The sequence below is a fragment of the Streptomyces sp. NPDC041968 genome (assembly GCF_055589025.1).
Genome location: NZ_JBVJCB010000011.1, coordinates 1 through 115,343 on the forward strand (window position 1 = coordinate 1; position 115,343 = coordinate 115,343).

At 72.2% G+C, this 115,343-nt stretch carries 96 protein-coding genes and 2 riboswitches (1 of these 98 running past the window's edge); of the genes, 61 read left to right on the top strand and 35 right to left on the bottom strand.

All coding sequences use genetic code 11. The annotated features are described in order from the left end of the window. The coding region (locus tag ACZ6EG_RS25445) for a maltotransferase domain-containing protein (RefSeq protein WP_391971922.1) at window positions 1-644 on the bottom strand (644 nt) is incomplete at its 3' end. A gap of 311 nt (window positions 645-955) precedes the next feature. On the opposite strand from ACZ6EG_RS25445, the gene ACZ6EG_RS25450 reads away from it, so the two are divergent. Beyond that, window positions 956-3,574, top strand: coding sequence for a glycosyltransferase family 1 protein (locus ACZ6EG_RS25450; RefSeq protein WP_391971921.1), 2,619 nt, complete (start codon window positions 956-958; stop codon window positions 3,572-3,574). A gap of 30 nt (window positions 3,575-3,604) precedes the next feature. Here ACZ6EG_RS25450 and ACZ6EG_RS25455 read toward each other — a convergent pair whose 3' ends face one another. From ACZ6EG_RS25455 to glgX, 10 genes are all read right to left on the bottom strand, one after another. After that, entirely contained in the window at window positions 3,605-4,114 is a 510-nt protein-coding gene (locus ACZ6EG_RS25455) for a DUF1990 family protein (protein WP_053142831.1), read from the bottom strand. 83 nt (window positions 4,115-4,197) lie between these two features. Further along, a complete protein-coding gene (locus ACZ6EG_RS25460) occupies window positions 4,198-5,847 on the bottom strand; it encodes a M4 family metallopeptidase (protein ID WP_469607875.1) in 1,650 nt (549 codons plus the stop codon). A gap of 307 nt (window positions 5,848-6,154) precedes the next feature. Further along, window positions 6,155-8,194 (bottom strand): M4 family metallopeptidase, encoded by a 2,040-nt coding sequence (locus ACZ6EG_RS25465; RefSeq protein ID WP_469607878.1) that lies wholly within the window; start codon window positions 8,192-8,194, stop codon window positions 6,155-6,157. Between the two features lie 304 nt (window positions 8,195-8,498). After that, window positions 8,499-10,373, bottom strand: coding sequence for an ABC transporter ATP-binding protein (locus ACZ6EG_RS25470; RefSeq protein WP_469607881.1), 1,875 nt, complete (start codon window positions 10,371-10,373; stop codon window positions 8,499-8,501). Beyond that, on the bottom strand, window positions 10,370-12,169 hold the full coding sequence (locus ACZ6EG_RS25475) for an ABC transporter transmembrane domain-containing protein (protein WP_469607884.1): 1,800 nt from the start codon (window positions 12,167-12,169) through the stop codon (window positions 10,370-10,372). The genes ACZ6EG_RS25470 and ACZ6EG_RS25475 overlap by 4 nt, the downstream gene beginning before the upstream one ends. Before the next feature lie 49 nt (window positions 12,170-12,218). Then, window positions 12,219-14,102: an ABC transporter ATP-binding protein gene (locus tag ACZ6EG_RS25480; protein ID WP_469607887.1), complete on the bottom strand. Its 1,884-nt coding sequence runs from the start codon at window positions 14,100-14,102 to the stop codon at window positions 12,219-12,221. After that, window positions 14,099-15,970, bottom strand: coding sequence for an ABC transporter ATP-binding protein (locus ACZ6EG_RS25485; RefSeq protein WP_469607890.1), 1,872 nt, complete (start codon window positions 15,968-15,970; stop codon window positions 14,099-14,101). The genes ACZ6EG_RS25480 and ACZ6EG_RS25485 overlap by 4 nt, the downstream gene beginning before the upstream one ends. 200 nt (window positions 15,971-16,170) lie before the next feature. Next, on the bottom strand, window positions 16,171-17,577 hold the full coding sequence (locus tag ACZ6EG_RS25490) for a sulfatase family protein (RefSeq protein ID WP_469607893.1): 1,407 nt from the start codon (window positions 17,575-17,577) through the stop codon (window positions 16,171-16,173). Window positions 17,578-17,635: 58 nt separating this feature from the next. After that, window positions 17,636-17,731, bottom strand: coding sequence for a putative leader peptide (locus tag ACZ6EG_RS25495; RefSeq protein ID WP_356610459.1), 96 nt, complete (start codon window positions 17,729-17,731; stop codon window positions 17,636-17,638). Between the two features lie 76 nt (window positions 17,732-17,807). Further along, on the bottom strand, window positions 17,808-20,069 hold the full coding sequence (gene glgX, locus ACZ6EG_RS25500; protein ID WP_391971914.1) for a glycogen debranching protein GlgX: 2,262 nt from the start codon (window positions 20,067-20,069) through the stop codon (window positions 17,808-17,810). A gap of 161 nt (window positions 20,070-20,230) precedes the next feature. Here glgX and ACZ6EG_RS25505 point away from each other — a divergent pair, with 161 nt between their 5' ends. The 5 genes from ACZ6EG_RS25505 (at window position 20,231) to ACZ6EG_RS25525 (ending at window position 25,224) form a co-directional block, all read left to right on the top strand. Next, the gene (locus ACZ6EG_RS25505) at window positions 20,231-21,457 is read left to right on the top strand and encodes a L,D-transpeptidase (protein WP_391971913.1); all 1,227 of its coding nucleotides are present in this window, start codon (window positions 20,231-20,233) and stop codon (window positions 21,455-21,457) included. 144 nt (window positions 21,458-21,601) lie between these two features. Beyond that, window positions 21,602-22,858, top strand: coding sequence for a L,D-transpeptidase (locus ACZ6EG_RS25510; protein WP_469607898.1), 1,257 nt, complete (start codon window positions 21,602-21,604; stop codon window positions 22,856-22,858). A gap of 89 nt (window positions 22,859-22,947) precedes the next feature. Further along, window positions 22,948-23,715, top strand: coding sequence for an enoyl-CoA hydratase/isomerase family protein (locus ACZ6EG_RS25515; RefSeq protein WP_469607901.1), 768 nt, complete (start codon window positions 22,948-22,950; stop codon window positions 23,713-23,715). A 299-nt stretch (window positions 23,716-24,014) separates the two neighbouring features. Continuing rightward, the gene (locus ACZ6EG_RS25520; protein WP_391971911.1) at window positions 24,015-24,518 is read left to right on the top strand and encodes an ATP-binding protein; all 504 of its coding nucleotides are present in this window, start codon (window positions 24,015-24,017) and stop codon (window positions 24,516-24,518) included. A 97-nt stretch (window positions 24,519-24,615) separates the two neighbouring features. After that, window positions 24,616-25,224, top strand: coding sequence for an ADP-ribosyltransferase (locus ACZ6EG_RS25525; RefSeq protein ID WP_391971910.1), 609 nt, complete (start codon window positions 24,616-24,618; stop codon window positions 25,222-25,224). A gap of 16 nt (window positions 25,225-25,240) precedes the next feature. On the opposite strand, the gene ACZ6EG_RS25530 is transcribed toward ACZ6EG_RS25525, so the two are convergent. Next, on the bottom strand, window positions 25,241-25,879 hold the full coding sequence (locus ACZ6EG_RS25530; protein WP_469607905.1) for a GNAT family N-acetyltransferase: 639 nt from the start codon (window positions 25,877-25,879) through the stop codon (window positions 25,241-25,243). A gap of 138 nt (window positions 25,880-26,017) precedes the next feature. Here ACZ6EG_RS25530 and ACZ6EG_RS25535 point away from each other — a divergent pair, with 138 nt between their 5' ends. Further along, window positions 26,018-26,230: an EF-hand domain-containing protein gene (locus ACZ6EG_RS25535; RefSeq protein WP_053137345.1), complete on the top strand. Its 213-nt coding sequence runs from the start codon at window positions 26,018-26,020 to the stop codon at window positions 26,228-26,230. A gap of 52 nt (window positions 26,231-26,282) precedes the next feature. Continuing rightward, window positions 26,283-27,059 carry an NADPH-dependent F420 reductase gene (locus ACZ6EG_RS25540; protein WP_391971908.1) on the top strand — a complete coding sequence of 259 codons (777 nt, stop codon included), beginning with the start codon at window positions 26,283-26,285 and terminating at the stop codon, window positions 27,057-27,059. Between the two features lie 6 nt (window positions 27,060-27,065). Here ACZ6EG_RS25540 and ACZ6EG_RS25545 read toward each other — a convergent pair whose 3' ends face one another. The 6 genes from ACZ6EG_RS25545 to gcvT form a co-directional block, all read right to left on the bottom strand. After that, on the bottom strand, window positions 27,066-27,623 hold the full coding sequence (locus ACZ6EG_RS25545) for a glycoside hydrolase family 25 protein (RefSeq protein ID WP_391971907.1): 558 nt from the start codon (window positions 27,621-27,623) through the stop codon (window positions 27,066-27,068). A gap of 128 nt (window positions 27,624-27,751) precedes the next feature. Further along, the gene (locus ACZ6EG_RS25550; RefSeq protein WP_391971906.1) at window positions 27,752-29,167 is read right to left on the bottom strand and encodes an MFS transporter; all 1,416 of its coding nucleotides are present in this window, start codon (window positions 29,165-29,167) and stop codon (window positions 27,752-27,754) included. A 116-nt stretch (window positions 29,168-29,283) separates the two neighbouring features. Next, window positions 29,284-30,651, bottom strand: a complete 1,368-nt coding sequence (locus ACZ6EG_RS25555) for an L-serine ammonia-lyase (RefSeq protein ID WP_469607914.1) — start codon at window positions 30,649-30,651, stop codon at window positions 29,284-29,286. Between the two features lie 94 nt (window positions 30,652-30,745). Further along, window positions 30,746-32,023 (bottom strand): serine hydroxymethyltransferase, encoded by a 1,278-nt coding sequence (glyA, locus tag ACZ6EG_RS25560; protein ID WP_391971904.1) that lies wholly within the window; start codon window positions 32,021-32,023, stop codon window positions 30,746-30,748. A 15-nt stretch (window positions 32,024-32,038) separates the two neighbouring features. After that, window positions 32,039-32,416 carry a glycine cleavage system protein GcvH gene (gene gcvH, locus ACZ6EG_RS25565; protein WP_104633323.1) on the bottom strand — a complete coding sequence of 126 codons (378 nt, stop codon included), beginning with the start codon at window positions 32,414-32,416 and terminating at the stop codon, window positions 32,039-32,041. A 131-nt stretch (window positions 32,417-32,547) separates the two neighbouring features. After that, window positions 32,548-33,666, bottom strand: a complete 1,119-nt coding sequence (gcvT, locus tag ACZ6EG_RS25570) for a glycine cleavage system aminomethyltransferase GcvT (protein WP_391971903.1) — start codon at window positions 33,664-33,666, stop codon at window positions 32,548-32,550. A gap of 39 nt (window positions 33,667-33,705) precedes the next feature. After that, window positions 33,706-33,822, bottom strand: a riboswitch (glycine riboswitch). After that, a riboswitch (glycine riboswitch) is annotated at window positions 33,823-33,917 on the bottom strand. It lies immediately after the preceding riboswitch. Between the two features lie 179 nt (window positions 33,918-34,096). On the opposite strand from gcvT, the gene ACZ6EG_RS25575 reads away from it, so the two are divergent. From ACZ6EG_RS25575 to ACZ6EG_RS25615, 9 genes are all read left to right on the top strand, one after another. Further along, window positions 34,097-34,765 (top strand): AAA family ATPase, encoded by a 669-nt coding sequence (locus ACZ6EG_RS25575; RefSeq protein WP_391971902.1) that lies wholly within the window; start codon window positions 34,097-34,099, stop codon window positions 34,763-34,765. A gap of 75 nt (window positions 34,766-34,840) precedes the next feature. After that, window positions 34,841-35,644: an enhanced serine sensitivity protein SseB gene (locus tag ACZ6EG_RS25580; protein ID WP_469607919.1), complete on the top strand. Its 804-nt coding sequence runs from the start codon at window positions 34,841-34,843 to the stop codon at window positions 35,642-35,644. 125 nt (window positions 35,645-35,769) lie between these two features. Continuing rightward, the gene (locus ACZ6EG_RS25585; RefSeq protein WP_391971900.1) at window positions 35,770-36,567 is read left to right on the top strand and encodes an enhanced serine sensitivity protein SseB C-terminal domain-containing protein; all 798 of its coding nucleotides are present in this window, start codon (window positions 35,770-35,772) and stop codon (window positions 36,565-36,567) included. 315 nt (window positions 36,568-36,882) lie between these two features. After that, on the top strand, window positions 36,883-37,890 hold the full coding sequence (locus ACZ6EG_RS25590; RefSeq protein WP_469607921.1) for an ABC transporter permease: 1,008 nt from the start codon (window positions 36,883-36,885) through the stop codon (window positions 37,888-37,890). Window positions 37,891-37,960: 70 nt separating this feature from the next. Further along, a complete protein-coding gene (locus ACZ6EG_RS25595) occupies window positions 37,961-39,751 on the top strand; it encodes an ABC transporter substrate-binding protein (protein WP_356610476.1) in 1,791 nt (596 codons plus the stop codon). Window positions 39,752-39,859: 108 nt separating this feature from the next. Continuing rightward, window positions 39,860-40,858, top strand: a complete 999-nt coding sequence (locus ACZ6EG_RS25600) for an ABC transporter permease (RefSeq protein WP_053142842.1) — start codon at window positions 39,860-39,862, stop codon at window positions 40,856-40,858. Continuing rightward, window positions 40,855-41,952 (top strand): ABC transporter ATP-binding protein, encoded by a 1,098-nt coding sequence (locus ACZ6EG_RS25605; protein WP_356610478.1) that lies wholly within the window; start codon window positions 40,855-40,857, stop codon window positions 41,950-41,952. Before ACZ6EG_RS25600 ends, ACZ6EG_RS25605 begins: the two co-directional genes overlap by 4 nt. Before the next feature lie 23 nt (window positions 41,953-41,975). After that, window positions 41,976-43,370, top strand: coding sequence for an ABC transporter ATP-binding protein (locus ACZ6EG_RS25610; RefSeq protein WP_469607925.1), 1,395 nt, complete (start codon window positions 41,976-41,978; stop codon window positions 43,368-43,370). Between the two features lie 70 nt (window positions 43,371-43,440). Beyond that, on the top strand, window positions 43,441-44,100 hold the full coding sequence (locus tag ACZ6EG_RS25615) for a trimeric intracellular cation channel family protein (protein WP_356610480.1): 660 nt from the start codon (window positions 43,441-43,443) through the stop codon (window positions 44,098-44,100). A gap of 54 nt (window positions 44,101-44,154) precedes the next feature. Here the strand turns inward: ACZ6EG_RS25615 and ACZ6EG_RS25620 are convergent, their stop codons facing one another. Next, the gene (locus tag ACZ6EG_RS25620) at window positions 44,155-45,351 is read right to left on the bottom strand and encodes an erythromycin esterase family protein (protein ID WP_469607930.1); all 1,197 of its coding nucleotides are present in this window, start codon (window positions 45,349-45,351) and stop codon (window positions 44,155-44,157) included. An 88-nt stretch (window positions 45,352-45,439) separates the two neighbouring features. Here ACZ6EG_RS25620 and ACZ6EG_RS25625 point away from each other — a divergent pair, with 88 nt between their 5' ends. Beyond that, window positions 45,440-46,204 carry a TioE family transcriptional regulator gene (locus tag ACZ6EG_RS25625; RefSeq protein ID WP_469607933.1) on the top strand — a complete coding sequence of 255 codons (765 nt, stop codon included), beginning with the start codon at window positions 45,440-45,442 and terminating at the stop codon, window positions 46,202-46,204. Between the two features lie 26 nt (window positions 46,205-46,230). Further along, window positions 46,231-47,091: a thioesterase family protein gene (locus ACZ6EG_RS25630; protein ID WP_391971896.1), complete on the top strand. Its 861-nt coding sequence runs from the start codon at window positions 46,231-46,233 to the stop codon at window positions 47,089-47,091. A 70-nt stretch (window positions 47,092-47,161) separates the two neighbouring features. Here ACZ6EG_RS25630 and ACZ6EG_RS25635 read toward each other — a convergent pair whose 3' ends face one another. After that, entirely contained in the window at window positions 47,162-47,797 is a 636-nt protein-coding gene (locus tag ACZ6EG_RS25635) for a TetR family transcriptional regulator (protein WP_391971895.1), read from the bottom strand. 115 nt (window positions 47,798-47,912) lie between these two features. Between ACZ6EG_RS25635 and ACZ6EG_RS25640 the strand changes: the two genes are divergently transcribed. From ACZ6EG_RS25640 to ACZ6EG_RS25650, 3 genes are all read left to right on the top strand, one after another. Next, entirely contained in the window at window positions 47,913-48,080 is a 168-nt protein-coding gene (locus ACZ6EG_RS25640) for a hypothetical protein (protein ID WP_356610485.1), read from the top strand. A 33-nt stretch (window positions 48,081-48,113) separates the two neighbouring features. Beyond that, window positions 48,114-48,380 carry a DUF4190 domain-containing protein gene (locus ACZ6EG_RS25645; protein WP_356610486.1) on the top strand — a complete coding sequence of 89 codons (267 nt, stop codon included), beginning with the start codon at window positions 48,114-48,116 and terminating at the stop codon, window positions 48,378-48,380. Between the two features lie 65 nt (window positions 48,381-48,445). Next, window positions 48,446-49,615, top strand: a complete 1,170-nt coding sequence (locus ACZ6EG_RS25650; protein ID WP_469607938.1) for a cysteine desulfurase family protein — start codon at window positions 48,446-48,448, stop codon at window positions 49,613-49,615. A 21-nt stretch (window positions 49,616-49,636) separates the two neighbouring features. On the opposite strand, the gene ACZ6EG_RS25655 is transcribed toward ACZ6EG_RS25650, so the two are convergent. Continuing rightward, window positions 49,637-50,356, bottom strand: coding sequence for an N-acetylmuramoyl-L-alanine amidase (locus ACZ6EG_RS25655; RefSeq protein ID WP_469607941.1), 720 nt, complete (start codon window positions 50,354-50,356; stop codon window positions 49,637-49,639). A 60-nt stretch (window positions 50,357-50,416) separates the two neighbouring features. Between ACZ6EG_RS25655 and mnmA the strand changes: the two genes are divergently transcribed. Further along, on the top strand, window positions 50,417-51,547 hold the full coding sequence (gene mnmA, locus ACZ6EG_RS25660; protein ID WP_391971893.1) for a tRNA 2-thiouridine(34) synthase MnmA: 1,131 nt from the start codon (window positions 50,417-50,419) through the stop codon (window positions 51,545-51,547). 24 nt (window positions 51,548-51,571) lie between these two features. On the opposite strand, the gene ACZ6EG_RS25665 is transcribed toward mnmA, so the two are convergent. After that, window positions 51,572-52,348: an alpha/beta fold hydrolase gene (locus ACZ6EG_RS25665; RefSeq protein ID WP_391971892.1), complete on the bottom strand. Its 777-nt coding sequence runs from the start codon at window positions 52,346-52,348 to the stop codon at window positions 51,572-51,574. 53 nt (window positions 52,349-52,401) lie between these two features. Beyond that, window positions 52,402-52,725 carry a DUF427 domain-containing protein gene (locus ACZ6EG_RS25670; protein WP_356610491.1) on the bottom strand — a complete coding sequence of 108 codons (324 nt, stop codon included), beginning with the start codon at window positions 52,723-52,725 and terminating at the stop codon, window positions 52,402-52,404. A gap of 94 nt (window positions 52,726-52,819) precedes the next feature. Between ACZ6EG_RS25670 and ACZ6EG_RS25675 the strand changes: the two genes are divergently transcribed. The 15 genes from ACZ6EG_RS25675 to ACZ6EG_RS25745 all read left to right on the top strand — a co-directional run bounded on the left by ACZ6EG_RS25675 (window position 52,820) and on the right by ACZ6EG_RS25745 (window position 71,315). Then, window positions 52,820-53,359 carry an LOG family protein gene (locus ACZ6EG_RS25675; protein WP_391971891.1) on the top strand — a complete coding sequence of 180 codons (540 nt, stop codon included), beginning with the start codon at window positions 52,820-52,822 and terminating at the stop codon, window positions 53,357-53,359. Between the two features lie 18 nt (window positions 53,360-53,377). Continuing rightward, entirely contained in the window at window positions 53,378-54,076 is a 699-nt protein-coding gene (locus ACZ6EG_RS25680; protein WP_391971890.1) for an SDR family oxidoreductase, read from the top strand. A 50-nt stretch (window positions 54,077-54,126) separates the two neighbouring features. Further along, window positions 54,127-55,134, top strand: coding sequence for a methionine synthase (locus ACZ6EG_RS25685; protein WP_391971889.1), 1,008 nt, complete (start codon window positions 54,127-54,129; stop codon window positions 55,132-55,134). 15 nt (window positions 55,135-55,149) lie between these two features. Next, a complete protein-coding gene (gene ligA, locus ACZ6EG_RS25690; RefSeq protein WP_469607947.1) occupies window positions 55,150-57,345 on the top strand; it encodes an NAD-dependent DNA ligase LigA in 2,196 nt (731 codons plus the stop codon). Window positions 57,346-57,604: 259 nt separating this feature from the next. Continuing rightward, window positions 57,605-59,827 carry a putative bifunctional diguanylate cyclase/phosphodiesterase gene (locus ACZ6EG_RS25695; protein WP_391971887.1) on the top strand — a complete coding sequence of 741 codons (2,223 nt, stop codon included), beginning with the start codon at window positions 57,605-57,607 and terminating at the stop codon, window positions 59,825-59,827. Window positions 59,828-60,238: 411 nt separating this feature from the next. Next, entirely contained in the window at window positions 60,239-60,535 is a 297-nt protein-coding gene (gene gatC / locus ACZ6EG_RS25700) for an Asp-tRNA(Asn)/Glu-tRNA(Gln) amidotransferase subunit GatC (protein WP_003973500.1), read from the top strand. 5 nt (window positions 60,536-60,540) lie between these two features. Beyond that, window positions 60,541-62,034 carry an Asp-tRNA(Asn)/Glu-tRNA(Gln) amidotransferase subunit GatA gene (gene gatA, locus ACZ6EG_RS25705; RefSeq protein ID WP_391971886.1) on the top strand — a complete coding sequence of 498 codons (1,494 nt, stop codon included), beginning with the start codon at window positions 60,541-60,543 and terminating at the stop codon, window positions 62,032-62,034. Next, window positions 62,031-62,273 carry a hypothetical protein gene (locus tag ACZ6EG_RS25710; RefSeq protein ID WP_391971885.1) on the top strand — a complete coding sequence of 81 codons (243 nt, stop codon included), beginning with the start codon at window positions 62,031-62,033 and terminating at the stop codon, window positions 62,271-62,273. Before gatA ends, ACZ6EG_RS25710 begins: the two co-directional genes overlap by 4 nt. 15 nt (window positions 62,274-62,288) lie before the next feature. Further along, window positions 62,289-63,800, top strand: coding sequence for an Asp-tRNA(Asn)/Glu-tRNA(Gln) amidotransferase subunit GatB (gene gatB / locus ACZ6EG_RS25715; protein ID WP_391971884.1), 1,512 nt, complete (start codon window positions 62,289-62,291; stop codon window positions 63,798-63,800). Window positions 63,801-64,016: 216 nt separating this feature from the next. Then, window positions 64,017-66,263 carry an MMPL family transporter gene (locus ACZ6EG_RS25720; RefSeq protein ID WP_391971883.1) on the top strand — a complete coding sequence of 749 codons (2,247 nt, stop codon included), beginning with the start codon at window positions 64,017-64,019 and terminating at the stop codon, window positions 66,261-66,263. Next, window positions 66,241-66,825, top strand: coding sequence for a GNAT family N-acetyltransferase (locus ACZ6EG_RS25725; RefSeq protein ID WP_356610501.1), 585 nt, complete (start codon window positions 66,241-66,243; stop codon window positions 66,823-66,825). Before ACZ6EG_RS25720 ends, ACZ6EG_RS25725 begins: the two co-directional genes overlap by 23 nt. A 35-nt stretch (window positions 66,826-66,860) precedes the next feature. After that, window positions 66,861-67,475, top strand: a complete 615-nt coding sequence (locus ACZ6EG_RS25730) for a hypothetical protein (RefSeq protein WP_391971882.1) — start codon at window positions 66,861-66,863, stop codon at window positions 67,473-67,475. 165 nt (window positions 67,476-67,640) lie between these two features. Beyond that, the gene (locus ACZ6EG_RS25735) at window positions 67,641-67,859 is read left to right on the top strand and encodes a hypothetical protein (protein WP_391971881.1); all 219 of its coding nucleotides are present in this window, start codon (window positions 67,641-67,643) and stop codon (window positions 67,857-67,859) included. Between the two features lie 104 nt (window positions 67,860-67,963). Then, window positions 67,964-71,077 (top strand): helix-turn-helix transcriptional regulator, encoded by a 3,114-nt coding sequence (locus ACZ6EG_RS25740; RefSeq protein ID WP_469607956.1) that lies wholly within the window; start codon window positions 67,964-67,966, stop codon window positions 71,075-71,077. Window positions 71,078-71,114: 37 nt separating this feature from the next. Beyond that, window positions 71,115-71,315 carry a DUF6191 domain-containing protein gene (locus ACZ6EG_RS25745; RefSeq protein WP_356610504.1) on the top strand — a complete coding sequence of 67 codons (201 nt, stop codon included), beginning with the start codon at window positions 71,115-71,117 and terminating at the stop codon, window positions 71,313-71,315. 17 nt (window positions 71,316-71,332) lie between these two features. Here the strand turns inward: ACZ6EG_RS25745 and ACZ6EG_RS25750 are convergent, their stop codons facing one another. Both ACZ6EG_RS25750 and ACZ6EG_RS25755 read right to left on the bottom strand, forming a co-directional pair. Beyond that, window positions 71,333-72,535: a PQQ-dependent sugar dehydrogenase gene (locus tag ACZ6EG_RS25750; RefSeq protein ID WP_469607961.1), complete on the bottom strand. Its 1,203-nt coding sequence runs from the start codon at window positions 72,533-72,535 to the stop codon at window positions 71,333-71,335. Between the two features lie 75 nt (window positions 72,536-72,610). Beyond that, window positions 72,611-73,609 carry an aldo/keto reductase gene (locus ACZ6EG_RS25755; RefSeq protein ID WP_391971878.1) on the bottom strand — a complete coding sequence of 333 codons (999 nt, stop codon included), beginning with the start codon at window positions 73,607-73,609 and terminating at the stop codon, window positions 72,611-72,613. A gap of 75 nt (window positions 73,610-73,684) precedes the next feature. Between ACZ6EG_RS25755 and ACZ6EG_RS25760 the strand changes: the two genes are divergently transcribed. The 6 genes from ACZ6EG_RS25760 (at window position 73,685) to serA (ending at window position 83,682) form a co-directional block, all read left to right on the top strand. Then, entirely contained in the window at window positions 73,685-74,626 is a 942-nt protein-coding gene (locus ACZ6EG_RS25760) for a 2-hydroxyacid dehydrogenase (protein WP_361013069.1), read from the top strand. Window positions 74,627-75,014: 388 nt separating this feature from the next. Beyond that, on the top strand, window positions 75,015-78,062 hold the full coding sequence (locus ACZ6EG_RS25765; protein WP_469607964.1) for a putative bifunctional diguanylate cyclase/phosphodiesterase: 3,048 nt from the start codon (window positions 75,015-75,017) through the stop codon (window positions 78,060-78,062). A gap of 249 nt (window positions 78,063-78,311) precedes the next feature. After that, entirely contained in the window at window positions 78,312-80,162 is a 1,851-nt protein-coding gene (locus tag ACZ6EG_RS25770; protein WP_391971876.1) for an acetolactate synthase large subunit, read from the top strand. Between the two features lie 21 nt (window positions 80,163-80,183). Beyond that, window positions 80,184-80,708: an acetolactate synthase small subunit gene (gene ilvN, locus ACZ6EG_RS25775; RefSeq protein WP_053137484.1), complete on the top strand. Its 525-nt coding sequence runs from the start codon at window positions 80,184-80,186 to the stop codon at window positions 80,706-80,708. A 118-nt stretch (window positions 80,709-80,826) separates the two neighbouring features. Continuing rightward, complete coding sequence (gene ilvC, locus ACZ6EG_RS25780; RefSeq protein ID WP_053137487.1) at window positions 80,827-81,825, top strand: ketol-acid reductoisomerase; 999 nt, start codon at window positions 80,827-80,829, stop codon at window positions 81,823-81,825. A gap of 267 nt (window positions 81,826-82,092) precedes the next feature. Continuing rightward, the gene (gene serA / locus ACZ6EG_RS25785; protein ID WP_469607969.1) at window positions 82,093-83,682 is read left to right on the top strand and encodes a phosphoglycerate dehydrogenase; all 1,590 of its coding nucleotides are present in this window, start codon (window positions 82,093-82,095) and stop codon (window positions 83,680-83,682) included. Window positions 83,683-83,741: 59 nt separating this feature from the next. On the opposite strand, the gene ACZ6EG_RS25790 is transcribed toward serA, so the two are convergent. Then, complete coding sequence (locus tag ACZ6EG_RS25790) at window positions 83,742-85,289, bottom strand: MFS transporter (RefSeq protein ID WP_391971874.1); 1,548 nt, start codon at window positions 85,287-85,289, stop codon at window positions 83,742-83,744. 84 nt (window positions 85,290-85,373) lie between these two features. Here ACZ6EG_RS25790 and ACZ6EG_RS25795 point away from each other — a divergent pair, with 84 nt between their 5' ends. Continuing rightward, window positions 85,374-85,964, top strand: coding sequence for a TetR/AcrR family transcriptional regulator (locus tag ACZ6EG_RS25795; RefSeq protein ID WP_383645894.1), 591 nt, complete (start codon window positions 85,374-85,376; stop codon window positions 85,962-85,964). Here ACZ6EG_RS25795 and ACZ6EG_RS25800 read toward each other — a convergent pair. Then, entirely contained in the window at window positions 85,945-87,171 is a 1,227-nt protein-coding gene (locus ACZ6EG_RS25800) for a PucR family transcriptional regulator (RefSeq protein ID WP_469607974.1), read from the bottom strand. The two genes, ACZ6EG_RS25795 and ACZ6EG_RS25800, sit on opposite strands and share 20 nt — an antisense overlap. Before the next feature lie 164 nt (window positions 87,172-87,335). Between ACZ6EG_RS25800 and ACZ6EG_RS25805 the strand changes: the two genes are divergently transcribed. The 6 genes from ACZ6EG_RS25805 to ACZ6EG_RS25830 all read left to right on the top strand — a co-directional run bounded on the left by ACZ6EG_RS25805 (window position 87,336) and on the right by ACZ6EG_RS25830 (window position 93,457). Further along, a complete protein-coding gene (locus tag ACZ6EG_RS25805; protein ID WP_391971872.1) occupies window positions 87,336-88,262 on the top strand; it encodes a proline dehydrogenase family protein in 927 nt (308 codons plus the stop codon). Window positions 88,263-88,311: 49 nt separating this feature from the next. Further along, on the top strand, window positions 88,312-89,943 hold the full coding sequence (gene pruA / locus ACZ6EG_RS25810) for an L-glutamate gamma-semialdehyde dehydrogenase (RefSeq protein WP_391971871.1): 1,632 nt from the start codon (window positions 88,312-88,314) through the stop codon (window positions 89,941-89,943). A 78-nt stretch (window positions 89,944-90,021) separates the two neighbouring features. Next, window positions 90,022-90,570 carry a GNAT family N-acetyltransferase gene (locus tag ACZ6EG_RS25815; protein ID WP_391971870.1) on the top strand — a complete coding sequence of 183 codons (549 nt, stop codon included), beginning with the start codon at window positions 90,022-90,024 and terminating at the stop codon, window positions 90,568-90,570. Between the two features lie 257 nt (window positions 90,571-90,827). Beyond that, window positions 90,828-90,959, top strand: coding sequence for a hypothetical protein (locus ACZ6EG_RS25820; protein ID WP_079030417.1), 132 nt, complete (start codon window positions 90,828-90,830; stop codon window positions 90,957-90,959). A gap of 95 nt (window positions 90,960-91,054) precedes the next feature. Then, window positions 91,055-92,107: a 3-isopropylmalate dehydrogenase gene (locus ACZ6EG_RS25825; RefSeq protein ID WP_391971869.1), complete on the top strand. Its 1,053-nt coding sequence runs from the start codon at window positions 91,055-91,057 to the stop codon at window positions 92,105-92,107. 261 nt (window positions 92,108-92,368) lie between these two features. After that, on the top strand, window positions 92,369-93,457 hold the full coding sequence (locus tag ACZ6EG_RS25830; RefSeq protein ID WP_391971868.1) for a branched-chain amino acid aminotransferase: 1,089 nt from the start codon (window positions 92,369-92,371) through the stop codon (window positions 93,455-93,457). A gap of 82 nt (window positions 93,458-93,539) precedes the next feature. Here ACZ6EG_RS25830 and ACZ6EG_RS25835 read toward each other — a convergent pair whose 3' ends face one another. Next, window positions 93,540-95,000, bottom strand: a complete 1,461-nt coding sequence (locus tag ACZ6EG_RS25835; protein WP_469607982.1) for a cytosine permease — start codon at window positions 94,998-95,000, stop codon at window positions 93,540-93,542. A 145-nt stretch (window positions 95,001-95,145) separates the two neighbouring features. On the opposite strand from ACZ6EG_RS25835, the gene ureA reads away from it, so the two are divergent. The 6 genes from ureA to ACZ6EG_RS25865 all read left to right on the top strand — a co-directional run bounded on the left by ureA (window position 95,146) and on the right by ACZ6EG_RS25865 (window position 102,580). Next, window positions 95,146-95,853: an urease subunit gamma gene (gene ureA / locus ACZ6EG_RS25840; RefSeq protein WP_469607985.1), complete on the top strand. Its 708-nt coding sequence runs from the start codon at window positions 95,146-95,148 to the stop codon at window positions 95,851-95,853. Further along, window positions 95,850-97,565 (top strand): urease subunit alpha, encoded by a 1,716-nt coding sequence (locus ACZ6EG_RS25845; protein ID WP_469607988.1) that lies wholly within the window; start codon window positions 95,850-95,852, stop codon window positions 97,563-97,565. Before ureA ends, ACZ6EG_RS25845 begins: the two co-directional genes overlap by 4 nt. 15 nt (window positions 97,566-97,580) lie before the next feature. After that, window positions 97,581-98,600 (top strand): agmatine deiminase family protein, encoded by a 1,020-nt coding sequence (locus ACZ6EG_RS25850; protein ID WP_391971864.1) that lies wholly within the window; start codon window positions 97,581-97,583, stop codon window positions 98,598-98,600. Between the two features lie 12 nt (window positions 98,601-98,612). After that, on the top strand, window positions 98,613-99,221 hold the full coding sequence (locus ACZ6EG_RS25855) for a TetR/AcrR family transcriptional regulator (protein ID WP_356610522.1): 609 nt from the start codon (window positions 98,613-98,615) through the stop codon (window positions 99,219-99,221). Between the two features lie 328 nt (window positions 99,222-99,549). Beyond that, window positions 99,550-101,154: a citramalate synthase gene (cimA, locus tag ACZ6EG_RS25860; protein WP_391971863.1), complete on the top strand. Its 1,605-nt coding sequence runs from the start codon at window positions 99,550-99,552 to the stop codon at window positions 101,152-101,154. A gap of 61 nt (window positions 101,155-101,215) precedes the next feature. Next, window positions 101,216-102,580: a hypothetical protein gene (locus ACZ6EG_RS25865; RefSeq protein ID WP_391971862.1), complete on the top strand. Its 1,365-nt coding sequence runs from the start codon at window positions 101,216-101,218 to the stop codon at window positions 102,578-102,580. Between the two features lie 34 nt (window positions 102,581-102,614). Here the strand turns inward: ACZ6EG_RS25865 and ACZ6EG_RS25870 are convergent, their stop codons facing one another. Both ACZ6EG_RS25870 and ACZ6EG_RS25875 read right to left on the bottom strand, forming a co-directional pair. Further along, window positions 102,615-103,784 carry a Cmx/CmrA family chloramphenicol efflux MFS transporter gene (locus ACZ6EG_RS25870; protein ID WP_469607995.1) on the bottom strand — a complete coding sequence of 390 codons (1,170 nt, stop codon included), beginning with the start codon at window positions 103,782-103,784 and terminating at the stop codon, window positions 102,615-102,617. A 182-nt stretch (window positions 103,785-103,966) separates the two neighbouring features. Then, the gene (locus ACZ6EG_RS25875) at window positions 103,967-104,899 is read right to left on the bottom strand and encodes a DMT family transporter (protein WP_469608187.1); all 933 of its coding nucleotides are present in this window, start codon (window positions 104,897-104,899) and stop codon (window positions 103,967-103,969) included. Between the two features lie 77 nt (window positions 104,900-104,976). Here ACZ6EG_RS25875 and ACZ6EG_RS25880 point away from each other — a divergent pair, with 77 nt between their 5' ends. Further along, window positions 104,977-105,627: a TetR/AcrR family transcriptional regulator gene (locus tag ACZ6EG_RS25880; protein ID WP_391971860.1), complete on the top strand. Its 651-nt coding sequence runs from the start codon at window positions 104,977-104,979 to the stop codon at window positions 105,625-105,627. A gap of 543 nt (window positions 105,628-106,170) precedes the next feature. Here ACZ6EG_RS25880 and ACZ6EG_RS25885 read toward each other — a convergent pair. After that, window positions 106,171-106,728: a YceI family protein gene (locus ACZ6EG_RS25885; protein ID WP_391971859.1), complete on the bottom strand. Its 558-nt coding sequence runs from the start codon at window positions 106,726-106,728 to the stop codon at window positions 106,171-106,173. A 179-nt stretch (window positions 106,729-106,907) separates the two neighbouring features. On the opposite strand from ACZ6EG_RS25885, the gene ACZ6EG_RS25890 reads away from it, so the two are divergent. The 3 genes from ACZ6EG_RS25890 to ACZ6EG_RS25900 all read left to right on the top strand — a co-directional run bounded on the left by ACZ6EG_RS25890 (window position 106,908) and on the right by ACZ6EG_RS25900 (window position 111,257). Then, window positions 106,908-109,280 carry a polysaccharide lyase 8 family protein gene (locus ACZ6EG_RS25890; RefSeq protein ID WP_469608190.1) on the top strand — a complete coding sequence of 791 codons (2,373 nt, stop codon included), beginning with the start codon at window positions 106,908-106,910 and terminating at the stop codon, window positions 109,278-109,280. Between the two features lie 154 nt (window positions 109,281-109,434). Then, a complete protein-coding gene (locus tag ACZ6EG_RS25895; RefSeq protein WP_391971858.1) occupies window positions 109,435-111,042 on the top strand; it encodes an acyl-CoA carboxylase subunit beta in 1,608 nt (535 codons plus the stop codon). A 17-nt stretch (window positions 111,043-111,059) separates the two neighbouring features. Further along, window positions 111,060-111,257: an acyl-CoA carboxylase epsilon subunit gene (locus tag ACZ6EG_RS25900; RefSeq protein ID WP_351401640.1), complete on the top strand. Its 198-nt coding sequence runs from the start codon at window positions 111,060-111,062 to the stop codon at window positions 111,255-111,257. 191 nt (window positions 111,258-111,448) lie between these two features. Here the strand turns inward: ACZ6EG_RS25900 and ACZ6EG_RS25905 are convergent, their stop codons facing one another. From ACZ6EG_RS25905 to ACZ6EG_RS25920, 4 genes are all read right to left on the bottom strand, one after another. Then, the gene (locus ACZ6EG_RS25905) at window positions 111,449-112,030 is read right to left on the bottom strand and encodes a GTP-binding protein (RefSeq protein ID WP_009314218.1); all 582 of its coding nucleotides are present in this window, start codon (window positions 112,028-112,030) and stop codon (window positions 111,449-111,451) included. Then, entirely contained in the window at window positions 112,011-112,583 is a 573-nt protein-coding gene (locus tag ACZ6EG_RS25910; protein ID WP_121749353.1) for a DUF742 domain-containing protein, read from the bottom strand. The genes ACZ6EG_RS25905 and ACZ6EG_RS25910 overlap by 20 nt, the downstream gene beginning before the upstream one ends. Before the next feature lie 94 nt (window positions 112,584-112,677). After that, entirely contained in the window at window positions 112,678-113,091 is a 414-nt protein-coding gene (locus ACZ6EG_RS25915; RefSeq protein ID WP_004983065.1) for a roadblock/LC7 domain-containing protein, read from the bottom strand. 10 nt (window positions 113,092-113,101) lie between these two features. Further along, window positions 113,102-115,343, bottom strand: the 3' portion of a protein-coding gene (locus tag ACZ6EG_RS25920) for a nitrate- and nitrite sensing domain-containing protein (RefSeq protein WP_391971857.1). The gene runs 1,031 nt beyond the window's last position; the window shows 2,242 of its 3,273 coding nt (coding positions 1,032-3,273); the start codon falls outside the window, past its right edge; its stop codon occupies window positions 113,102-113,104.

Here is a 115,343-nt window from a genome sequence, read left to right on the forward strand (position 1 = left end):
AGCAGCGGCAGCGGGTCGGAGCTGGTGACCAGCTCCCGCAGCGGATGCCGGGCCAGCACCGCGTCCACCTGCGGCGTCAACGCCGCCGCCAGCCGTGACGCGGCCGGCCGGGACTCGTCCCGCAGCGCGTCGACGGCGGCGAGCAGCTCGCGCCGGTCCCCGGCGCCCGGCACGCCGGCGGCCGCCCGCTCGTACAGCCGGGCGCCCTCCTCCAGGACCAGGTCCGTGTCGATGCCCGCCGGGACCTTGATCCGCGCGTGGTGCCGCCAGGTGGTGACCGGGTCGCCCCAGGCCTCCACGGTGTAGGTCCACAGCCCCGGCTCACCGGCGGTGACGGTGGCCCCCCAGCGGTCGGTGCCGGGGGCCAGCTCGCGCATCGGCGTCCACGGGCCCGGGCGGCCCCGCGGATCTCTCAGGACTACGTCGGCCGCGACCGCGTCGTGCCCCTCGCGGAACACGGTGGCCGATATCTCGAAGGACTCGCCGGTGACGGCCTTGGCGGGCCTGCGTCCCTGGCGGACCACCGGGCGGACGTCCAGGACGGGTATCCGTCCGACGACGGTGGTGCCGTCCGCGGGCGGCACCCCGGGAGACTGCTCCGGTGGCCCCGCGGGGGGTGCTGACGAGTGGTGCGTGGCGGGCATGACCGCTCCTGTCCGCGTCAACGTGGGTGGGCGGATGACTCTGGGGAGGTGGGTCCTGCGGAGGTGCGTGTGGGGTGTACCGCAGGAGCCTTCCCCCACTCCTCGGGTGGGCAATCCGGCACTTTGTTAACTACTCACGCGTATGTCGGCACACGCGACGGCCCTGACCGGACACCTTCCCCGCCGGAAGATCGTCACGCCGATGGTTATTAGCCCGTCCGGAGACCGGGACCGACGCCGTTCAGGCCGAATCGGAGGACTGTGGGCGAAGCCCCCGGCGAGGGACACATCACCCCGGTAACGTCGTGGGGGTGAAGGCGATCCGTCGACTGACCGTCCGTCCCGTTCTCCCCGACCCCCTCCGGCCGCTCAGTGACCTGGCCCGCAATCTGCGCTGGTCCTGGCACCCGGAGACCCGCGACCTCTTCCAGTCCGTCGACCCCGAGTGCTGGGCCGCCTCCGGCCGCGACCCGGTACGGCTGCTCGGCACCGTTCCGCCCGGGCGCCTGGCGGAGCTGGCCGAGGACCGGCGCTTCCTGCGCCGGCTGACCGCGGTGGCCGACGACCTCGATCACTACATGTCCGGCGACCGCTGGTACCAGGCCCAGTCGGGCCGACTCCCCGCCGCCGTCGCCTACTTCTCGCCCGAGTTCGGCATCACCGCCGCCCTGCCCCAGTACTCCGGTGGCCTCGGCATCCTGGCCGGCGACCACCTCAAGGCGGCCAGCGACCTGGGCGTGCCGCTCATCGGCGTCGGACTGCTCTACCGCCACGGCTACTTCCGCCAGTCCCTGTCCCGGGACGGCTGGCAGCAGGAGCACTACCCCGTCCTCGACCCGCACGAGCTGCCGCTCGCCCTCCTGAAGGAGGCCGACGGCACCCCCGCGCACGTCGCCCTCGCCCTGCCCGGCGGCCGGGAGCTGCGGGCCCGGATCTGGCTGGCCCAGGTCGGCCGCGTCCCGCTGCTGCTGCTGGACTCGGACGTCGAGGAGAACGACCTCGGCGAACGCGGGGTCACCGACCGGCTCTACGGCGGCGGCAGCGAGCACCGGCTCCTCCAGGAGATGCTGCTGGGCATAGGAGGTGTCCGGGCGGTGCGCACGTACTGCCGGCTCACCGGGCACGACGCGCCCGAGGTGTTCCACACCAACGAGGGCCACGCCGGCTTCCTCGGCCTGGAGCGCATCTCGGAACTGTGCGACGAGGGCCTGGAGTTCGGGTCGGCGCTGGAGGCGGTGCGGGCCGGCACCGTCTTCACCACCCACACCCCCGTGCCGGCCGGCATCGACCGCTTCGACCGCGAGCTGGTCGCCCGCCACTTCGGCCCCGACGCGGAACTCCCGCGCATCGACGTCGAACGCGTCCTGCGGCTCGGCATGGAGACCTATCCCGGCGGCGAACCGAACCTCTTCAACATGGCCGTGATGGGCCTGCGGCTGGCCCAGCGCGCCAACGGCGTCTCCCTGCTGCACGGCGGGGTCAGCCGGGAGATGTTCGCCGGACTGTGGCCCGGCTTCGACGCCGACGAGGTGCCGATCACCTCGGTCACCAACGGGGTGCACGCCCCGACCTGGGTCGCGCCGGAGGTGTTCCGGCTCGGGGCCCGGCAGATCGGCGTCCAGCGGGCCGAGGACGGGCTGACCGTCGGCGGCTCGGACCGCTGGGACTCGGTCGCCGACGTCCCCGACCAGGACATCTGGGAGCTGCGCCGCACCCTGCGCGAGCAGCTCGTCGAGGAGGTACGGGAACGGCTTCGCGCCTCCTGGCGGCAGCGCGGGGCCGGGACCGCCGAGCTGGGCTGGATCGACGACGTCCTCGACCCGGACGTGCTCACCATCGGCTTCGCGCGGCGCGTCCCGTCGTACAAGCGCCTGACGCTGATGCTGCGCGACCGGGACCGGCTGATGGACCTGCTGCTGCACGCCGAGCGGCCGATCCAGATCGTGGTCGCGGGCAAGGCGCACCCGGCGGACGACGGTGGCAAGCGGCTGGTGCAGGAGCTGGTGCGGTTCGCGGACGACCCGCGGGTGCGGCACCGGATCGTGTTCCTGCCGGACTACGGCATGGCGATGGCGCAGAAGCTCTACCCGGGCTGCGACATCTGGCTGAACAACCCGCTGCGGCCCCTGGAGGCGTGCGGCACGTCGGGCATGAAGGCGGCGCTCAACGGCTGCCTCAACCTCTCGGTGCTGGACGGCTGGTGGGACGAGTGGTTCCAGCCGGACTTCGGCTGGGCGATCCCCACCGCCGACGGCGCGGGTACCGACCCGGACCGGCGCGACGCCATAGAGGCCTCCGCCCTCTACGACCTGCTGGAGCAGCGGATCACCCCCCGCTTCTACGAGCGGGGCGCGAGCGGGCTGCCCGACCGGTGGATCGAGATGGTCCGCCGCACCCTGAGCCTGCTCGGCCCGAAGGTGCTGGCCGGACGCATGGTCCGGGAGTACGTGGAGCGGCTGTACACCCCGGCGGCGGAGGCGCACCGCGCGATGGACCCGGACTCCGCCCGGGCCCTGGCCGAGTGGAAGGACCGGGTGCGGGCGGCCTGGCCGGGGGTGAGCGTCGACCACGTGGAGACGTCCGCGGCCGGTGCCACGGCGGAGCTGGGCTCGACGCTCGGGCTGCGGGTGCGGGTGAACCTCGGCGACCTCGCCCCGGATGACGTCGAGGTGCAGGCGGTCTCCGGCCGGGTGGACTCCGAGGACCGGATCACGGACGCGGCCACCGTGCCGCTGAAGCCGGTGGGCGGCCCCGACCTGGAGGGCCGCTGGGCGTACGAGGGCCCGCTGGCCCTGGACCGCACCGGGCCCTTCGGCTACACGGTCCGCATCCTGCCCGCGCACCGGCTGCTGGCCTCCGGGGCGGAGGCGGGGCTGGTCGCGGTGCCGTCGGACGACGTGCTCCAGGCGGCCGGGCTGCTGATGAGGTGAGCGCCGCGGGCGGCGGTGGCGCGGGGGCGGTCAGTCCTCCTCGTCGCCGCCGCTCAGCCGTCGCAGCACCGTGCCGCAGCGGCGGGCGTAGGCGTGCTGGAAGGCGCGGGCGGCCGGTCCGCCGGCCTTGGCGTACCACTTGGCGGGGCGGCTGAAGGCGGTCACGGTCAGCCAGACCGTGCCGTCGCCCGTGCGGTCGACCACGAAGGCCTCCTCGCCGGACTCGGGGTGACCGGGCAGCGTGCCGTAGGCCCACCCGGCCCGGCGGTGCTCCTCCAGGGTCCACACCACCCGGCAGGGCGCCTTGATCATTCCGGCGAGGGTGACGGTGACGTCGACGCCGGGCGCGGCGCGCTCCGCGCTCGCGTCGATGCCGACGCCCATCTCCCGGTGCATCTCCCAGGTGAGGACCGCCTCGGCCGCCCGCCGGAACACCGGTTCGCCCTCCCCGAGGCGCGTGCGGACGTGCATGGAGCGGAAGCCGGGCGGGCAGTGGCCCTGCTCGCGGGTGGCGCCGACGTCGTCGTACGTGAAGGACATGGGCACCAAGACTAGGGCGGCACCCGGGTACCGTCGGTCCCGGGTGCCGCCCGCCGTGTCGTACCCGCCGTGCCGGCCGGCGGTCAGCTCACGTTGATCGCGGTCCAGGCCGCGGCCACCGTCTTGTACTCGGTGCTGGTGGCGCCGTACAGGCTGGACGCCGCGCTCAGGGTCGCGGTGCGGGCACCCTTGTAGTTCGTCGTGGACGTCATGTACGTGGTCAGTGCCTTGTACCAGATCTGCAGCGCCTTGGCGCGGCCGATGCCGGTGACGGTGGAGCCGTCGGCGGTGGGGGAGTTGTAGCTCACCCCGTTGACGGTCCGCGCCCCGCTGCCCTCGGCCAGCAGGAAGAAGAAGTGGTTGGCCGGGCCCGAGGAGTAGTGGACGTCCACGCCGCCGAGACCCGAGGACCAGTAGTCCTTGGAGGCACCGTCCTTGCTGGGCTTGTCCATGTAGCGCAGCGGGGTGCCGTCGCCGTTGATGTCGATCTCCTCGCCGACGAGGTAGTCGCCCTTGTCGGCGGCGTTGTTGGCGTAGAACTCCACGCCGGTGCCGAAGATGTCGCTGGTCGCCTCGTTGAGGCCGCCGGACTCGCCGCTGTAGTTGAGGCCCGCGGTGTTGGAGGTGACGCCGTGGCTCATCTCGTGCCCGGCCACGTCCAGCGAGGTCAGCGGGTGGGTGTTGCCCGAGCCGTCGCCGTACGTCATGCAGAAGCACGAGTCGGACCAGAAGGCGTTGACGTAGTTGCTGCCGTAGTGGACGCGGGAGTAGGCCGCCTTGCCGTCGTTCTTGATGCCGCTGCGGCCGAAGGTGCTCTTGTAGAAGTCCCAGGTGGTCTGCGCGCCGTAGGCGGCGTCGACGGCGGCGGTCTGGTCGGTGGAGGAGCTGGAGGCCGCGCCGGTGCCCCAGACGTCGTCCGCGTCGGTGAACAGGGTGCCGGTGCCGGAGGTCTTGCGGGCCAGGTTGTACGTCTTGTGGCCGCCCCGGGCCGTGTCGTACAGCTGGTACGTCGACCCCGACTTCGTCGTGCCGAGGGTGACCGTGCCCGAGTAGAGGCTCTTGCCCGAGCCGGTCTCGATGCCCTGGTACTCGTGGAGCTTCGTTCCGGTGACGGCGTCGGTGACGACGTGCAGCTCGTTGGGGGTGCCGTCCTCCTGGAGGCCGCCGACGACGGTCTCGTAGGCCAGCACCGGCTTGCCGTCGGCCGCCCAGATCACCTTGCGGGGCACGGCGTCGGCGGCGGCCCTCGACGACCCGGCGTCCTCGGCGGCGCTCAGCGCCTGCCGTTCGGCCTGGGCGGTGCCGACCTTCGGCGTCACGCTCGCGACCTTGATCGCGGCCTTCGTCGCTCTGGTCACGCCTTCGGTCGCGCCGGACGGCGCCCGGTGCACCACGAGGTCGCCGCCGAGGACGGGCAGCCCGTCGTAGGTGCGCTCGTAGCGGGTGTGGACGCTGCCGTCGTGGTCCTTGACGACGTCCTTGACGACCAGTTTCTCCTTGGCGCCGAGGCCTATCCGCTCGGCCGTGCCGGCCGCGGTCCGCTGCTGCTCCTGGATCAGCGCGGTGCGGGCGGTGTCCGACAGCAGGACGGGGGCGCCCGGGAGGGGAGGCCGCGCGGTGACGTCGGCGGTCGCGTTGCCGGCGGTCAGGCCGGTGGTGAGCAGCGCTCCGGCCGCGACCGCGGTGGCGAGGGCCAGGGTGCTGCGCTTGTGGCGCGCGAAGAGGGGGGACACACAAGCTCCTTCGGTGGGGGACTCCGGTCGGCGTGGGTGTCCGGCCGGAGGTGACTGCGAAGTTGTGCGGCGGGTGACGGAAGACTGGCACCGAAGACGCGTACATGTCAGGAGGGTCGAATGATGTTGGCCGAAAGTCGCCGTCCAGGCGAATGTTGCGCGCACGTGAACCCGTGTGACCTCGGCAAAGAGGCAACCACTGGTGCGTATGGGCTTGGCAAAAAAGGGCGGGCGACGCGGAGGGCGCCGCCCCGGCGTGGTGACCACCGGGACGGCGCCCTGACCGTGGAGCCCTGCCGCCGGGGGCCTACGGGAAGGTGAGCTTGAAGGAGTTGATGTAACCGGTGTCCCGGGCCGCCACGTCCTGGACCCGCAGCTTCCAGGTGCCGTTGGCGGTCTCCGAGGAGGCGTTCACCGTGTACGTCTGGTTCACGTTGTCCGCCGAGTCCGACGAACTGCTGTTCTTCAGGCGGTACGCGGTCCCGTCCGGGGCCAGCAGGTCGACCACCAGGTCACCGCGCCAGGTGTGCACGATGTCCACCGCGGCCTGGAGGTTGGCGGGCGCGTTGCCGGCCCGTCCGGTCACCGTGACCGAGGAGGTGACCGCCGCTCCGTTGTCCGGGATCGCCACGTCGACGGCGTTCTCGAAGGAGGTGCCGCCACCGCCGCCGCCGGAGCGGGCGCCCACGTTGATGCCCGCCCACGCGTCCTGCACCCGCTTGTACTCGTCGCTGTCGGTGCCGTACAGCTCACCGGCCGCCGCGAGGGTGCCGGTGCGGGCCGCCGCGTAGTTGGTGGTGGACGTGAACTTGGTGGTGAGCGCGCGGAACCAGATCTTCGCGGCCTTGTCGCGGCCGATGCCGGCGACCGGGAGGCCGTCCGAGGTGGGCGAGTCGTAGGTGACACCGTTGATGGTCTTGGTGCCGCTGCCCTCGCTCAGCAGGTAGAAGAAGTGGTTGGCCGGGCCGGACGAGTAGTGCACGTCGATCCCGCCGATGCCCGAGTACCAGGCGTCCTTGGACGCGCCGTCCTTGCTGGGCTTGTCCATGTAGCGCAGCGGGGTGCCGTCGCCGTTGATGTCGATCTCCTCGCCGATGAGGTAGTCACCGACGTCGGAGGAGTTGTTGGCGTGGAACTCGACGGCCGCGCCGAAGATGTCGGAGGTCGCCTCGTTGAGCCCGCCGGACTCGCCGCTGTAGACCAGGCCCGCGGTGTTGGACGTGACGCCGTGGGTCATCTCGTGCGCGGCCACGTCGATCGAGGTCAGCGGGTTGGCGTTGCCCGAGCCGTCGCCGTACGTCATGCAGAAGCAGCTGTCCGACCAGAAGGCGTTGACGTAGTTGTTGCCGTAGTGGACGCGGGAGTACGCGCCCACGCCGTCACCGCGGATGCCGGAGCGGCCCTGGACGTTCTTGTAGTAGTCCCAGGTCAGCGCGGCCCCGTAGTGGGCGTCGGCGCCGGCGGTCTCGGCGTTGGAGGCCTGGCCGTTGCCCCAGACGTCGTCGGGGCCGGAGAAGAGCGTGCCGGTGCCGGAGGTGCCCCGGTTGAGGTTGTACGTCCTGTGGTTGCCGCGCGTGGTGTCGGTCAGCGTGTACGACGACCCGGACTGCGCGGTGCCCAGCGGCACCGTGCCGCTGTACATCGTGTTGCCGGTGCCGTTGTGGATGGCCTGGTACTCGAAGAGCTTGGCGCCGGTGGCCGCGTCGGTGACCACGTGCAGCTCGTTCGGGGTGCCGTCCTCCTGGAGCCCCCCCACGACCGTCTCGTACGCGAGGACCGGGGTGCCGTTCGCCGCCCAGACCACCTTGCGCGGGGCGCGGTCCGCCTCCACCTGCTCGGTGCCGGCGGCCTTCGCGACGGACACGGCCTGCGCCTCCGCCTTGCCGGCGGAGATCTTCGGCGTCACGGTGGCCGGCCTGATCGCCTTCGACGTGGCCTTGACGACCCGCTCGGTCTTCCCGCCGTCGACGGTGACGACCAGGTCGCCGCCGAGGACGGGCAGCCCGTCGTAGGTGCGCTCGTAGCGGGTGTGCACGGTGCCGTCGCGGTCCTTGAGGACGTCGCGGACGACCAGCTTCTCCTTCGCGCCCAGGCCGAGTTCACCCGCGGTCCGCGCCTTGGCGGCGTCGGCGTCGCGGATCAGTTCGGCGCGCTGGGCCGGGGTGAGCTTGACGGACTCGGCGCCCGGGACGGGGGCCTGCCGGGGTGCCGCGGTGGCGGCGCCGGACTGGACCGCCGTGGCGATCAGCGCGGCGACACCGGCCAGGGCGACGGCGGCGGCGCGGCGGTGGGTGGTGCGGCGGGACGTGGCGTGGGAGGTGCGTCTGTGGGGAGAACTGCTGCTCAACACTGACTCCTTCTGCGTGGCCGCGGGTCGCGCGGCCAGGGGAGACCGGCCGGCGGGTGGGCCGGCCGGGCGGTACTGGGCGGTACGCAGAAACCACGTGCTAGGAGCGGGCCACGGCACAGCGCACGGTGAGGAAGCTGTGGGGGCGCTGTGGAGCGGCCGTGGGAAGAGTGGCAGGGGAACGCGCATTCTGTCAGGAGCGCGTCAGGAAGTTGGCCGGAAATGGTTCGTTGTCCGGGCGTTCATGTTCGATATACGGAGCGGTTGCCGAGGGGTGGCGCCGACTGGGGTACTGACTGTTCGCTCAGTCAGCCGCGGGTGCGGACGACCGGTCCTGCGCGGGCTCGGGAGGCAGGCCCGCTCCGGGTCCCGGCGGCTCCCCGTGCCAGGACCCCCAGAGCGCCGCGTACGCCCCGCCGGACGCCACCAGTTCGTCGTGCGTGCCCAGCTCGGTCAGCAGGCCGTCCTCCATCACGGCCACCCGGTCGGCGTCGTGCGCGGTGTGCAGGCGGTGCGCGACGGCGATGACCGTACGGCCCTCCAGTACGGCGGCCAGCGCGCGCTCGGTGTGCCGGGCCGTCGTCGGGTCCAGCAGGGCGGTGGCCTCGTCGAGGATCAGCGTGTGCGGGTCGGCCAGCACCACGCGGGCCAGCGCGAGCTGCTGGGCCTGCGCACCGTCCGGCCGGCGGCCGCCGGTGCCCAGTTCGGTGTCGAGGCCGTCCGGCAGCTCCCGCACCCACTCCTCGGCGCCCACCGAGGCGAGCGCGGCCCACAACCGCTCGTCCGGGGCCGCCGGTTCGGCGATGAGCAGGTTGTCGCGGACCGTGCCGAGGAACACGTGGTGCTCCTGGGTGACCAGCACGACCTGACGGCGCAGCCGCTCCGGCCCGAGACCGACCACGGGCACTCCGCCCACTGTCACCGATCCCTCGGTCGGCGCGTCGACGCCCGCCAGCAGCCGGCTCAGCGTGGTCTTGCCGGCCCCGGACGGACCGACGACCGCCAGCCGTTCGCCCGGCCGCACGGTCAGGTCCACCCCGCGCAGCACCTCGCCGCCCCGCTCGTAGGCGTACCGCACCCCGGACACCTCGATCCGGTCGTCGGCCGGGACCGGGGAGTCGCCCGCCACCGCCCGCGGGGCCCGCGCCAGCCCCTCCACCCGGGCGAAGGAGGCACCGCCCGCCTGGAGCTGCTCGATCCGCATCAGCACCTCGTCGAGCGGCCCGGCCAGCTGCTGGAGGTACACGGCGCCCGCCACCACCGCGCCGAGGCTCACCGAGCCGCGCGCGTGCAGGATCCCGCCGAGCAGCAGCACGCACGCCACCGGGACGACGTAGGAGACCTCCACCGCCGGGAAGAACACGCTGCGCAGATACAGCGTGTGGAGGCGGGTGCGCCGGGAGACCTCCAGCGTGTCCCGGTTGCTCCGCACGCGCCGGTCGGCCAGCCGGAACGCCTCCACCGTGCGCGCCCCGGCCACCGTGGCGGCGAGGCTCTCGGCGACCTCCGAGGTGGTCGCGCCCTCGGCGAGGTAGGCGGCCCGCGCCCGGCGCAGGTACCAGCGCAGCGCCCCCCACACCGGCGTCAGGCCCAGCACGCCCACCACGCCGAGCAGCGGGTCGAGCACGAACACCGCGCCGGCCAGGAACAGCGCCTGCACGGAGTTGATCAGCAGTTCCGGTCCGGCGTCCCGCAGCGTCGTGCCGACGGTGGTCACGTCGGCGGTGCCGCGGGTCGTCAGGTCCCCGGTCCCCGCGCGCTCCACCACGGAGGCCGGGAGGGCCAGCGTCCGGTCCACGAACCGCTCCCGCACCCGGGCGAGCGTCCGCTCTCCGAACCGGTGCCCCACGTACCGGGCCCAGCGGGCCAGCAGCAACTGGGCCAGCGAGCACAGCAGGATGGCCAGCGCCATCCGGTCCACCGCGCCGACCCCGCCCCCCGCGCGGACCTCGTCGACGATCCGGCCGAGCAGCCACGGACCCGCGAGCCCGGCCAGGGCGGCCAGCGCGTTCAGACCGAGGACGAGCGCGAAGGCCCGCCGGTCGGCGCCGACCAGTCCGGCCGCCGCCCGGCGGACGTCGGCACGCCCGGCGACGGGGAGCTGCCCCGTGGACGTCGACGCGGATCCGGCCGCGGACCGGGATGCGGATGTGGATGCGGACGTGGACGTGGACGTCATCGGTCCTCCTCGTCGTCCCGGGCGACCAGCGCCCGGTACCCCGGCTCGGCGCCGAGCAGTTCGCGGTGCGTGCCGGTGGCGACGACCTTGCCGTCGACCAGGAGGTGCACGACGTCCGCCCGGTCGAGCAGCAGGGGAGAGGTGCAGGCCACCACGGTCGTACGGCCCGCGCGGGCGTCCCGCAGCCGGTCCGCCACCGTGGCCTCGGTGTGGGCGTCCAGCGCGGACGTCGGCTCGACGGCCAGCAGCACCTCGGGGTCGGCGAACAGCGCGCGGGCCAGTCGGACGCGTTGGCGCTGGCCACCGGAGAGACTGCGGCCCTGGGCCGCGACGGGGCCGTCCAGGCCCTCGGGGAGGGACTGGACCACGTCCTCGGCGGCGGCCGCGTGCAGCGACCGGGCCAGGTCACCCTTCCGGAGCGCCCCGGCACGCCGCCGCCCGTCCGCCGAGGCCTCGCGGCCGGCCGCACTCCCGCGGCGCGGTCCCGCACCGGCGCCGTCCGTGTCCCCCGGGTCCGTCACCGCCTCGCCGATCACCTCGCGCAGGGTGCCCGCGAAGAGGTCGGCCTCCGCGTCGGCGACCAGGATGCGGGCCCGGACCTGGGCGAGCGGCACGTCGGCCAACGGGACGTCGCCCCACCTCGCCTCGGAGGGGGCGTACCGGCCGAGGCGGTCGACGACCTCGGCGGCGTCCGCGGGACGAGCCCCGGCCAGCGCGGTCAGGCGGCCGGGGAGGACCCGCACCCCGGAGGCCGGGTCGTACAGCGGCGAGGGCTCGGCCGGGGCGTCCCGGGTGCCGGTGTCCGGGTCGGGCTCCAGCCGCAGGAACGCGACGACCCGGCGGGCGGCCACCACACCCCGGCTGAGCTGGTGGGCCATCTCGATCAGGGACGCCACCGGCCAGCCCAGCGCCACCACGTAGCCGTACACCGCCACCAGTTCGCCCACGCTGATCCGGCCCTGCGCGGCCAGCCGGGCGCCCATCCAGGTCACCAGGGACAGGAACAGCATCGGCAGGCCGACGCCGAGGGCCTGGATCCAGCTGGTCACCGCCCCCACCCGGTAGCCCTGCTCGCGCAGCCGCCCCGAGTCCCGGCGGAACGCGTCCGCGACCAGGCCCTTGCCGCCCAGCCCGTTGAGCACCCGCAGCCCGCCCGCGAGGTCCCCGATCCGCGCGGTCAGCACGGACTGCCGCTCCCGGTACTCGGCCTCCCTGCCCTGCAGCCGGCCCATGAGCGGGCCCAGCAGCACGCCGAGCACCGGCACGCCGAGCAGCACCACCAGGGCGAGCCGGGTCGACACCGACAGCATCAGCGTCCCGACGGCCGCGTAGGCGACGACCGCTCCGACGCCCGGCCCCACGGCCGTCAGGGACGTGCTGATCGTCTGCACGTCACCCACGCCGATGGTGACGACCTCCCCGGTCCCGACCTGCCGGCGCAGCGCCGCACCGAGCCGTGCGGAGTGCCCGACGACCACCTTGACCGTCCGGAAGTTGGCGTCCATCCGCACCCGGGTCATCGTGCGGTGCCGCATGATGCCCAGCCAGGCGTTGAACGCCCCCACGGCGACCAGCGCACCCGTCCACAGCGCCAGCGCGCCCAGGTCACCGGGGACCAGGCCGTGGTCGACCGCCCGCGCCATCAGGTACGGCGTCGCCGCCAGCAGCACCATCCAGACACTGGCGAGCACGGCCCCCGCCAGGCAGCGCGGCCACTGCCGCCGGACCAGCCACCCCAGGTACCGCCAGCCGCCCCGGCGGTCCGGCGTGCCGGGGTCCTCGTACGCGTCGATCACCGGTGGCTCCCCCCACTGTCCGGCGTACCGGGCCGGCGCGATCCCGCCCTCACACCAGGCTGTCCCGCCAGGCCCGGTGGAGGTCCGCGAACCTGCCGGTACCGGCGATCAGTTCCGCCGGCGTGCCGTCCTCCACGATCCGGCCGTGCTCCATCACCAGCACCCGGTCGGCGATCTCCACGGTGGACAGCCGGTGCGCGATCACCACCGCCGTACGGCCCTTCAGCACCGTCGCCATCGCCCGCTGCACCGCGCGCTCACCGGGCACGTCCAGCGAGCTGGTCGCCTCGTCCAGGATCAGCACCGCCGGGTCCGCGAGCAACGCCCGCGCGAACGCCACGAGCTGCCGCTGCCCTGCGGAGATCCGGCCGCCCCGCTTGCGCACGTCGGTGTCGTAGCCGTCGGGCAGGGCGGCGACGAAGTCGTGGGCGCCGATCGCCTTCGCGGCCCGCTCGATCTCCTCCCGGGTCGCCTCCGGGCGGCCGATGGCGATGTTCTCGGCGACCGTGCCGGAGAACAGGAACGCCTCCTGCGTCACCATCACCACCCCGCGCCGCAGTTCCGGCACGGCCAGGTCGCGCAGGTCGGTGCCGTCCAGCAGGACCCGCCCGTCGGAGGCGTCGTAGAACCGGGCGAGCAGTTTGGCCAGCGTCGACTTGCCCGCGCCGGTGGAGCCCACGACGGCGACGGTCTGGCCTGCCGGGATCGTCAGGTCGAAGCGCGGCAGCACCTCGCCGCCGGTGCGGTAGGCGAAGCGGACCCCGTCGAAGACCACCTCGCGGCCGGGGTGCTCCGACTCCCGCGCGGGCAGCTCCTTCGGAGCGGTCGGCTCGGGCACGGACGGCGTCTGCGCCAGCAGGCCGGCGATCTTCTCCAGGGAGGCCGCCGCCGACTGGTAGGAGTTCAGGAACATGCCGAGCCGGTCGATCGGGTCGTACAGCCGCCGCAGGTACAGCACGGCCGCCGCCAGGACACCCAGCGCCAGCGTGCGGTCCGCGACGCGGTGGGCGCCCCACAGCACGATGCCCGCGACGGCCGTGTTGGCGACCAGCCGCGAGCCGACGACGTAACGGGCCATCTCCAGGAGCGCGTCGCCGTTGGTCCGCTCGTGGCGCCGGTTCAGGACCGCGAACTCGGCGTCGTTGGCGGCCTCCCGGCGGAAGGCGCGCACCGGGCGGATGCCGTTCATCGTCTCCACGAACTTCACGATCACCGCCGCGATCGCCGTGGACCGCTGCCGGTACACCCGTCCCGCGCGCCGCTGGTACAGCCGCACCAGCGCGTACAGCGGCACGAACGAGGCCACCGCGACGCCGCCCAGCCCCAGGTCCAGCCAGAGCAGCAGCGCCGCGATGTAGACGAAGGAGAGGATGACCGTCACCAGCTCCTGGAGGCCCTCGTCGAGCAGTTCGCGCAGCGACTCCACGTCCGTGGTGGAGCGGGAGATGAGCCGGCCCGAGGTGTACCGCTCGTGGAAGTCGACGCTCAGCGCCTGCGCGTGCCGGAAGATCCGGCCCCTGAGGTCCAGGAGCACGTCCTGGCTGACCCGGGCCGCGGTGGCCACGAATGCGTACTGCAGTCCGCCCGCGGCCAGCGAGCACAGCAGGTACCCGGCGCCGACGGCGATCAGCGGGCCCTGGTCGTCGTCCCGCAGGGCCGGCACCGCCCGGTCGATGGCGTACGCCACCAGCAGCGGGCCCGCCTGCACGGCCGCCTGTTGGAGGAGCAGGAGGAAGGTGGTGAGGGCGACGCGTGCCTTCAGGGGGGCCAGCAGGGAGCGGAGCAGGGCGGCGGTGGCGCCCGGCGGGCTCGGCAGGACGTCCTGGTCGAAGAGGTCGTCGGCCGCGCGGGTCTCCGCCTCGGCCGCCTCGGCAGCCTCGTCTCCGTCTCGCGGTCGTCCCCGGTCCGGCGCGGTGGCCGTGGGCGCGGTCATCGGCCCTCTCCTTCCCGGTGTTCCCGGCGTTCCCGGAGCGCCGGGCGGTCGTCGTGCCCGTCGAGCCCGGACATCAGGTGGGCGTACTCGGCATTGGCGCGCAGCAGTTCCTGGTGGGTGCCGACGGCGGTGATGCGGCCGTCCGAGAGCAGGGCGACACGGTCGGCGAGCAGGACCGTGGACGGGCGGTGCGCCACGATCAGGGCGGTGGTGTCCGCGAGGACCTGTCGCAGGGCGGCCTCCACGGCGGCCTCGGTGTGCACGTCCAGCGCGGAGAGCGGGTCGTCCAGGACGAGGAACCTCGGCCCGCCGACCACGGCCCGGGCGAGCGCGAGGCGTTGGCGCTGGCCGCCGGAGAGGCTGAGGCCCTGCTCCCCGACCTGGGTGCCGGTGCCCTGGGGGAGGTCGTGCGCGAAGCCGGCCTGCGCCACGTCCAGCGCCCGCCCCAGCTCCTTCTCGCCGGCGCCCTCCGCGGCCCCCATCAGCACGTTCTCCCCGACGGTCGCCGAGAAGAGGGTGGGCTCCTCGAAGGCCACGGCGACCATGGAGCGCAGCTCCTCGCGGGACAGGGCGGTGATGTCCTCGCCGTCCAGCGTGATCCGTCCGGAGGTCGCCTCGTGCAGCCGGGGGACGAGCGCGATCAGCGTCGTCTTGCCGCTGCCGGTGGCCCCGACCAGGGCCATGGACTCACCGGACCGGATGTGCAGGTCGACGCGGTCGAGGACGGGCGGGGAGCCCGGGGGCGCGTCGGGGTAGCGGAAGCGGACGCCCTCGAAGCGCAGGCCGTCCCCCCGCGCGGTGCCGCCCCGCGACGCCGGCGCGGACGGCCCCTGCTCCTCGGCCCGCGCGGACGGTCCCTCCTCCTCGACCGGCGCGTCCATCACCTCGAAGTACCGGTCCGTGGCCGTCGCCGCCTCCTGGCTCATCGCCAGCAGGAAGCCGATCGACTCGACGGGCCACCGCAGGGCCAGCGCCGTGGACAGGAACGCCACCAGCGTCCCCGCCGACAGCGAGCCGTCCGCCACCTGCACCGACCCGACGACCAGCGCCGCCCCGATCGCCACCTCCGGCAGCGTGACGATGACCGCCCAGATCGCCGCCAGCAGCCGTGCCTTGCGCAGCTCCGTCCCCCGCAGCCGGTGCGACAGCTCGTGGAAGGCCCGGGCCTGGCTGCGGTGCCGTCCGAAGCCCTTGATGACGCGGATGCCGAGGACGCTCTCCTCGACCACGGTCGTCAGATCCCCGACCTGGTCCTGCGCCCGCCGCGCGACCTGCGAGTACTTCTTCTCGAAGATCCCGCACATGATCATCACGGGGATGGCAGGACCGAGGATCACCAGGCCCAGCGTCCAGTCCTGGACCAGCATGATGCCCACACCGACGAGGATCGTCACGCCGTTGACCAGCAGGAACGTCAGCGGAAAGGCGAGGAACATGCGCAGCAGCATCAGGTCCGTCGTGCCGCGCGAGAGCAACTGGCCCGAAGCCCACCGGTCGTGGAAGGCCACCGGAAGCCGTTGCAGGTGCCGGTACAGGTCCGCCCGCATCCCCGCCTCGACCGCGGACAGCGGCCGGGCCACCAGCCACCGCCGCAGCCCGAACAGCAGGGCCTCCGCGAGCCCGAGCAGCAGCAGGTACAGCGCCCCGAGCCACACACCGGCCGGGTCGCGGTCGGCGACCGGCCCGTCCACCATCCACTTCAGGACGAGCGGGATCACCAGACCCAGGCAGGAGGCGAGGATCGCCACGCCCGCGGCGGTCGCCAACCGCACCCGCACGGGCCGCACATAGGGCCACAGCCGCAGCAGCGCGCGAACGGTGGACCGGTCCTGGGCGGGGGTCTCGGCGGAGGCGGGTGTCGTGGACATCAGCAGCGAGCCTACGGTTCACCACTGACACTGCCCAGCGAGTTTCCGCGGCACCCGGGGTCGTACGGGCGCATCGGACGACCGGCCGGTGCGCCCGTCGGACACGACGGCCGGCGCACCGCGCCCCCCTCCGCACCCGGGAGGCCGCCGCCACCGGCTCCGGTGGACGGACGGCCTCCCGGGGTGCGACCCCGCGGGGCTCAGGCCGCGGGGTACGGCAGCAGGCCGCCGTCCACCTTCTCCCAGGCCGCCCGCAGTTCGGCGAGCAGCAGGGGCCGTTCGGCGGCCAGGTCCGCCTGCTCGCGGGCGTCGGCACCGAGGTCGTACAGGTGGTCCCTGCCGTCCGCGTCCCGGTAGTACTTCCAGTCGCCCCGGCGCAGCGCCCGGTTGCCGCGCACCCGCCAGAACAGGTCGCGCTCGGGCACCTCCTCGCCGCGCAGGAGGTAGCCGGCCAGGCTCCGGCCGTCCAGCGGGTACTCCGGGTCCGGCCGGGCACCACCCAGCTCCAGCAGGGTCGCCGTCCAGTCCGGCGAGTACACCGGCTCGTGGCTGACCTGCCGGCCGTCGACGCGGGCCGGCCAGCGCAGCACGGTCGGTATGCGGATGCCGCCCTCCAGCAGCTCGGACTTGCCGCCGCTGAGCGGCCACTGGTACGAGAAGCGCTCGCCGCCGTTGTCGCTGGCGAAGACCACGATGGTGTTCTCCTCCTGGCCGGAGCGGCGCAGCGCGGCGAGCACCTTGCCCACCGAGGCGTCCAGGTCCTCGACCATCTCCTGGTACTTCTCCACCGAGCCGCCGTCGCGGTGCAGCAGCGCGCCCAGCACGTACCCGGTGCGGATCTCGGCGGCGATCTCCGCGCCCTTGCGCTCGTCGTCCTCGGTGAGCCACGGCCAGTGCGGGGTGGTGTAGTTGAGGTTGAGCAGCCACGGTCGGTCGTGGTCGCGGCCGACGTACTCGACGGCGCGCTCGGTGAGGACGGTCGTGTAGTAGCGCAGGTCCTGGTAGGTGGTGTCGCCCTCGTACAGGTCGTAGTCGCCCAGCTGGCCCAGCTTGGAGAAGTACTCCAGCGCCCCGCCGAAGTTGCCGAAGAACTCGTCCCAGCCGGACTTGGTGGGGCTGTGGTCCGGCAGCCATCCGCAGTGCCACTTGCCGATCAGGGCGGTGGCGTACCCCGCCCCCTTCAGCAGGGACGCGAGCGTCGGGTGGTCCGGGTCCAGGCCCTGGGACCGGTCGCCGAGTGGCTCGGCCAGTCCGCCCTCCGTACGCCCCGGGAAGCGGCCCGTGTACAGGCTGAACCGGGTCGGGGAGCAGGTCGCCGACCCCGCGTAGGCCTGTGTGAACCGGACCCCCTGCGCCGCCAGCCGGTCCAGGTGGGGCGTGCGGATGTGCGGCGCGCCGTAGGAGGACAGGTCGGCCCAGCCGAGGTCGTCGCCGAGGATGAACAGGACGTTGGGGCGTCTGCGTGGTCCGGAGCCGGGGCGGGCCCGGAAGGGGCGTTCGACGGGAGCGGGCGCGGCGGAGGCGGCGGACGCGGACGGACCGGTCACGGCCGTCACCGCACCGCCGCCGAGCAGGCCGCCGAAGACACGACGGGACATCTCAGACATGCGTGATCCCAGGGGAAGGAGGAGCGAGAAGAGAGGAGAGGGAGGGGAGGCGCGCGGGTCAGCGACAGACGGCGCCGGCGTGCCGGCACAGGTCGACGTGGCGTCGCGCCACGAGCGCGACGCCCACGCACCGGCGGGCAGCGGAAGACCTCATGGGCAGGGACGCTCCCAGCAGGCCGGTGCCCCGGTCAAGAAGATCACCGCGGAGTTCACGGAGCCGAAACGACAGCTCAGGCGACGACCCGCAACAGCAGCACCGACCGTGCCGGGACCGGGACCTCCGCGCCCGCCGGGTGGGTCCCGCCCGGCGCCTCGGCCTGCTCCTCCCCGCTGGTGTCGACGACCACCTCGTACCGCTCCGCCCACGGCGCGGCCGGCAGGACGAAGGCCGCGGGGCGCTCCCCGGCGTGCAGCACCGCGAGGAAGCTGTCGTCCACGATGGGGTCCCCGCGCTCGTCGCGGCCCGGGATGTCCCGCCCGGACAGGTACATGCCGAGGGTGGCGGCGGGCGCGTACCAGTCCCGTTCCGTCATCTCCGTGCCCCGCGGGGTGAACCAGGCCAGGTCGCGCAGGCCGTCCGCGGAGTGCGCGCGGCCGGAGAAGAACGCCCGCCGGCGCAGCACCGGATGCCGGTGGCGCAGCGCGATCAGCCGGGAGGTCAGCTCGAACAGGGGCCGCCACTCCGGGTCGTCCAGCAGGCTCCAGTCGACCCAGCTGATCGCGTTGTCCTGGCAGTAGGCGTTGTTGCTGCCGCGCTGGGTGCGGCCCAGCTCGTCGCCCGCGACCAGCATCGGCACCCCGGTCGACAGCAGCAGCGTCGTCATCAGGTTGCGCAGCTGGCGCCGCCGCAGGGCGCGTACCGCCTCGTCGTCCGTCTCCCCCTCCGTGCCGCAGTTCCAGGACCGGTTGTCGTCCGTGCCGTCCCGGTTGCCCTCGCCGTTGGCCTCGTTGTGCTTGCGCCCGTAGGAGACCAGGTCGCGCAGTGTGAAGCCGTCGTGCGCGGTGACGAAGTTGACCGACGCGTACGGCCGTCGCCCGCCCCACGCGTACAGGTCGCTGGAGCCCGACAGCCGGTAGCCCATCTCCCGCACGTCCGGCAGGGCGTGCCGCCAGAAGTCCCGCACGGCGTCGCGGTAGCGGTCGTTCCACTCCGTCCACAGGGGCGGGAAGGCACCCACCTGGTAGCCGCCCGAGCCGACGTCCCAGGGCTCGGCGATCAGCTTCACCCGCCGCAGCACCGGGTCCTGCGCGATCACCGCGAGGAACGGGGACAGCATGTCGACGTCGTGCATGGAGCGGGCCAGCGCCGCCGCCAGGTCGAAGCGGAAGCCGTCCACCCCCATCTCCGTCACCCAGTACCGCAGGGAGTCGGTGATCAGACGCAGTACGTGCGGCTGGACGACGTGCAGGGTGTTGCCGCAGCCCGTGTAGTCGGCGTAGCGGCGGGCGTCCGGCTGGAGACGGTAGTAGCCGCGGTTGTCGACGCCCTTCAGGGAGAGCGTCGGGCCCAGCTCGCCCGCCTCGGCCGTGTGGTTGTACACCACGTCGAGGATGACCTCGATCCCGGCCGCGTGCAGCGCGCGCACCATCCGCTTGAACTCGCCGACCTGCTCCCCCCGGGTGCCGGCGGCGGCGTAGGCCGCGTGCGGAGCGAAGTAGCCGATCGAGTTGTAACCCCAGTAGTTCTTCAGGCCGCGCTTCAGCAGGTGGTCCTCGTGCGCGAACTGGTGCACCGGCAGCAGCTCCACCGCCGTCACGCCGAGCCGCACCAGGTGCTCGATCGCCGCCGGATGCGCCAGACCGGCGTACGTCCCGCGCAGCTCCTCGGGGATGCCGGGGTGCAGCTTGGTGAAGCCCCGCACGTGCAGCTCGTAGATCACCGAGTCCGCCCACGGCGTCTTCGGCCGACGGTCGTCCGACCAGTCGTCGTCGTCATGGACGACCACGCCCTTCGGCACGTACGGCGCCGAGTCCCGGTCGTCGCGCACGGTGTCCGCCACGTGCTGCTCCGGCCAGTCCCGCACGTGCCCGTACACCTCGGGCGGCAGCGCGAAGTCGCCGTCCACCGCACGGGCGTACGGGTCGAGCAGCAGCTTCGCCGGGTTCCAGCGGGCGCCGGTCCACGGGTCCCAGCGGCCGTGCACCCGGAAGCCGTAGCGCTGCCCGGGACCCACGCCCGGCACGAAGCCGTGCCAGATCTCGTGCGTCAGCTCCGTCAGCCGCACCCGGCGCTCCCCGCCCCCGGGGCCCCGCTCGTCGAACAGGCACAGCTCCACCGCCTCCGCCCCGCCCGCCCACAGCGCGAAGTTGGTGCCCGCCACCTGGTCCGGTCCGGTCCGGAACCGGGCGCCCAACGGCACGGGTGTGCCCGGCCAGGCCGGCACGGCGGTGGGCGGCGCGGCACGCCGCGAGCCGTTCACCACGACGGCGGGGCGCCCGTCCTCGGCGGCCGGCTTCCCGGCCACCGCCTCCTGCTCGGCTGCGCTGGACACCTGTCAGCCTCCTGCGGCTCGTGGAACGACGTGCCGGCTACGGGGAGAAGGGCGCGGCGTCCCCACCGCTGCTCCCCGTCGCGTCGTCCTCCCCACTGTTCTGCCCACCGCATGGCTCGCACTCACGTTTCCCCAGGGCGGACCGGTCGTTACGGGTGGATGTGAGGCACGTACATGGGCGCGCACGGCGCGCGGGGGCCGCTCTGGCCGCCGTACTGACATGGGCAGGACTGCTGGCCGGGGCCGCCGGATGCACCTCGGACGGCGGTGGGATCGGCGAGGTCTTCGGCAAACCCCCCGCCGCCGAGGACGTCATCCGGGTGACCCCGGACGACGGCAGCAAGGGCGTCCGGCCGGACGGGAAGCTGTCGGTCCGGGTGCCCGGCGGGCGCCTGGAGTCGGTGAAGGTGGTCAGGTCGCAGGACGCGCGGGAGACCCCGGTACCGGGCCGGATCTCCGACGACGGCCTGAGCTGGCGGCCCGACGACGACCGGCTGGCACTCGCCGCGAAGTACACCGTCGACGTCGTGGCCCTGGACGGCCACGCGCGCCGCGCGGCCCGGCACACCACCTTCACCACCTACGTCCCCGAGGAACGCTTCATCGCGTACGCCGCTCCCGAGAACCGCTCGGTCGTCGGCACCGGCATGATCGTCTCGCTGTCGTTCAGCCGGGAGATCACCGACCGCGCCGCCGTCGAGCGCGCCGTCTCGGTCACCGCGAAGCCCGCCACCGAGATCCGCCCCCACTGGTTCGGCAAGGACCGCCTCGACTTCCGCCCCGAGGAGTACTGGAAACCCGGCACCAAGGTCACCGTCGACCTGCGGCTGCGGGACGTCGAGGGCGCGCCGGGGGTGTACGGGCTCCAGCGCAAGTCGTTCTCCTTCACCGTCGGCCGCAGCCAGGTCTCGCTCGTCGACGCGGCCGAGCGGACCATGCAGGTGCGCCGCGACGGCACCCTGCTGACCACCGTGCCGATCACCGCCGGAGCGCCGTCCACCCCCACCTACAACGGCAAGATGGTGATCACCGAGATGCTCGACGTCACCCGCATGAACAGCCGCACGGTCGGCTTCGGCGGCGAGTACGACATCCCCGACGTCCCGCACGCCATCCGACTGACCAGCTCCGGCACCTTCCTGCACGGCAACTACTGGGCGCCCACCGACACCTTCGGCCGGGCCAACGTCAGCCACGGCTGCGTCGGCCTGCGCGACGTCAAGGGCGGTGGCGCCGACACCCCGGCCGGGTGGTTCTTCGACCGCAGCCTGATCGGCGACGTCGTCGAGGTGGTCCACAGCAAGGACAGGACCGTCGCCCCCGACAACGGGCTCGGTGGCTGGAACATGAACTGGAAGAAGTGGAAGGCGGGCACCGCGGTGAAGTGACCCTGACACGCGCCCCCGCAACTCGGTACGGAACAGTGACATTTGCACGGTCCCCGGCGCCCCTGGCCTGCGGTTACGATGCGCCGGTGCGCGCGGGCGCACTGGGGTGCGGGCCCCGGAGCGGGCCCGGCGAGGGGAGACGAGTTGAACGTGCGTCCGATATCGGGGGCGTCACCGGCGGGCATCCGGGGACGGGGCGGCAAGGGACGCGGCAGGGCACTGCCGGCGCTGGCACTGGGCGTACTGCTCACGGTCACCGCCTGCGGCGGGGGCGGCTCGGGCGCCGGAACCGGGGACGGCGGCAGAGACGCCAAGGACTCCACCGCGGCCCAGGGCAAGCAGTCCGAGGCCGTGGTCACGATCGCCCCGAAGGACGGGGCGAAGGCCGTGGACACCAGCGGTGACCTGAAGATAGGCGCCGCCAAGGGCAAGCTGACCGAGGTCGTGGTCAAGGACGCCGACGGGGGCAGGGTCGACGGGAAGATAGCCGGCGACGGTGCCACCTGGACGCCGTCCACCCACCTGGCCGCCTCCACCACCTACACCGTGCACGCGGTCGCCAAGGACTCCGAGGGCCGCACGGCCGCCGAGGACTCCCGCTTCACCACCCTGACACCGGAGAACACCTTCACCGGCACCTTCACACCGGAGGACGGCTCGAAGGTCGGCGTCGGCATGCCGTTCTCGATCCGCTTCTCCCGGGGCATCACCAACCCGGAGGACGTCGAGAAGGCCATCCGCATCAGGACCGAACCGGCTGTCGAGGTCGAGGGCCACTGGTTCGGCAACGACCGCCTCGACTTCCGCCCGGAGAAGTACTGGAAGCCCGGCACCGAGGTCACCGTCGACCTCGCCCTCGACGGCGTCGAGGGCCGCGACGGCGTCTACGGCGAACAGGCCAAGACCGTCTCCTTCACCGTCGGCCGCAGCCAGGTCTCCGTCGTCGACGCCAAGAAGCTCACCATGAAGGTCGTGCGCGACGGCAAGACCGTCAAGACCATCCCGGTCACCACCGGCGCGCCCGGCTACGAGACCTGGAACGGCCAGATGGTCATCACCGAGCGGCTCCCGGTGACCCGCATGAACGGCGAGACGGTCGGCTACGGCGGCGAGTACGACATCAAGGACGTCCCGCACGCCATGCGCCTGTCCACCTCCGGCACCTTCATCCACGGCAACTACTGGGGCGGCGACGCCTTCGGCAACCGCAACGCCAGTCACGGCTGCATCGGCCTGCGCGACGTCCGCGGCGGCTGGGACGAGAAGGCGCCGGCCGCCTGGTTCTTCGAGAACTCGCTCATCGGCGACGTGGTCGTGGTGAAGAACTCCGACGACGCCACCATCGCCCCGGACAACGGCCTCAACGGCTGGAACATGTCCTGGGAGAAGTGGAAGACCTGAGTCCGCACCGGCCCGCGGCCCCGGTGCCGACCTCCGTGTGAGGTACGGCACCGGGGCCGATGCCGTTAGTCCCCGTTAACCTGCTGGGCATGACCGTGAATCTCGAAGTCGCCGACGGCGTCGGCACGCTGCGCCTGGACCGCCCGCCCATGAACGCGCTGGACATCGCCACCCAGGACCGGCTCAAGGAGCTGGCCGAGGAGGCCACCCGCCGCGAGGACGTACGCGCCGTCGTGCTGTACGGCGGGGAGAAGGTGTTCGCCGCCGGCGCGGACATCAAGGAGATGCAGGCGATGGACCACGCGGCGATGATCGTGCGCGCCCGTGCCCTCCAGGACTCCTTCACGGCGGTCGCCCGCATCCCCAAGCCGGTGGTCGCGGCCGTCACCGGCTACGCCCTCGGCGGCGGCTGCGAACTCGCGCTCTGCGCCGACTTCCGCATCGCCGGCGAGAACGCCAAGCTCGGCCAGCCCGAGATCCTGCTCGGCCTGATCCCCGGCGCCGGCGGCACCCAGCGGCTGTCCCGGCTGATCGGCCCCTCCAGGGCCAAGGACCTCATCTTCACGGGCCGCCAGGTCAGGGCCGACGAGGCGCTCACCCTCGGCCTGGTGGACCGGGTGGTTCCGGCCGGCGAGGTGTACGAGCAGGCGCGCGCCTGGGCCGCCCGGCTCGCCAAGGGACCCGCGATCGCGCTGCGCGCGGCGAAGGAGTCCGTCGACACGGGTCTGGAGACGGACATCGAGACCGGTCTCGCCGTCGAGCGGAACTGGTTCGCCGGCCTGTTCGCCACCGAGGACCGTGAGCGCGGGATGCGCAGCTTCGTGGAGGAGGGCCCGGGGAAGGCGAAGTTCCTCTGAGAGACCTCCGCCCCCCCCGCCTGCGAAGTCGTCGCTCGTCCCGCGCAGTTGACGCCGTGTCTGATCCGGGTCCCTCGATGGGGCGGTTTATGGCAGCCTTAACGCACCATTAAGCGCGTCGTGTCGAGGGAGCCCGCAGCTTGTTACCGGTCCAGCCGTCCGCGCAGGTCAGTGGGGCTGTTTCGGCCCCTGAACTGCCTTTGGCATATGCCGGACGAACGCCGTCCGTCCCCGCCCCCGCGGGTGCGTATTCGCCGGGAACGCCCCCGGTGGCCCCCGGGGGCGGCCATGATGGGGATATGGCGGGGCTGGAGGACACGGAACAGCCGCGGGGAGCCGGACGTGCGACCGCGGCGCGCTGGTCGCCGGCGGTGGAGGACGAACGCGCACTGAAGGCACTCGAGTTGTTCGGCAGCCCCACAGAGTGCGAGGTTCCGCTGCCGTCCCGCCCGGAGTCCGCGGCCACCGCCCGCCGACTGGCTCAGGTCGTCGCCCTGCGCCAGTGGAACCTCGGCCCCAAGACCACGGAGGACACCGTCCTGCTCGTCTCCGAACTGGTGGGCAACGCCGTACGCCACACCGGCGCCCGGATCTTCGGCCTGCGTATGCGGCGCCGCCCCGGCTGGATCCGCGTCGAGGTCCGCGACCCCTCCCGCGGCCTGCCCTGTCTGATGCCGGTGCAGGAGACGGACATCAGCGGGCGCGGCCTCTTCCTCGTCGACAAGCTGTCCGACCGATGGGGCGTCGACCTGCTGCCGCGCGGCAAGACCACCTGGTTCGAGATGCGGGTCCTGGACCGCTGACGGCCCATCTGCCGCCGCGCGCAACCCCGTTCGCCCAACACGCCGCCCACGGGTGACGATCCGCACTCCGGCACCGGGCAGCCGGGATCGTACCCGCATGATCACGACTCGCCTGCGGCGCCGGGCCGCCGCCGCCGTCCTCTCCCTCTCCGCCGTCCTCGCCACCTCGGCCGCCACCGTGCCCGAGGCGGCCCCCGCGACGGCGCCCGCGAAGGCCGCCCCCGCCTGCCCCCTGCTCGACGACCGCATCGAGGCCGCCACCGACCGCACGGTCGACGTCGACCGCATCACCCCCGAGCCGGTCTGGCGCACCTCCTGCGGCACCCTCTACCGCAGCGACAGCCGCGGCCCGCAGGTCGTCTTCGAAGAGGGCTTCCACGCCAAGGACGTCAAGAACGGCCAGTACGACATCGAGAAGTACGTCCTGGTCAACCAGCCCTCGCCGTACGTCTCCACCACCTACGACCACGACCTGTACAAGACCTGGTACAAGTCCGGCTACAACTACTACGTCGACGCTCCCGGCGGCATCGACGTGAACAAGACCATCGGCGACACGCACAGGTGGGCCGACCAGCTCGAGGTCGCCTTTCCCGGCGGCATCCAGCGGCAGTACATCATCGGCGTCTGCCCGGTCGACCGGCAGACCAAGACCGAGATCATGAGCGAGTGCGAGAGCAACCCGCACTACAAGCCCTGGCACTGACCGCCCCGGCCCCCGCTCAGGGCCGCAGGAACAGCGCCTCCGACCCCACCGGCGTGTAGCCCGCCGCCTGGAACGCCCGCAGGCTGCGGGCGTTCCCCGCCGACACCTGCGCCCACACCGGCTCACCCCCCGCCAACTGCCGCGCCGCCGTCACCAGGCGCCGCCCCAGCCCCCGGTGCCGGGCCCCTTCCGCCACCTCCACGGCGACCTCCAGACGTCCGGCGACCCCCCGGCCCAGCACCAGCATCCCGCCGTCCGCCGCCCACACCCGCACCTCGTCGCGCCGCCTGCGGGCGGACGCCACCCGGGGATGCCCGGGATCGGCGACCTCCGTCAGCGCGGTGCCCGGCCCGCCCGGAAGCGGAGCGCCGGTCAGCAGCACGTCGATCGTGTCCGTCGTCCTGCCCGTGCGCTCCGCGAAGGCGGTCAGGAACCGGGCGTTCATCGTCGCGGCGAGGGGATCGCAGCCGAGCCCGTCCAGCGTCCTGCGCACCCACCCCGGGTCCTCGTCCGTGAAGACCACCGAGTGCGCCGTGAAGGCGATCACGCCCGCGTCCCGGACGCCGTGCTGCGGTACCACGGTGGTACCGCCGTCGGCCGCCGGGAAGAGACCCCGCGCCACCGAGTCCAGAATGTCGTGCAGGCTCCCCGTCACACCGTGCTCCTCGTGTCGCCTCCGCGCGGGGGTGGTCGCCGCGTCGCAGGCGCGCGGGGGCAGCTAATCTGACCTGCGTCAGACGCGTCCGCTGGGGTGACCAGCGTACGGGCGGAGCACGGAATGAGGGGCGGATCGGTGGCGGACATCGAGGAAGCACGCAAGCAGTTCGACCGGATCGACACGGACGGTGACGGCTTCATCACCGCGGCCGAGTTCAAGACCGCGCTGGCCCAGGGCGGCGACTGGAACGTCACCGAGTCGGTGGCCGAGGCGATCATCGCCGGCCGTGACCTCGACGGGGACAAGCTGCTGTCGTTCGACGAGTTCCGGGCCCACCTGAACAAGTGACGACGCCGTGCGCAGGGGCGCCCTCCGGTCACCCGGAGGGCGCCCCTGCGGCATGCCCGGCGGGCCGCGGAACACCCGGCGGCGCGGGCGTGTTGACACCGGGTACCGGCGCGAGTCGCCGGTCTCCGCACGACACGACCTCCGGAAGGCCAGGCGAGTCAGCATCATGAAGATCGGCATCATCGGCGCGGGCAACATCGGCGGCAACCTCACCCGACGGCTCACCGCCCTCGGGCACGACGTCTCGGTGGCGAACTCCCGCGGCCCGCACACGCTCACCGCACTGGCCGAGGAGACCGGCGCGACCCCCGTACCGGTCGGGGAAGCGGCGCGCGGCGCCGAGATCGTCGTCGTCACCGTCCCCCTGAAGGCGGTCCCCGACCTGCCGTCCGGCGTGCTCGACGGGGCGGCCGACGACGTGGCCGTCATCGACACCGGCAACTACTACCCGCGCCAGCGCGACGGCAGGATCGCCGCCATCGAGGACGAGGGCCTCACCGAGAGCCGCTGGACCGGACGCCACCTCGGCCACACCGTGGTCAAGGCCTTCAACGGCACCTACGCACAGGACATCCTGGACCGCCCGCGTCCGTCCGGCGACCCGGACCGCATGGCCCTCCCGGTCGCCGGTGACGACGCGGCCGCCAAGGCGAAGGTCCGTTCGCTGATCGACGAGCTGGGCTTCGACACCGTCGACGCGGGCGGCATCGACGAGTCCTGGCGCCAGCAGCCCGGCACCCCGGTGTACGGCCTGCGCGAGGGCGTCGAGGGCGTCACCAAGGCGCTGGCGGAAGCGTCCCCGGAACGGCAGGCCGACTTCCGCGGCTGACCCGCCTCAGGCGCCGTCGGCCCACGTCTTCAGCGCGGCCTTGCTCGCGAAGTCCGCCACATTCGTGTCGACGGGGTCGTCGGTGTACTGGTGGAAGCGCCACTTGGCCTGGATGCGGGGTTTGCCGGCCGACACGTAGTCGGCGATCCAGAGACCGTCGCCGGCGTACGAGGTGGTGTCGACGTTGAGCCAGAAATTGCGGTTGCAGTAGAGGATGACCCGGTTGTCCGGCCGCAGTGCCTTCACCTTGCGGATGAAGCTGTCCTTCTCCGCGTTGCTCGCGTGGGTGCCGTCGCCCGTCGTCTCCCAGTCGACGGCGAGGATGTCGCCGGGCCGGTCGGGTGCCTTGGAGACGAAGTACTCGGCCTGGGCGGTGAGGTTGCCCGGCCACAGGAAGTGGTAGAAGCCGACGACGAGTCCGGCGTCGCGGGCCCGTTTCGTCTGGGCGGCGAGCTTGGGGTTGACGTACGAACGGCCCTCCGTCGCCTTGACGAAGACGAAGGAGAGGCCGTCCGTGCCGTAGCTGGAGGACTGGTACGCGCTCACGTCGATGCCGCGCAGCATGAGAACTCCCTCGTAGCCTGTGGGGCTGAAGTGCCCTGTGGACGGAGGTTGTTGTTATGCCCGGGATCGGCGGCCGTACGCCGGGCGCGAGGACGCTCGGCGTACGGGAGGGGTGAACGCCGGTCGCATCAGGGGGCGGAGGAGGTGACCGCGGCCCGGGGGGCGTCCGCGTCGGCGGGGGCCGCGTCGCCGTCGTCCAGGGAGACGTCCTTCGTCTCCTTGGAGAGGAGCAGCGCGACCAGCGTCAGCACCGCCATCGCCGAGAGGTAGACACCGACGAGCCACGGCGAGCCGTCACCGGCCTCCCACAGCGCCACCGCGATGAACGGGGCGACGGCCGCCCCGAGGATCGAGCTGACGTTGTACGAGATGCCGGAGCCGGTGTAGCGCACGCTGGTGGGGAACAGCTCGGGCAGCAGCGCGCCCATCGGGCCGAAGGTCATGCCCATCAGCGTGAAGCCGAGCACCAGCCAGAGCACCACACCGAGCGTGCCCAGGCCGATCAGCGGCACCCAGACCAGCCCGAAGACCACGATCGCCGCGGTGATCCAGATCAGGGTGGAACGGCGGCCGTACCGGTCGGCGAGCGGCCCGGAGACCAGGGTGAACGCGGCGAAGAACAGCACACCGAAGATCATCATCAGGACGAAGGTCGTGTAGCCGTACCCGAGACCGGGCACGGCGGCGTCCTCGGCGGCCCGCCCGTAGCTCAGCGAGAACGTGGTCATCAGGTAGAACAGCACGTACGTCGCCAGCATGATGAAGGTGCCCAGGACCAGCTGCTTCCAGTGGCCCTGCACCACGGTGGCCAGCGGCAGCTTGCGCACCCGGCCGGCCTCCTGGGTCTTGGCGAAGACCGCCGACTCGACCAGCCGCGACCGCACCCACAGGCCGATCGCGACCATCACGGCCGAGAACAGGAACGGGATGCGCCAGCCCCACTCGACGAAGGCGTCGGAGGGCTGCGTGGGGTCGGCGCCGGCCGTGGAGGGCAGCAGCGCCCCGATGATCAGGAACAGGCCGTTGCCGATGATGAAGCCGAGCGGGGCGCCCAGCTGTGGGAAGGTCCCGTACAGGGCGCGCTTGCCGCGGGGGGCGTTCTCGGTGGCGACCAGGGCCGCGCCGCTCCACTCACCGCCGAGCGCGAAGCCCTGCGCGATCCGCATCAGCACCAGCAGCGCGGTGGCGACCCAGCCGGCCTGGGCGTAGGTGGGCAGGACGCCGATCAGGAACGTGGCGATGCCCATGGTGAGGAGCGAGACCACCAGCGTCTTCTTGCGGCCGAGCCGGTCGCCGAGGTGGCCGAAGACGACGGCCCCGATCGGGCGGGCCACCATCGCGGCGCCGAAGACCGCGAAGGAGGAGAGCAGGGCGGTGGTCGGGTCGCTGCTCGGGAAGAAGAGCTTCGGGAAGACCAGTACGGCCGCGGTCGCGTAGATGTAGAAGTCGTAGAACTCGATCGTCGTGCCCATGAGGCTGGCGACGAGGACGCGGGAGCGCGGATTGACGGGCGCCGGGGACGGGCCTGAGGCTGGTGCGGGCATGTCTCGGTCTTTCACGTGCGAAAGGTGCTGGCACCGCCACGATCTCAGGCGTCTCATTTTTCAGTTGTTCCATGTCACGATGTGAGACGCGTGGTCCGTGCCCCGCCCGGCGCCGCTCAGCACTCGATGATGTTGACCGCCAGCCCGCCCCGCGCCGTCTCCTTGTACTTCACCGACATGTCGGCGCCGGTGTCCTTCATGGTCTTGATGACCTTGTCGAGGGACACCTTGTGGGAGCCGTCGCCGCGCATCGCCATCCGCGCGGCCGTGACGGCCTTCACCGCGGCCATGCCGTTGCGCTCGATGCACGGGATCTGGACCAGGCCGCCGACCGGGTCGCAGGTGAGGCCGAGGTTGTGCTCCATGCCGATCTCCGCCGCGTTCTCCACCTGCTCGGGGCTGCCGCCCAGCACCTCGGCGAGCGCGCCGGCCGCCATGGAGCAGGCGGAGCCCACCTCGCCCTGGCAGCCGACCTCGGCGCCGGAGATGGAGGCGTTCTCCTTGAAGAGCATGCCGATCGCGCCGGCCGCGAGGAGGAAGCGGACCACGCCGTCCTCGTCGGCGCCGGGGACGAAGTTCATGTAGTAGTGCAGAACCGCCGGAATGATGCCGGCCGCGCCGTTGGTGGGAGCCGTGACGACCCGGCCGCCGGCGGCGTTCTCCTCGTTCACGGCCATGGCGTAGAGCGTGATCCACTCCATCGACAGGGCCAGCGGGTCGCCCTCGGAGCGGAGCTTGCGCGCGGTGTTGGCGGCGCGGCGGCGGACCTTGAGGCCGCCGGGGAGTATGCCCTCGCGGGACATGCCGCGCTCCACGCAGGCCTGCATCACGCGCCAGATCTCCAGCAGGCCCTCGCGGATCTCGTCCTCGTCGCGCCAGGCCCGCTCGTTCTCCAGCATCAGGGCGGAGATGGACAGGCCCGTCTCGCGGGCCAGCCGCAGCAGCTCGTCGGCGGTGCGGAAGGGGTACTTCAGCACGGTGTCGTCGAGCACGATGCGGTCGGCGCCCACCGCGTCCTCGTCGACGACGAAGCCGCCGCCGACCGAGTAGTAGGTCTTGGTCAGCACCTCGGCGCCCTGCGCGTCGTACGCCCACAGCGTCATGCCGTTGGCGTGGTAGGGGAGTGCCTTGCGGCGGTGCAGGACCATGTCGTCGTCGTAGGAGAAGGCGATCTCGTGCTCGCCGAGCAGGCTGAGGCGGCCCGAGGACCTGATCGTCTCCACGCGGTCGTCGGCGGTCTCGACGTCCACCGTGCGCGGGGAGTCGCCCTCCAGGCCGAGCAGCACCGCCTTGGGGGTGCCGTGGCCGTGGCCGGTGGCGCCGAGCGAGCCGTACAGCTCGGCGCGGACCGAGGCGACGGAGCCCAGCAGCTCCTCGCCGCGCAGTCGGCGGGCGAACATGCGGGCCGCGCGCATCGGGCCGACCGTGTGCGAGCTCGACGGGCCGATGCCGATCGAGAACAGGTCGAAGACCGAGATGGCCACGGGGACTCCTCAGAACGGGGGTGGTGCAGAGGGCGGTGCGGGGTGGGGCGCCGGGCTCGCTTGTGGCGGGCCCGGCGCCCCGGACGCGCGGTGTCTACTTGTTCAGACCCGGGTACAGCGGGTGCTTGTCGGCCAGGGTCTTCACCCGGGCCTTGAGGGCTTCGGCGTCGGCGGCCCCGAAGGGAGAGGGCGCCTTCAGTGCCTCGGCGATCACGTCCGCGACCTCGGCGAAGTCCTCGGCGGTGAAGCCGCGGGTCGCCAGGGCCGGCGTACCGATGCGCAGACCGGAGGTCACCATCGGCGGACGCGGGTCGTTCGGGACGGCGTTGCGGTTGACCGTGATGCCGACCTCGTGGAGGCGGTCCTCGGCCTGCTGGCCGTCCAGCTCGGAGTCGCGCAGGTCGACGAGGACCAGGTGGACGTCCGTGCCGCCGGTCAGGACCGACACGCCCGCCGCCTTCGCGTCGTCCTTCACCAGGCGCTCGGCCAGGATGCGGGCGCCTTCCAGCGTACGACGCTGGCGCTCCTTGAAGTCCTCGCTCGCGGCGACCTTGAAGGCGACGGCCTTGGCGGCCACCACGTGCTCCAGCGGGCCACCCTGCTGACCGGGGAAGACGGCGGAGTTGATCTTCTTGGCCAGCTCGGCCGTGGAGAGGATCACACCGCCGCGCGGGCCGCCCAGCGTCTTGTGGGTGGTGGTGGTCACGACGTGGGCGTGCGGGACCGGGTTCGGGTGCAGGCCCGCCGCGACCAGACCGGCGAAGTGCGCCATGTCGACCATCAGGTACGCGCCGACCTCGTCCGCGACCTCGCGGAACGCGGCGAAGTCCAGCTGACGCGGGTAGGCCGACCAGCCGGCCACGATCAGCTTCGGCCGGTGCTCCTTGGCGAGGCGCTCCACCTCGGCCATGTCCACCTGGCCGTCGTCGCCGACGTGGTAGGGCACGACGTTGTAGAGCTTGCCGGAGAAGTTGATCTTCATGCCGTGGGTCAGGTGCCCGCCGTGGGCGAGGTTGAGACCCATGATCGTGTCGCCGGGCTTGAGCAGCGCGAACATCGCGGCCGCGTTGGCCTGGGCACCCGAGTGCGGCTGCACGTTGGCGTGCTCCGCGCCGAAGAGCGCCTTGACCCGGTCGATGGCGATCTGCTCGACGACGTCGACGTGCTCGCAGCCGCCGTAGTAGCGGCGGCCGGGGTAGCCCTCGGCGTACTTGTTGGTGAGGACCGAGCCCTGGGCCTCCATGACCGCGACCGGAGCGAAGTTCTCCGAGGCGATCATCTCCAGGGTGGACTGCTGGCGGTCCAGCTCGGCGTCGACGGCGGCGGCGACGTCGGGGTCGAGCTCGTGCAGGGGTGTGTTCAGAAGCGACATGCGGTCCGTGACTCCTCAGCCGGCGGTGAAGGCGGTGTACTCGTCGGCGGAGAGCAGGTCGGCCGGCTCGTCCGTGATCCGTACCTTGAAGAGCCAGCCGCCCTCGAAGGGGGCCGAGTTCACCAGCGACGGGTCGTTGACGACGTCCTCGTTGACCTCGGTGACCTCGCCGGAGACGGGGGAGTACAGGTCGGAGACCGACTTGGTCGACTCCAGTTCGCCGCAGGTCTCGCCCGCGGTGACGGAGTCGCCGACCTCGGGGAGCTGGACGAAGACCACATCACCGAGCGCGTTGGCCGCGTGCTCCGTGATGCCGACCGTCGAGGCGCCGTCCTCGGCGCCCGACAGCCACTCGTGCTCCTTGCTGTAGCGCAGCTGCTGGGGGTTGCTCATGGCCTGAATTCTCCTGTACGCGGGGGAGTGCTGCTGAAGGGGGTGCTGCGAGGGGGGATGCTGAAACCGCTGGTGGACGACGGGAGCGGGCAGCGGGCGTGTGCGGAGCGGCCGGGCCCGTCGCCCAGTGTCTACTTCTGGCGCTTGTAGAACGGCAGCGCCACGACCTCGTACGGCTCGTGGCTGCCCCGGATGTCCACGCCGACACCCGGCGTCCCCGGAGCCGCGTGCGCCGGGTCGACGTACGCCATGGCGATCGGCTTGCCCAGCGTCGGCGAGGGGGCGCCGGAGGTGACCTCGCCGACCACCTCGCCGCCGGCGACGACCTGGTACCCGGCGCGCGGGACGCGGCGGCCCTCGGCGACCAGGCCGACCAGGACGCGGGGCGGCTTCCGCTCCGCCAGGGAAGCGGCCTCGGTGAGCGCCGCGCGGCCCACGAAGTCGCCCTCCTTCTCGAACTTCACCACCCGGCCGAGCCCGGCGTCGAAGGGCGTCAGCGCCGTCGTCAGCTCGTGCCCGTACAGCGGCATGCCGGCCTCCAGGCGGAGCGTGTCCCGGCAGGACAGGCCGCAGGGGACCAGTCCGGCGCCCTCGCCCGCCTCGGTCAGCGCCTGCCACAGCCCGACCGCGTGCTCCGGCTTCACGAACAGCTCGAAGCCGTCCTCGCCGGTGTAGCCGGTGCGCGCGATCAGGGCCGGCAGGCCGGCCACGGTGCCGGGCAGACCGGCGTAGTACTTCAGGCCGTCCAGGTCGGCGTCGGTGAGGCTCTTCAGGATGGCCGGGGACTCCGGGCCCTGGACGGCGAGCAGCGCGTACGCGTCGCGGTCGTCGCGGACCTCGGCGTCGAAGCCGGCGGCCCGCTCGGTCAGCGCGTCGAGCACGACCTGGGCGTTGGAGGCGTTGGCGACCACCATGTACTCGGCGTCGCCCAGCCGGTAGACGATCAGGTCGTCCAGGATGCCGCCGTCCTCGCGGCAGATCATGGTGTAGCGGGCGCGGCCCGGCTTCACGCTGCCGATGTTGCCGACCAGCGCGAAGTTCAGCAGGTCGGCGGCGGCCGGCCCGGTGACCGTGATCTCGCCCATGTGCGAGAGGTCGAAGAGCCCGGCGCGGGTGCGCACCGCGAGGTGCTCGTCGCGCTCGGAGCCGTAGCGCAGGGGCATGTCCCAGCCGGCGAAGTCGGTCATCGTCGCGCCCAGCGCCCGATGCGTGGCGTCGAGCGCGGTACGGCGGAGTTCGGTACTGCTCATCGGTCGGTCGTCTCCCAGGACAGGACGGGGCGAGGTCGATCCTCCCCATCTGTCATCGGAACCTGAGAGGTTCGCCGTGACCACCGGAGCGCGGCGGTCAGGACTTGCACCTTGGGTGGGGCAGCCGTCGCGCGGCGGCCCGCTTTTCAGATGTGCCTCGCCCGCGCGGTAACGGTGCCTGAGAGATTCAAGGGAGGGACTTGCTCCTTCGGCGCCCCGGCGACGGCCGGGGACTCTCCCGCGCGGATTCAAACGGCCGGTATGCAGTTGGCGCCGCCATCATTGCATGCCGGGCCGATCCGTGGCAGACCGTGATCTGTAACCGGCTTGTGGCAGTAAGCGAACGAAAACGCGAGACCTGCGCATTACCTTCTCTTTACACTCGACGGGGAGGGGACTACGTGAACCGCCCCAGGGGAGGACGATCACGGTGAACAGGACCACGGCGTACGCCACCACCACGGGTCTCGCGCTGCCCGAGCAGCCGGTCGCCCCGGCCCCGGAGAAGTGCGCCGAACTGCCCGCACCCGTCGTCCGCGACCTGCGGGACCGCGGCGGCCACAGCCCGCACGCCCTGCTCTTCGGACCCCGGGACCTGGTGGTGATCACCGGCCTGCCCGGCAGCGGGAAGTCCACGCTGATGGAGCGCACCGTGCGCGGCCCGCGCATCGACTCCCAGGACACCCGTGACCGCTGGGACCGCCGCATGCCGCGCTTCCTGCCGTACGCGCTCTACCGCCCCCTCGTCCGCCTCGCCCACTACGCCGGACTGCGCCGCGCCCTGCGCTCCGGCGAGGGCGTGGTCGTGCACGACTGCGGCACCCAGGTCTGGGTGCGCGGCTGGATGGCCCGCGAGGCGCGGCGCCGCAAGGGCACCCTGCACCTGCTGCTGATCGACGTCGACGCCGACGAGGCGCTGGCCGGCCAGCGCGAGCGCGGCCGGGGCGTCTCGCGGTACGCGTTCCTGCGGCACCGCGCGGCCAACGCCCGGCTGCTGCGCGCGGTCACCGAGGGCTCCCTGCCCGTCGGCTGCACCTCGGCGATCATCCTGGACCGGGAGGCCGCGGGCGCGCTGCGCCGGATCGCCTTCACGGGGTGACACCCCGTAGGCCCCCGGTACCGAACGGGTTAGCCTTTTCAGCCACAGCAGCGGTACCAGGCAGGCGGTAGGCAGATGGACATCCCAGGGGGCCTCCCGGCGGACTTCTCCGCCGGCTTCCCGGCCCAGGCGCACCCCCACCCGCACGGCGGGTGGCCCGGCAACGAGCTGGAGGAGGTGCTGTCCGCCTCCCTCGGCGTGCCGGGCGCCGGCGGCCGGATCGTGGAGGTCCTCGGCCGCAGCTTCCTGTGGATACCCCTGCCGAACGGCGGCGGACCGGACAGCGGCCCCCTCGACCTGCCCTCGCTGGAGATCGAGGGCCAGGCCTACGTGCCGGTCTTCAGCTCCGAGGAGCAGCTCCGCCAGGTCGCCGGCGCGCAGATGGCGTACACCGTCGCCCCCGCCGCGGAGTTCGCCCGCGGCCTGCCCCCGCAGATCGGCATCGCCGTGAACCCGGACGGCGTGGTCGGCATCCCGCTGCCGCCCCCGGCCGTGGCCGAGCTGTGCCGGGCCGGCCGCACCCCGCTCGACGGGCCCGCGTCCGGCGGCCGGGTCCGCCTCTTCGAGCCGGACTGGCAGGACGACCCGGTGGACTTCCTCGCCGCGGCCTCCGCCGAGTTCGCCGCCATCGGCGTCGTGCGCACCGCCCGCCGCTGCCTGGCCGCCGTCGAGACCGCCGACCCGGTCATGTTCGTCGGCGTCGAGCTGACCCACTGGGAGGGCGACGCCCGCGCCCTGCCCCTGGACGCCCTGGGCCGCGCCCTCGCCGCGGCCCCCCTGAAGACGCAGGTCAACCTGGTGCTCCTGGAGGCGGCCCACGACCCGGTCTGCGACTGGATGCGCGCGCACGTCCGCCCGTTCTACGACCGGGACCTGTGAGGAGCGGCCCGCGACGAGGAGCCCGCCCCGGGAACGGACGAAGCACCCCGAGCGCAGGGGACCCCTGCCCGGCGGAGCCTTAAGCTGGTGCCACAACCGGGGAACTTCTCGAAGGGGCGATACGCGTGAGCGCCAGCGGCACCACGACCGGACAGGTCGAGCACATGCTGCGCCAGGTGACGCCCGGGCGCTACGACGCCTACGAGGCCCTGCTGCGCGCGCTCGCCACCCCCACCTCCGGCCAGGTGTGGATGCTGCTCTGGCACGGTCAGGCCGGCTCCCCGGACGCGCAGTACGGGAACATGGAGGTCGAGGGCTTCGGCTACGCGCCCTGTGTCACCTCCGCCCAGGAGCTGTCGGCCAGCGGCTGGAACCGGTCGTACGAGGTGGTCGACGGGCTCGAAGTGGCCCGCGCCCTCTACCCGGACCACTACGGCCTCTGGCTGAACCCGCATGCCCGAGGCGGCGGCGTCGGCATCCCGTGGCTCGACCTGCGCCGCATCGCCTCCGGCCTGGACCGCCAGCCCGCCGGGCCCCTGCGCCTGTCCGAACCGGCCATCGAGGTTCCGCAGTTCTACGCGCTGCTCGCGCAAAACGCCCACCGCACCCCGGCGGTCCGCGCCCTGCGCCGTGCCTGGGTGCAGCCGGCCCTCGGGGCGCCGTACCTCGCCATCGGCCTCGACGTGTACGACACCTCCCCGCCCGCCGTGGACGCGGTGCGCGCCATGATGCAGCAGTCCGTCGGCGCGGTGCCGGACGGGCTGCCGGTGTCGACGGTGGCGATGACCGACATCCACGACCCGGTCGCGATGTGGCTGCGTGCCAACGCCCGCCCCTTCTACGACCGTGAAGCCCACGCGGCGGCCCCCGCCCAGGCTCCGGCGGGGGGCTACGGGTACCCTCCGGCCGGGGGCGGATACTGACCGTCGCGGGGGCCGCCGTCTCGGTGGTGGGCGGACATCTTCGCGCGTAGACGAGGGCGTAAGACACCCCTGTGTCCCTGATGTCCCAACTCGTCCGCGTCCGACCCCCGTTACCCAGTGTCCGGATAACGGAACACCTCAAACAGCATCACGGTTACGCATCCATTCCCCGCCAAGTCTGGCTACAGATCGCCAAAGCGTTGAAGACTCCCGCAACAGGGGGTGATTGTTCGCCCCTGTGTACGACGGACTGATCACGCCGCTACAGCGGCAAGTGCGGGCCGGCTACCGCCGGTTGAGAGGGGTCCCTGCCAGATGACGGCACCATTGCACGAGCCGACCGCGGAAGCGGCCCCGAGTGCGGCCGAGGAAGCGGCGGTTGCCGGCGCCGAAGCCAAGGCGGTACAGGGACGTTCCCTGGGCAGGATCGCCTGGGAGCGCCTGAAACGGGACAAGCTGGCCCTCGGGGGCGGCGTGGTGGTGCTCGTCCTCATCCTGATCGCGGTGCTCGCCCCCGTGATCACCTCCCTCTACGGGCAGGACCCCAACGCGTTCAACGAGGACAAGATCGACCCGCTCTTCGGCACCCCGGTGGGGTCCCTGGGCGGCATCAGCGGCGAGCACTGGCTGGGCGTCGAGCCGGTCAACGGCCGCGACATCTTCGCCCGCATCGTGCACGGCGCCCAGATCTCGCTGCTCGTCGGCTTCCTCTCCGCGCTCGTCGCGGTGGTCCTCGGCACCGTCCTGGGCATCCTGGCCGGCTTCTTCGGCGGCTGGGTCGACGCCCTCATCAGCCGGGTCATGGACGGTCTGCTCGCCTTCCCGCAGCTGCTGTTCATCATCGCGCTGGTCTCCGTCATGCCCGACAACATGCTGGGACTGAGCGGCACGGGCGTCCGTCTGCTCATGATGATCCTGGTCATCGGCTTCTTCGGCTGGCCCTACATCGGCCGCGTGGTCCGCGGTCAGACACTCTCCATGCGTGAGCGGGAGTACGTCGAGGCGGCCCGGTCCCTGGGAGCCGGACGGTTCTACATCCTGTTCAAGGAACTGCTGCCCAATCTGGTGGCGCCGATCATCGTCTACACGACGATGATGATCCCCACCAACATCCTCACCGAGGCGGCGCTCAGCTTCCTGGGCGTGGGCGTCAAGCCGCCCACCTCGTCGTGGGGGCAGATGCTCTCGAGCGCGATCGACTACTACAAGTCGGACCCCATGTACATGGTGGTCCCCGGTGTGGCGATCTTCATCACCGTTCTTGCCTTCAACCTCTTCGGCGACGGCGTACGCGATGCGCTGGACCCGAAGGGCTCCCGCTGACCTGCCGTACCGGCAAGTGACCCGTGGTACCTGCACGGGGTCTCTCATCTAATCCGGAGGATCCGAGATCGTGACTACCCAACGCACCTCAGGGCGGCGCAAGCAGGCTTTGGCCGCTGCCGCAGTGGTCGCCGCGCTGCTGACCACAGCGGCGTGCGGCGGCGGCGGCGACGACAGCAGCGGCGGTTCGAAGAACGGCGCGCCCCAGTTCGACGCGGCCAACAACAAGGTCCTTCAGGCCGCCGAGGCCAAGAAGGGCGGCGAGCTGAAGTTCGCCAGCGCGCAGGACGCCGACTCGTGGGACACCACCCGCGGCTACTACGGCTTCATGTGGAACTTCTCGCGCTACTACAGCCGCCAGCTCGTCACGAACAAGACCGAGCCGGGCAAGGCGGGCGCGGAGGTCACCCCCGACCTCGCCACCGACGTCGCCAAGGTCTCCGACGACGGCAAGACCTACACGTACACCCTGCGTGACGGCGTCACCTGGGAGGACGGCAAGCCGATCACCTCCAAGGACGTCAAGTACGGCATCGAGCGCGTCTGGGCGCAGGACGTGCTGTCCGGCGGTCCGACGTACCTCAAGGAGGTGCTCGACCCGAAGGACGAGTACAAGGGCCCGTACAAGGACAAGTCCGCGGACAAGCTCGGCCTGAAGGCGATCGAGACGCCGGACGACAAGACCATCGTCTTCAAGCTCCCGCAGGCCAACTCGGACTTCGAGGAGATGCTCGCGCTGACCTCGGCGTCCCCGGTCCGCCAGGACAAGGACACCAAGGCGAAGTACGGCCTGCGTCCGTTCTCCTCGGGCCCGTACAAGTTCGAGTCCTACAGCCCGGGCAAGGACCTCAAGCTGGTCCGCAACACCGAGTGGAAGCAGGAGTCGGACCCGGTCCGCAAGGCGTACCCGGACAAGATCTCGATCAAGTTCTTCTCCAACGCCAACGACCTGGACGCCCGCCTGCTGGCCGGTGACTACGACATCGACCTGGCCCAGACCGGCCTGTCCCCGCAGGGCCGCACCACCGCCCTGCAGGAGCACAAGGGCAACCTGGACAACCCGGTCTCGGGTTACATCCGGTACGCGTCCTTCCCGCAGAACGTGAAGCCCTTCGACAACATCCACTGCCGCAAGGCCGTGCTCTACGGGGCCGACCACGTCTCCCTGCAGACCGCGCGCGGCGGCCCGGTCGCCGGTGGCGACATCGGCACCAACATGCTGCCGCCGTCCGTCCCGGGCTCCGAGGGCCAGAAGTACGACCCGTACGGCATGGCCGGTGAGAACAAGAAGGGCAACGTCGCCAAGGCCAAGGAAGAGCTGAAGGCCTGCGGCAAGCCGAACGGCTTCAAGACCACCGTCGCGGTCCGCAACAACAAGCCGGTCGAGGTCGCCACCGCCGAGTCGCTCCAGGCGTCGCTCAAGAAGGTCGGCATCGACGTCGAGATCTACCAGTACGACGGTGCCCAGTACGCCAGCGTCATCGGCAGCCCGACCAACGTGGCCAAGAAGGGCTACGGCATCATCATCATGGGCTGGGGCCCGGACTTCCCGTCCGTGCAGGGCTACGGCCTGCCGCTGTGGCACAGCGACTACATCCTCGACAGCGCGAACAACAACTTCGCGATGATCAAGGACAAGGCGATCGACGGTCTGTTCGCCGACTACCTGACCGAGCTGGACGACTCCGGCAAGGCGAAGATCGCCACCGAGATCAACCACAAGGTCATGGAGGGCGCGTACTACCTGCCCTTCGTCTTCGAGAAGTTCATCAACTGGCGCTCCAGCCGACTGGCGAACGTGTACACCACCGACGGCTACAGCGGTATGTACGACTTCGTCAACATCGGCCTGAAGAAGTAACCGGTACACCCGCCGTACGGCACGAAAGGCAGGTGAAGGCCGGCGCGGCGTGACCGTGGGCCGCCGGATGATCTCCGGCGGCCCGTGGTCCGCAGCGGGCCGCAACCCGTGCTCGCTTATCTCATCAGGCGGCTGTTCGCCGCCGCAGTGATGCTGGTGGTCATCATTCTGGTGGTCTTCGGCATCTTCTTCCTCGTCCCCAAGTGGGCGGGCGTCGACGTCGCCCTGAGCTTCGTGGGCAAGCAGGCGGACCCCGCCGCCGTCGAGGGTGTGCGACAGAAGCTGGGTCTGTCCGACCCGGTCTTCGTCCAGGCCTGGGAGTTCTTCAAGGGCATCTTCGCGGGCCGCACCTACGCGGCCGGCGGTGACGTCACCCAGTGCTCCGCGCCGTGCTTCGGGTACTCCTTCCGTACCGAGCAGTCCGTCTGGCCCGTCCTGACCGAGCGTTTCCCGGTGACCCTGGCTCTCGCGCTCGGTGCGGCCGTGCTGTGGCTGATCTTCGGACTCGCCGCGGGCGTGCTCTCCGCGCTCAAGCGGGGCACCCTGTGGGACCGCGGCGCGATGGTCGTCGCGCTCGCGGGCGTCTCCCTCCCCATCTACTTCACCGGCCTGGTCAGCCTGGCCGTCTTCTCCTACGGACTGGGCTGGATCGACGGTCAGTTCGTGCCCCTGGAGGAGAGCTTCACCGGATGGCTCGGCGGCATGATCCTGCCGTGGGTCACCCTGGCCTTCCTGTACGCCGCGATGTACGCCCGGATCACCCGGGCGACCATGATGGAGATCCTCGGCGAGGACTACATCCGCACCGCGCGCGCCAAGGGCCTCAAGGAGCAGGTCGTCATCCGCAAGCACGCCATGCGGTCGACCCTGACCCCGCTGCTCACCATGCTCGGCATGGACCTCGGCGCCCTCATGGGCGGCGCGATCCTGACCGAGACCACGTTCAGCCTCCCCGGCCTCGGCCAGAAGGTGCTGGACGCGATCCAGACCCAGGACCTGCCCTTCATCCTGGGCGTCGTCCTGATCACTTCCCTCGCGGTGCTGATCGCCAACCTCGTGGTGGACATCCTGTACGCCGTGATCGACCCCCGAGTGAGGCTCACATGACCGACCTGAGCAAGAGCGGAGCAGCCGTGGGCGAGCCCACCGGCACCTCGCCCGCGCCGAAGGCCTTCCTGGAGGTGCGCGACCTCAAGGTGCACTTCCCGACCGACGACGGCCTGGTCAAGTCCGTCGACGGACTCAGCTTCCAGCTGGAGAAGGGCAAGACCCTCGGCATCGTCGGCGAGTCCGGCTCCGGCAAGTCGGTGACCTCGCTCGGCATCATGGGCCTGCACACCGCCGGCCAGTACGGCAAGCGCAAGGCGCAGATCTCGGGCGAGATCTGGCTGGACGGCACCGAACTGCTCGGCGCCGACCCGGACCACGTGCGCAAGCTGCGCGGCCGGCAGATGGCGATGATCTTCCAGGACCCGCTGTCCGCGCTGCACCCGTACTACACGATCGGGCAGCAGATCGTGGAGGCGTACCGCATCCACCACGACGTGGACAAGAAGACCGCCAAGCGCCGTGCCGTGGAGATGCTCGACCGCGTCGGCATCCCGCAGCCGGACAAGCGTGTGGACAGCTACCCGCACGAGTTCTCCGGCGGTATGCGCCAGCGCGCGATGATCGCGATGTCGCTGGTCAACAATCCCGAGCTGCTCATCGCGGACGAGCCGACCACCGCGCTGGACGTAACCGTCCAGGCGCAGATCCTCGACCTCATCCGCGACCTGCAGAAGGAGTTCGGCTCCGCGGTCATCGTCATCACCCACGACCTGGGCGTCGTCGCCGAGCTGGCCGACGACCTCCTGGTGATGTACGGCGGCCGGTGCGTCGAGCGCGGCCCGGCGGAGAAGGTGTTCTACGAGCCCCGGCACCCCTACACCTGGGGCCTGCTCGGCTCGATGCCGCGGCTCGACCGCGACCAGCAGGAACGCCTCATCCCGGTCAAGGGCTCCCCGCCCTCCCTCATCAACCTCCCGTCCGGCTGCGCCTTCAACCCGCGCTGCCCGTACGCCGACGTGCCCAAGGACGACGTCACCCGCACGGTCCGCCCCGAGCTGACCGAGGTCGGCAGCAAGCACTGGGCCGCCTGCCACATGTCGCAGGAGCAGCGGGAGCGTATCTGGACCGAAGAGATTGCGCCGAAGCTGTGAGCGACAAGGCAGAGGACAAAGCGGTGACGATCCCCGCACAGACCGGCAGCGCAGAGGGCGCCGCGACCCTCACCAAGGATCCCGCCCCCGGCGAGACCCTGCTGAAGGTGACCGGGCTGCAGAAGCACTTCCCGATCAAGAAGGGCCTGCTGCAGCGCCAGGTCGGCGCCGTCCGCGCCGTCGACGGCATCGACTTCGAGGTCAGGTCCGGTGAGACCCTCGGCGTCGTGGGCGAGTCGGGCTGCGGCAAGTCGACCATGGGACGGCTGATCACCCGGCTCCTCGAACCGACCGCGGGCAAGGTCGAGTTCGAGGGCAAGGACATCACCCACCTCGGGGTCGGCGGAATGCGTCCGCTGCGCCGCGACGTGCAGATGATCTTCCAGGACCCGTACTCCTCGCTGAACCCGCGCCACACCATCGGCACGATCATCAGCGCCCCCTTCAAGCTCCAGGGCGTCGAGCCCGAGGGCGGGGTCAAGAAGGAGGTGCAGCGGCTGCTGTCGGTGGTCGGTCTCAACCCCGAGCACTACAACCGCTACCCGCACGAGTTCTCCGGCGGCCAGCGCCAGCGCATCGGCATCGCCCGCGCGCTCGCGCTCAACCCGAAGCTGGTCGTCGCCGACGAGCCGGTCTCCGCGCTCGACGTCTCGATCCAGGCCCAGGTCGTCAACCTCCTCGACGACCTCCAGCAGGAGCTGGGCCTCACGTACGTGATCATCGCGCACGACCTGTCCGTCGTCCGGCACGTCTCGGACCGGATCGCGGTGATGTACCTCGGCAAGATCATGGAGCTGGCCGACCGCGACCAGCTCTACAAGTCGCCGATGCACCCGTACACCAAGGCCCTGCTGTCGGCGGTGCCGATCCCGGACCCGTCCCGCAAGTCGGCCAAGAGCGAGCGCATCCTGCTCAAGGGTGACGTGCCCTCGCCGATCTCGCCGCCGAGCGGATGCCGCTTCCACACCCGGTGCTGGAAGGCGACGCAGATCTGCACGACCACCGAGCCGCCGCTGAAGGAGCTGCGGCCGGGCCAGCAGGTGGCCTGCCACCACCCGGAGAACTTCGAGGACCAGGCCCCGCAGGACGTCGTCCTGCTGACCGCGGCCAAGGAGGCGGCGGAGCTGGTGTCGGAGGAGGCCCTGGCCGAGTCCGCGGCGACCTCGGCGGCGGTGGCCGCCGAGGTCGAGGCCATCGCCGAGCACGCCGGGAACGCGCCGGAGGCGGAGGGTGCCGAGCCGGCCGCTGAGACCGCGGAGCCGGTCGCGGACGCTGCGGAGCCGGTCGCGGAGACCGCAGAGCCGGCCGCGGAGGCTGCGGAGCCGGTCGCCGAGAGCGATGAGGCCGCCGAGCCCGTCGCGAAGGGTGCCGAGCCCGCGAGGAGCGACGACGAGGAGTCTCCCGCCAAGGAGAAGTGATCCCGCCTCGTCGCCGAGCCCCCGCCTTCGTTCGCAAGGCGGGGGCTCGGTGTCAGGTGAGAATGGCGGGGTGTACGAGCAACTCTTCACCCCCACCGTCCAGCACACGCTCGACCTGGTCGGCATCTTCGTCTTCGCCATCTCCGGCGCGCTGCTGGCCGTACGCAAGAACTTCGACGTCTTCGGCATCGCCGTCCTCGCCGAAGTCACCGCGCTGGGCGGCGGGCTGTTCCGGGACCTGGTCATCGGGGCCGTACCGCCCGCGGCCTTCACCGACCTCGGGTACTTCGTCACACCGCTGCTCGCCACGGCGCTGGTCTTCTTCCTCCACCCGCACGTGGAGCGCCTCCAGACCGGCGTGAACGTCTTCGACGCGGCCGGCCTCGGCCTGTTCTGCGTCGCCGGTACCACCAAGGCGTACGACTACGGCCTCGGCCTGACCGCCTCCGCCTGCCTGGGCCTGGCCACCGCGGTGGGCGGCGGCGTGCTCCGGGACGTCCTCGCCAACGAGGTGCCCTCGCTGCTGCGCTGGGACCGCGACCTGTACGCCGTCCCGGCCATCGTCGGCGCCACCATGGTCGCCCTGTGCATCCGCTACGAGGCCCTCACCCCGTTCACCAGCGGTCTCGCGGTGGTCACCGCCTTCGTCCTGCGCCTGCTGGCCCTGCGTTTCCACTGGCGGGCGCCGCGGGCCTGGAACCGGCGGTCGACGGTGGTGGAAGGGGACTGAGGACCCGGCAGCGCAGCTCCCCGGCGCTCGCCCCGGGCGCTCTCCGCGGCTGTTCTACGTGACGTCCTTGACGAACACGATCCCGTCGACGGCCGCCAGGTGGTCCGGGTCGAGCGGGGCGTAGCCGAACCAGGGGGAGACGCGGGGCGCCGGCCGCGATTCGCCCAGGGCGTCGGCCAGCCGGCGGGGGTCGACGAGGCGGCGGTCCTCCGGGAGCGCGTACAGCAGCCCTTCGAGGGTGTCCGGCGGCGGCGCGTCCACGCCCCGGTGCCGGAGCGTGCCGAGGGCGGTGGCCAGGAAGGCGTACTCCTCGCCGAGCCGGGCGCTCACCAGCGCACCGGCGCTCCACCACTCCACCGGTCCCTGCCACATCCGCATCGAGCTCTTCTCCCGCTGGAGGTGGGAGTTGTGGGCGTGGACGAGCACCGGGCCGCGGGCGGCGAGCGCGAGGAGATTGCCGGCCATCATGTGGTCCCGCACGCTCAGCAGCCTGTTCATGCGGGCGGGTGAGGTGTCGGCCATCCAGTGGTGGTAGCGCAGCAGGCCGGTCGCGGTGCGCCCGTGCAGGCGGGCCCGCTCCCAGACGTCCCGCGGCCCGTGCGCGAGCAGCCGCGGTGCCTGCTCGTCGAGCAGCGACACCAGGTCATCGGCGAGCAGCCGCAGCTGTGCGGCCTCGGCGGACCGCCCGAAGGACCGGGCCGGGTCCGTCATCGCGGCGGGCTCGGTCCACCGCTCGTCGGGGCCCAGCAGGCGGTCGAGCGCCTCCGCGGTGCAGGGCAGCAGGTGCGCGTCGACCCGGGCCGCGAGGCAGCCGTGGAGCGCGGTGAGGGCCCGCCGCGGGCTCTCGGCGCCGGTGATCTCCAGCGGACCGTCGATCCCGGCGAAGCGGAGCCGGTCGGCGGCCGGCCGGCCGTCGTTGTACGCGCGCATCCACCGCACCAGTTCACGGTTGCCGGCGTACGCGCCCCACTCGTGGCTGAAGCTGCCTTCCATGACCTCCTCCAGGGTGCCCGTGCCCGACGTGACATGGGCGTCCACCACCAGGCCCCTGAGGCAGTCGCTCTCGACGGCGATCGTCCGGTAGCCCTCCTCCTCGACGAGCCGCCGGAAGAGGTCGTTGCGCAGGGCGAGCAGGGCGTCCTCGCCGTGGGTGGGCTCACCCAGCGCCAGGACGCGGGGCCGCGTCGGGAGCATTTCCAGGACGGCGGCGGCCTCGACGGCCTGAGCGCCATCCGTGATGTCGGTAGCCATGCCTTCAAAGGTATCGTTGAAGATTCGGTTGAGACTTTTGCCGAATACCATGGGGCTGCACGCCCAGAGCCTTCAAAGCGAGGTCCCTATGCGGCCGATCGACCTGGCGCGTCGGCACGGTCTGTCCACCCAGGCCGTCAGGAACTACGAGGAGGACGGCATCCTCCCCGCCGCCGGCCGCACGGCCCACGGCTACCGCACCTACACCCCGGTGCACGCGCAGGCGCTGGCGGCGTTCCTCGCCCTGGTACCGGGCCACGGGCACCGGTCCGCGGCGTCGATCATGCGGGCCGTGAACCGGGGCGCCACGGACGAGGCCCTCCGGCTCGTCGACGAGAGCCACGCCCGGCTCCTCGACGACCGGCGGACCCTGCGAGCCGTGGCGGACGCGCTGCGCGACCTGGCGCCCGCGGTGGAGCGCGGTTCGGCACCCGCGCCGGGCGCGGAGGCCGCCGGTGCCGGCGCGGGCCGCACCTTCGTCGGGGCGCTGGCGGCGGAGCTGGGCATCCGGCCCGCGACGCTGCGCACATGGGAACGCGCCGGGCTGGTGCGCCCGCGCCGGGACCCGCTGACCGGATACCGCCTCTACGCCGAGGCCGACGTGCGGGACGCCCGCCTGGTCCACCTGCTCAGACGGGGCGGGTACCTGCTGGACCAGATCGCGCCCGTGATCGAGCGGGTGCGGACGGCCGGCGGCCCGGAACCGCTGGAGGCCACCCTGCGCGACTGGCACGGCCGGGTCTCCGCCCGCGGGCGGGCGATGCTGGCGGGGGCGGCCGAACTGGCGGCGTACCTCCGCGAGCGCGAGGAAGGCGACGTCCCTTCGCCGGACTCGCCAAAAGCTACCGCTTAGTAGCCTCTCTGTTGTACCGTGCAGCCATGCCAGAAGCAGCCTCCGCAGCGGTCACCCGTGCCACCATCGGCGACAGCGAGTTCGACCGGGACACCGCCGTCTCCCGGCGCGCCCCGGGCGTCTACGACATCGACCTGTCCGCCGGCTGGACGATCATCAGCGCCGTCAACGGCGGCTATCTGCTGGCCGTGCTGGGCCGCGCCCTCGCGGACGCGCTCCCGCACCCCGACCCCTTCACCGTCTCGGCGCACTACCTCACCGCCTCGCAGCCGGGCCCGGCGGTCGTGCGCACCGAGACCGTCCGCGCGGGACGCACCCTCTCGACGGGGCAGGCCTCGCTCTTCCAGTACGACGACGAGGGCAACGAGGTCGAGCGCATCCGCGTCCTCGCCTCCTACGGCGACCTCGGCACGCTGCCCGACGACGTCCGCACCTCGGCGAAGCCGCCGGCGATCCCGCCGATGGACCAGTGCTTCGGCCCGCAGGACGGCCCCGCCCCCGTCGACGGCAGCTCCGCCATCGCCGACCGGCTGATGCTCAAGCTCGACCCCGCCACGCTGGGCTGGGCCCTCGGCCAGCCCTCGGGCAAGGGCGAGATGCGGGCCTGGTTCGGGCTCGCCGACGGCCGCGACGCCGACCCGCTGTCGCTGCTCCTCGCGGTGGACGCGCTGCCCCCGACCGCCTTCGAGCTGGGGCTCAAGGGCTGGGTGCCGACGGTCGAGCTGACCGTGCACGTGCGGTGCCGTCCGGCGCCGGGCCCGCTGCGCGTCGCCATCACCACGCGCAACCTCGCCGGCGGCTTCCTGGAGGAGGACGCCGAGGTCTGGGACAGCGCCGACCGCCTGGTGGCCCAGTCCCGCCAGCTGGCCCGGGTCCGGCTCGGCTGATCCGCCGTCCCCGGCGACCGGGGGTGACAGACGCACGCCGCCGCCACGCGAAACGCCCCGGGGCGCCCCGTCAGTCCAGCCAGTGCCGCCGGCCGACGCTGATGAGCCGCATCTGGCGGGTCGCGGTGTCGGTGGCGCGCCGGCGTTCCTCCTCCGGCGCCTCCGTCGCCTCCAGCGCCTCCAGGAACAGCGACGCCGTGATCAGCATCTGGTCGACGTACAGGCCGGCCAGCATCCGCAGGTCGGCGTCGCTCCACCGGGCCGAGGCGGGGTCCTTGGCCAACTCCGCCCGCACCTCCTCGGCGAACCGCGCCAGCTGCTCCCGTATGGCCTCCCGCACCGGCTGCACCCCGCCGTGCCGCTCGCGGGCGATGAAGCGGACGTGGGCCGGGTGCGCGGCCACATGACCGGCGATCAGCCCGATCGCGCGGGCGATGCGCTCGTCGCTGTCCTCGGCCGGTGACACCGTGGTCCGGATCATCGGGTGCAGGCTGCCCAGCGCCTCCTCCACCAGCGCCACGCCGAGGTCGGCCGTGGAACGGAAGTGCCGGTAGAAGGCGGTCGGAGCGACGCCCACGGCGCGGGTGACCTCCCGCAGACCGAGACTGCTCAGGCTCTGCTCCTCCAGCAGTCCGAGAGCCGCGTCCAGGAGCGCCTGCCGGGTCTTCTGCTTCTGGGCCTGCCGGACGCCGGAGATGTGACTCATGCCATGCAGTTAACAACTGTTCTCCGTAAAGGGAAAGTCGTGACGCGCGCTAGGCTGGGTAGTCAGTGAACAACTGTAACTACAACCGTTCACCGAAGGTTGGGGGATCCGCTCCATGCTGTTTCTCGTCGCCGCCCTCCTGCTCCTCGGCGTGGTGCTGGGCACCGTCGCCCACGCGCCGCTCACCTTCTCCGTCGCCGTCGGCGCGGTCATCGCCGTCTGGCTCGGCGTCTTCGCGCTCCGCGAGCGGCACGGCCGCCGGCGGAGCACCTCCGCCCACTGACGCACGGACCCGCAGCACAGTAGGGAGAACACCATGCAGCTCACCGCACCGGCCACCCGCCGGACCGGAATCCGGGACACCGACGGCATGGCCGTCGCCGCCTTCGTCCTCGGCCTGCTCGGCCTGCTCGTCCTCAACGTCTTCCTCGGCCCGATCGCCATCGCCCTGGCGAGCGTCGCCCTGTGGCGCGGCACCGCCCGCCGCGGCCGGGCCCTCCTCGGCCTCGGCCTGGGCGTCGCCGACCTGCTGGTCCTGGTGGCCTTCATGGCCGCGGACGACACGATGTCCTGGAGCCTGTGAGACGAGGGGACAGACCGGATCTGGTCCGAGGCCGGGTGGGGCCGCCCCGTAGAATCGGCGTCACCATGGCTTACCTCGACCACGCCGCGACCACCCCGATGCTTCCCGAGGCAGTCGAGGCTCTCACCGCGCACCTGAGCGTCACCGGCAACGCCTCTTCCCTGCACGCGTCCGGCCGCCGCGCACGGCGCACCGTCGAGGAGGCCCGCGAGACCCTCGCCGAGGCCCTCGGTGCCCGGCCCAGCGAGGTGGTGTTCACCTCCGGCGGCACCGAGGCCGACAACCTCGCCGTCAAGGGCCTGTACTGGGCCCGCCGCGACGCCGACCCGGCCCGCACCCGGGTCCTGGCCGGCCCCGTCGAGCACCACGCGGTCCTCGACGCGGTCCACTGGCTCGGCGAGCACGAGGGTGCGACGGTCGAGTACCTGCCGGTGGACGCCCACGGCCGCGTCCACCCCGAAGCGCTGCGCGAGGCCATCGCCCGCGACCCCGCCGACGTGGCCCTCGCCACCGTCATGTGGGCCAACAATGAGATCGGTACGATCATGCCGATCCGTGAACTCGCCGACGTGGCCGCCGAGTTCGACGTCCCGTTGCACTCCGACGCGGTCCAGGCCGTCGGCCAGCTCCCGGTCGACTTCGCCGCCTCCGGGCTCGCCGCCATGACGCTCTCCGGCCACAAGATCGGCGGCCCCTACGGCATCGGCGCGCTGCTCCTCGGCCGTGAGTACAGCCCCGTACCGGTCCTGCACGGCGGCGGCCAGGAACGCCACGTGCGCTCCGGCACCCTCGACGTCCCCGCCGTGGCCTCCTTCGCGGTCGCCGGCCGCCTCGCCGCCGAGCAGCGCGAGTGGTTCGCCCGCGAGATCGGCGCCCTGCGCGACAACCTGGTCGAAGCGGTCCGCGCGGCGGTCCCCGACGCGATCCTCGGCGGCGATCCCGCACCGGAGGGCCGCCTCCCGGCCAACGCCCACTTCACCTTCCCCGGCTGCGAGGGCGACTCCCTGCTGCTCCTGCTCGACGCCCAGGGCATCGAGTGCTCCACCGGTTCCGCCTGCACCGCGGGCGTCGCCCAGCCCAGCCACGTCCTGCTGGCCACCGGAACCGACCCGGACCTGGCCCGCGGCACCCTGCGCTTCTCCCTCGGCCACACCTCCACGCGGGCCGACGTCGAGGCGCTGGCCAAGGCCATCGGCCCGGCGGTGGAACGGGCCCGCGCGGCCGGGCTCAGCTAGGGCGGACCGGGTCCCGGGGGTTCAGGTGCCGGTGCGGCCGGGCGAGGGGCTCGGCGGCGCGCTCGTCGCCGCCCGCCGGACCAGCTTCATGTACCGGTCCCAGTCCCAGTGCGGCCCCGGGTCGGTGTGGTCGGTGCCCGGCACCTCCACATGACCGAGGATGTGCTCGCGGTCCAGGGGTATGTCGTACCGCGCGCAGATCCCCGCCGTGAGCCGCGCGGAGGCCGCGTACATCGCGTCGGTGAAGTCCTGCGGGCGGTCCACGAAGCCCTCGTGCTCGATGCCGACACTGCGTTCGTTGTAGTCGCGGTTGCCCGCGTGGTAGGCCACGTCCAGCTCGCGGATCATCTGGGTGACGCGTCCGTCCTGCCCCACGATGTAGTGCGTGGCCGCCTGGTGGTCCGGGTCCTGGAACGCCTTCACCGCGCTGGCGAAACTGCCCTGCGTGACGTGGACGATCACCATGTCGACGCCGAAGTCGTCGGGCCGGTCGGCACGCCGCCAGTTCGCGTCCGAGGCCGCCACCCAGCGCGCGCCGCCGTAGTCGACCGCGCCCTCCTCGCGGGGCTTCTCCACCCCCGGCGCGCGCCACCACAGGCGGGCCAGCTCGTCGCGCGCCAGCACGGCGGTGCCGACGGCCGCCGCGGCACCGCCGACGAGCAGCGCCCGCCGGCCGATGCGCCGGTCCGCGTCCCCGGGCCCGCCGGAGGATGCGCCTGTCGATTCGTGCTTCGCCCCCATGTGATCGTGAACGGATACGCGCGCGCTCCGGTTCCCGCCTCCCCGTACCCTGGAGGGGTTATGACTGACTCCCCGCAGCGCACCCGTCCCCTCCGCGTCCTCGCCGCCATGTCGGGCGGAGTCGACTCCGCCGTCGCCGCCGCCCGCGCGGCCGAGGCGGGGCACGACGTGACCGGCGTCCATCTCGCGCTCTCCGCGAACCCGCAGTCCTTCCGCACGGGCGCCCGCGGCTGTTGCACCATCGAGGACTCGCGGGACGCCCGCCGCGCGGCGGACGTCATCGGCATCCCGTTCTACGTGTGGGACCTCGCCGACCGCTTCCGGGAGGACGTGGTCGAGGACTTCGTCGCCGAGTACGAGGCCGGCCGCACCCCGAACCCCTGCCTGCGCTGCAACGAGAAGATCAAGTTCGCCGCGCTGCTCGACAAGGCCCTGGCGCTCGGCTTCGACGCCGTGTGCACCGGCCACTACGCCAAGGTGATCCTGCGCGAGGACGGCACCCGGGAGCTGCACCGCGCCTCCGACATGGCCAAGGACCAGAGCTACGTCCTCGGTGTGCTCGACGACCGCCAGCTCGCCCACGCCCTGTTCCCGCTCGGCGACACCCTCACCACCAAGGACGAGATCCGCGCGGAGGCCGAGCGCAGGGGACTCGCGGTGGCCAAGAAGCCCGACTCGCACGACATCTGCTTCATCGCCGACGGCGACACCCAGGGCTTCCTCGCCGACCGGCTCGGCAAGGCCGAGGGCGACATCGTCGACGAGGCGGGCAACCGGCTCGGCACCCACGAGGGGGCGTACGGCTACACCATCGGCCAGCGCAAGGGGCTCAGGATCGGCACCCCGGCCCCCGACGGCAAGCCCCGCTACGTCCTGGACATCTCCCCGGTGACCAACACGGTGACGGTGGGCCCGGCCGACGCCCTGGACGTCAGCGGGCTGCGGGCGATCAAGCCCCGCTGGTGCGGCGCCGCCCCGACCGGCCCCGGCACCTACACGGCCCAGCTCCGCGCCCACGGCGGTGAGACCGAGGTACGGGCCGAACTGGTCGACGGCGCCCTGGAGGTGTCGTTCGCCGAGCCGGTGCGCGGCGTCGCGCCCGGCCAGGCGATCGTGCTCTACGACGGCACGCGCGTGGTGGGCTCGGCGACGATCGCGTCCACCACGCGCGCGACGGCCGGCGTGGCCTGAGCCGGAGCGGCGCCCCCGCTCCGCTCACCCGGCGAAGAACTCCGCGAGGACCGGCGCCAGCACGCCCGGCTCCACCCTGTGGGACTGGCCCTCCAGCGTGCGGTACGTGCCCCGCTCGGCCGCCTCGGCGACCGTCCTCGCGGCCTCGCGCATCCACTCCGCGCTCGCGCCGCCCGCCAGGGACAGCAGGGGCGCGGTGACCGACGCGAGCACGGACCGGGGCACCCGGTGGTCGCCCATCACCGCGTCGTCGTAGGCCAGACTCGGCGCGACCGACTCCATCCCCGCCCACATGGGGGACTGGCGGGCGCTGCGGATCATCTCCTCGCCGAGGCCCGTGAGCCTCAGGAACAGCTCCACCGCCTCCCCGCGCCGCCCCCGCCCCAGCGCCTCGGTCAGCCGCTCGGTGTACTCGGCGCCGGTCCGCGCGGCCTCGTCGTCCATGGCGTACGGCACCTCGTACACGGCGACCCGGCGCACCGGCAGGCCGCTCGCCGCCGCGCGGAGCACCAGCGCGCCGCCCGACGAGACGCCGTACAGCGAGGCCTCGCCGCCCACCGCCTCGATCAGCGCCGCCAGATCCTCGACCTCGCGCTCCACCGCGTAGGGCTCCGTGTCGCCGCTCTCCCCGCGACCCCGGCGGTCGTACACGGTGACGTCGAAGCGGTCCGCCAGCCCGGCGGCCAGCGGCGCGACCGTGGCCCCCGTGGACATCGCGCCGCTGACCAGGACGACCGCGGGCCCCTGCCCGGTGCGTGCGTAGGCGATGCGCGTGCCGTCGCGCGAAGAAGTGTGCTCCATGCCTGAGCAGACTGCCCTACGGCACGCGGTTCATCGCTCAGGACACGAGGCGGTCAGGACACCTCGACGTCGTAGAAGCAGAGGTGGTCCTTGATCTCCCGCACGTCCGGCTTCGGGTCCGGGTACGCCCAGACCAGATCCGCCGCGTCCGGCAGCGACCAGTAGGTCGCGTCGCCCTTGAACGGGCAGTGGGTGCGGGTGGCGGACGGCGTCAGCAGGTCGAACCGTACGTCCTCGGCCGGGATGTAGTAGCGGTCGGGACAGCCCGTCTCGCGCAGGACAAGCGCCCCGTCGCTCTCCGCCAGAACCTGGTCGCCGTGGACCGCGCGTACATGCCGGTCGCTCGGCTCGACGGTGATGCGGTGTCCCTTGGTCACGACGGTCCTCCTCGGTCGGTGCTGGCCCCGGTCGCTACAGCGCGCCCGGAAGCCGGGTTCTTCCCGGCGGAGGGCCGAACGTACCGTGGCCCCCATGAACATCTGCGTCTTCCTCTCCGCCGCCGACCTCGACGAGCGCTACACGCGCCCCGCCAAGGAGTTCGCCGAACTGCTCGGGAAGGGCCGCCACACCCTCGTCTGGGGCGGTTCCGACGTCGGCCTCATGAAGGTGGTCGCCGACGGAGTGCAGGAGGCCGGGGGGCGGCTGCTCGGGGTCTCGGTGGACTTCCTGGCGGCCACGGCGCGCCAGGGCGCCGACGAGATGGTGATCGCCAAGGACCTCGCCGAGCGCAAGCGGCTGCTGCTGGAGAAGGCGGACGCCGTGGTGATCATGGTGGGCGGCACCGGCACCCTGGACGAGGCGACGGAGATCCTGGAGCTGAAGAAGCACGGGCACACCGACAAGCCGGTCGTCCTGCTCAACACGGCGGGCTTCTACGACGGCCTCAAGGAGCAGTTCCGCCGCATGGAGGACGAGGGCTTCCTGCCGCGTCCCCTCACCGAGCTGGTGCTCTTCGCCGAGGAGCCGGTCGGGGCGCTGGCCTACCTGGAGGAGAGCCAGGGCATCGAGTGAGCCCGCGGTGATGCGAGCATGGCGGGCATGGCTACACATGTGATCACCGGAGCGGGCTCCGGCATCGGCGCCGCCGTCACCCGCCGCCTGCACGAGCGCGGCGACGAGGTCGTGCTCCACGCGCGCGACGCGGGCCGCGCCAAGGAACTGGCCGCCGCGTTCCCCGGCGCGAAGACGCTGGTCGGCGACCTCGCGGACCCCGACAAGCTCTCCTGGGCCTTCTCGCACCAGACGCTGCCCGGGCGGGTCGACTCGCTGCTGCACATCGCCGGGGTGGTCGACCTCGGTCCGGTCGGCGACCTCACCCCCAAGACGTGGCGCAGCCAGCTCAACGTCAACCTCGTCGCCCCCGCCGAGCTGACCCGCCTCTTCCTGCCGCAGCTGCGCGTCGCCCAGGGCCAGGTGCTCTTCGTCAACTCCGGTTCCGGCCTCAACGCGCACGCCGGCTGGTCCGCCTACGCCGCCTCCAAGCACGGCCTGAAGGCGCTGGCCGACGCCCTGCGCCAGGAGGAGCACGCGAACGGCGTGCGCGTCACCTCCGTCTACCCCGGGCGGACCGCCAGCCCCATGCAGGCCAAGGTGCACCAGCAGGAGGGCAAGGAGTACGACCCCTCGAAGTGGATCGATCCCGAGTCCGTGGCCACGACGGTCCTGATGGCCCTGGACCTGCCGCGGGACGCGGAGGTCAACGACCTGACGGTGCGGCCGGGGCGGTGACGGCGCCGGGCCGTTCGGTAGGCTGCCGCGGTGACTCGTAGGCTGCTGCGGTGACTGAAATCAGCCAGCCCGCCTTCGGCCCCGCCACCGGCATCGGCTCCCTGCCGGGTCAGGACGCCCGCGAGGCCGTGAAAACCGCCACCGGCAGCTTCGAGGACTTCCCCTTCCTCCCCGAACTGCCCGCCCGTGGCCCCGGTGCCGACATGATCGGCCGCACCGCCGGAATGCTCGTCGAGCTGTACGCACGCGTGGAACCCAGCGGCTGGCGGCTCGGCGACCGGCCGGGACGGGACACCAAACGGGCCCGTGCCTGGCTCCGCGAGGACCTCGACGCCCTGGAGGAGTTCACCCAGGGCTACGAGGGACCGGTCAAGGTCCAGGTGGTGGGCCCCTGGACACTCGCCGCCGCGCTGGAACTCAGGAACGGCGAGGCCGTCCTCTCCGACCCCGGTGCCTGCCGCGACCTCGCCGCCTCGCTCGCCGAGGGACTGCGCCTGCACCTCGACGAGGTCAGCCGCCGGATCCCGGGCGCCCGGCCCGTACTCCAGCTCGACGAGCCGTCCCTCACCGCCGTCCTGCGCGGCCAGGTGCGCAGCGCCAGCGGCTACCGCACGCACCGGGCCGTCGACCGGCAGGTCGTCGAGGCCGCCCTGCGCGACACCGCCGCGGTGCACGGCGACGGCCCCGTCGTGGTCCACTCCTGCGCACCCGACGTGCCGTTCGCCCTGCTGCGCCGGGCCGGCGTCGCGGGCGTCTCCTTCGACTTCTCGCTCCTCACCGAGCGTGACGACGAGGCGATCGGCGAGGCGGTCGAAGGAGGCACCAGGCTGTTCGCCGGTGTCGTGCCCGGCACGGACGCCGCATTGTCAGACCCTGCCGGTAGCGTCATGGGTGTCAGGACGCTGTGGCGCAGGCTGGGGCTGCATCCGGGGCTGCTCGCGGAGGCGGTGACGGTCACCCCGTCGTGCGGACTCGCGGGCGCGTCCCCCGAGTACGCCCGCCGTGCGCTCGCCCACTGCGTCCGGGCGGCGAGATCCCTCGCGGACAACCCAGAGTAACGGGAGGACCACACGGTGGCCGGCGACAAGCAAGCGGAGACGACGAGCGTGCCCGCCGAGGCGCGCGAGAAGCACGTGCAGCTCGCTGAGCAGATCGAGGAGCACCGCTTCCGGTACTACGTGAAGGACGCCCCCGTCGTCAGCGACGCGGACTTCGACCGGCTGCTGCGCTCCCTGGAGGAGCTGGAGGAGGAGTACCCGGAGCTGCGCACCCCGGACTCCCCGACCCAGAAGGTCGCCGGGTCCTACGCGACCGAGTTCACGGCCGTGGAGCACCGCTCCCGCATGCTCTCCCTCGACAACACCTTCAACGACGAGGAGCTCGCCGCCTGGACCGAGCGCATCGCCAAGGAGCTGGGCGAGCAGGAGTACCACTTCCTGTGCGAGCTGAAGGTCGACGGACTCGCCGTCAACCTCACCTACGAGCGCGGCCGCCTGGTGCGCGCGGCCACCCGCGGCGACGGCCGCACCGGCGAGGACATCACGCCCAACGTCCGGACCATCGCCGACATCCCCGAGCGCCTGCGGGGCGACGAGGTCCCCGACCTGGTGGAGATCCGCGGCGAGGTCTACTTCCCGATGGAGAAGTTCCAGGAACTCAACGCCCGGTTGAACGAGGCGGGGGACAAGCCCTTCGCCAACCCGCGCAACGCGGCGGCCGGTTCGCTGCGCCAGAAGGACCCGCGCGTCACCGCCACCCGCCCGCTGCACATGGTGGTCCACGGCATCGGCGTCCTGGAGGGCTACCAGGGCATGACCCGCCTCTCCCAGGGCTACGACCTGCTCAAGACCTGGGGCCTGCCCACCTCCCCGCACAACCGGGTGGTCGACGGCCTCGACGGCGTACGCGAGTTCATCGCGTACTACGGCGAGAACCGCCACTCCGTGGCGCACGAGATCGACGGCGTCGTCGTGAAGCTCGACGAGATCCGCCTCCAGGGGCGGCTCGGCTCGACCGCGCGCGCACCGCGCTGGGCCATCGCCTACAAGTACGCGCCGGAGGAGGTCAACACCAAGCTCGTCGACATCAAGGTGGGCGTCGGCCGCACCGGCCGCGTCACGCCGTACGCGCAGGTCGAGCCGGTCACCGTGGCCGGCAGCGAGGTGGAGTTCGCCACGCTGCACAACCAGGAGGTCGTCAAGGCCAAGGGCGTGCTCATCGGCGACACCGTCGTGCTGCGCAAGGCCGGTGACGTGATCCCGGAGATCCTCGGACCGGTCGCCGACCTGAGGGACGGCAGCGAGCGGGAGTTCGTGATGCCGGCCGAGTGCCCCGAGTGCGGGACGCCGCTGAAGGCCATGAAGGAGGGCGACATCGACCTCCGCTGCCCCAACGCCCAGAAGTGCCCGGCCCAGTTGCGCGGCCGCCTCTCCTACCTCGCCGGCCGCGAGTGCCTGGACATCGAGCACTTCGGCGACGTCGTGGCCGCCGCGCTGACCGCGCCGCTGGAGCCGGCCGACCCGCCGCTGGTGGACGAGGGCGACGTCTTCGACCTCACCGTCGAGAAGCTGCTGCCCATCAGGGCGTACGTCCTCGACCCGGACAGCGGGCTGCCCAAGCGCGACCCGAAGACGGGCGAGGAGAAGATCGCCACGGTCTTCGCCAACAAGGAGGGCGAGCCCAAGAAGAACACCCTCGCCCTGCTGAAGCACATCGAGGAAGCCAAGACCCGCCCCCTCGCCCGCTTCCTCAACGGCCTGTCCATCCGGTACGTGGGTCCCGTCGCCGCGCAGGCGCTGGCCCGGGAGTTCCGGTCCATGGAGCGCATCGAGCAGGCGACGGAAGAGGAGCTGGCGGCCACGGACGGGGTGGGCGGCACCATCGCCGCCGCCGTCAAGGAGTGGTTCGCCGAGGAGTGGCACCGCGAGATCGTCCGCAAGTGGAAGGCGGCCGGAGTCCCGCTGGAGGACCGGTCCACCGGCGAGGACGAGGGCCCACGCCCGCTCGAAGGGCTCACCGTCGTCGTCACCGGCACCCTGGAGAACTTCACCCGGGACGGAGCCAAGGACGCCCTGCAGAGCAGGGGTGCCAAGGTGACCGGATCGGTCTCCAAGAAGACCTCGTTCGTCGTGGTCGGCGACAGCCCCGGGTCGAAGTACGACAAGGCGATGCAACTGAAGGTGCCGGTCCTGGACGAGGACGGTTTCACCGTCCTGCTCGAACAGGGGCCCGACGCCGCGGCCGGGGCGGCGCTTTCGGCCGAGGAATAGCGGTTGAAGGCCACCCGTTCGGCGCATACCAGATGCATACGGGTGGCCGGGTCGCATTCGGGCAACCGTCGGCGACCGGTGCCCCAGGAGGCCCTCCGCGGCCTACTGTTGAGATGTGCGCCTGCCGTGCTCAGCTGCGGTCGGGGCATTCTCCTGCCCCGCAGGGACAGGGGGAAGGGTTGTCCGACGCGGAGCCGTTGACGGTGGTCGAGGCGGGGACCGCGTGGCGTGGGCACCGCCGGCTGTGAGAGGGACGGGAATGGAACCGACCGAGAGCGCCGCCGCGGGCTCACGGCTGCGCGTGCGCCACAGGGTGGGCGCGTGGCGCGTGAGCCGGTGGCTCGGGCAGCACGGTGGTGGCGCACCGCATCCCGCGGCGGACGCCCGCAACTCCGCGCCGCCGGCCGCCCGTCCCCCCGCAGCCCTGTCCGACACCGGGGGCGAACGGCACCCGCAGTGGCCCGCGTTGCCCTCGGCGGTCGTCGCGGCCGCCGCCTTCGTACTGGGCGCCGGCTTCTACCGGGCCTTCACCGACGGCAACGCCCTCTTCCCGTCCGGCATCGCCGGCTGGTCGCTGGCCGTGCTGACCGGCATCGTCGTGGGCCACCTGGTCATGCTCGGCCGCTCCCGCTGGTGGGGCGGCACCGGCTCGGGCGCCGCCCTCACCCTCTCCGTGCTGCTGCTCTACGGGTGGGTCCCGGCCGGCATGGTCAGCCTCACGGTCGTGGTCCTGGTCGGTGTGGCCCGCCGGGGCCGCTGGCGGCAGGGCGTCCTGCACGGCGCGGTGGACATCCTCGGCATCGCCGCCGGTGCCCTGCTGCTGGGTGTCTGCGGCTCCGTACCGACCGTGGAGCACCCCTGGGACCCGAACACCTGGGGCGTGTACGCGGTGCCCAAGGTGGTGCTCGTGGCGGTCGCCTACCTCGCCGTCACCCGCGCCCTGCTGTGGTACCTGCAGACACCGCGCGCCGGCCTGCCCACCGTCGCCCGCAGCGCCCTGGTCAGACACGGACTGGTCGCCGTCGCGCTGCTCGGCATCGCCCCGCTGATCTGCGTGGTCGCCGTCGCCAAGCCGCTGCTGCTGCCGCTGTTCTCGATCCCGCTGATCGCCCTCGACTCCACGCTGTGGATCGCCCGCGCCCGGGCCGAGGAGCAGCTGCGCGACCCGCTCACCGGGCTCCCCAACCGGCAGTGGCTGCTGGAGCGGACGTGGGCCGCGCTGGACGACGCCGAGCGCATCGGCGCCCGCTCCGCCCTGCTGCTGATCGACCTCGACCGGTTCCGGTCGGTCAACGACACGCTCGGACACCTGGCCGGCGACCGGCTGCTGCTGCAGACCGCCGACCGGCTGCGGCAGGCGCTGCCGCGCGGGGCGGAGGCCGCGCGGCTCGGCGGCGACGAGTTCGCCGTCTTACTTCCCGTCGCTGACTCCACCACGTCGGCGACCCGGATCACCCGGGGCCTCGTGGCGGCGCTCAGCTCCCCGCTGGACCTGGACGGACTCACCCTCGTGCTGGAGGCCAGCGCCGGGGTCGCCGTCTTCCCCGACCACGCGCTGGACGCGGAGGGGCTGCTGCGCCGCGCGGACGTGGCGATGTACCAGGCGAAGCGGGACCGCACGGGCGTCGAGGTCTACGAGTCCAAGCGGGACTCCAACACCCCGGACCGGCTCGGGCTCCTGGGCGACCTGCGCCGCGCGCTGGACGCGCACGAGGTCCAGCTGCACTACCAGCCCAAGGTGCGCTTCGACGGCCAGGTCGCGGGCCTGGAGGCGCTGGTCCGCTGGGTGCACCCCGAGCGCGGCAAGGTGCCGCCGGACGAGTTCATAGCCATCGCCGAGTCCTCCGGGCTCATGCCCCACCTCACCGAGTACGTACTGGAGACGGCGCTGGCCCAGGTCGCCCGCTGGCGCTCCCAGGGCCTGTTCGTGCCGGTCGCGGTGAACGTCTCCCCGCGCGACGTGCACACCCCCGGCTTCGCGGGCTCGGTGGCCGCCCGGCTGGCCCGGCACGGGGTCCCGGCGGGAGCGCTCCAGCTCGAGATCACGGAGCACGTCCTCCTGGAGGACCCGCAGCGTGCCGCCGACACCCTCAACGCGCTGACCGGGCACGGCGTGAAGATGTCCCTGGACGACTTCGGGACCGGCTACTCCTCCCTGGTCCACCTGCGCAGGCTCCCGGTCAGCGAGCTGAAGATCGACCGCTCGTTCGTGGCCCGGCTGGCCATCGACACCGAGGACGCCGAGATCGTGCGCTGCACCGTCGACCTCGCCCACTCCCTCGGCCTGCTCGTCGTCGCCGAGGGCGTGGAGGACGACGAGACCTGGGAACGCCTGCGCGACCTGGGCTGCGACGCCGTACAGGGCTGGCTGGTCGCGGCCGCGATGCCGCCGGAGGAGACGACGGCGTGGCTGCGCGCGCGGGGCTCACGCGGCTGGGTGCGGCCGGCCGCCGCGCTGCCCGTGGCGGCGACCGACGAGTGACCGGCCGCCCGCCGGGAGCGCCCGCCCGATGAGGCGCCGAGGCGCCCACCCGTCGCGCCCACCACCTTGCGGCGAGCCCCGGGCCCCGACAGGGTCCGGACCACGACTTCCGCCCCGCTTGCGGCCTTCGGCCGGCCTGCCGCCTCGGCTCGGCTGGCGGCCTGCCTGCGGCCTCCGCCTGGCCTGCGGCCTCCGTTCGGCCTGCTGGGCCCCCTGGCTCCCGGCCTGCCTCGGTCCGTGGGCCCGCCCGGCTCCGGCCTCAGCCGGTCCATGGGCCTGTCCGGCCCCGGGACGCGTCGCCCCGGAAGGCGCCCGGGGGAAACCGTTTAACGGCCACGGCACCGCGCCCCATAGGATTGGGCACGAGCCGATTGGCCCGAACCGCACACACTCACCCCAGAGGAACGCTGCATGCCTGGCATCACGCGCGAGGAGGTCGCCCACCTCGCCCGGCTGGCGCGTCTGGAGCTGAAGCCCGAAGAGCTCGAGCACTTCGCGGGACAGCTGGACGACATCATCGGCGCGGTCGCCCGCGTCAGCGAGGTCGCCGACCAAGACGTACCGCCGACCTCGCACCCGCTCCCGCTGACGAACGTCATGCGGCCGGACGAGGTCCGTCCGTCGCTCACGCCCGAGCAGGCGCTCTCCGGCGCCCCGGCCCAGGAGCAGCAGCGTTTCAAGGTGCCGCAGATCCTGGGGGAGGAGTAACCGCCATGAGCGACATCATCAAGCTCACCGCGGCCGAGATCGCCGCGAAGATCGCCTCCGGCGAGCTGACCGCCGTCGAGGTCACCGAGGCCCACCTGGCCCGCATCGAGGCCGTCGACGAGAAGGTGCACGCCTTCCTGCACGTCGACCGCGAGGGCGCGCTCGCGCAGGCCCGTGCCGTCGACGAGAAGCGGGCGAAGGGCGAGAAGCTCGGCCCGCTGGCCGGTGTGCCGCTCGCGTTGAAGGACATCTTCACCACCGAGGGCGTCCCCACGACCGTCGGTTCGAAGATCCTCGAGGGCTGGATCCCGCCGTACGACGCGACCGTCACCCGGCGCCTCAAGGCCGCCGACGTCGTCATCCTCGGCAAGACCAACATGGACGAGTTCGCCATGGGGTCGAGCACCGAGAACAGCGCGTACGGCCCGACCGGCAACCCCTGGGACCTCACCAGGATCCCCGGCGGTTCCGGCGGCGGCTCCTCCGCGGCCCTGGCCGCCTTCCAGGCGCCGCTCGCCATCGGCACCGACACCGGCGGCTCCATCCGCCAGCCCGCGGCCGTCACCGGCACGGTCGGCGTCAAGCCGACGTACGGCGGCGTCTCCCGCTACGGCATGGTGGCCTTCTCCTCCTCCCTCGACCAGGGCGGCCCCTGCGCCCGCACGGTCCTGGACGCGGCCCTGCTGCACGAGGTGATCGCCGGGCACGACCCGATGGACTCCACCTCCATCGACGCCCCGGTCCCCGCCGTCGTCGAGGCCGCCCGCAACGGCAGCGTCACCGGGATGCGCGTGGGCGTCGTCAAGCAGTTCCGCGGCGAGGGCTACCAGGCCGGTGTCATCCAGCGCTTCGACGAGTCCGTCGAGCTGCTGAAGGAGCTGGGCGCCGAGATCGTCGAGCTGGACTGCCCGTCCTTCGACCTCGCGCTCTCCGCGTACTACCTGATCGCCCCCTCGGAGTGCTCCTCCAACCTCGCCCGCTTCGACGGCCTGCGCTACGGCGCGCGTGTCGGCGACGACGGCACGCACTCCGCCGAGGAGGTCACCTCCCTGACCCGCGAGGCCGGCTTCGGCCCCGAGGTCAAGCGGCGCATCATGCTCGGCACGTACGCCCTGTCGAGCGGCTACTACGACGCGTACTACGGCAGCGCCCAGAAGGTCCGCACCCTCATCAAGCAGGAGTTCGAGCGGTCCTTCGAGCAGGTCGACGTGATCGTCTCCCCGACGACCCCGACCACCGCCTTCGCGATCGGCGAGCGCGCCGACGACCCGATGGCGATGTACCTGGCCGACCTGTGCACCATCCCCACCAACCTGGCGGGCAACGCGGCCATGTCGCTGCCCTGCGGCCTCGCCCCCGAGGACAACCTGCCGGTGGGTCTGCAGATCATCGCCCCCGCCATGAAGGACGACCGGCTGTACAAGGTCGGCGCCGCCGTCGAGGCCGCCTTCGTGGAAAAGTGGGGTCACCCGCTGATCGAGGAGGCACCGTCGCTGTGAGCAAGGCAATGTCGAAGGCCAAGGGCTTCAAGAAGTCCAAGAACGGCCTGTACCTGTCCATGGCCACCACCGCGTTCGGCGCGTTGAGCGTCGCCAAGCAGGCGAAGCTGGCCCGCACCGAGAGCGACACGCTCCGTCTGGTCGACGCCGCCGTGTCCGCCGCCGCCATCGCCACCGGCCTCGCCATCCTCTACCGCGAGCTGAAGCGGCTGGGCGACGACGACGTCCTGCTGGGCTGAGAGGGAAGTTTCACCGTGACCACCACGACCGACCTGGTGTCGTACGAGGACGCTCTGGCGTCGTACGACCCCGTCATGGGCCTCGAGGTCCATGTCGAACTCGGCACCAAGACCAAGATGTTCTGCGGCTGCTCGACCGCGCTGGGCGCCGACCCGAACACCCAGACCTGCCCGGTCTGCCTCGGCATGCCCGGCGCGCTCCCGGTCGTCAACGCGACCGGCGTCGAGTCCGCGATCCGGATCGGCCTCGCGCTGAACTGCGAGATCGCCGAGTGGTGCCGCTTCGCCCGGAAGAACTACTTCTATCCGGACATGCCGAAGAACTTCCAGACCTCCCAGTACGACGAGCCGATCGCCTTCGACGGCTACCTCGACGTGCAGCTGGAGGACGGGGAGACCTTCCGGGTGCAGATCGAGCGCGCCCACATGGAGGAGGACACCGGCAAGTCGACGCACGTCGGTGGCGCGACGGGCCGTATCCACGGCGCCTCGCACTCCCTCCTCGACTACAACCGCGCCGGCATCCCGCTCATCGAGATCGTCACGAAGCCGATCGAGGGTGCGGGCGAGCGCGCCCCCGAGGTCGCCCGGGCCTACGTCCGCGAGCTGCGCGAACTCATCCGTGCCCTCGGCGTGTCCGAGGCCCGCATGGAGATGGGCCAGATGCGCTGCGACGTGAACCTGTCGCTGCGCCCGCACGGCCGGGAGAAGTTCGGCACCCGTTCCGAGACGAAGAACGTGAACTCGCTGCGGTCCGTCGAGCGCGCGGCCCGCTTCGAGATCCAGCGGCACGCGGCGGTCCTCTCCTCGGGCGGCACGATCATCCAGGAGACCCGCCACTTCCACGAGGACACGGGGTCCACGACCTCGGGCCGCGTGAAGGAGGAGGCCGAGGACTACCGGTACTTCCCGGAGCCCGACCTGGTGCCGGTGGCTCCCTCGCGCGAGTGGGTCGAGGAGATCCGCTCCGCCCTGCCCGAGCTGCCGCTGGTGCGCCGCAACCGGCTCCGCGAGGAGTGGGGCATCTCCGGCACCGACATGCAGTCGATCCTCAACGCCGGCGCGCTGGACCCGATCGTCGCCACGATCGACGCCGGCGCGGACGCGGCGTCCGCCCGCAAGTGGTGGATGGGCGAGCTGGCCCGCAGCGCCAACGAGTCCCAGAAGTCGCTGGACGAGCTGGCGATCACGCCGGAGCAGGTGGCCCGGGTCACCGAGCTGGTGAACAAGGGCGACCTGAACGACAAGCTGGCCCGCCAGGTCATCCTGGGCGTCCTCGCCGGTGAGGGCACGCCGGACGAGGTCGTCGACCAGCGCGGCCTCAAGGTCGTCTCCGACGAGGGCGCGCTGACCACCGCCGTCGACGAGGCCATCGCCGGCAACCCGGGCGTCGCGGACAAGATCCGCGGCGGCAAGGTGGCCGCGGCCGGCGCCCTGGTCGGCGCGGTCATGAAGGCGACCCGGGGTCAGGCCGACGCGGCCCGCGTCAAGGAACTGATCCTGCAGAAGCTGGGCGTCGAGGGCTGACACCAGGACTCTGAGGCGCTCCGAGGGGGATGCATCGGCGACGATGCATCCCCCTTCGGCATGCCCGCCATGTGAATAAGCCCACGAACTCCGCAAACGATCACTTCTGCCTGAAAGAGTGACGTCGCATTGCTCATGCGTTCTTTGCGGGCCGTTCACTCCATGAATGACTGTTCCCGGTCAAAGATCCATAATCAGACACCTGGGAGCACGTTCGTGGCAGCCCTTGCACGCTGGTGTGTCCGACGCCGCCTCGTCGCCGTCCTGCTCTGGCTCGTCGCCTTCCTCGGCGCCGCCACGGCCGCCGTGCTCACGGGTTCCGCGTACTCCAACGACTACGGGGTCCCCGGCACCGACTCCGACCGTGCCTCCCGGCTGCTCGCCTCCGGCTTCCCCGGCCTCGACGGCGAGAGGGACACGATCGTCTGGCACACGACGACCGGCACCGTGCGCGCCGCCGACGTCGAACAGACCATGAACCGCACCCTGGACCGCATCGCGGACCTGCCCTCGGTGGCCTCGGTCACCAACCCGTACGACGATCCCGACTCGCCCCTGATCAGCGAGGACGACGACACCGCGTACGCCTCCGTCACCTTCGCCGACGCCTCCCAGGACGTCGACGCGGCCGAGGCCCGGGCCGTGGTCGACGCCGCGCGGGCGGCGGGGACCGACGGCCTCCAGGTCGAAGTCGGCGGCGGCGCCGTCGCGCTCACCGAGGCGCCACAGGGCCACCTCGCCGAAGCCGTCGGAGTGGCCGTCGCGGCGGTCGTCCTCTTCCTCGCCTTCGGCTCCCTGGCCGCGTCCGTGCTGCCCATCGCGACCGCGCTGATCTCCGTCGGCACCGCCTACGCGGGGATCACCCTGCTCGGGCACGTCATGACCGTCGCCGACTTCGCGCCCATGCTGGGCACCCTCATCGGACTCGGCGTCGGCATCGACTACGCGCTGTTCATCGTCACCAGGCACCGGCGCGGACTGAAGCGGGGCCTGTCGGTGGCCGAGGCCGCCGAGAACGCCGTCGCGACCACGGGACGCGCGGTCGTCTTCGCGGGTGCCACCGTTTGCATCGCCCTGCTGGGCATGCTGATCCTGCGGCTCGGCTTCCTCAACGGCGTGGCCGTCGCCGCCTCGCTGACCGTCCTCCTCACCGTCGCGGCCTCCGTCACCCTGCTCCCGGCACTGCTGTCGTACATCGGCCCGCGCGCCCTCAACCGGCGCGAGCGGCGTCGCCTCGCCGAGCACGGGCCGCGGCCCGAGCCGCCGACCGGTTTCGCCGCGCGCTGGTCGGCGCTGGTCGAACGCCGGCCCAAGCTGCTCGGCGCCGTCGCCCTGGTGGTCATCACCGTCCTCGCACTGCCCACCCTCGACCTGCGCCTGGGCACCTCCGACCAGGGCAACGACCCCAAGGGCACCACCACGCGCCAGGCCTACGACCTCCTCGCCGAGGGCTTCGGGCCCGGTGTGAACGGTCCCCTCACGCTGGTCACCAAGGTCGGCGGGGCCGAGGACCGGCTCGCCCTGGACAACCTCGACGCCTCGCTGCGCGCCACCGAGGGTGTCTCCTCGGTGACACCCGTGGCGTACGACTCGGCCGGTGACACCGCGTTCCTCACCCTCGTACCCGAGTCGGCACCGCAGTCCCAGCGGACCAGCGACCTCGTCGAGCGGCTGCGTTCCGAGGTGCTGCCGCGGGCCGAGACCGGCACCGCGCTCGACGTGCACGTCGGCGGGGTGACGGCCGGCTACGACGACTTCGCCGGCGTCATCGTGGGCAAGCTTCCCCTCTTCGTCGGTGTCGTCGTGGGTCTCGGCTGCCTGCTGCTCCTGCTGGCCTTCCGCTCCGTGGGCATCCCGGTCAAGGCCGCCGTGATGAACGTCGCCGCCGTCGCCGCCTCCTTCGGCGTCGTCGTCGCGATCTTCCAGTGGGGCTGGGGCAGCGAGCTGCTCGGCCTCGGCAGCGCCGGCCCGATCGAACCCTTCCTGCCCGTCATCATGGTGTCGGTGCTCTTCGGGCTCTCCATGGACTACCAGGTCTTCCTGGTCAGCCGGATGTACGAGGAGTGGCTGGAGACCGGCGACAACCGCCGGGCCGTCCGGGTCGGCCTCGCCGAGACCGGCCGGGTGATCAACTCGGCCGCGGTCATCATGATCTCGGTGTTCCTCGCCTTCGTGCTCAGCGGCGACCGGGTGATCGCCATGTTCGGCATCGCGCTCGCCGCCGCCGTCGCCCTGGACGCCTTCGTCCTGCGCACGCTCCTGGTGCCCGCCCTGATGCACCTGCTGGGCAGCGCCAACTGGTGGCTGCCGCGCCGGGTGGACCGGTTCCTGCCGCGGATCAGCATCGAGCCGCCCGAGGCCCGCACCGCCCATGAGAGGCTGGCCGCGGCGACGGACGCCGAAGTGGCGGTCGTCCTTGCGGAGGAGGAACGGCAGCGGGATGTACGCGATACCACTGGGTGACGACGGAGCCGAACTGCGCCCCCTGGAGACCTGGCACGCCGAGGAGTTCCTGGCCCACCTGGAGCGGGGCCGGGAGTTCATCACGGAGCACATCCCCTTCGGGGCGACGGCCACCGACGTCGACTCCGCCCGGCAGATCCTCCAGTCCTACGCCGACCGGCACGCCGCCGACAGCGGCTTCCTGCACGGTCTGTGGCTGGACGGCAAGCTCGTCGGAGGGCTGCTGTACCGCGTCTTCGACGCCGCCACCGGCGTCTGCGAGATCGGCTGCTGGCTGGAGCCCGCCGGAACGGGCCGGGGCCTCGTGACCCGCGGAGCCCGGGTCCTGATCGACTGGGCCTTCGACGAGCGCGGCATGCACCGCGTCGAGTGGCACGCGTCCTCGGCCAACACCCCGAGTGTGAACGCCGCCCGGCGACTCGGCATGATGCGGGAGGGCGTGTTGCGCGAGAGCTTCCCCTACCGGGGTGCCCGCCAGGACACGGAGGTGTGGGCGGTGCTCGCGCCCGAGTGGCGTGCGGCACGTGAGGCACGCGCGCGTGCCGCTCACAAGGATCATTAAGGGACCTCTCAGACAGCGTCCGTACGGTGCGAGGCATGGGAACGAAGACAGTGGACGAGACCGGCGTGAAGACCGACAAGGACAAGACGGGCGAGGCCACGGAGTCTCCCGAGACCACCGGGCCCGAGACCGCGGCCGACGGCGACGCCGCCCGGAACGACACCGCGGACACCGCGGACACCGACGGAACCGGTGAGAGCACCGACGACGCGGACCTCGACGCCGCCGCCCCCGGTGCCGCGGTCGACCAGGGCGCCACCGGCGTCGGCCAGGGCGCGGGCGCCGTGGTCTCCGCGGGGCTCGGCATCGTGTCGCTGACGGGAAGCTGGGTCGGCACCGTCGCCTCCGCCCGCGAGTCGGTCTTCGGCCAGCTGGAGACGACCTCGTCCTCGAACGTCCAGACCATGCTGGAGAAGGGCTACGGCGAGGCCTGGCAGGCCACCGCGCTCTGGGGCGGTGTCTTCGCGCTGATCGCGCTGATCGTCGGCGTCGTGGTGCTGGTCCGGCCCGCGTTCGGCGTGCCCGGCAGGCCGCAGGCCGCGTGGATCAAGTCGGTCTCCTGGGCCGGCGTCGCGCTGGGCGTGATCGGCCTGATCCTGGCCGTGCTCAAGTACACCGACGTCATGCTGAGCGTGCCGTCCGTGGGTTGATCCCCCGTGGTCCCCGAGGGGTCTTAGGGCACCGGCGTGCGCGCACGCCGGTGCCCTAAGACCCCTCACGCACGTCTAAGGCCCCGCCTCCCGTCCGAAGATGCGGAACTTGCCCGATGTGGCGGACGCCCCTGGCAGACGAAGGTTGAGGCATCGCAGCAAGCGATGCGGACACCGACTTCCACCGAGGGGCACACCATGTTCGAGTACGAGATCCAGCAGGCCCGTTCCGCCGAACTGATCCGCCGCGCCGACGAGGCCCGGCTGGCCCGCCAGGCCGTCCGCGCCCGGCGCGCCGCCCGCCGGGCAGCCCGCCGCGACGCCGCCCCGGTGGAGAGCCATACGCCGCGGCTGCGCCGGCCCGGGTTCACCCGCGCCGCGTGAACGGGGGGACCGGGGAGGGCGGCCGCACGGCCGCCCTCCCCGCCGTCGTTCCGCCCCTCGCCCCCCTCCGGGAAAAGGCCGCCGCACTGTCGTACCCGCGTGCGATGCTCGGGTCCGTGGAGACCAGGTCCGTCAGTCCCGTGTTCGTCGGCCGCGCCGGCGAACTGGACACGTTGAACGACGCGCTCGCCCGCGCCCGCGGCGGGGCCGCCGCCGCGTCCGACGCCGGGGGAGAGCCGCAGGCGCTGCTGCTCGGCGGCGAGGCGGGGGTGGGCAAGACCCGACTCGTCGAGGAGTTCGCCACCGCCGCCCGCCGGCAGGGCGCCGTGGTCGCGCTGGGCGGTTGCGTCGAGATAGGAGCGGACGGACTCCCCTTCGCGCCCTTCTCCACCGCGCTGCGCGCCCTGCGCCGCGCACTGCCCGCTGAGCTGGCCGCGGCGGCGGCCGGGCAGGAGGAGGAGCTGGCCCGGCTGCTGCCCGAACTGGGCGAGAGCGCCCCGGGTACCGGTGGCGGCCGGCACGACGAGGAGAGCACGGCCCGCCTCTTCGAGCTCACCGCGCGGCTGCTGGAGCGCGTCGCCGCCCGGCACACCGTCGTCCTCGTCCTGGAGGACCTGCACTGGGCCGACGCCTCCACCCGCCACCTGATCGCCTACCTCGTCCGCACCCTGCGGACCGGCCGCCTCGTCGTCCTGGCCACCTACCGCTCCGACGACATCCACCGCCGGCACCCCCTGCGTCCCCTGCTCGCCGAACTCGACCGGCTGCGCACCGTCCGCCGCGTCGAACTCGGCCGCTTCACGCGGGAGGAGGTGGGGCGCCAGGTCGCCGGCATCCTCGACCGGGAACCCGACCCGCTCCAGGTCGACGAGATCTTCGACCGCTCCGACGGCAACGCCTTCTTCGTCGAGGAACTCGCCGTCGCCGCCCACGAGGGCTGCTGCGCCGGCCTGACCGACTCCCTGCGCGACCTGCTCCTGGTGCGGGTCGAAGCGCTCCCCGAGAGCGCGCAGCGGGTCGCCCGGATCGTCGCCGAGGGCGGCTCCACCGTGGAGTACCGGCTGCTCGCCGCCGTCGCCCGGTTCGCCGAGGACGACCTCATCGAGGCACTGCGCGCCGCCGTCAACGCCAACCTGCTGCTTCCGGCCCCCGACGGCGACGGCTACCGCTTCCGCCACTCCCTGGTCCGCGAGGCGGTCGCCGACGACCTGCTCCCCGGCGAACGCTCCCGCCTCAACCGCCGCTACGCCGAGGCCCTCGACGCCGACCCCACGCTGGTCCCCGCCGCCGAACGCGTGATGCGCCTGGCCAGCTACTGGTACCACGCCCACGACCCCGCCAAGGCCCTGCCCGCCGTACTGGACGCCTCCGTCGAGGCCCGCCGCCGGCACGCCTACGCCGAGCAACTGCGGCTGCTGGAGAGGGCGATGGAGCTGTGGGACTCCGCCCCCGACGCCGTACGCGCCACGCTGCGCCCCGTCGACTACACCGAGGTCTACCCTCCGTGCGGCTGCGACCCGGCCACCAAGCCGCTGCGCTACCTGGACCTGATGGCCGAGGCCGCGGTCGCCGGACGGCTGTGCGGGGAGCGCGAACGCGCCATGAAGATCGCCAAGCGGGCCCTGCGGCTGCTGGAGGACGAGCAGGACACGGGCGCCGGGGCGAGCACGAGCGGCCGCGATCCGCAGCGCGCCGCCTGGTTCTGGACGCAGCGTTCCCTGCTGGTCCAGGCGCAGGGCCGCGGCGACGGATGGCGGGAGCTCGGCATCGCCCAGGAGCTGGTCCGGGGCCTGCCGCCGTCCCAGGTGCACGCCGAGGTGCTGTCCATGGCCGCCAGCTGGTCGATGCTCCACGCCCCCGGCCCCGACGCCGTGACCGCCGCGGAGCGGGCCGTCGAGTACGCGCGCATGGTGGGTGCCGACGACATCGAGCTGAACGCCCGGCTCACCCTCGGCGGCCTGATGGTCGACGCGGGCCACGTCGACGCGGGGCTCGCGGAGATGTACCAGGTGAGAGATCTGGTCGTGGGGCAGGGCCGGGCCGCCGTGGTGGCTCGCAGCCACATCAACCTGCCCTCCGTCCTGGAGAGCATCGGCCGCTCCGGGGAGGCGCTCGGCATCCTGCGCGAGGGCATCGAACTGACCCGGCGGATGGGTCTGCTGGAGTCCGAGGCCTACGTGTGGGGCAATCTCGCCGAGACGCTCATCTCCCTGGGCCGCTGGGACGAGGCGGTCGAGGCCGCCGTGATCTCCGGGGCCCCGGGCCGCAGCGCCGCGCCGCGCGCCGGTGCCGCCCTCCGCCGGGCCGCCGTCGCACTCGCCCGGGGCGAGACGGCCGAGACCGCCCGGCAGCTCGCCGAGGCCCGCGCCGCCTACGGCACCCACGACACCATGCCGCAGTACCGTCTGCCGCTGGCCACCCTCACGCTCGGCCTCGCCGCCGTCGAGGGCCGCCTCCCCGACGCCCGGGCCGAGCTGGACCGGGCCCTGGGCGCCGGCTTCCCGCTCGGCACCCAGCGCTACGGCTGGCCCCTGCTGCTGTCCGCCGCCGAGGCCGAGGCCGACGCCCGTGGACTGCCTGCCGCCGAGGAGGGGCGCGGCGAGGTACTCGACCGCATCGCCCGGGCCGCCAAGTCACTCACCACCGGCGCCCCCACCTGGCTCGCCCACGACAAGTGGGTCCGCGCCGAACTCCGCCGTGCCGAGGGCCGGGACACCCCCGACGCGTGGGCGGAGGCGGTCACCGCCTTCGAACGACTGGAGCGGCCCTACGAGCTCGCCCGCGTCCGGCACCGGCTGGCCGCCGCCCTGCTGGACACCGGTGGCGAGGACGAGCGCTCCCGAGCCGTGGAACTGCTCCGCCTGGCCCGCGCCGTCGCCGAACACCTCGGGGCCCGCCCCCTCACCGACGCGGTCGGCCTGCTCGCCCAGCGCGCCCGCCTCACCCTCGGCCGCAGGACCGCCCCCGCGGCCCCCGCCGACCCGGCCGAGGCCCTCGGACTCACCAGCCGGGAGCGCGACGTCCTGCGCCTGGTCTCCGAGGGGCGCACCAACCGCCAGATAGCGGAGGAACTCTTCATCTCCCCGAAGACGGCCAGCGTCCACGTCTCCAACATCCTGGCCAAGCTCGGCGTCTCCGGGCGCGGCGAGGCGGCGGCGGTGGCCCACCGGCTGACGCTGTTCCCGGCGCAGCGGCTCACGTCCCGTTCCGCGCCGTGAGGTCTACGCTGGAGGGACGCCGACCGACGGAGGCTTGGTGTTCAACGCATTCGAGGAGCTGTTCTCCCCCGGCCGCAAGCACACCCGCGACGAGCAGAACCGGCTCGAACTGACCCGTGAGGACGTCGGCGACGGCGACCCCGGCCACGGGCCGATAGACCTCACCTCGGGCAAGGTCGTCGTCCACCCGCCGCGGCCCGCGGACACCGGAGGCGACGCCCAGGGCGACGAGGACTGAGCGGCGCGGCCCGCGGCCTACTGGACCTCCAGCTCCAGGATCCGGTCGTCGTCGCCCTTGGCGTCGCCCCGGCCGTCCGTGTTGCTGGTCACGAGCCACAACTTGCCGCCGCCCGCGGGCGCCACCGTGCGCAGCCGGCCGTACTCGCCGTCGAGGAAGGCCTGCGGGTCGGCCGCGGCCTCCGTGCCCTTGAGCGGCACGCGCCACAGCCGCTCACCGCGCAGCCCGGCCATCCAGGCGGACCCCTCGGCGTACGCGACACCGCTGGGCGAGGCCTCGTCGGTGCTCCACTGGGCGAGCGGGTCACGGAAGCCGGAGCCGCCGCCCTCACCCTCGGCCTCGGGCCAGCCGTAGTTGGCGCCCGGACTGATCGCGTTCAGCTCGTCCCAGGTGTCCTGGCCGAACTCGGCGGCGAAGAGCCGCTGCTTGTCGTCCCAGGCCAGCCCCTGCACGTTCCGGTGCCCGTACGAGTACACCGTGGAGTCGGGGAAGGGGTTGCCGGGCGCCGGTTCGCCGTCCGGCGTCATCCGCAGGATCTTGCCGCCCAGCGACTCCTTGTCCTGGGACAGGCCGGTGTCGCCGCTCTCGCCCGTGCCCGCGTAGAGCATCTTGTCGGGGCCGAAGGCGATCCGGCCGCCGTTGTGGATGACGCCCTTGGGGATGCCCCGGAAGACCGTGTCCGGCGCGCTCAGCTGGTCACCGGCCGGCTTCTCCTCGTCGTACCGCATGCGCACGATGCGGTTGTCCGAGGCCGAGGTGAAGTACGCGTAGACCATCCGGTCCGAGGCGTAGTCCGGGGAGAGGGCGATGCCGAGGAGGCCGCCCTCGCCGGACCCGGAGACCCCGGGCACCTCGCCCAGCTCGGTCTTCTCGCCCGTCTTCTCGTCCACCCGCGTGAGCGTGGCCTCGTCGCGGGAGGAGACCAGCAGTCCACCGCCCGGCAGCGGAGCCAGACCCCAGGGACTGCGCAGCCCCGTGGCGACCGTACGGGTCACCTTCACGGAGCCCTTCGCGGGCGGGGCCTCCTCGGTGGCCGAGCCCGAGGGCGAGGACCGCGCCGTCGTCCTGCTGGGCGAGGAAGCGCCCTCGGCGCCCGACGCCTCCCCGTCGTCGGAGGAGCAACCGGCCGCCAACAGCAGGGCGGCGGTGGCCAACGCGGTCGGCAAGGCTCGACGTGGCACGATCTTGTTCCCTTCGACGCGGCGGGTTCTCCCTGTCATACCCCCGACGCGCCCGCCGAGTTCCCGATCGGCGAAGTCCGAACCCGCCGGCCCGGCACCGCACGACCGTGCGCCTCACTCCCACGACCCCTGAGCCGCGGGCAGCCGGCCCACCTCCGCGAGATCCTGCTCGCTCAGCAGCAGCTCCGCGGCCCCCGCGTTCTCGGTCACCCAGTGATCACGCTTGGTCCCCGGCACCGGCACCACGTGCCGCCCCTGCGCCAGCACCCAGGCCAGCGCCACCTGCGCCGGCGTCACCCCGTCGCCGTGCCGGGCGGCGATCCGGCGCAGTCCGGCCACGATCGGCTGGTTGGCGGCCATCATCTCGGCGGTGAAACGGGGGTGCCGGGCCCGCAGGTCCTCCGGTTCGAAGCCCTGGCCGGGGGTGAGCGTGCCGGTCAGGAAGCCGTTGCCCAGCGGCATCGCGGCGAGGAAACCGACACCGCGCGAGACGCACCACGGCAGCAGCGTCCGCAGCGCCTCCGGCGACCACACCGACAGTTCGGCCTCGACCGCGCTCACCGGGAAGACCTGCTGCACCCGCTCCAGCTGCCGGACCGTCGCGTCGTGCAGCCGCGCCCCCGGGCGCCGGGCCGACCGCGCGCCGACCGCGCAGAGCCCGAGCGCCCGCACCTTGCCGGCCCGCACCAGCTCCGCCATGGCGCCCCAGGTCTCCTCGACGGGTATCTCGGGGTCGGCGCGGTGCAGTTGGTAGAGGTCGATGACGTCCGTCTGCAACCGGCGCAGCGAGGCGTCGCAGGCGCGCCGCACATATCCCGGGCGGCCGTTGGCCACGATGTGCTGGTCACCCACGAGCAGACCGACCTTGGTCGACACGAAGGCGTCGGACCGCCGCTCCTTCAGCACCCGCCCCAGCAGCAGCTCGTTGGTGAACGGGCCGTACATGTCCGCGGTGTCCAGCAGGGAGACGCCCAGGTCCAGGGCCCGGTGCACCGCCCTGATCGATTGGTCCCCCCGCTGCCGCGACGCGCTGTAGGCCCAGCTCATCGGCATGCACCCCAGTCCGACGGCCCCCACCGCGAGCGCCGTCGCGCCGATCGTCCTGCGCTCCACCTGGTCGTGACCCTCCCTCGTCAGGCCACCCAACCTAACCTCGGCCTTTCGCGCCCCTGACATAGCCTCCTGACCATGACTGCTGACGTGTGGCTGCCCATCCCGCCGGACGAGATCGAGGGCCTCCCCGAGGGCCCCGCCTACCGCTTCTGGAACGGCGAGGAGGCCTTCCCCGCCGACCCGGCCGACTGCGCCTACTACGTCGTCCCCTACATGAAGCCCAGCGGGATCGGCGTGCGTCCGCTGCCCGGGATGCGCTCCGTCCAGGTCGTCCAGACCCTCTCCGCCGGGATCGACCACGTGGAGCCCGGCCTGAAGCACCTGCCCGCGGGCGTGCGGCTGTGCAACGCGCGCGGAGTGCACGAGGCCAGCACCGCGGAACTCACCCTGACCCTGATACTGGCGTCGCTGCGGGGCGTGCCCGACTTCGTCCGGGCCCAGGACCGGGGCGAGTGGCTCGGCGGGTTCCGGCCCGCACTCGCCGACCGGAAGGTGCTCATCGTCGGCTACGGATCGATCGGCGCCGCGATCGAGGACCGGCTCGTGCCGTTCGAGGTCGCGCCGGTGGTGCGCGTCGCGCGCTCCGCCCGCACCACGGCGCGCGGCCCGGTGCACCCGCTCACCGAACTCCCGGCCCTCCTCCCGGACGCGGATGTCGTGATCCTCTCCACGCCGCTCACCGAGGCCACCCGGGGTCTGGCCGACGCGGACTTCCTGGCCCGGATGAAGGACGGAGCCCTGCTCGTCAACGTCGCCCGGGGCCCCGTCGTCGACACGAAGGCGTTGCTCACCGAACTGGAGAGCGGGCGGCTGACCGCCGCCCTCGACGTGACCGACCCCGAACCGCTGCCGCCGGGCCACCCCCTGTGGCAGGCTCCCGGCGTACTCGTCAGCCCGCACGCCGGAGGGCCGACCTCGGCGTTCCTGCCGCGCGCGAAGCGGCTGCTGGTGGACCAGTTGACCCGGTTCGTGAACCAGGAGCCGCTGCGCAACGTGATCCTGACGACAGGCGCCTGATCCGGTTCGGGTACCCTCCGCAACCTTTCGGGCGCGGTGGGTACCCGCATATTCCCTGGTCGTCACGGAGCGTAGAGAACCTATGTCCCTGAGTGACGATCCTGGTGTATCGTCCGACAGGGGATGCGCCGCGACCGTTCGGCGCCGGGGATGAACATCAACTGTGAGGGGGGCGACGGGCGATGCACGGCCTATGGACGAACGACCCGACGCGGCGGAGCCGCCGCCGGCGACCCTGGCGCACGACCACGACGGCGCCCAGACGCGGCCGCCCCGGCGGCCACGACGGTCAACGCGACCCTCACCCGCATCGGATGAGCCGCGGGAGCCAGGCCCGGCCGGTCCACCGCCCGCGCACCACGGAAGCGGCGCGGACCGGGGGGCCGAGGTGAGCCCGCCGCCGTCCCCCATGCCCACGCTGGACGGACGGCTGCGGACGCAGCCCCCGCCCGGCCTGCTGCCGCCCCGGCCGTCCGCCACCGTCGGCCGGCCGGCCCTCGTCCGCCAGCTCGTGCTGGCCCTGATCTGCGCGGCCTACGCCGTCGGGTCCGCGCTCGGCTGGGGTTCGGACTACGTCGCCAAGATCATGGGTGACTTCGGGCTGAGCGCCGCGGCGGGCGCCGCCGCCGTCTCCTGCTTCCTCTACGCGCGCGGGCGCCGCGTCCGCTTCCGGCCCGCGTGGCTGCTGTTCGCCCTCTCCTCGGCGATGGCGTCGCTGGGCAACCTGGTGTGGGGGTGGTACGAGGTCGTCCTGCGGCAGCCCGTCCCCAGCCCCAGCTACGCCGACCTGTTCTTCCTGTGCTTCGCGCCGCCCGCCATCGTGGGGCTGCTGGTGCTGGCCAAGCGGCCGGTGACCAAGGCCGGCTGGATCTGCCTGGGGCTGGACGCCTGGCTGATCGGCGGCTCCCTGCTGACGCTGGCGTGGAGCCTGGCGCTCGCCCAGGCGGCGAAGGCCGGGGGCGGTTCCAGCGTGGCGCACGGCGCGCTCTCGGTGGCGTACCCCCTGCTCGACATCGCCCTCGTCAGCATGGTGCTCGCCCTGCACTTCAGGCGGTCGCCGGTCGGCAGGTCGGCCATCAACACCGCCATCGGCGCGCTCGCGCTCACCGTGATGTGCGACGCCCTGTTCACCTCGCCGCTGATGCAGAGCAGCTACCGGTCCGGCCAGTTGCTCGACGCGGGCTGGTTCGCCGGGTCCCTGCTGCTCGCGTACGCCCCCTGGACCGCGTCCCGGCGCGGACGGACCGGGGGCGACGAGGGGTCCGGCGGCCACACCCGCGTGGTGCGCGAGCACGTGCCCGGCCAGCGCGACACCGGGCACCACTCCCGCTCCGCCGCGCACCAGCCGCCCGCGTCCCTACCCGGGCCGACGTCCCTGCCCTCGCCGTCCGCGGGGGAGCGCGGCCGCTATCCGACCGCCCGGCCCATCGCGGGCTCCCTGGCCGCGCTCACGCCGTACCTCGCCGCCGCGGTCTGCACCCTGGGCATCCTCTACAACGTGCTCAACGGGCGCAGCGTCGACCGCGTGGTGCTGCTGACCGGCGGCACCGTGGTGCTCGCGCTCGTCGTGCGCCAGGGCATCATGCTGCTCGACAACATCACCCTCACCCAGGAACTGGCCCAGAAGGAGAACCACTTCCGCTCCCTGGTGCAGGGCTCCAGCGACGTCATCATGATCGCCGCGCCCAACGGCATCCTCCGCTACGTCTCGCCGGCCGCCGCCGGGGTCTACGGGCGCCCCGCGGAAGAGCTGGTGGGTGGCGAACTGGCCGGGCTCATCCACCCGGAGGACCTCGGCTGCGTGGTGCACGAGGTGCGCCGCTTCCTGGCCGCCAACCCGGTCGAGGAACCCACCACGCGCATCGAGTGCCGCTTCCGCTCCGGCGACGGTGGCTGGCTCAACGTCGAGTCCACCGTCAACCGCCACCACGGCGGCCTCATCTTCAACAGCCGGGACGTCACGGAGAGAGTGCGCCTGCAGGCGCAGCTCCAGCACAACGCCGAACACGACCCGCTGACCGACCTGCCCAACCGCGCCCTGTTCACCCGGCGCGTCCAGCAGGCCCTGTCCGGCCGCCGCGCCTCGGACCGGGGCGCCGCCCTGCGCGGTACGGCGGTGCTCTTCATCGACCTCGACGGCTTCAAGGCCGTCAACGACACGATCGGGCACCAGGCCGGGGACGAGCTGCTCGTCCAGGCGGCCCGCAGACTCCACGAGGCCGTCCGCAAGGGGGACACCGCCTCCCGGCTCGGCGGCGACGAGTTCGCGGCCCTGATCGTCGGTGACGGCGCCCGGGACCGCACCGCACGCGAGGGCCACATCATGGAACTCGCCGACCGGCTGCGGCTCACCCTCTCGCAGCCCTATCTCATCGACGGCAACGATGTCCGTGTCAACGCCTCCATCGGGGTCGCCTTCGCCGAGCCGGGCCTCGGCGCGGGGGAGCTGCTGCGCAACGCCGACCTCGCGATGTACCGCGCCAAGGCGGGCGGCAAGGGGCGCGTCGAGCTGTACCGGCCGCAGATGCAGCAGGACGTCGTGCGCAAGGCCGAGCTGGCCACCCGCCTGCGGGCCGCGCTGCACGACGGCGAGTTCGCGCTGCTGCACCAGCCGGTGGTCTCCCTGACGGACGGCCGGATCTCCTCGGTCTGCGCCCAGGCACGCTGGCGCTCCTCGCAGGGGGTGCTGTTCACCCCCGCCGAGTTCCTGCGGGTGGCCGACGAGGGCGACAAGACGGCCGAACTGGACCGCTGGGTACTCCAGGAGGCCGTGGAGCAGGCCGCCGACCGCGCGGCAGCCGGCCTCCCGGTGGCGGTGGCCATACGTCTCGGCGCCCGCCGGTTGCTGGACCGCTCCCTGCCGTTCGGCTCCGTGGAGGCCCTGCTGACCCGGCACGGACTGCCTCCGGGCTCTCTTGTGATCGAGCTGTCGGACATTGATCCACGGGTCGGCATGGACGAGCTGGACCGCAGGCTGAACGCCCTGCGAAGGGTGGGGGTGCGCATCGCCCTGGACGGCTTCGGCAGCGGATACGCGGCGATCACCGCGCTCCGGCGCCTCCCCGTGGACATCCTCAAGCTCGACCGGAGCCTGGTCGAGGGCGTGGTCGAGTCGGCCCGGCTGCACAAGATCACCAGTGGTCTGCTGCGCATCGCCACCGACCTCGGACTGAAGTCCGTGGCCGACGGGGTGGACCTGCCCGAGCAGATCGTCGCGCTGCGCGCGATGGGTTGCACCCACGGGCAGGGCATGGCGTTCTCCGGGCCACTGGACGAGTACCGGCTGCGCAGGGCGCTCGGCACCGGCCACTACCCGGTACCGCACGGGCCGGCCGAGCCGGCCTTCGCGGGCGGGGTCACGGCGGGCCTGCCGGCCGTTCTGGGTGGTGGCACGACCCTCCGTTCACATGATGAGACTCCCGTCCCACCCACTTGACAGTGGGTGCGTGCCGGGGGGAGGGTCAGTGCCATGCGCACCCGAATTCTCGTACTTGGAAAGCGCGTCGGCTGAGCTGGTGATGTCCGGACCGACCCGGACTCCCAGCGACCCACACCCGGCGCGCTCCCCTCGCTTGCCTTATGGCACGAGGGGTTTTTTGTTGCACCAGTGCCGCCGGGCGGCAGTCACGCACCGCCCGAAACACCGCAGAACCCCAGCATCACCACCCTCAGCATCGAGAAGAGAATGCCGATGACCGAGCAGGCCACCGGGGCCCCTCACCCGCAGCCGCGGCCCCGTTCCGGAGGACAGTCCGCCCCCGAGCACGTCACGGGTGCGCAGTCCCTCATCCGCTCGCTCGAGGAGGTGGGCGCCGACACGGTATTCGGCATTCCCGGCGGTTGCATCCTCCCGGCGTACGACCCGCTGATGGACTCCACCAAGGTCCGCCACGTCCTGGTCCGGCACGAGCAGGGCGCCGGCCACGCGGCCGAGGGGTACGCCCAGGCCACCGGAAAGGTCGGCGTCTGCATGGCGACCTCAGGACCCGGCGCCACCAACCTGGTCACCCCGCTCGCCGACGCCCACATGGACTCGGTGCCGATGGTCGCCATCACCGGGCAGGTGGCCTCCTCGGCCATCGGCACGGACGCCTTCCAGGAGGCGGACATCGTCGGCATCAGCATGCCGATCACCAAGCACAACTTCCTGGTCACCAAGGCCGACGACATCCCCCGGGTGATCGCGCAGGCCTTCCACATCGCCTCCACCGGCCGCCCCGGCCCGGTCCTCGTCGACATCGCCAAGGACGCCCTCCAGGCGAAGACGACGTTTGCCTGGCCGCCGGTCATGGACCTGCCCGGCTACCGCCCGGTGACCAAGCCGCACGCCAAGCAGATCCGCGAGGCCGCCAAGCTGATCACCGCCGCGAAGCGGCCGGTCCTCTACGTCGGCGGCGGCGTCCTCAAGGCCCAAGCCACCGCCGAGCTGAAGGTCCTCGCCGAACTCACCGGCGCGCCCGTCACCACCACCCTGATGGCGCTCGGCGCGTTCCCCGACAGCCACCCGCTGCACGTGGGGATGCCGGGCATGCACGGTGCGGTCACCGCCGTCACCGCGCTGCAGAAGGCCGACCTGATCGTCGCCCTCGGCGCCCGCTTCGACGACCGCGTCACCGGCAAGCTGGACAGCTTCGCCCCGCACGCCAAGATCGTCCACGCCGACATCGACCCGGCCGAGATCGGCAAGAACCGCGCCGCCGACGTGCCGATCGTGGGCGACGCCCGCGAGGTCATCGCCGACCTGGTCCAGGCCGTGCAGAAGGAGCACGCCGAGGGCGTCCGGGGCGACTACAGCGCCTGGTGGAAGGACCTCAGCCGCTGGCGCGACACCTACCCCCTCGGCTACGACCAGCCCGAGGACGGTTCGCTCTCCCCGCAGCAGGTCATCGAGCGGATCGGGCAGCTGGCCCCCGAGAACACCGTCTTCACCGCGGGCGTCGGCCAGCACCAGATGTGGGCCGCGCACTTCATCCAGTACGACAAGCCCGCCACCTGGCTCAACTCCGGCGGCGCCGGGACCATGGGCTATGCCGTCCCCGCCGCCATGGGCGCCAAGGCCGGCGCACCCGGGCAGACCGTCTGGGCGATCGACGGCGACGGCTGCTTCCAGATGACCAATCAGGAGCTGGCCACCTGCGCCCTGAACAACATCCCGATCAAGGTCGCCATCATCAACAACGGCGCCCTCGGGATGGTCCGCCAGTGGCAGACCCTGTTCTACAACCAGCGCTACTCCAACACGGTCCTGCACTCCGGCCCCGAGGACGTCGACCCGGCGGCGCGCGGCACCCGCGTCCCCGACTTCGTGAAGCTGTCGGAGGCCATGGGGTGCTATGCCATCCGCTGCGAGGACCCCGCCGACCTCGACAAGGTCATCGAGGAGGCGAACTCCGTCAACGACCGTCCCGTCGTCGTCGACTTCATCGTCCACGAGGACGCGATGGTCTGGCCGATGGTCGCCGCCGGCACCTCCAACGACGAGATCCTGGCCGCCCGGGACGTCCGCCCCGACTTCGGCGACAACGAAGACGACTGAGAGCCGTAAAGGAAGCAGCCCATGTCCAAGCACACGCTCTCCGTCCTGGTGGAGAACAAGCCGGGCATCCTCGCCCGGATCGCCGCCCTCTTCTCCCGCCGCGGCTTCAACATCGACTCGCTCGCGGTGGGCGTCACCGAGCACCCCGACATCTCCCGCATCACCATCGTCGTGGGCGTGGAGGAGCTGCCGCTGGAGCAGGTCACCAAGCAGCTCAACAAGCTGGTCGAGGTGTTGAAGATCGTCGAGCTGGAGCCGGCCCACGCCGTCCAGCGTGAACTCGTCCTGGTGAAGGTGCGCTCCGACAACGAGACGCGCTCCCAGATCGTCGAGATCGTCCAGCTCTTCCGCGCCAAGACCGTCGACGTCTCCCCGGAGGCCGTCACCATCGAGGCCACCGGCAGCAGCGACAAGCTGTCCGCGATGCTCAGGATGCTGGAACCGTACGGCATCAAGGAGCTCGTCCAGTCCGGCACGATCGCCATCGGCCGCGGTGCCCGTTCGATCACGGACCGCTCGCTGCGCGCACTCGACCGGTCCGCATAACGACAAAAACGGGCGGCCGTGGACACCACCGGCCGCCCGCATGCCGAGACCCCGAAACTTCCCTTCCCCCCACCGGCATACGGTGGGACGCAACACCCGCACACAAGGAGAGAACCCAGTGGCCGAGCTGTTCTACGACGCCGACGCCGACCTGTCCATCATCCAGGGCCGCAAGGTCGCGGTCATCGGCTACGGCAGCCAGGGCCACGCCCACGCCCTGTCGCTGCGCGACTCCGGCGTCGACGTGCGCGTCGGTCTGCACGAGGGCTCCAAGTCCAAGGCCAAGGCCGAGGAGCAGGGCCTGCGCGTGGTGAGCCCGTCCGAGGCCGCCGCCGAGGCCGACGTCATCATGATCCTCGTCCCGGACCCGATTCAGGCCCAGGTCTACGAGGAGCACATCAAGGACAACCTGAAGGACGGCGACGCGCTGTTCTTCGGTCACGGCCTGAACATCCGCTTCGGCTTCATCAAGCCCCCGGCCGGCGTGGACGTCTGCATGGTCGCCCCCAAGGGCCCGGGCCACCTGGTGCGCCGGCAGTACGAGGAGGGCCGCGGCGTTCCCTGTATCGCGGCCGTCGAGCAGGACGCCTCCGGCAACGCCTTCGCGCTGGCCCTGTCGTACGCGAAGGGCATCGGCGGCACCCGCGCCGGCGTCATCAAGACGACCTTCACCGAGGAGACCGAGACCGACCTCTTCGGCGAGCAGGCCGTGCTGTGCGGCGGCACCGCCGCGCTGGTCAAGGCGGGCTTCGAGACGCTGACCGAGGCCGGTTACCAGCCGGAGATCGCCTACTTCGAGTGCCTGCACGAGCTGAAGCTGATCGTGGACCTCATGTACGAGGGCGGCCTGGAGAAGATGCGCTGGTCGATCTCCGAGACCGCCGAGTGGGGCGACTACGTCACCGGCCCGCGGATCATCACCGACGCCACCAAGGCCGAGATGAAGAAGGTCCTCGCCGAGATCCAGGACGGCACCTTCGCCAAGAACTGGATGGACGAGTACCACGGCGGTCTGAAGAAGTACAACGAGTACAAGCAGCAGGACTCCGAGCACCTGCTGGAGACCACCGGCAAGCAGCTGCGCAAGCTGATGAGCTGGGTCGACGAGGAGGCGTAAGCCGCCCGCCCGAAGGGGCCGGAGCATCCCGCTCCGGCCCCTTCGGCGAACCCGGGGTAACGTCGTGCACGACGGCGTTGTCCAACCCGTCCAGCCACGGACGGGTGATCCTTCCGAAGAGGCGCAGGACGACCCCCGTCACGCCACTAGACTGCTGCCCAACATACGCGTCAGGCCCACAGCGTCGTGCGTCTTCCACGCGGTAGCCAACCTCCACCGCCTGCGGCCGTCGGGACGGCCGTCCGCATTGGACTTGTGAGGACTCACGTGAGCTCGAAACCCGTCGTACTCATCGCTGAAGAGCTGTCGCCCGCGACCGTGGACGCGCTTGGCCCCGACTTCGAGATCCGCCAGTGCAACGGCGCGGACCGGGCCGAACTGCTTGCCGCCATCGCCGACGTGGACGCGATCCTGGTCCGCTCCGCGACCAAGGTCGACGCCGAGGCCATCGGCGCCGCGAAGAAGCTCAAGGTCGTCGCCCGCGCCGGTGTCGGTCTGGACAACGTGGACGTCTCCGCCGCCACCAAGGCCGGCGTGATGGTGGTCAACGCCCCGACCTCCAACATCGTGACCGCCGCCGAGCTGGCCTGCGGCCTCCTCGTCGCCACCGCCCGCAACATCCCGCAGGCCAACGCCGCGCTGAAGAACGGCGAGTGGAAGCGCAGCAAGTACACGGGTGTCGAGCTGGCCGAGAAGACCCTCGGTGTCGTGGGCCTGGGCCGCATCGGCGCCCTGGTCGCGCAGCGCATGTCGGCCTTCGGCATGAAGATCGTCGCCTACGACCCCTACGTGCAGCCCGCGCGGGCCGCGCAGATGGGCGTGAAGGTCCTGACGCTGGACGAGCTGCTCGAGGTCTCCGACTTCATCACCGTCCACCTCCCGAAGACCCCCGAGACCCTCGGCCTGATCGGCGACGAGGCGCTGCGCAAGGTCAAGCCGAGCGTCCGCATCGTCAACGCCGCGCGCGGCGGCATCGTCGACGAGGAGGCGCTGTACTCGGCGCTCAAGGAGGGCCGCGTCGCCGGCGCCGGCCTCGACGTGTACGCCAAGGAGCCCTGCACCGACTCGCCGCTCTTCGAGTTCGACCAGGTCGTCGCCACCCCGCACCTCGGCGCCTCCACCGACGAGGCCCAGGAGAAGGCCGGCATCGCCGTCGCCAAGTCGGTCCGCCTCGCCCTCGCCGGCGAGCTGGTCCCCGACGCGGTGAACGTCCAGGGCGGCGTCATCGCCGAGGACGTCAAGCCCGGCCTGCCGCTCGCCGAGCGCCTCGGCCGCATCTTCACCGCGCTCGCCGGCGAGGTCGCCGTCCGCCTCGACGTCGAGGTCTACGGCGAGATCACCCAGCACGACGTCAAGGTGCTGGAGCTCTCCGCCCTCAAGGGTGTCTTCGAGGACGTCGTCGACGAGACCGTCTCCTACGTCAACGCCCCGCTCTTCGCGCAGGAGCGCGGTGTCGAGGTCCGGTTGACCACCAGCTCGGAGTCCCCGGAGCACCGCAACGTCGTCACGGTCCGCGGCACCCTCTCGGACGGCGAGGAGGTGTCGGTCTCCGGCACGCTGGCCGGCCCGAAACACCTCCAGAAGATCGTCGCCGTCGGCGAGTACGACGTGGACCTCGCCCTCGCCGACCACATGCTGGTCCTGCGCTACGAGGACCGTCCCGGCGTCGTCGGCACCGTGGGCCGCGTGATCGGCGAGGCCGGTATCAACATCGCCGGCATGCAGGTCGCCCGCGCCACGGTGGGCGGCGAGGCGCTGGCCGTCCTGACCGTCGACGACACGGTGCCCACCGGGGTGCTCGCCGAGGTAGCGGCGGAGATCGGGGCGACGTCGGCCCGGTCGGTGAACCTGGTCTGAGGGACCGTGCCCGGGGGCTGACGCCCCCGGACCCCCGTTCGCCCCGAACGGGCTCGTCCTCACACGCCGGACGGGCTGAGTGACTCAGCCTGTCCGGCGTTCTCCGTTGCCGCTTCCGGGCGCACCCGGATGTGCCGCAGGCCCATCGCGGCCAGTCCCGCCGCCACCAGGAGCAGCAGCCCCGCCGCGAGCGCGGCGCCGCGCATCCCGTCGGTGAACGCCTCGCGCGCCGCCGCCGCCAGGGCGTCTCCCGCGCGCCCCGGCGTCTCGGCCGCGACGGCCAGGGCGCCGCCCAGGGTCTCCCGCGCCGGAGCGGGGGCGTCGGCCGGCATGCCGTGGCGGTACAGGGCCGTACCGATGGAGCCGAGGGCCGCCATGCCCAGGGCGCCGCCGAACTCGGTGCCGGTCTCCAGCAGCGAGGACGCGGACCCGGCCTTCTCGACCGGGGCCGAACTCAGGGCCAGATCGGTGAGCTGGGACATCACGATGACGATGCCGGCCGCCAGGACCCCGCACGCCGCCAGCACCAGCCACAGCGAGTCCGTGCCGGCCAGGGCCAGCAGGCCGTAACCGGCCGCCGCGACGAGGAAGCCGGACGTCACCACGTACGCGCGCTCGACGCCCCGCTGGACCAGGTGTGCGGCGACGGGCGCGGCGGCGCCGATGAGGACCGACGGCAGCAGGCTCCACAGCGCGGCCTCCAGCGAACTCTTGCCGAGGACCGACTGGAGGTACTGGGTGGTGAAGAACGCCGAGCCCATCATGCCGAGGGCCGACACGGTGTTGAGGACGAGCGCCGGGGTGAAGCCGTGCCCGCGGAAGAGGGCCGGGGAGATCATCGGCGAGGCCGAGGTGCGCTGTCGCTGCACGAACAGCGCCGCGAACAGCAGGCCGACGGTGATGGAGACGACGTAGCGGACGTTCCAGCCCTCGGCGGCCAGTTCCTTCAGGCCGTAGATCACGGGCAGGACCGCGGCCAGCGACAGGGGGACGCTCAGCAGGTCGAAGCGGCCGGGGGAGGGGTTCTTCGACTCGGGGAGCAGCACCGGTCCGAGGATCAGGAGCAGGGCCATCGCGGGCAGGTTGACCAGGAAGACCGAGCCCCACCAGAAGTGCTCGACGAGCACGCCGCTCATCACCGAGCCGAGGGCGATCCCGGCCGTCATCACCCCGGACCACAGGCCGATCGCCCTGGCCCGCTGGGTGGGGTCGGTGAACATCGTGCGGACCAGCGCCATCGTGGTCGGCATCAGCGTGGCGCCGCCGATGCCGAGGACCGCGCGGGCCGCGATCAGGGTCTCGGCGGTGTGCGCGTAGGCCGCGAGGAGTGAGGCGGCGCCGAAGGCCGCCGCACCGATGAGCAGCAGCCTGCGGCGGCCGACGCGGTCGCCCAGTGAGCCCATGGTCATCAGCAGGCCGGCCAGGACGAAGCCGTAGATGTCGAAGATCCACAGCTGTTGGGTGCCGCTCGGCTCCAGGTCGGCGCTGATCTGCGGGATCGCGAAGTAGAGGACGGAGACGTCCATCGAGACCAGGAGGAGCGGAAGCATCAGGACGGTCAGCGCGGTCCATTCGCGGCGGCCGGCGCGGGGCGGGGTCGGTGTCATGACGGCGACTGTACGAGCGTCTTATACGGCTGTCTAGTACGACTGTGTAGGACGCTCGTATGGATCGGCGGGTAAGGTGACGCCATGGGACACCGCGAGGATCTGCTGGAAGGCGCCAAGCGCTGCCTGCTGGAGAAGGGCTTCGCCCGCACGACCGCGCGGGACGTCGTCAAGGAGTCGGGGACCAACCTGGCGTCCATCGGCTACCACTACGGCTCGAAGGACGCGCTGCTCGCCCAGGCCTACGTCTCGCTGGTCGAGGGGATGGGCGACGCCTTCGAGGGGGACCGGGCCGCGCTGGACCGGACCGCGCCCGGCTCGACGGAGCGGTTCCAGATGGTGTGGACCAACATCATCCGGACCATGCGGGGCCCGGGGTCGATCTGGCACCTCAGCATGGAGATCCTGGTCATGGGCGACCGGATGCCCGAGGTGCGCGACCATCTGGCGCGGGCCCAGCGGGAGGCCGGACGCGGCCTCGTCCCTTCACTCATGGGAGGACGGGAGGAGGACGTCTCCGACGAGGTGGCCGACACCCTCGGGGCGTTCTACGTGACCCTGATGACGGGGCTCATCGCGCAGTGGACCTTCGATCCGCGGTCCGCCCCCGAGGCGGAGCAGCTCACCGAGGGTCTGCGCCGGGTGATCGAGGCCGCTACAGGCGGTACGCCTTGAGCGCCATGTGCAGCAGCAGCCGGTCCTCCCCGTCGTCCAGGTCCAGGCCTGTGAGCTGCTCCACGCGGGACAGGCGGTAGTACAGGGTCTGGCGGTGGATGCCCAGCTCGGCGGCGGTGCGGCCGGCCTGCCCCGCGCAGTCGAGGTAGACCTCGGCGGTGCGGGCCAGTTCGCCGTGGGCGGGGGCCAGCAGCACCCGTACGGCGGGGTCCTGCGCGGCGTGCTCGGGCAGTGCGGTCAGCAGGCGGAACGCGCCGATGGAGGTCCACTCGGCGACCGGCGCGAACCGGCCCTCGGCGCGTGCCGCCCGGGCCGCGGCCGACGCCTCGCGCCAGGCGGCGCCCAGTTCGGCCAGCCCGGTGCGCGGCGCGGAGACCCCCGCGGCAGCCGCCGCGGCGCCGGTCGCGCCCGCGCCCCGCGCCCGCTCCAGCAGGCGGCCCGCCGCCGAGGTCGCCGGGGTCGGCACGTCCACCGAGCGCAGCCGGACCAGCAGTGCCAGCGACTGGCCCGACGCCCCCCACGGCATCGTGCACAGTGCCGTCGCCCCCGGCACCGTGCGGACGGAGGGCGCGTCGTCGGGATCGGCCGAGGGCCAGGGGGCCACGCACACCACCGCGTGCGGAGGGTGTGCGCGCTCGCCCAGAGCGGTGCGCAGCTCGGCCACGGCCATGTCCCGCTGCCAGTCGCGCTCGGCGGTCAGCACCGCCCGCAGCTCGCGGCTCAGGTCCGCGCCGTGCTGCGCCTCGTCCGCGAGCAGCGCGCCGATCCGGGTGGTGACCGCCATGGCGGCCGCCAGCTGTGTCGAGGTCGGGCCCGGTTCGGTGTCCAGGAGCCAGACATAGCCGAGGACGACGCCCCGATGGCGCACCGGGAGGCAGGTGCGCCCCCGGTTGACTCCCGCCTCCGGCGTCGGCGGGATGTGGACCGGCCCGGTCGCGCGGGTGATGCCGAAGCCCTCGAACCAGGCCCGGACGGCCGCGGTGGAGCGCCGGGTCAGGATCGAGCGGGTGCGCACCGGGTCCAGGGCGGACGGATCGAGGTCGCCCTCGCTGTCGTACGCGCCGAAGGCGATCAGTTCGAAGTCGCGGTTCTCCAGGGTCGCCGGCGCGCCCAGCAGCTCGGAGATCTCGTCGACCAGCTCCTGGTAGTCACCACTGGTACCTCCCGAACCTCTGGAATCCGACGTCACCCGGGCATTCTGCCGCATTTGCGCGCGCCCTTCATACATCTGTCTGAGATCGGTGGCACGGATGCGTGACAGCTGTCGATGGCCGACGATCGGGGGGATCCTTAGATTTCACGGTGGTTCTCCGTGCCGTTCCCCGTTCGTCGGGCAGCGGCCTCGTGTTGGTTGGTAAGTGGAGGTGCCCCGTGCTGGGTCCCGTGATTCTCGCCGCGTCGCGCAGCGACCGGATGCGTCGTCTGGTCTCGGCCGCTCCGGTGACCAAGCCGGTCGTCGACCGGTTCATCCCCGGCGAGACGGTCGACGAGATCGTGCCGATCGTCCGGGACCTCACTGACCAGGGCCTGGAACTGACGATGGACGTCGTCGGCGAGGACATCACCACCCCCGCACAGGCCGAGGCCGCCCGCGACGCCTACCTGGAGCTGATCGACCGGCTGAAGCCGCTGGAGCTGGGCACCCGCGCCGAGATGTCGGTGAAGCTGTCGATGTTCGGCCAGGCGCTGGACGGCGGGCACGAGCTGGCCCTGGAGAACGTCCGCCCCGTGGTCGAGGCCGCCGCCGAGATCGGCACCACGGTCACCCTCGACGCCGAGGACCACACCACCCTCGACTCGATGTTCGCGATCCACGACGAGCTGCGGAAGGACTTCCCGCAGACCGGCTGCGTCATCCAGGCCTACCTCTTCCGCACCGAGGCCGACGCGCGTCGGCTCGCCGACAGCGGCTCTCGCGTACGGTTGGTGAAGGGCGCCTACAAGGAGCCCGCCGAAGTCGCCTACCAACAGCGCCACGAGATCGACAAGGCGTACGTGCGCATCCTGCGAACCCTGATGGAGGGCGCGGGCTACCCGATGATCGGGTCCCACGACCCGCGCCTGATCTCCATCGCCCAGGAGCTGGCCCGTACCGCCGGGCGCAAGCTCGACGAGTACGAGTTCCAGATGCTCTACGGCATCCGCGGTGACGAGCACCTGCGACTCGCCGCCGAGGGGCACCGCATGCGCGTGTACACCGCCTACGGCACCGACTGGTACGGCTACTTCATGCGCCGTCTGGCGGAGAAGCCGGCCAACCTCCGGTTCTTCGCCCGCTCGATGGTCACCAAGGGCTGAGCCCGCACCCGCTCGCACAACCCGCTGAAGTCAAGGAGTTACGGAACCCATGGACGCTGTGACCCAGGTCCCCACGCCCGTCAACGAGCCGGTGCACGGCTACGCCCCCGGTTCGCCCGAGCGCGCCCGTCTGGAGGCCAAGCTCCGCGAGCTGGCCGACAACCCGATCGACCTGCCCTGCACCATCGGCGGCGAGAAGCGGATGGGCGGCGGCGACCGCTTCGACGTCGTGCAGCCGCACAACCACAAGGCCCGCCTGGGCACCTACGCGAACGCCACCCAGCAGGACGCCCAGGACGCGATCGACGCCGCCCTGGCCGCCGCCCCGGCGTGGCGCGCGATGTCCTTCGACGACCGCGCGGCGATCATCCTGCGCGCCGCCGAGCTGCTGTCCGGCCCGTGGCGCGAGACCATCGCCGCCTCCACCATGCTCGGTCAGTCCAAGACGGCCCAGCAGGCCGAGATCGACAGCCCCTGTGAGCTGGTCGACTTCTGGCGCTTCAACGTGCACTACGCCCGCCAGATCCTGGCCGAGCAGCCCCCGGCCAACTCCCCGGGCGTGTGGAACCGCATGGACCACCGTCCGCTGGAGGGCTTCGTCTACGCGATCACGCCCTTCAACTTCAGCGCCATCGCGGCCAACCTGCCCACCGCCCCGGCCCTCATGGGCAACGTGGTGGTCTGGAAGCCGTCCCCGACGCAGACCCACGCCGCCGTGCTGCTGATGCAGCTGCTGGAGGAGGCCGGGCTGCCCAAGGGCGTCATCAACCTCGTCACCGGCGACGGCATCGCGGTCTCCGAGGTCGCGCTGGAGCACCGGGACCTCGCGGGCATCCACTTCACCGGCTCGACCCCCACCTTCCAGCACCTGTGGAAGACGGTCGGCAACAACATCGCGAAGTACCGCACCTACCCGCGTCTGGTCGGCGAGACCGGCGGCAAGGACTTCCTCGTCGCCCACCCCTCGGCCGACCGCGCCGTCCTCAAGACCGCCCTGACCCGCGGTGCCTTCGAGTACCAGGGCCAGAAGTGCAGCGCCACCTCCCGCGCGTACATCCCGGCGTCCATCTGGAACGACGGCTTCAAGGAGGAGTTCGCCGCCGAGGTCGACTACCTCACCATGGGTGACGTCACCGACCTGTCGAACTTCATGGGCGCCGTCATCGACGAGCGGTCCTTCGCCAAGAACAAGGCCGCCATCGACCGCGCCAAGGCCGACGAGACCTGCACGATCGTCGCGGGCGGCTCCTACGACGACTCGGTCGGCTACTTCGTCCGCCCGACCGTCGTCGAGTGCACCGACCCGGAGAACGAGGTCTTCCGCACCGAGTACTTCGGCCCGTTCCTCGCCGTCCACGTCTACGAGGACGACCGGTACGACGAGATGCTGACCCAGATGGAGGCGGTCTCGGACTACGCCCTCACCGGCTCGGTCATCTCGGGCGACCGCGCGGCGGCGGCGTACACGATGGAGAAGCTGCGCTACGCGGCCGGCAACTTCTACATCAACGACAAGTCGACCGGTGCCGTGGTCGGCCAGCAGCCCTTCGGCGGCGGTCGCGCCTCCGGCACCAACGACAAGGCCGGCGCCCCGCAGAACCTGATGCGCTGGACCCTGACCCGCGCCATCAAGGAGACGCTGGTCGCCCCGACCGACTACGCGTACCCGCACATGGGCTGACGCCCACTCCGCGCCGCACGGGCCAGGTCCTCGCCGGACCTGGCCCGTCCGCGTGTCCGGCCGCCCGATACTGGGCCCATGACCGCTCCCGGCCCCTTCCTGCGCAGCGCCCACACCGCCGACCTCACGCCCGGGGAACTGCGTGCCGCCCGCGCCCTCACGGACCTCGCCTTCGACGGCGACTTCGCCGACGCGGACTGGGAGCACGCCCTCGGCGGCATGCACGCGCTCGTCCTCGACGACGCCGGGCTCGCCGCGCACGGCGCCGTCGTCATGCGCCGGGTCCGGCACCGCGACCGCTGGCTGCGTGTCGGGTACGTGGAGGCCGTCGCCGTCCGCCCGGACGTCCGCCGCACCGGGCTCGGCGGGCGGGTGATGGCCGAGCTGGAGCGGATCGTCGACCGGGCGTACGACGCCGGGATGCTCTCCGCCAGTGACGAAGGGGTGCGCCTCTACACCGGCCGGGGCTGGCGGCAGTGGACGGGCCGGGTCTCGGCCCTCGGCCCGGAGGGCGCCGTGCACCTGCCGGAGGAGGAGGGCGGCACCTACGTCCGGCCTGCCCTCGCCGGCCCCCTGGACCCCGCGCACGGACTGCTCTTCGACTGGCGGGACGGGGACGTGCTGTAGGTGTCACCGCAGGTCGGAGGGGTGTGATCCACTCCACCGTCTCAGATAGTAGGAAGTCCGAGTAATTGTGGAGACAGACGCTCCGCGCTCCCTTAGTTTTGTAGGAGCCGAACGTCCCGCTCGATCGAGCGGATTGCGGTCGTGAGCCGGGCCCCGTGCAGGCAACCCCTGCGGACCGTGCTCCCCGCCCCTTCCGGCCTCTCGCGATCCCCCCTTTCTCCGCACCCGTGTGTGCTGTGCCGAAGGAGCCGATTCCCATGGCCGAGACCACCGTCCGCCGCCGAGTCCGCCACCTCTCCCGTACCGCCGACTCCGACCGCAAGAACGCCGCTGCCGCCCTCCAGCGCGCCCTCGACCGCCGGGACAACGGCGGCTCCACCGGCCACTGAGCGGGCTCGACGGGAGCCCGGCGGGGCGGACGGCCGCGTGTCCGCATGCCGGACACCGCATGTCATCCCGTGGGACGGGGAGTAGGGTGCTGCGCATGTCGGCTAGCTCTCGCATCCTCAATCTCGCAGTGATTCCCGGTGACGGCATCGGCCAGGAGGTCGTGGCCGAGGGTCTCAAGGTCCTCTCCGCCGTCCTCCCGCAGGATGTGAAGCTGGAGACCAAGGAGTTCGACTTCGGCGCCCGGCGCTACCACGCCACCGGTGAGACCCTCACCGACGCCGACCTCGACGCCCTCAAGGACCACGACGCGATCCTCCTCGGCGCGATCGGCGACCCCTCGGTGCCGTCGGGCGTGCTGGAGCGCGGCTTCCTGCTCAAGCTCCGCTTCGCCTTCGACCACCACGTCAACCTGCGGCCCTCCAAGCTGCTGCCGGGTGTCGCCACCCCGCTCGCCGGCCAGCCGGAGATCGACTTCGTCGTCGTCCGCGAAGGCACCGAAGGCCCGTACACGGGCAACGGCGGCACCATCCGCAAGGGCACCGAGCACGAGGTCGCCACCGAGGTCTCCGTCAACACCGCCTTCGGCGTCGAGCGCGTCGTCCGCGACGCCTTCGCCCGCGCCCAGGCCCGCCCCCGCAAGAAGCTCACGCTGGTCCACAAGAACAACGTGCTGACCTTCGCGGGCCACCTGTGGACGAACGTCTTCAACAAGGTGGCCGAGGAGTACCCCGAGGTCACCACCGACTACATCCACGTCGACGCCGCGACGATCTACCTCGTCACCGACCCCGGCCGCTTCGACGTCATCGTCACCGACAACCTCTTCGGCGACATCATCACCGACCTCGCCGCGGCCGTCTCCGGCGGCATCGGCGTCGCCGCGAGCGGGAACATCAACCCCTCGGGCGACTTCCCCTCGATGTTCGAGCCGGTCCACGGATCCGCGCCCGACATCGCCGGCCAGGGCAAGGCCGACCCCACCGCCACGGTCCTGTCCGTCGCCCTGCTGCTGCGCCACCTCGGCCACGAGGCCGAGGCGGCCCGCATCGAGGAAGCGGTCTCCGCCGACCTCGGCGAGCGCGCCGGCAAGCCCGCCCGCTCCACGTCGGAGATCGGTGACGCGCTCGCCGTACGAGTAGCCGGCTGACCCGCCGCGCCACTCGATCGAAACCCTTTCGAAGCCGCCGGGTCCAGAAACAAGGCACCCGGCGGCTTTCTCCTGCGTCCGCCAGGTGCGACCATCGAGCCCTGGGCCGCATTCACCCCGTTTCACCCGTCGCCGCTCGCGCGCGATAATCGAACGCGAAGCCGCGACCTGAGGGAATGCTCGGACGTCCTAGCACTGGCCACCGGCCGTACGGGCGTGACAGCGGCCCGTCACAATCAAACCGGTGAAGGACATCAACCCATGACGACGCCCACGATCGAGCTCAAGCCCTCCGCCACCCCGCTCTCCGACGCCGAGCGCGCGGCGATCCTGTCCGCCCCCGGGTTCGGCCGCCACTTCACCGACCACATGGTGACGATCAAGTGGACCGAGGGCCGCGGCTGGCACGACGGACAGCTCGTCCCGTACGGCCCGCTCGCCCTCGACCCGGCCACCATGGTCCTGCACTACGCGCAGGAGATCTTCGAGGGACTGAAGGCCTACCGCCGCCCCGACGGTTCCGTCGCCACCTTCCGGCCGGAGAAGAACGCGCAGCGCTTCCAGGCCTCCTCGCGCCGCCTGGGCATGCCGGAGCTGCCGGTGGAGACCTTCATCGAGGCGTGCGACGCGCTGGTGCGGCAGGACGAGAAGTGGGTGCCGGCGCACGGCGGCGAGGAGTCCCTCTACCTGCGCCCCTTCATGATCGCGACCGAGGTCGGCCTGGGCGTGAAGCCGGCCAACGAGTACCTGTTCCTGGTCATCGCCTCCCCGGCCGGCGCGTACTTCCCGGGCGGCGTCAAGCCCGTCTCCATCTGGGTCTCCGAGGACCGCGTCCGCGCCGTCCCCGGCGGCATGGGCGACGCCAAGACCGGCGGCAACTACGCCGCGTCCCTGCTCGCCCAGGCCGAGGCCGCCACCAAGGGCTGCGACCAGGTCTGCTACCTGGACGCGGTCGAGCACCGGTGGGTCGAGGAGCTCGGCGGCATGAACCTGTACTTCGTGTACGGGGACAAGATCGTCACCCCGTCCCTCACCGGCTCCATCCTGGAGGGCGTCACCCGTGACTCCCTGCTCACCGTCGCCCGCGACCTGGGGTACGAGGCCGAGGAGGGCCGCGTCTCGGTCGAGCAGTGGCAGCGCGACTCGGAGAACGGCTCCCTCACCGAGGTCTTCGCCTGCGGTACGGCGGCCGTGATCACGCCGGTCGGCACCGTCAAGCGCGCCGGTGCGCAGTGGCAGCAGAGCGGGGGCGAGACCGGTGAGGTCACGCAGCGGCTGCGGGACGCCCTGCTGGACATCCAGCGGGGTACCGCGGAGGACAAGCACGGCTGGATGCACCGCCTGGCCTGACACCGGCACCGGCACCGGCAGCGTAAGAGGTGACGAGGGCGGGGCGCGCCGGCTCGTACGGGCGCCCCCCGCCCCCCGGGCGCTAGGCGGGCCCGCCTCCCGGACCGGCCGCCGGTCCTCCGGCCGCGGCCCCCGCGCCCGCCGCCGCCGGTGCCGTCGCCACGGCGGCACCGGGAACGGCGAGCAGGTACACCGCTCCGCCCACCAGCCCCGACAGCAGGAAGCTGCAGTCCACCCCGCCGGTCAGCGACAGCAGCGGACCCTCGTACGACGGCAGTGACACCGCCAGCACACCGACGACCGCGCCCGCCGCCCAGGCCGCCGTGGCCGGGATGTTCCAGCCCGCGCGGTACCAGTAGGCGCCGCCCCTGGCCCGGCGGTTGAAGACCTGGAGCGCGTCGGCGTCGTACTCCCCGCCGCAGCGGACGAAGCCGATCATCGTGATCACCGCCCACGGGGTGCCGATCGCCGTCAGCAGCAGCACGAACGACGTCATCGCCGACTGCGCGTCCCAGGCGTAGTGCCCGGCGAAGACGCACGCCGTGGCGACGACGGCGACGGCACAGGTCGCCCGGGCGCGGGAGGCGCGCGGCAGGATGGCGTCCAGGTCCAGGCCCATGGAGTACAGCATCAGGCCCGCGTTGCCGACCGAGCCCGCGGAGGCGGCCAGCAGCAGCGGGACCAGGTACCAGGTGGGCGCGGCGTCGACCAGCGGCCCCGCGTAGTCCAGCGCGGCACGGGCCGCGTACGAGGTGAAGGTGCCGAAGAGCTGCGGCACCAGCAGCCCCAGCATCAGCCCCAGCCAGGTCGCGTGCAGCACCCGGCGGGAGGTGAAGCGGGCCGGCGAGATGTAGCGGGTGTAGTCGCCGAGCAGGGTGATGAAGGCGATCGGCCCGGACAGCCCGGCGGCCACGACCGCGAGCAGCCACGTGGGCCAGAACCCGCCCAGCAGGTAGCCGCCCGTCTCCGGCAGCGCGGCGGTGGTGAAGCCGGGGGCGTAGGCGATCACGCCCAGCACCAGCAGGGCGGTCATGCCGTACGCCAGCACCTTGGACATCGCGAGCAGCACCCGGTAGCCGTAGACCGCGCCCGCCACCGTGGCCGCGGCGAGCAGCCCGTACACGACGGCGTACGAGGCCCCGCCCTGCGGCAGGCCGAAGAGCCGGCCGAGGACGCCCATCATCACGTCCCCGCCGATCCACACGGTCAGCGCCGTGTAGCCGAGGGCGAGGAGCAGGCCGACCACCGAGCCGACCAGTCGCCCGCGCACCCCGAACTGGGCGCCCGACGACGTCGACAGGTTGGTGCCGGTCCGCAGGGAGACCAGGGCCAGCGGGGCGGTGAACGCGGTGCCGACGACCGTGCCCGCCAGCACGGCACCGACCGACGCCCACCAGCCCAGGCCGAAGGAGGGCGGGAGCCAGCCGAAGACGATCACGCCGAGGCAGAGGTTGGAGCCGAGCAGGATCGAGACGAGGTCCCGCGGCCCGCTGGTGCGTTCCTCCTCGGGGATGGTGTCGACTCCGTGCTGTTCTATCGGCATGGCTGGTCTCCTTCGACGGCTGCCCGGGCAGTTAGAGCGTCGTTCAATGTGACGCCTGACTCCGGTGTCCGTCAACGGTTCCGTTCCATGTACTCGACGTTTAGAGTGATGCTCTAATCTGTGGAAGGCAAGGAGGTGCCGCGTCGTGAGACTGACTCCCACGGAACGTGACCGTCTGCTGCTCTTCGGGGCGGCCGAGCTGGCCCGGGCCCGCCGCGCCCGAGGGCTCAGGCTGAACGTGCCGGAGGCGACCGCGCTGATCGCGGACACGGTGTGCGAGGCCGCCCGGGACGGCGCGCGCCTCGCCGAGGCCGTCGACCGCGCCCGGTCCGTGCTCGGCGCCGACGACGTGCTGCCCGGGGTCGCGGACGTGGTCACCGAGGTGCACGTGGAAGCCGTCTTCGACGACGGGTCCCGGCTCGCGGTGGTCTCCGACCCGATCGGGGGCGGCGCGCTCGGCCCCGAGGGCCCGGGCGCCCTGCTGCCGGGCCCGGACCACGCCGAACCCGAGGCGGCGCTGCGCCTGCCGGTCACCAACACGGCGAGCGTGCCCGTCTCGGTCACCTCCCACTTCCACTTCTTCGAGGCCAACCCCCGCCTGGACTTCGACCGCGAGCGGGCCTACGGCATGCGCCTGGCCGTCCCCGCCGGCTCGTCGGTGCGCTTCGGGCCCGGGGAGAGCGCCGAGGTAGGTCTCGTGCCCATCGGCGGACGGCGCGTCGCGATCGGCTTCGCCGGGCTGGTCGACGGGCCGCTGGACGCGCCGGGGGCGAAGGCGGAGGCCCTGCGCCGGGCGGCGGCCTGCGGATATCTGGGAATCACCCGGGGGGCACCGGAAGGAGACGGGCGATGAGCCGCTCGAAGGGACGCGAGGTCAGCGAGTCGATCCACATCGACCCCCACGCCTACGCCGCCACCCACGGCCCCCGGGCCGGCGACCGCCTCCGCCTCGGCGACTCGGGCCTGGTGATCCGCGTCGAGTCCGACGCCCAGCGGCACGGCGACGAGTTCCTCGCCGGCTTCGGCAAGACCGCCCGCGACGGACTGCACCTCAAGGCCGCCGCCGTCCGGGACACCTGCGACGTCGTGATCAGCAACGTCGTCGTGATCGACGCGGCGCAGGGCATTCGGAAGGTGTCGATCGGCATCCGCGAGGGGCGCATCCACGCCATCGGGCGGGCCGGCAACCCGGACACCCTGGACGGGATCGACGTCGTGGTCGGCACGGGCACGTCCCTCGTGTCCGGCGAGGGCCTGATCGCCACCGCCGGTGCCGTCGACACCCATGTCCACCTGCTCTCCCCGCGCATCATGGAGGCCTCGCTCGCGTCCGGCGTGACGACGATCATCGGGCAGGAGTTCGGCCCGGTGTGGGGCGTCGGCGTCAACTCGCCCTGGGCGCTGAAGCACGCCTTCGGGGCCTTCGACGCCTGGCCGGTCAACATCGGCTTCCTGGGCCGGGGCTCCTCCTCGCACGAGGCGCCGCTGATCGAGGCGCTGGCCGAGGGCGGCGCGAGCGGCTTCAAGGTGCACGAGGACATGGGCGCCCACACCCGCGCCCTGGACACCGCGCTGCGCGTCGCCGAGGAGCACGACGTCCAGGTCGCCCTGCACAGCGACGGGCTGAACGAGTGCCTCTCCGTGGAGGACACCCTCCGCGTCCTGGAGGGCCGCACCATCCACGCCTTCCACATCGAGGGCTGCGGCGGCGGACACGTCCCCAACGTGCTGAAGATGGCCGGCGTCCCGAACGTCATCGGCTCCTCCACCAACCCCACCCTGCCCTTCGGCCGGGACGCGGTCGCCGAGCACTACGGCATGATCGTCTCCGTCCACGACCTCAAGACGGAGCTGCCGGGCGACGCCGCCATGGCCCGCGACCGCATCCGCGCCGGGACCATGGGCGCCGAGGACGTGCTGCACGACCTGGGGGCCATCGGCATCACCTCCTCCGACGCGCAGGGCATGGGCCGGGCCGGCGAGACGGTCCGCCGCACCTTCGCCATGGCCGGCAAGATGAAGGCCGAGTTCGGCGCCCCCGACGCCGACCAGGACAACGAGCGCGTCCTGCGCTACATCGCCAAGCTCACCCTGAACCCGGCCATCGCCCACGGCCTGGCCCACGAGGTCGGCTCCCTCGAGGTCGGCAAGCTCGCCGACATCGTCCTGTGGCGCCCCGAGTACTTCGGAGCCAAGCCGCAGCTCGTCCTCAAGTCGGGCTTCCCGGCCTACGGCGTGGTCGGCGACCCGAACGCGGCCACCGACACCTGCGAACCGCTGGTCCTCGGCCCCCAGTTCGGCGCGCACGGCGCCACCCCGGCCGAGATCTCCGTGGCCTTCGTCTCCCAGGCCGCCGTGGACCAGGGGCACGACACGATGCCCACCCGGCGCCGCCGGGTCGCCGTGCGCGGCACCCGCGGCATCGGACCGGCCGACCTGCGTCTCAACTCGCGTACCGGACAGGTCGACGTCGACCAGCGCACCGGCCTGGTCACCCTCGACGGCGACCCGCTGCGCTCCGAACCGGCCGAGTCGGTCTCCCTGAACCGCCTGTACTTCCTCTGACCCCAGGACACCTCCATGACCTTCCGCATGCCCCCCGAGTGGGCCCCGCACGAACGCACCTGGATGGCCTGGCCCGGCCCCAACCCGACGTTCACGAACGACGAGGAGCTGGCCGAGGCCCGTTCGGCCTGGGCGTCCGTCGCCCGCGCGGTGCGCCGCTTCGAGCCGGTGACCGTGGTGCACGGGCCAGGCCAGGGCGCCGCCGCGCGCGAACTGCTCGGACCGGACGTCGACCTGGTCGAGCGCGAACTGGACGACGCCTGGATGCGGGACATCGGCCCGACCTTCGTGACGGACGGGCAGGGCGGGCTGGCCGCCGTGGACTGGGTGTTCAACGGCTGGGGCGCCCAGGACTGGGCCCGCTGGGAGCACGACTCCAAGATCGCCCGCCATGTCGCGGACCTCGCCGGCGCCCCGGTCCTGAGCAGCACCCTGGTCAACGAGGGCGGCGCGATCCACGTCGACGGCGAAGGGACGGTCCTGCTGACCGACACCGTCCAGCTCGGCTCCGGCCGCAACCCCGGCTGGACCCGCGAGGAGGTCGAGACCGAGATCCACGCCAGGCTCGGCACCACCAAGGCGATCTGGCTCCCGCACGGCCTGGCCGGCGACTACGGCAGGTACGGCACCCAGGGCCACGTCGACATCGTCGCGGCCTTCGCGCGGCCGGGCACCGTCGTCGTGCACAGCCAGCGCGACCCCGCCCACCCCGACCACGCCCGCTCCCGGACGTACGTGGACCTCCTGCGGAGGCAGACCGACGCCCGGGGCCGTCGCCTGGAGGTCGTCGAGATCCCCGCCCCGACGGTCCTGAAGGACGAGGAGGGCGACTGGGTCGACTACTCGTACATCAACCACTACCTGTGCAACGACGGCGTCGTCCTGTGCGGCTTCGACGACCCGAACGACGAACTCGCGGCGGGCATCTTCCGCCGTCTGTTCCCCGAGCGCACGGTGACCCTGGTGGACGCCCGTACGATCTTCGCGGGCGGTGGAGGCATCCACTGCATCACGCAACAGCAGCCGAGGATCTAGAAGGAGTCAGCCATGGCCGGTGCGGCGCGTGCGCGGAAGAACGCCCCGCCGCGCGAGGACGTCCTCGCCGCAGCCATGGAGATGATCGCCGAGCGCGGCCTGGAGAAGCTCACCATGGCGGCGCTCGGCCGTGAGGTCGGCATGAGCAGCGGGCACCTCCTCTACTACTTCCACTCCAAGGACGAACTGCTGCTGCGCACCCTGGAGTGGAGCGAGGGCCGCCTCGGCGTCGCCCGCGGCCGGCTGCTCACCCGGCCCGGGACGGCCCGCGAACGCCTCGACGCCTACGTCGACCTGTACGTCCCCGAAGGCCACCGCGACCCGCACTGGACGTTGTGGCTGGAGGTGTGGAACCGCTCGCAGAACGCGGACGACGACGCCCGCGACCGGCAGGCCGCCATCGAGGGCGCCTGGCACCGCGACCTGGTCGCGCTGCTGGCCGAGGGCGTCTCGCGCGGCGAGTTCCGCCCCGTCGACGCCGACCGTTTCGCGTCCCGGCTGCGCGCCCTCCTCGACGGTCTCGCCATCCACGTGGCGATCGGACTGCGGGGGACGGACCGGACGCAGGTCCTCCGTCACGTGCGGGAGTTCCTGGCGGACGGTCTCCTCGCGGACGTCTGAATCCGGGTCCGGCCCGTTCCCCGGACGGGCGCCGCCCGCATCCTGAGACGGGCCGTGAACCGCGGGACGGACTGTGCCAGACTCCCCCCGTGCTCTCGTTCGCCATGATTATTGGCAGCAGGCGCGCCGGTCCGCAGTGACCACCGCGTACGACCAGGTACGGGTGGACACCGTCGTCCTCGACCCGCGCGCAGACCTCTCGCACCCGCGAGAGGTTTTTCGTTTTCCTGGCCCACCTCCAGCCGGGAAGAGAGCGCGAGGGATCATAGACGGACGGTGGAACCGGTCATTCCGGTAGACCGAGATCCCCAACAGGAGTCTTCAGATCATGACCGCAACCAGCGAACTCGACGATTCGTTCCACGTCTTCGACACCACCCTGCGCGACGGCGCGCAGCGCGAGGGCATCAACCTCACGGTCGCGGACAAGCTGGCCATCGCACGGCACCTGGACGACTTCGGCGTGGGCTTCATCGAGGGCGGCTGGCCCGGCGCCAACCCGCGGGACACCGAGTTCTTCGCCCGGGCCCAGCAGGAGATCGACTTCAAGCACGCCCAGCTGGTGGCCTTCGGCTCCACCCGTCGCGCCGGTGCGACCGCCGCCCAGGACCACCAGGTCAAGGCGCTCCTGGAGTCGGGTGCCCAGGTGATCACCCTGGTCGCCAAGTCCCACGACCGGCACGTCGAGCTGGCGCTGCGCACCACGCTCGACGAGAACCTGGCGATGGTCGCCGACACCGTCTCCTACCTGAAGGAGCAGGGTCGACGCGTCTTCGTGGACTGCGAGCACTTCTTCGACGGCTACCGCGCCAACCCCGAGTACGCCAAGGCCGTCGTCCGCGCCGCCGCCGAGGCGGGCGCCGACGTCGTCATCCTGTGCGACACCAACGGCGGCATGCTCCCGGCGCAGATCCAGGCCGTGGTCTCCACGGTGCTGGCCGACACCGGAGCCCGGCTCGGCATCCACGCCCAGGACGACACCGGCTGCGCCGTCGCCAACACCCTCGCCGCGGTCGACGCGGGCGCCACCCACGTCCAGTGCACGGCCAACGGCTACGGCGAGCGCGTCGGCAACGCCAACCTCTTCCCGGTCGTGGCCGCGCTGGAGCTGAAGTACGGCAAGAAGGTGCTGCCCGAGGGCCGGCTGCGCGAGATGACGAGGATCTCGCACGCCATCGCCGAGGTCGTCAACCTCACCCCCTCCACGCACCAGCCCTACGTCGGTGTGTCCGCCTTCGCGCACAAGGCGGGCCTGCACGCCTCCGCGATCAAGGTCGACCCGGACCTGTACCAGCACATCGACCCCGAGCTGGTCGGCAACACCATGCGGATGCTGGTCTCCGACATGGCCGGCCGCGCCTCCATCGAACTGAAGGGCAAGGAACTCGGCATCGACCTCGGCGGCGACCGCGAACTGGTCGGCCGGGTCGTCGAGCGGGTCAAGGAACGCGAGCTGGCCGGCTACACGTACGAGGCGGCGGACGCGAGCTTCGAGCTGCTGCTGCGTGCGGAGGTCGAGGGCGGACCGCTCAAGTACTTCGAGGTCGAGTCCTGGCGCGCGATCACCGAGGACCGCCCCGACGGCACCCACGCCAACGAGGCCACGGTGAAGCTCTGGTCCAAGGGCGAGCGGATCGTCGCCACGGCGGAGGGCAACGGGCCGGTCAACGCCCTGGACCGCGCCCTGCGCGTCGCCCTGGAGCGGATCTACCCGGAGCTGGCCAAGCTCGACCTGGTCGACTACAAGGTCCGCATCCTGGAGGGCGTGCACGGCACCCAGTCCACCACCAGGGTCCTCATCTCCACGGGCGACGGGACGGGGGAGTGGTCCACGGTGGGCGTCGCGGAGAACGTCATCGCCGCCTCCTGGCAGGCGCTGGAGGACGCGTACACCTACGGGCTGCTGCGGGCGGGGGTCACGCCCGCCGAGTGAGGCCGGCATCTCTCACCCGTTCTGATGTCTTATTGAGGTCGTTTCGGGTACTTTCGAACGTATGAAGGGCGTTCGCATTCGTGTCCTCATACGCCTCCTGGTCGCGCCGGTCATCGCCGCGCTGGCGGTGCTGATGGCCGGTGCGCCCGGCGCCCAGGCGGCCACCGACGTCTCCGAGATCGGCGCGGCCCTGCGCGAGAGTCCCGTCTACGTGGACCCGGCCGCGTCCGACCTGCTGTCCCGGTCGGACGCGGAAGCGCTCGCCGACAAGATCGAGGACGCGAACGAGCCCGTCTTCGTCGCGGTCCTCCCGGCCGACTACCCGACCGCGAACCTCTTCCAGAACCTGCGCACCGAGACCGGCATCACCGGGCTGTACGGCGTCCGGCTCGGCGACGAGTTCGACGCGCGCGCCGACAGCAGCGTGCTGAGCCGCCAGGGCGTGAACAACCTCGTCACGGCCGCGCAGGGCGCCGGCGACACCAAGGCCCAGCTGAACGACTTCGTCGACGACGCGCTGCGCAGCGTGCGCGGCTCGGCCCCGGCGTCCTGGGACTCCGGCGGCGGGGCCGCCCCCACCGGCGCCCTGATCACCGCGGGCGCGGTCGTGGCGGCCGGCGGCGCGGGCGCCTACGCGATCGCCCGGCGCAACCGGCGCCGCCGCGAGGAGGAGCAGCGCGTGGCCCTGGAGCGGCTGCGGGTCGTGGTCGACGAGGACATCACCGCCTTCGGCGAGGAACTCGACCGCCTGGACTTCCACCCCGGCGAGCCGGGCGCCGACGACGCGATGCGCGCGGACTACGAACAGAGCCTGGACGCCTACGAGAAGGCCAAGGCCTTCATGGCGGACGCCCGGCGGCCGGAGGACGTGCGCGCGGTCACCCAGGCCCTGGAGGACGGGCGCTTCTCCCTCGCCCGGCTCGCCGCCCGCCGGGAGGGGAAGCCACTGCCCGAGCGCCGCCCGCCGTGCTTCTTCGACCCGCGCCACGGCCCCTCGGTCACCGACGTCACCTGGACCCCGCCGGGCGGCGCCACCCGCGAGGTGCCGGTCTGCGCGGCCGACCAGGCCCGGCTGTCCGACGGGCGGGACCCCATGATCCGCGAGGTGGACACCGAGTACGGCCGCCGGCCCTACTGGGACGCCGGTCCGGCCTACGGCCCCTGGGTGGGCGGCTACTTCGGCGCCGGCATCCTGCCCGGCCTGCTGGTCGGCACCATGCTGGGCGGCCTGATGGCGGGCCCCGCCTACGGAGCCGGTTACGGCGCCGGTTACGGCGACTTCGGCGGCCACGAGGGCGGTGACGTGTCCGGCGGCGACTTCGACCCGGGCGACTTCGGCGGCGGCTTCGGGGGCGGTGACTTCGGCGGGGGCGGCGGCTTCGGCGGCGGCGGAGGAGGGGACTTCGGCGGGGGCGGCGGCTTCTGAGCGGGCGGGCGGTGCGGCCACCGCCCGCCCGAGGTCAGCCCCGCACCGTCCGCCACGCGCGGGCGGCCGGGGCGACCGACACCGCGAGGGCGAGGACGAGGGCGCCGGTCACCAGCCCCGCACTGACCCACACCGGCGACCGGTACCCGAACCCCCCGCCGATCGCCGCACCCCCGGCCCAGGGACCCAGCGCCGCGCCCACGTTGAACGCGGCCGTCGCGAAGCCCCCGGCCAGCGTGGGAGCGTCCGGCGCCGCGTACAGCGCCTGGGAGATCAGCGTGGAACCGACCCCGAAGGACAGGGCGCCCAGCAGGAACACGAGCCCGAGCGCCACAGCGGGGCTCCCCGCGCCGAGCGCGAGCGCGCACCACCCGGCGCACAGTGCGGCCCCGCCCGCCGTCAGCACCCGCACCGGATGCCGGTCGGCGAACCGCCCGCCGACGGTCACCCCGAGGAAGGACCCCGCGCCGAACAGCGCCAGCACCCCGGGCACCCACCCGCCGTCCAGCCCGCCGACCTCGGTGGCCAGCGGCGCGAGGTAGGTGAACGTGCAGAAGGTCGCCCCGTTGACCAGCGCGGCCAGCAGCAACGTGAGCCGCAGCCGGGGAGCGCGCAGCGCCCTCAGCTCGCCCCGCAGCGGGGGAGGCGTGGCCTCGGCGGCGCCGCCCGGCACCGACCGGGCCACCGCCACCACCGCGGGCACCGCCAGCAGCGCCACCGCCCAGAACGCGGAGCGCCAGCCCCACACCTGGCCGAGCAGCGCCCCCGCGGGCACCCCGATCACGCAGGCCAGGGTGACCCCGCCCAGCAGCGTGGACGTCGCCCGGCCCTTGGCCCCGGGCTCGGCCAGGTCGGCGGCGGTCACCAGGGCGACGGCCAGGAACCCGGCGTTGGCCAGGGCTCCGACCACCCGGGTGGCGAGCAGCACCTCGAAGCTGCCGGTGAGGGCACCGACGACATGAACGGCGAGGAAGACGCAGAGGAAGCCCAGCAGGGCGCCCCGCCGCGACCACCGCCTGCCGAGGGCCGCCATCAGCGGCGCCCCGACGACCATCCCCACCGCGAAGGCCGAGGTCAGCGCCCCGGCCGCAGGCACGGTGACCTGAAGATCCCTGGCGATGTCCGGCACCAGCCCGGACAGCATGAACTCGGAGGTTCCCTGGGCGAACACGGCAAGGCCCAGGAGAAGAAGAGCGAACGGCATGAAGAAACTCCGCACCCGGAAGTCGACATCGGTCACGACACGGCGGACGGCCGTCCGGTGGCGGTGCGACGACGAGGACCCGGGTACGCGCGCGGCGCGTCCCTCAGCCCGGCATCACGAGCGGCCACCGGAGGACCGGTGGCCTGAGTCTGTCGGCTTCGGGGCTGTTCACACCGGGCAGGTTAGCGCTTCCCGGCGCGGGCCACGACCGGATAATCGGCCGCGGACCGGGTGGCCCGGGTCCCGGACGGGGCGCGCCCACGGCGCACGACGACGACCGCCGCGAGGCCGACGGCCAGGCCCAGGGCGGTCTGCACGCCGAAGGGCTCGCCGAACATCAGGGCGCCCCACACGGCCGTGACCGGAGCCATGAGGAACATGAGGGTGTTGACCTCGGTGATGCCGGACCGGCGCAGGATCAGCCAGTACAGCCCGTAGCCGCCGAAGGTGGGCAGCACCACGAGCCAGGCGGTCGCCACCCAGAACGAGGAGTCGGCGGGCGGGGCGGTCGCACCCAGGCCGGCCGCCAGGCCGGAGAAGAGGACGGCGCTGGTCACGCAGTGGATCGTCAGCGCCACCCGGGGCTCGGCCGGCGCGGGGGAGCGGCCCTCCAGGAAGGTGGCCGCCACCAGGGACAGCATGCCGAGGAAGGGCACGCCGTACGCCCACCAGGCCACGTCCGCGCCCGCCGCCGTGGCGTCGGCCACCGTCACCGTGGCCACACCGGCCAGGCCCAGCCACAGCCCGAACCACTGCCGGCGCGAGACGTACTGCCGCAGCAGGGGACCCGCGAGCGCACCGGCGACGAGCGGCTGGACCCCGTCGATCAGGGCGGTGGTGCCGCTGGAGACGCCGAGCTGGATGGCGTAGTAGACGCTGAGGAGGTAGCCGCTCTGCGACAGCGCGCCGATGGCGACCTGCCGGCCGGCCTCCCTGCGGGTCAGCCCGCGCCACGCCCCTCGCGACAGGGCCGCGACGGCCACGAGGACCAGGGCCAGCGGTACGAAGCGCCACATCAGAAGCGTGGACGCGTCCGCCGTGCCCGCGCCGAGCTTGGCGCCGATGAAGCCGGAGCTCCAGCACAGTACGAAGGCGAGCGAGAGCAGGACGTTCACGTCGACCACATCCCGTAGTAGACAGATCGGTTTACTGGCCTCGGGTGCCCACTATACAGATCGGTATACTCGGGAGCATGGAGCCCGTGGAGAAGCCGCACCGCATCCGGATGACGCCCGGCGCGCACCGAGTCCTCGAAGCCGCCGAGCGGCTGTTCTACGAGCGCGGCATCCACGCCGTGGGCGTGGACCTCATCGCCGCCGAGGCGGGGGTCACCAAGAAGACGCTGTACGACCGGTTCGGCTCCAAGGAGCAGCTCGTCGTGGAGTACCTGGCCGGGCGGGACGAGCGCTGGCGCGGGCTCCTCGCCGGGCGCCTGGAGGCGGCGGGAGAGGAGCCGGCCGCCCAGGTCCTGGCCGTCTTCGAGGCCTCCCGCGCATGGGCGGACCAGTACGGGCAGAGGGGGTGCAGCATGATCAACGCACGGGCGGAGATCAGCGACCCCGCCCATCCGGCGAACCTGGTCATCGCCGGTCAGAAGAGATGGATGCTCGACCTGTTCACCCGTCTCGTCCGGGACGTCGACGCGGCCGACGCCGCCGACGGGACGGACGCCGACGCGGCCGGAGCCGACCGGCTGGTGCGCACGTTGATGCTGCTGCACGAGGGCGCCCTGGTCGTGCACGGGCTGGGGGTCCTCGCCGACCCCTTCGGACAGGCCCTCGACCAGGCACGGGAACTGCTGCGGAATCGTCGGGCGGCGGGGCGGGGGGCGCCGCTACGGTGAGTCCGTGCCCTCGCGCCGCGCCCTCGTGGTCATCGACATGCGGCATGCCATGGTCGTTCCTGGCGCACCGCGGCGCCGAGACGGTCGCCGCGCGATCGCGGGACTGAGCGAGCGGGCCCGGGCCGCGGGAGTGCCGGTGGGCACCGTCCTGCACCGCGGCGCGGACCTGGTGCCCGGCACCGAGCCGTGGCGGATCGCGCCCGAGCCGGCGCCGCGGGGAGGGGGAGCCGGTCGTCGGCAAGACGACTCCGGGCGGCTTCCCGGGCACCGGTCCCGACGGGACCCTGTGCGCTGGGCGTCACCGAGGTGATCGTGACCGGGTTCGCCACGGAGGTCTGCGTGGACACCACGGCGCGGCAGGCGCTGAGCCGGGGCTACGCCTGGTCCTCGTGGCCGACGGGCACACCACCTCGTGTCGGGGCGCGGCGGACGGCCCCGACCTGGTGCCGGCCGACCGGCCGATCGCCCGGTGCAACGCCGTCCACCGCGCGATGGACCGGCCCGGCCGGCGTGTCCGGGTCCGGGCCGCCGTCGAGGTGGGGCTCACGCCTGCTTGATCGCCGAGATGTCGAAGGTCAGCTTGATCTTGTCGGAGACCAGGACGCCGCCCGTCTCCAGCGCCGCGTTCCAGGTGAGGCCCCACTCGGAGCGCTTGATCTCCGCCTTGCCCTCGAAGCCGACGCGCTCGTTGCCGAACGGGTCCTTCGCGGCGCCGTTGAACTCCAGGTCGATGGTGAGGGGCCTGGTGGTGCCGAGGATCGTGAGGTCGCCGGTGATCCGGTAGTCGTCGCCGCCGAGGGCCTGCGCCGCGGTGGAGCGGAAGGTCATCTTCGGGAACTCGTCGGTCTTGAAGAAGTCCGCGCTCTTGAGGTGGCCGTCGCGGTCGGGGGACCCGGTGTCGATGCTGTCCATCGTGATGTCGAGGGACGCCGTGGAGCGGGACGGGTCGGAGCCGTCCAGGTGCAGCGTGCCGCTGAAGTCGAGGAACTTGCCCTTGACGTTGGTGACCATGGCGTGGCGCGCCGTGAAGCCGATCGTCGTGTGGGCGGGGTCGATCGTGTACTCGCCGGTCAGGGTGGCGAGGTTCGGCGTCGTGGTCATGGTGTCCTCCTGGGAACGGCCGGTCGGGGGACCGACTCCTTATGTTGAATGTTCAACCACTCCAACGGTGTCGACTCTAGACCTATTCCGTCCGGCCATCAACGGTTACGCGCGGACGGCATCCGAACGGCCGCCCGGAGGTCGCCTGAGGCGCCCCGCGGTGGGGAAAGGTCATGAGCATGACCTCCCTCTGGCCGCACGCCCATCGCACCGGCGCCGCCGGACCGTCCCGCCGCACCTTCCTGCTCGCGGCCGCCGCGGCCGCCGCACTCACCCCGGCACTCGGTGCTCCCGCACTCGGCGCACCCGCTCCCGCCGCAGCCGCCGACCCCTACGAGGCCCTCCGCCGGCGCTGGCTCGGCATCACCCTCGGCACCGGCTACGACCCGGGCGCCGCACCGTACGCCTCCCGGCTGGAGGAGACGGGCGCACACGCCCGCGCCCACCGTGCCGCCATGGCGCCCACCCCCACCTCCCTGTGGCCCGGCCACCCCTTCGACCCGCCCGCCGGGATCACCTTCGCCTACGGCCGCCTGTGGACCATGGCCCAGGCGTACCTCCTGCCGGGCACCGGCTCCACCGGCGACGCGGGCCTCCTCGCCGACGTCCTGCGCGGACTCGACCACCTCTCCGCCACCGTCTACCACCCGGGCACCACCCGTTACGGCAACTGGTGGGAGTGGCAGATCGGCAGCCCCCGTCTCCTGATGGACATCACGGCCGCCCTCCACGACCACCTCGGCACCGGTCGCGTCGAGGCCGCCTGCGCCGCCGTCGACCACTTCGTCCCCGACGCGATGCTCGGCGACTACTCCGGTACCTCCACCGGCGCCAACCGGGTCGACCTCTGCCGCTCCGTCGCCCTGCGCGGCATCCTGGGCCGGGCCCCCGCGAAGATCGCCCTGGCCCGCGACGCCCTCTCGCCGGTCTTCCCCCACGTGACCGAGGGCGACGGCCTCTACGCCGACGGGTCGTTCGTCCAGCACACCTGGGTCGCCTACTCGGGGACGTACGGTCAGGTCATGCTGGACGGACTCGGCCGGCTGTTCACCCTGCTCGCCGGGTCGCAGTGGGAGGTGACGGACCCCGGCAGGCAGATCATCCTCGACAGCGTCGAACGCGCCTACGCCCCCCTGATCCACGACGGGTTGGTCATGGACAGCGTCAACGGACGCGCGATCAGCCGGGGTTACCTCCAGAGCGACGACCTGCATGTCATGCGCAGCGACCACTTCCACGGCCAGCAGCTCATCGCGGCCGTGGCTCTCCTCGCGGGCGGTGCGAGCGACGCCGAACGCGAGCGCTGGCACGCGCGGATCAAGGGCTGGATCGCACGGGACACCGTCACCCCCGTCCTCACGGCGCCCCAGTTCCCCGTGGCCGACCTGGCCCGCCTGCACGCGATCGCCGACGCGCCCGTCGAGGCCGCGCCCGAGCCCACCGGGCACCACCTCTTCGCGGCGATGGACCGCGCCGTCCACCGCAGCCCCGCCTTCACCGCGAGCCTCGCCATGGCGAGCGACCGCATCGCCCACTACGAGTGCGGCAACGGCGAGAACCCCCGCGGCTGGCACACCGGCGCGGGCCAGCTCACCTGGTGGGCGAACGGCACCCGGTCGGACCAGTACACGGACTGGTTCTGGCCCACCGTCGACTGGTACCGCCTGCCCGGGACCACCGTCTCCACCCGGCGGCTGCCCGACCGCGCGGGCGGCGAATGGGGCGCACCCAAGCCCGACGTGCGCTGGGTGGGCGGCACCACCGACGGCACGTACGCGGCCGTCGGCCAGCACCTCAAGGGCCTCGGCTCGACCCTCGAAGCGCGCAAGTCCTGGTTCTTCCTCGACGACGAGGTGGTCTGCCTCGGCGCCGGCATCACCTGCGCGGACGGCGTCCCGGTCGAGACGGTCGTCGACAACCGCAACCTGGGTCAGGACGGCACCCAGGCCCTCGTCCGCGGCCGGCACTGGGCGCACCTGGAGGGCCACGGCGGCTGGATCGTGCCCGAGGGCGAGCTGCGGACCCTGCGCGAGGACCGCACCGGAGCCTGGTCCGACATCAACAGCACCAGCACCACCGAGCGCCGCACCCGCCGCTGGCAGACCCTCTGGCTGGACCACGGCACGGACCCGGTCGACGCCGGCTACGTCTACGTCGTCATGCCGGGCGCCTCCCGCCGGACCGTCACCCGGCGGGCCGCCGACCGCCATCGGCTCCGGGTTCTCGCCAACGACGGTCGCCGCCAGGCGGTCACCGTTCCCCCGCTCGGCCTCACGGCCGCCACCTTCTGGGAGGCAGGCACGGCCGGCCCGCTCACCGCGACGGCGGGCGCGAGCGTCCTCGTCCGGCGCCGGGGTCGCACCGCCACCCTCTGCGTGAGCGAACCGCCGCGCACCGGCGAGCCCCTGGAGATCGTGTGGGACCATCCGGCGGGAGCGGTGGTACGGGCCGACAGCACGGTCGAGATCCTGGCGGCCGGCCGCCGACTGCACCTCCGCGTCACTCCAGGGGTGGTATGCGACACCCATGAATGTGAGGTGACTCTCAGCTGACGGCTTTGTGTGACCCCTACAAGCCTGAACCCCCCTGAGCAGTCGAAACGGCTGCACGCCGTAGGGGTTCTGTTCGGTGCTACCAGGAAAACGCGTCGGAGACTGTACGGAGTCGACGGCTGGCATTCCTTGGTCGGTTTCGTAGAGTCGCTACATGACCGTTTTGGATGAGGCGCCGGGTGAGTCGACGAGCGTGCCGGCGGACGAGCCGACGGACGCGCGCGGGCGAGTAGCCGAACTGCACGAGATCCGTGCGCAGGCACTGGCCGGACCGAGCGACAAGGCGACGGCGGCGCAGCACGCCAAGGGCAAGCTGACCGCGCGGGAGCGGATCGAGCTCCTCCTCGACGCCGGTTCCTTCCGGGAGGTCGAGCAGCTGCGCCGGCACCGGGCGACCGGGTTCGGCCTGGAGGCGAAGAAGCCGTACACCGACGGTGTCATCACCGGCTGGGGCACGGTCGAGGGCCGCACCGTCTTCGTCTACGCGCACGACTTCCGGATCTTCGGCGGTGCGCTGGGCGAGGCCCACGCCACGAAGATCCACAAGATCATGGACATGGCCATCGCGGCCGGTGCGCCGCTGGTCTCCCTCAACGACGGAGCGGGAGCCCGTATCCAGGAGGGCGTCTCGGCGCTGGCCGGCTACGGCGGCATCTTCCAGCGCAACACCAGGGCCTCGGGCGTCATCCCGCAGATCAGCGTGATGCTGGGCCCGTGCGCGGGCGGCGCGGCCTACAGCCCGGCCCTGACCGACTTCGTCTTCATGGTCCGCGACACCTCGCAGATGTTCATCACCGGCCCCGACGTGGTCAAGGCCGTCACCGGCGAGGAGATCACGCAGAACGGCCTGGGCGGCGCGGACGTGCACGCCGAGACCAGCGGCGTGGCGCACTTCGCCTACGACGACGAGGAGACCTGCCTCGCCGAGGTCCGCTACCTGCTGTCGCTGCTCCCGCAGAACAACCGGGAGAACCCGCCCCGCAACGAGGCCTCCGACCCCGCCGACCGGCGCGGCGACACCCTCCTCGACCTGGTCCCCGCGGACGGCAACCGCCCGTACGACATGGCCAAGGTCATCGAGGAGATCGTCGACGACGGCGAGTACCTGGAGGTCCACGAGCGCTGGGCCCGCAACATCATCTGCGCCCTGGCCCGCCTCGACGGGCAGGTCGTCGGCATCGTCGCCAACCAGCCGCAGGCCCTGGCCGGCGTCCTGGACATCGAGGCGTCCGAGAAGGCCGCCCGCTTCGTGCAGATGTGCGACGCCTTCAACATCCCGATCGTCACCCTTCTGGACGTACCCGGCTTCCTGCCGGGCGTCGACCAGGAACACGGCGGCATCATCCGCCACGGCGCCAAGCTGCTGTACGCGTACTGCAACGCCACCGTGCCCCGCATCTCCCTCATCCTGCGCAAGGCGTACGGGGGTGCTTACATCGTCATGGACAGCCAGTCGATCGGCGCCGACCTGACCTACGCCTGGCCGACCAACGAGATCGCGGTGATGGGTGCCGAGGGCGCGGCCAACGTCATCTTCCGCCGCCAGATCGCCGAGGCCGAGGACCCCGAGGCCATGCGGGCCCGCATGGTGAAGGAGTACAAGGCCGAGCTGATGCACCCCTACTACGCGGCCGAGCGCGGCCTGGTCGACGACGTCATCGACCCCGCCGAGACCCGCGAGGTGCTCATCAGGTCCCTGGCGATGCTGCAGACCAAGCACGCCGACCTGCCCTCCCGCAAGCACGGCAACCCGCCGCAGTGACCCGAGGAGCCACGTCCATGTCCACTGCCGACATCCGCGTCGAGAAGGGCCACGCCGAGCCCGAGGAAGTCGCCGCCATCACGGCCCTCCTCCTGGCCCGCGCCGCCGCCCGCCCCGTCGAGATCGCCCCGACCCACGGCGGCGGCCGCGTCCGCGCCGGCTGGCGCCGCCTGGAACGAGAGCCGGGCTTCCGCGCCCCGCACAGCTGGCGCTGACCCCGAGACGCACAGAGGCCCCCTCCACTCAGGAGGGGGCCTCTGTGCGTGCATTGACATTGAGGGATGGACAGTGCAGCAGGGGCGCGGGGAACCGCGCGACCAGCCGCGACGCACCCGCACCCGTACCCGGCGACGAAACCGCCCCCCGGCAGCCCAGTGGCCGCGGGGGGCGAATCGCACGGTGCGCGCTAGCGCAGCCGCGCCATCAGCGCGTGCTCCACGAGCGTGATCAGCGCGCTCTTCGCGTCGGCGCGGTGCCGGGCGTCCGTCGTGATGATCGGGGTGTCCGGCCCGATCTGCAGCGCCTCGCGGACCTCGTCCGGGTTGTACGGCTGCTGGCCGTCGAAGCCGTTGAGGGCGATGACGAACGGCAGACCGGAGTTCTCGAAGTAGTCGACGGCGGGGAAGCAGTCGGCGAGCCGCCTCGTGTCGACCAGCACGATCGCACCGATGGCGCCGCGCACCAGGTCGTCCCACATGAACCAGAAACGGTCCTGGCCGGGTGTACCGAAGAGGTACAGGATCAGGTCCTGGTCGAGCGTGATGCGTCCGAAGTCCATGGCGACCGTCGTGGTCGTCTTGTCCCCCGTGTGGGTGAGGTCGTCGATGCCCGCGGACGCGGATGTCATCACGGCCTCGGTGCGCAGCGGGTTGATCTCCGAGACAGCGCCGACGAACGTGGTCTTGCCCACGCCGAAGCCGCCCGCCACCACGATCTTCGCGGATGTGGTGGAGCGGGAAGGACCGCCGCTAGAGCTTGCGAAGTCCACTGAGCACCCTTTCGAGCAGTGTCACGTCTGGCTGGCCGCCGGCGCTCTCGTCGCCGCCGGGCTGATGGATGGCGACCAGTCCCGCCTCCGCCAAGTCGGCGACGAGGATCCTGGCCACGCCGAGAGGGATCGTCAGGAGGGCCGAGACCTCGGCCACCGACTTGATCTCCCGGCAGAGGTTGCAGATCCGCTGATGCTCGGGCAGTTGGCCCTGCATCTGGTGCGGCTGCGCGGTGGTGTGCACCAGTGCCTCGATGGCGAGCTGGTACCGGGGCCTGGTGCGGCCGCCCGTCATGGCGTACGGGCGCACCAGGGGGTTGTTCGACGCCCCGGCGGGCGCCGGCTCAGGGGTGCGGCGCTGGGGCTGCACGGGCTGGATGCGCGGAGCGTGCGGCTGGTCGTACGGCGAAGGGCCGGGGCCCTGCGGAGCGTACGGCTGCCGGTGGCTCGGCACGGAGGGGTAGCCGTATCCGTTCGCCGAGCCGTCGTTCTGGCCCTGGCCAGGGCCGTACGACCAGTTGCCCGAAGACGGACCGCCTGGGGGTGTTGCCACTTTTTCCTCCTCCGACTGTGCCTGGCATCCATCACTGTGGAGCCGCGTCCCGAAACTTTACGGCCACGGGACGCCAAAACGCACCGTCTGTCCTTTAGTTGAGAAGGCTCCCTTGGAGCTCCGCCCGGAGATCGGGCGTCAGAACCGTTCCGGCACGGTCCACCAGAAGGGCCATCTCGTACCCAATGAGACCGATGTCCGCCTCCGGGTGTGCGAGAACCGCGAGGGACGAACCGTCGGAGATGGACATGATGAACAGGAATCCCCGCTCCATCTCCACAACCGTCTGGTTCACGCTGCCGCCCTCGAAGATGCGCGAGGCACCGGCGGTCAGCGAGGTCAGACCGGAGGCGACGGCCGCGAGCTGGTCGGCGCGATCGCGCGGGAACCCCTCGGACATCGCCAGAAGGAGTCCGTCGGCGGAGACCACCACCGTGTGGGACACCCCCGGGGTGTTGTCCACGAAGTTGGTGATCAACCAGTTCAGGTTCTGTGCCGCCTGGCTCATCGGGCTCACACTAACGCTCCTGGTTGTAGGTGCTGTCAGGACCACGGTGTTCATTCCTCGTGTCCTGGCCGTTCGTTTCACTGCCTGCGCTGCGGCCCCGTTCGACGCCGCGTCGCAGGTTGCTCAGCCTGCCCCGGACGTCCTCCGGGGCGCGGGAGACCTGCGGGCCTCCCTGTGGAGTGGTTTCGGCGGCGCCCTCGACCAGGTTGGCCTTGGGTACCCGCCGTGGCAGACCCGAGGAGGTCACCCCGCCCGCCTTGGGCCTGCGCAGCGCCGAGGCCTGCTGCCAGCGGTCGTCGTTGGCCGACCGCCAGGAGTCCTCGCCGCCGGCCTGCGCCGCGGTGGCCGGCGCCTCGTGGTCCACGTGCCCCGCCTCGCCCGCGCCGCTCGCGGTGGATCCGCGGCGGGGGAGACCGGCGTCGGTCATGTCGTGAGCGGCGGAGGGAGCCGGGCCCGGACGGTCGAAGCCTACGCGGTCCGCCTCGTTCACGTCAGCGGCCTGCGCGGATTCCGTCTCCGGGGCACCCGTGGGGTACTGGTCCGGATAGCCGTTCTGGTAACCGTCCTGCTGGGGCCAGTCGTCGCTGTGACGCCGTTGTTCGAAGGCCGAGTAGGTCTCCGGGGCGCCGGGGCCGGCCGGCTGGTGGCCGCCCGGGACCGGCTCCGCGTAGGAGGCGCCGGTGTAGCCGCCGTCGGCCGGGTATCCCTCGCCCTGCGGCGCCTGGCCGTTCGGCGCGTAGTACTGCTCGTCGTACGCCTGCTGCTGAGGCTCCTGGTACGCCGCCTGCTGCTGGTCGGCGTAGCCGGACGGCTGCTCGTAGGCGCCGGTCTGCTGCTCCTGGTACTCGCCCTGGCCGTAGCCGGGCTGCTGACCGGTGAACTGGTCCTGGTAGCCGCCGGTCCCGTTCCCGTCGCGGCCGCCGTGGTCCGCCGGACCGGGCAGCTCGGGGTGCGACTGGGCCTCCAGGGCCGCACGGCGCTCCTCGCGCATCAGGGAGCGGCCGACCGGGTCCAGCTCGCGGATGTCGTCGGGGACCTCGGTGTACCGGCTGTCGTCGAAGCCCAGCTCGGCGGCGGTCCGCATGGGCTGACCGACCTGTCCGAAGTTCTCACCCTGGAAGTTCTGCTCCGGGATGATCTGGGAGACGGTGAACTCGTCGCGCGGCTGCTGCTCGCCACCGCCACCGTGGGTGATGGCGTCCGGGAGCATGACCAGCGAGGTGGTGCCCGCCTGCTCCCCGGAGGGGCGCAGCTGGACGCGGATGCCGTGCCGGTCGGACAGCCGGCCGACCACGAACAGGCCCATGCGCTGCGAGATCGCGGCGTCCACGGTCGGCGGGTTGGCGAGCTTGTGGTTGATGTCCGCGAAGTCCTCGGCGGTCAGGCCGATGCCCTTGTCGTGGATCTCGACCATCACGCGGCCGTCGGGCAGCCGGGTCGCGGTGACGCGGACCTTGGTCTGCGGGGAGGAGAACGTGGTCGCGTTCTCCAGCAGCTCGGCGAGCAGGTGCACGAGGTCGGTCACCGCGAGGCCGTGGATCTCGGCCTCGGGGACGCCGGACAGCTCGATGCGCTCGTACTGCTCCACCTCGGAGGAGGCGGCGCGCAGCACGTCGACCAGCGGGACCGGCTGGTCCCAGCGGCGGCCGGGCTCCTCGCCGGCGAGGACCAGGAGGTTCTCGCCGTTGCGGCGCATACGGGTGGCGAGGTGGTCCAGCCGGAAGAGGTTCTCCAGCTGGTCGGGATCGGCCTCGTTGTTCTCCAGGTCGGTGATCAGGGTCAGCTGGCCCTCGATCAGCGACTGGTTGCGGCGCGAGAGGTTGGTGAAGATCGCGTTGATGTTGCCCCGCAGCAGGGCCTGCTCGGAGGCGAGCCGGACGGCCTCGCGGTGCACCTGGTCGAAGGCCCGGGCCACTTCGCCGATCTCGTCGGTGGAGGTGATCGGGATCGGCGCCACCCGGGTGTCCACCCGGCCGGGGTCGGTGCGGGAGAGCTGGTCGACCAGCATCGGCAGGCGCTGCTCGGCGATGCCGAAGGCGGCGTTGCGCAGCTGGCGCATGGAGCGGCTCATCTGGCGGGCCACCATGCCGGCCAGGATGAAGGCGGCGAGCAGCGCGACGACGACGGCGGCACCCGTGATGTAGGCGGCCTGCTCGGCGTCGTCGGCGATGGTGGAGGCCTCGGACACCGCCTTGTCGGCGAGGTCGGACTCGATCTTGCCGTAGGCATCGAACTTGAGGGTGTTGACCGCC

Excerpts from the sequence above, each read along its gene's own strand:
- ACZ6EG_RS25730 (WP_391971882.1), top strand. The coding sequence starts at position 66,861 with ATGGGAACGAAGACAGTGGACGAGACCGGCGTGAAGACCGACAAGGAC.
- ACZ6EG_RS25825 (WP_391971869.1), top strand. The coding sequence starts at position 91,055 with ATGTCGGCTAGCTCTCGCATCCTCAATCTCGCAGTGATTCCCGGTGAC.
- ACZ6EG_RS25470 (WP_469607881.1), bottom strand. The coding sequence starts at position 10,373 with ATGACGTCCACGTCCACGTCCGCATCCACATCCGCATCCCGGTCCGCG.
- ACZ6EG_RS25665 (WP_391971892.1), bottom strand. The coding sequence starts at position 52,348 with ATGGAGCACACTTCTTCGCGCGACGGCACGCGCATCGCCTACGCACGC.
- ACZ6EG_RS25655 (WP_469607941.1), bottom strand. The coding sequence starts at position 50,356 with ATGGGGGCGAAGCACGAATCGACAGGCGCATCCTCCGGCGGGCCCGGG.
- ACZ6EG_RS25485 (WP_469607890.1), bottom strand. The coding sequence starts at position 15,970 with ATGTCCACGACACCCGCCTCCGCCGAGACCCCCGCCCAGGACCGGTCC.
- ACZ6EG_RS25490 (WP_469607893.1), bottom strand. The coding sequence starts at position 17,577 with ATGTCTGAGATGTCCCGTCGTGTCTTCGGCGGCCTGCTCGGCGGCGGT.
- ACZ6EG_RS25900 (WP_351401640.1), top strand. The coding sequence starts at position 111,060 with ATGTCCACTGCCGACATCCGCGTCGAGAAGGGCCACGCCGAGCCCGAG.
- ACZ6EG_RS25865 (WP_391971862.1), top strand. The coding sequence starts at position 101,216 with ATGAAGGGCGTTCGCATTCGTGTCCTCATACGCCTCCTGGTCGCGCCG.
- ACZ6EG_RS25650 (WP_469607938.1), top strand. The coding sequence starts at position 48,446 with ATGGCTTACCTCGACCACGCCGCGACCACCCCGATGCTTCCCGAGGCA.
- ACZ6EG_RS25625 (WP_469607933.1), top strand. The coding sequence starts at position 45,440 with ATGCGGCCGATCGACCTGGCGCGTCGGCACGGTCTGTCCACCCAGGCC.
- ACZ6EG_RS25895 (WP_391971858.1), top strand. The coding sequence starts at position 109,435 with ATGACCGTTTTGGATGAGGCGCCGGGTGAGTCGACGAGCGTGCCGGCG.
- cimA (WP_391971863.1), top strand. The coding sequence starts at position 99,550 with ATGACCGCAACCAGCGAACTCGACGATTCGTTCCACGTCTTCGACACC.
- ilvN (WP_053137484.1), top strand. The coding sequence starts at position 80,184 with ATGTCCAAGCACACGCTCTCCGTCCTGGTGGAGAACAAGCCGGGCATC.
- ACZ6EG_RS25605 (WP_356610478.1), top strand. The coding sequence starts at position 40,855 with ATGACCGACCTGAGCAAGAGCGGAGCAGCCGTGGGCGAGCCCACCGGC.
- ACZ6EG_RS25725 (WP_356610501.1), top strand. The coding sequence starts at position 66,241 with ATGTACGCGATACCACTGGGTGACGACGGAGCCGAACTGCGCCCCCTG.
- glyA (WP_391971904.1), bottom strand. The coding sequence starts at position 32,023 with ATGTCGCTTCTGAACACACCCCTGCACGAGCTCGACCCCGACGTCGCC.
- ACZ6EG_RS25870 (WP_469607995.1), bottom strand. The coding sequence starts at position 103,784 with ATGCCGTTCGCTCTTCTTCTCCTGGGCCTTGCCGTGTTCGCCCAGGGA.
- ACZ6EG_RS25770 (WP_391971876.1), top strand. The coding sequence starts at position 78,312 with ATGCCGATGACCGAGCAGGCCACCGGGGCCCCTCACCCGCAGCCGCGG.
- ACZ6EG_RS25620 (WP_469607930.1), bottom strand. The coding sequence starts at position 45,351 with ATGGCTACCGACATCACGGATGGCGCTCAGGCCGTCGAGGCCGCCGCC.
- gatA (WP_391971886.1), top strand. The coding sequence starts at position 60,541 with ATGAGCGACATCATCAAGCTCACCGCGGCCGAGATCGCCGCGAAGATC.
- ACZ6EG_RS25580 (WP_469607919.1), top strand. The coding sequence starts at position 34,841 with ATGGACATCCCAGGGGGCCTCCCGGCGGACTTCTCCGCCGGCTTCCCG.
- ACZ6EG_RS25800 (WP_469607974.1), bottom strand. The coding sequence starts at position 87,171 with ATGCGGCAGAATGCCCGGGTGACGTCGGATTCCAGAGGTTCGGGAGGT.
- ACZ6EG_RS25695 (WP_391971887.1), top strand. The coding sequence starts at position 57,605 with ATGGAACCGACCGAGAGCGCCGCCGCGGGCTCACGGCTGCGCGTGCGC.
- ACZ6EG_RS25820 (WP_079030417.1), top strand. The coding sequence starts at position 90,828 with ATGGCCGAGACCACCGTCCGCCGCCGAGTCCGCCACCTCTCCCGTACC.
- ACZ6EG_RS25885 (WP_391971859.1), bottom strand. The coding sequence starts at position 106,728 with ATGACCACGACGCCGAACCTCGCCACCCTGACCGGCGAGTACACGATC.
- ACZ6EG_RS25735 (WP_391971881.1), top strand. The coding sequence starts at position 67,641 with ATGCGGACACCGACTTCCACCGAGGGGCACACCATGTTCGAGTACGAG.
- ACZ6EG_RS25480 (WP_469607887.1), bottom strand. The coding sequence starts at position 14,102 with ATGACCGCGCCCACGGCCACCGCGCCGGACCGGGGACGACCGCGAGAC.
- ACZ6EG_RS25520 (WP_391971911.1), top strand. The coding sequence starts at position 24,015 with ATGGCGGGGCTGGAGGACACGGAACAGCCGCGGGGAGCCGGACGTGCG.
- ACZ6EG_RS25680 (WP_391971890.1), top strand. The coding sequence starts at position 53,378 with ATGGCGGGCATGGCTACACATGTGATCACCGGAGCGGGCTCCGGCATC.
- ACZ6EG_RS25750 (WP_469607961.1), bottom strand. The coding sequence starts at position 72,535 with ATGACAGGGAGAACCCGCCGCGTCGAAGGGAACAAGATCGTGCCACGT.
- ACZ6EG_RS25540 (WP_391971908.1), top strand. The coding sequence starts at position 26,283 with ATGCCCGGCGGGCCGCGGAACACCCGGCGGCGCGGGCGTGTTGACACC.
- ACZ6EG_RS25550 (WP_391971906.1), bottom strand. The coding sequence starts at position 29,167 with ATGCCCGCACCAGCCTCAGGCCCGTCCCCGGCGCCCGTCAATCCGCGC.
- ACZ6EG_RS25590 (WP_469607921.1), top strand. The coding sequence starts at position 36,883 with ATGACGGCACCATTGCACGAGCCGACCGCGGAAGCGGCCCCGAGTGCG.
- ACZ6EG_RS25455 (WP_053142831.1), bottom strand. The coding sequence starts at position 4,114 with ATGTCCTTCACGTACGACGACGTCGGCGCCACCCGCGAGCAGGGCCAC.
- ACZ6EG_RS25495 (WP_356610459.1), bottom strand. The coding sequence starts at position 17,731 with ATGAGGTCTTCCGCTGCCCGCCGGTGCGTGGGCGTCGCGCTCGTGGCG.
- gcvH (WP_104633323.1), bottom strand. The coding sequence starts at position 32,416 with ATGAGCAACCCCCAGCAGCTGCGCTACAGCAAGGAGCACGAGTGGCTG.
- ACZ6EG_RS25855 (WP_356610522.1), top strand. The coding sequence starts at position 98,613 with ATGGCCGGTGCGGCGCGTGCGCGGAAGAACGCCCCGCCGCGCGAGGAC.
- ACZ6EG_RS25640 (WP_356610485.1), top strand. The coding sequence starts at position 47,913 with ATGCTGTTTCTCGTCGCCGCCCTCCTGCTCCTCGGCGTGGTGCTGGGC.
- ACZ6EG_RS25830 (WP_391971868.1), top strand. The coding sequence starts at position 92,369 with ATGACGACGCCCACGATCGAGCTCAAGCCCTCCGCCACCCCGCTCTCC.
- ACZ6EG_RS25835 (WP_469607982.1), bottom strand. The coding sequence starts at position 95,000 with ATGCCGATAGAACAGCACGGAGTCGACACCATCCCCGAGGAGGAACGC.
- ACZ6EG_RS25630 (WP_391971896.1), top strand. The coding sequence starts at position 46,231 with ATGCCAGAAGCAGCCTCCGCAGCGGTCACCCGTGCCACCATCGGCGAC.
- ACZ6EG_RS25845 (WP_469607988.1), top strand. The coding sequence starts at position 95,850 with ATGAGCCGCTCGAAGGGACGCGAGGTCAGCGAGTCGATCCACATCGAC.
- ACZ6EG_RS25815 (WP_391971870.1), top strand. The coding sequence starts at position 90,022 with ATGACCGCTCCCGGCCCCTTCCTGCGCAGCGCCCACACCGCCGACCTC.
- gcvT (WP_391971903.1), bottom strand. The coding sequence starts at position 33,666 with ATGAGCAGTACCGAACTCCGCCGTACCGCGCTCGACGCCACGCATCGG.
- ACZ6EG_RS25850 (WP_391971864.1), top strand. The coding sequence starts at position 97,581 with ATGACCTTCCGCATGCCCCCCGAGTGGGCCCCGCACGAACGCACCTGG.
- ACZ6EG_RS25740 (WP_469607956.1), top strand. The coding sequence starts at position 67,964 with ATGCTCGGGTCCGTGGAGACCAGGTCCGTCAGTCCCGTGTTCGTCGGC.
- pruA (WP_391971871.1), top strand. The coding sequence starts at position 88,312 with ATGGACGCTGTGACCCAGGTCCCCACGCCCGTCAACGAGCCGGTGCAC.
- ACZ6EG_RS25915 (WP_004983065.1), bottom strand. The coding sequence starts at position 113,091 with ATGAGCCAGGCGGCACAGAACCTGAACTGGTTGATCACCAACTTCGTG.
- mnmA (WP_391971893.1), top strand. The coding sequence starts at position 50,417 with ATGACTGACTCCCCGCAGCGCACCCGTCCCCTCCGCGTCCTCGCCGCC.
- ACZ6EG_RS25645 (WP_356610486.1), top strand. The coding sequence starts at position 48,114 with ATGCAGCTCACCGCACCGGCCACCCGCCGGACCGGAATCCGGGACACC.
- ACZ6EG_RS25795 (WP_383645894.1), top strand. The coding sequence starts at position 85,374 with ATGGGACACCGCGAGGATCTGCTGGAAGGCGCCAAGCGCTGCCTGCTG.
- ACZ6EG_RS25525 (WP_391971910.1), top strand. The coding sequence starts at position 24,616 with ATGATCACGACTCGCCTGCGGCGCCGGGCCGCCGCCGCCGTCCTCTCC.
- ACZ6EG_RS25635 (WP_391971895.1), bottom strand. The coding sequence starts at position 47,797 with ATGAGTCACATCTCCGGCGTCCGGCAGGCCCAGAAGCAGAAGACCCGG.
- ACZ6EG_RS25790 (WP_391971874.1), bottom strand. The coding sequence starts at position 85,289 with ATGACACCGACCCCGCCCCGCGCCGGCCGCCGCGAATGGACCGCGCTG.
- gatC (WP_003973500.1), top strand. The coding sequence starts at position 60,239 with ATGCCTGGCATCACGCGCGAGGAGGTCGCCCACCTCGCCCGGCTGGCG.
- ACZ6EG_RS25545 (WP_391971907.1), bottom strand. The coding sequence starts at position 27,623 with ATGCTGCGCGGCATCGACGTGAGCGCGTACCAGTCCTCCAGCTACGGC.
- ACZ6EG_RS25890 (WP_469608190.1), top strand. The coding sequence starts at position 106,908 with ATGACCTCCCTCTGGCCGCACGCCCATCGCACCGGCGCCGCCGGACCG.
- ACZ6EG_RS25880 (WP_391971860.1), top strand. The coding sequence starts at position 104,977 with ATGGAGCCCGTGGAGAAGCCGCACCGCATCCGGATGACGCCCGGCGCG.
- ACZ6EG_RS25675 (WP_391971891.1), top strand. The coding sequence starts at position 52,820 with ATGAACATCTGCGTCTTCCTCTCCGCCGCCGACCTCGACGAGCGCTAC.
- ACZ6EG_RS25515 (WP_469607901.1), top strand. The coding sequence starts at position 22,948 with ATGACCGTGAATCTCGAAGTCGCCGACGGCGTCGGCACGCTGCGCCTG.
- ACZ6EG_RS25760 (WP_361013069.1), top strand. The coding sequence starts at position 73,685 with ATGACTGCTGACGTGTGGCTGCCCATCCCGCCGGACGAGATCGAGGGC.